At 34.6% G+C, this 115,343-nt stretch carries 96 protein-coding genes, 4 tRNA genes and 1 pseudogene (1 of these 101 running past the window's edge); 57 read left to right on the top strand and 44 right to left on the bottom strand.

Annotated elements, in window-relative coordinates:
• Window positions 1–612, bottom strand: partial view of a gliding motility lipoprotein GldB gene (gene gldB / locus C8P67_RS06905; RefSeq protein ID WP_115811703.1) — the 5' portion only. Its footprint begins 351 nt before the window's first position; the window shows 612 of its 963 coding nt (coding positions 1–612); it begins with the start codon at window positions 610–612; its stop codon lies off the left edge, out of view.
• Window positions 613–812: 200 nt separating this feature from the next.
• Between gldB and nadE the strand changes: the two genes are divergently transcribed.
• Both nadE and C8P67_RS06895 read left to right on the top strand, forming a co-directional pair.
• Window positions 813–1,610, top strand: coding sequence for an NAD(+) synthase (nadE, locus tag C8P67_RS06900; protein WP_115811701.1), 798 nt, complete (start codon window positions 813–815; stop codon window positions 1,608–1,610).
• A gap of 89 nt (window positions 1,611–1,699) precedes the next feature.
• Window positions 1,700–2,329, top strand: coding sequence for a response regulator transcription factor (locus C8P67_RS06895; RefSeq protein ID WP_115811977.1), 630 nt, complete (start codon window positions 1,700–1,702; stop codon window positions 2,327–2,329).
• On the opposite strand, the gene dnaG is transcribed toward C8P67_RS06895, so the two are convergent.
• From dnaG to rlmN, 6 genes are all read right to left on the bottom strand, one after another.
• Window positions 2,326–4,302 (bottom strand): DNA primase, encoded by a 1,977-nt coding sequence (gene dnaG / locus C8P67_RS06890; protein WP_115811700.1) that lies wholly within the window; start codon window positions 4,300–4,302, stop codon window positions 2,326–2,328. The two genes, C8P67_RS06895 and dnaG, sit on opposite strands and share 4 nt — an antisense overlap.
• 115 nt (window positions 4,303–4,417) lie before the next feature.
• A complete protein-coding gene (locus C8P67_RS06885) occupies window positions 4,418–6,016 on the bottom strand; it encodes a hypothetical protein (protein ID WP_245980385.1) in 1,599 nt (532 codons plus the stop codon).
• Window positions 6,017–6,053: 37 nt separating this feature from the next.
• Window positions 6,054–6,770 carry a hypothetical protein gene (locus C8P67_RS06880; RefSeq protein WP_115811698.1) on the bottom strand — a complete coding sequence of 239 codons (717 nt, stop codon included), beginning with the start codon at window positions 6,768–6,770 and terminating at the stop codon, window positions 6,054–6,056.
• The gene (locus C8P67_RS06875) at window positions 6,757–7,317 is read right to left on the bottom strand and encodes an RNA polymerase sigma factor (protein ID WP_115811696.1); all 561 of its coding nucleotides are present in this window, start codon (window positions 7,315–7,317) and stop codon (window positions 6,757–6,759) included. Before C8P67_RS06875 ends, C8P67_RS06880 begins: the two co-directional genes overlap by 14 nt.
• A 217-nt stretch (window positions 7,318–7,534) precedes the next feature.
• Window positions 7,535–8,512 carry a polyprenyl synthetase family protein gene (locus C8P67_RS06870; protein ID WP_115811694.1) on the bottom strand — a complete coding sequence of 326 codons (978 nt, stop codon included), beginning with the start codon at window positions 8,510–8,512 and terminating at the stop codon, window positions 7,535–7,537.
• A gap of 119 nt (window positions 8,513–8,631) precedes the next feature.
• Window positions 8,632–9,675, bottom strand: coding sequence for a 23S rRNA (adenine(2503)-C(2))-methyltransferase RlmN (gene rlmN / locus C8P67_RS06865; RefSeq protein ID WP_115811692.1), 1,044 nt, complete (start codon window positions 9,673–9,675; stop codon window positions 8,632–8,634).
• Window positions 9,676–10,255: 580 nt separating this feature from the next.
• Here rlmN and C8P67_RS06860 point away from each other — a divergent pair.
• The 7 genes from C8P67_RS06860 (at window position 10,256) to C8P67_RS06830 (ending at window position 16,997) form a co-directional block, all read left to right on the top strand.
• Window positions 10,256–10,819, top strand: coding sequence for a YceI family protein (locus C8P67_RS06860; RefSeq protein WP_115811691.1), 564 nt, complete (start codon window positions 10,256–10,258; stop codon window positions 10,817–10,819).
• Between the two features lie 10 nt (window positions 10,820–10,829).
• A complete protein-coding gene (locus tag C8P67_RS06855; RefSeq protein WP_115811689.1) occupies window positions 10,830–12,257 on the top strand; it encodes a hypothetical protein in 1,428 nt (475 codons plus the stop codon).
• Between the two features lie 23 nt (window positions 12,258–12,280).
• Window positions 12,281–12,832 (top strand): hypothetical protein, encoded by a 552-nt coding sequence (locus C8P67_RS06850; RefSeq protein WP_115811687.1) that lies wholly within the window; start codon window positions 12,281–12,283, stop codon window positions 12,830–12,832.
• 626 nt (window positions 12,833–13,458) lie between these two features.
• On the top strand, window positions 13,459–14,022 hold the full coding sequence (locus tag C8P67_RS06845; protein WP_115811685.1) for a YceI family protein: 564 nt from the start codon (window positions 13,459–13,461) through the stop codon (window positions 14,020–14,022).
• Between the two features lie 6 nt (window positions 14,023–14,028).
• Entirely contained in the window at window positions 14,029–15,420 is a 1,392-nt protein-coding gene (locus C8P67_RS06840; RefSeq protein ID WP_115811683.1) for a hypothetical protein, read from the top strand.
• A 1-nt stretch (window position 15,421) separates the two neighbouring features.
• Window positions 15,422–15,976 carry a hypothetical protein gene (locus C8P67_RS06835; protein WP_115811681.1) on the top strand — a complete coding sequence of 185 codons (555 nt, stop codon included), beginning with the start codon at window positions 15,422–15,424 and terminating at the stop codon, window positions 15,974–15,976.
• Window positions 15,977–16,355: 379 nt separating this feature from the next.
• Window positions 16,356–16,997: an O-methyltransferase gene (locus C8P67_RS06830; RefSeq protein ID WP_115811679.1), complete on the top strand. Its 642-nt coding sequence runs from the start codon at window positions 16,356–16,358 to the stop codon at window positions 16,995–16,997.
• 76 nt (window positions 16,998–17,073) lie between these two features.
• On the opposite strand, the gene C8P67_RS06825 is transcribed toward C8P67_RS06830, so the two are convergent.
• From C8P67_RS06825 to C8P67_RS06790, 8 genes are all read right to left on the bottom strand, one after another.
• Entirely contained in the window at window positions 17,074–17,637 is a 564-nt protein-coding gene (locus C8P67_RS06825; protein ID WP_115811677.1) for a phosphatase PAP2 family protein, read from the bottom strand.
• Window positions 17,637–18,035, bottom strand: a complete 399-nt coding sequence (locus C8P67_RS06820; protein ID WP_115811675.1) for a Sec-independent protein translocase subunit TatA/TatB — start codon at window positions 18,033–18,035, stop codon at window positions 17,637–17,639. Before C8P67_RS06820 ends, C8P67_RS06825 begins: the two co-directional genes overlap by 1 nt.
• Window positions 18,036–18,196: 161 nt before the next feature.
• Window positions 18,197–20,446, bottom strand: coding sequence for a M1 family metallopeptidase (locus C8P67_RS06815; protein ID WP_115811673.1), 2,250 nt, complete (start codon window positions 20,444–20,446; stop codon window positions 18,197–18,199).
• A gap of 67 nt (window positions 20,447–20,513) precedes the next feature.
• Window positions 20,514–21,020 (bottom strand): DUF6702 family protein, encoded by a 507-nt coding sequence (locus C8P67_RS06810; RefSeq protein ID WP_115811671.1) that lies wholly within the window; start codon window positions 21,018–21,020, stop codon window positions 20,514–20,516.
• On the bottom strand, window positions 21,017–21,775 hold the full coding sequence (locus tag C8P67_RS06805; protein WP_147298204.1) for a hypothetical protein: 759 nt from the start codon (window positions 21,773–21,775) through the stop codon (window positions 21,017–21,019). The genes C8P67_RS06810 and C8P67_RS06805 overlap by 4 nt, the downstream gene beginning before the upstream one ends.
• 183 nt (window positions 21,776–21,958) lie before the next feature.
• Window positions 21,959–22,678, bottom strand: coding sequence for a hypothetical protein (locus C8P67_RS06800; RefSeq protein WP_115811666.1), 720 nt, complete (start codon window positions 22,676–22,678; stop codon window positions 21,959–21,961).
• Between the two features lie 40 nt (window positions 22,679–22,718).
• Entirely contained in the window at window positions 22,719–23,486 is a 768-nt protein-coding gene (locus tag C8P67_RS06795) for a carboxypeptidase-like regulatory domain-containing protein (RefSeq protein WP_115811975.1), read from the bottom strand.
• Entirely contained in the window at window positions 23,476–24,246 is a 771-nt protein-coding gene (locus C8P67_RS06790; protein ID WP_170141423.1) for a carboxypeptidase-like regulatory domain-containing protein, read from the bottom strand. The genes C8P67_RS06795 and C8P67_RS06790 overlap by 11 nt, the downstream gene beginning before the upstream one ends.
• A 189-nt stretch (window positions 24,247–24,435) precedes the next feature.
• On the opposite strand from C8P67_RS06790, the gene pepE reads away from it, so the two are divergent.
• Complete coding sequence (gene pepE / locus C8P67_RS06785) at window positions 24,436–25,143, top strand: dipeptidase PepE (protein WP_115811662.1); 708 nt, start codon at window positions 24,436–24,438, stop codon at window positions 25,141–25,143.
• 115 nt (window positions 25,144–25,258) lie between these two features.
• Here the strand turns inward: pepE and C8P67_RS06780 are convergent.
• Together C8P67_RS06780 and C8P67_RS06775 are read right to left on the bottom strand one after the other, a co-directional pair.
• A tRNA-Gly gene (locus tag C8P67_RS06780) sits at window positions 25,259–25,334 on the bottom strand.
• 44 nt (window positions 25,335–25,378) lie between these two features.
• Window positions 25,379–25,451, bottom strand: a tRNA-Gly gene (locus C8P67_RS06775).
• A 518-nt stretch (window positions 25,452–25,969) separates the two neighbouring features.
• Between C8P67_RS06775 and C8P67_RS06770 the strand changes: the two genes are divergently transcribed.
• On the top strand, window positions 25,970–27,547 hold the full coding sequence (locus C8P67_RS06770) for a L,D-transpeptidase family protein (protein WP_115811660.1): 1,578 nt from the start codon (window positions 25,970–25,972) through the stop codon (window positions 27,545–27,547).
• Here the strand turns inward: C8P67_RS06770 and C8P67_RS06765 are convergent.
• Complete coding sequence (locus C8P67_RS06765; protein ID WP_170141422.1) at window positions 27,536–28,276, bottom strand: murein L,D-transpeptidase catalytic domain family protein; 741 nt, start codon at window positions 28,274–28,276, stop codon at window positions 27,536–27,538. The genes C8P67_RS06770 and C8P67_RS06765 overlap by 12 nt on opposite strands.
• 172 nt (window positions 28,277–28,448) lie before the next feature.
• Here C8P67_RS06765 and C8P67_RS06760 point away from each other — a divergent pair, with 172 nt between their 5' ends.
• The 8 genes and pseudogenes from C8P67_RS06760 (at window position 28,449) to C8P67_RS06730 (ending at window position 40,526) form a co-directional block, all read left to right on the top strand.
• On the top strand, window positions 28,449–30,842 hold the full coding sequence (locus C8P67_RS06760; protein WP_115811658.1) for a DUF5916 domain-containing protein: 2,394 nt from the start codon (window positions 28,449–28,451) through the stop codon (window positions 30,840–30,842).
• Window positions 30,843–30,972: 130 nt separating this feature from the next.
• On the top strand, window positions 30,973–33,390 hold the full coding sequence (locus tag C8P67_RS06755; RefSeq protein WP_115811656.1) for a DUF5916 domain-containing protein: 2,418 nt from the start codon (window positions 30,973–30,975) through the stop codon (window positions 33,388–33,390).
• 246 nt (window positions 33,391–33,636) lie between these two features.
• Window positions 33,637–35,154, top strand: a complete 1,518-nt coding sequence (gene gpmI, locus C8P67_RS06750; RefSeq protein ID WP_115811654.1) for a 2,3-bisphosphoglycerate-independent phosphoglycerate mutase — start codon at window positions 33,637–33,639, stop codon at window positions 35,152–35,154.
• 283 nt (window positions 35,155–35,437) lie between these two features.
• Window positions 35,438–36,112 (top strand): TetR/AcrR family transcriptional regulator, encoded by a 675-nt coding sequence (locus C8P67_RS06745; protein WP_115811652.1) that lies wholly within the window; start codon window positions 35,438–35,440, stop codon window positions 36,110–36,112.
• 17 nt (window positions 36,113–36,129) lie between these two features.
• Window positions 36,130–36,978: pseudogene (locus C8P67_RS22475) on the top strand (ABC transporter transmembrane domain-containing protein); the annotation flags it as partial.
• Between the two features lie 165 nt (window positions 36,979–37,143).
• Complete coding sequence (locus C8P67_RS22470; RefSeq protein ID WP_394338642.1) at window positions 37,144–37,788, top strand: ATP-binding cassette domain-containing protein; 645 nt, start codon at window positions 37,144–37,146, stop codon at window positions 37,786–37,788.
• Window positions 37,789–37,791: 3 nt separating this feature from the next.
• Window positions 37,792–39,138: an HlyD family secretion protein gene (locus C8P67_RS06735; RefSeq protein WP_115811648.1), complete on the top strand. Its 1,347-nt coding sequence runs from the start codon at window positions 37,792–37,794 to the stop codon at window positions 39,136–39,138.
• On the top strand, window positions 39,138–40,526 hold the full coding sequence (locus tag C8P67_RS06730; protein ID WP_115811971.1) for a TolC family protein: 1,389 nt from the start codon (window positions 39,138–39,140) through the stop codon (window positions 40,524–40,526). Before C8P67_RS06735 ends, C8P67_RS06730 begins: the two co-directional genes overlap by 1 nt.
• Window positions 40,527–40,596: 70 nt before the next feature.
• Here C8P67_RS06730 and C8P67_RS06725 read toward each other — a convergent pair whose 3' ends face one another.
• Window positions 40,597–41,865 carry an acetyl-CoA hydrolase/transferase family protein gene (locus C8P67_RS06725; RefSeq protein ID WP_115811646.1) on the bottom strand — a complete coding sequence of 423 codons (1,269 nt, stop codon included), beginning with the start codon at window positions 41,863–41,865 and terminating at the stop codon, window positions 40,597–40,599.
• Window positions 41,866–41,975: 110 nt separating this feature from the next.
• Window positions 41,976–43,229, bottom strand: a complete 1,254-nt coding sequence (locus C8P67_RS06720; protein WP_115811644.1) for a DUF445 domain-containing protein — start codon at window positions 43,227–43,229, stop codon at window positions 41,976–41,978.
• Window positions 43,230–43,517: 288 nt separating this feature from the next.
• Between C8P67_RS06720 and map the strand changes: the two genes are divergently transcribed.
• The 6 genes from map (at window position 43,518) to pruA (ending at window position 51,836) form a co-directional block, all read left to right on the top strand.
• Complete coding sequence (gene map / locus C8P67_RS06715) at window positions 43,518–44,336, top strand: type I methionyl aminopeptidase (protein ID WP_115811642.1); 819 nt, start codon at window positions 43,518–43,520, stop codon at window positions 44,334–44,336.
• 130 nt (window positions 44,337–44,466) lie between these two features.
• Window positions 44,467–45,231: a class I SAM-dependent methyltransferase gene (locus C8P67_RS06710; RefSeq protein WP_115811639.1), complete on the top strand. Its 765-nt coding sequence runs from the start codon at window positions 44,467–44,469 to the stop codon at window positions 45,229–45,231.
• A gap of 152 nt (window positions 45,232–45,383) precedes the next feature.
• Entirely contained in the window at window positions 45,384–48,287 is a 2,904-nt protein-coding gene (locus tag C8P67_RS06705) for a DEAD/DEAH box helicase (RefSeq protein WP_245980384.1), read from the top strand.
• 109 nt (window positions 48,288–48,396) lie between these two features.
• The gene (locus C8P67_RS06700) at window positions 48,397–49,644 is read left to right on the top strand and encodes a type IX secretion system plug protein (RefSeq protein ID WP_115811635.1); all 1,248 of its coding nucleotides are present in this window, start codon (window positions 48,397–48,399) and stop codon (window positions 49,642–49,644) included.
• Window positions 49,645–49,723: 79 nt separating this feature from the next.
• On the top strand, window positions 49,724–50,110 hold the full coding sequence (gene apaG, locus C8P67_RS06695; RefSeq protein WP_077370225.1) for a Co2+/Mg2+ efflux protein ApaG: 387 nt from the start codon (window positions 49,724–49,726) through the stop codon (window positions 50,108–50,110).
• A 97-nt stretch (window positions 50,111–50,207) separates the two neighbouring features.
• Window positions 50,208–51,836 (top strand): L-glutamate gamma-semialdehyde dehydrogenase, encoded by a 1,629-nt coding sequence (pruA, locus tag C8P67_RS06690; protein WP_115811633.1) that lies wholly within the window; start codon window positions 50,208–50,210, stop codon window positions 51,834–51,836.
• Window positions 51,837–51,952: 116 nt separating this feature from the next.
• Here the strand turns inward: pruA and C8P67_RS06685 are convergent, their stop codons facing one another.
• Together C8P67_RS06685 and rsmG are read right to left on the bottom strand one after the other, a co-directional pair.
• On the bottom strand, window positions 51,953–52,627 hold the full coding sequence (locus C8P67_RS06685; protein WP_115811631.1) for a DUF2490 domain-containing protein: 675 nt from the start codon (window positions 52,625–52,627) through the stop codon (window positions 51,953–51,955).
• Window positions 52,628–52,673: 46 nt separating this feature from the next.
• Entirely contained in the window at window positions 52,674–53,303 is a 630-nt protein-coding gene (gene rsmG, locus C8P67_RS06680) for a 16S rRNA (guanine(527)-N(7))-methyltransferase RsmG (RefSeq protein WP_115811629.1), read from the bottom strand.
• A gap of 107 nt (window positions 53,304–53,410) precedes the next feature.
• On the opposite strand from rsmG, the gene C8P67_RS06675 reads away from it, so the two are divergent.
• From C8P67_RS06675 to C8P67_RS06650, 6 genes are all read left to right on the top strand, one after another.
• On the top strand, window positions 53,411–54,502 hold the full coding sequence (locus C8P67_RS06675) for a fatty acid desaturase family protein (RefSeq protein WP_115811969.1): 1,092 nt from the start codon (window positions 53,411–53,413) through the stop codon (window positions 54,500–54,502).
• Between the two features lie 40 nt (window positions 54,503–54,542).
• Window positions 54,543–55,748 carry a pyridoxal phosphate-dependent aminotransferase gene (locus tag C8P67_RS06670; protein ID WP_115811627.1) on the top strand — a complete coding sequence of 402 codons (1,206 nt, stop codon included), beginning with the start codon at window positions 54,543–54,545 and terminating at the stop codon, window positions 55,746–55,748.
• Between the two features lie 338 nt (window positions 55,749–56,086).
• Window positions 56,087–57,244 carry a formate-dependent phosphoribosylglycinamide formyltransferase gene (gene purT, locus C8P67_RS06665; RefSeq protein WP_115811625.1) on the top strand — a complete coding sequence of 386 codons (1,158 nt, stop codon included), beginning with the start codon at window positions 56,087–56,089 and terminating at the stop codon, window positions 57,242–57,244.
• A gap of 149 nt (window positions 57,245–57,393) precedes the next feature.
• Window positions 57,394–57,894: a hypothetical protein gene (locus tag C8P67_RS06660; protein WP_115811623.1), complete on the top strand. Its 501-nt coding sequence runs from the start codon at window positions 57,394–57,396 to the stop codon at window positions 57,892–57,894.
• 164 nt (window positions 57,895–58,058) lie between these two features.
• Window positions 58,059–58,400, top strand: coding sequence for a hypothetical protein (locus tag C8P67_RS06655; protein ID WP_115811621.1), 342 nt, complete (start codon window positions 58,059–58,061; stop codon window positions 58,398–58,400).
• Window positions 58,401–58,557: 157 nt separating this feature from the next.
• Window positions 58,558–59,151, top strand: a complete 594-nt coding sequence (locus tag C8P67_RS06650) for a hypothetical protein (RefSeq protein ID WP_115811619.1) — start codon at window positions 58,558–58,560, stop codon at window positions 59,149–59,151.
• 13 nt (window positions 59,152–59,164) lie between these two features.
• On the opposite strand, the gene C8P67_RS06645 is transcribed toward C8P67_RS06650, so the two are convergent.
• Window positions 59,165–60,025, bottom strand: coding sequence for an AraC family transcriptional regulator (locus tag C8P67_RS06645; protein ID WP_115811617.1), 861 nt, complete (start codon window positions 60,023–60,025; stop codon window positions 59,165–59,167).
• 90 nt (window positions 60,026–60,115) lie between these two features.
• On the opposite strand from C8P67_RS06645, the gene C8P67_RS06640 reads away from it, so the two are divergent.
• From C8P67_RS06640 to C8P67_RS06590, 11 genes are all read left to right on the top strand, one after another.
• Entirely contained in the window at window positions 60,116–60,478 is a 363-nt protein-coding gene (locus C8P67_RS06640; RefSeq protein WP_115811615.1) for a DUF983 domain-containing protein, read from the top strand.
• A 323-nt stretch (window positions 60,479–60,801) separates the two neighbouring features.
• Window positions 60,802–61,485 (top strand): response regulator transcription factor, encoded by a 684-nt coding sequence (locus tag C8P67_RS06635; RefSeq protein WP_115811613.1) that lies wholly within the window; start codon window positions 60,802–60,804, stop codon window positions 61,483–61,485.
• Entirely contained in the window at window positions 61,478–62,872 is a 1,395-nt protein-coding gene (locus tag C8P67_RS06630) for a sensor histidine kinase (RefSeq protein ID WP_115811611.1), read from the top strand. Before C8P67_RS06635 ends, C8P67_RS06630 begins: the two co-directional genes overlap by 8 nt.
• 75 nt (window positions 62,873–62,947) lie before the next feature.
• Entirely contained in the window at window positions 62,948–63,670 is a 723-nt protein-coding gene (locus tag C8P67_RS06625) for an adenine nucleotide alpha hydrolase family protein (protein ID WP_115811609.1), read from the top strand.
• A gap of 12 nt (window positions 63,671–63,682) precedes the next feature.
• Entirely contained in the window at window positions 63,683–64,639 is a 957-nt protein-coding gene (locus C8P67_RS06620) for a bestrophin family protein (protein WP_115811607.1), read from the top strand.
• A 106-nt stretch (window positions 64,640–64,745) separates the two neighbouring features.
• A complete protein-coding gene (locus C8P67_RS06615) occupies window positions 64,746–65,321 on the top strand; it encodes a Crp/Fnr family transcriptional regulator (RefSeq protein ID WP_115811605.1) in 576 nt (191 codons plus the stop codon).
• A 181-nt stretch (window positions 65,322–65,502) separates the two neighbouring features.
• Window positions 65,503–67,053 carry a vWA domain-containing protein gene (locus C8P67_RS06610; protein WP_115811603.1) on the top strand — a complete coding sequence of 517 codons (1,551 nt, stop codon included), beginning with the start codon at window positions 65,503–65,505 and terminating at the stop codon, window positions 67,051–67,053.
• Between the two features lie 78 nt (window positions 67,054–67,131).
• Entirely contained in the window at window positions 67,132–67,848 is a 717-nt protein-coding gene (locus C8P67_RS06605; protein ID WP_115811601.1) for a pirin family protein, read from the top strand.
• Between the two features lie 118 nt (window positions 67,849–67,966).
• Window positions 67,967–68,251, top strand: a complete 285-nt coding sequence (locus tag C8P67_RS06600) for a GNAT family N-acetyltransferase (protein ID WP_115811599.1) — start codon at window positions 67,967–67,969, stop codon at window positions 68,249–68,251.
• Window positions 68,251–68,661 carry an OsmC family protein gene (locus tag C8P67_RS06595; protein ID WP_115811597.1) on the top strand — a complete coding sequence of 137 codons (411 nt, stop codon included), beginning with the start codon at window positions 68,251–68,253 and terminating at the stop codon, window positions 68,659–68,661. The genes C8P67_RS06600 and C8P67_RS06595 overlap by 1 nt, the downstream gene beginning before the upstream one ends.
• Before the next feature lie 2 nt (window positions 68,662–68,663).
• Complete coding sequence (locus C8P67_RS06590) at window positions 68,664–68,894, top strand: (4Fe-4S)-binding protein (protein ID WP_115811595.1); 231 nt, start codon at window positions 68,664–68,666, stop codon at window positions 68,892–68,894.
• Window positions 68,895–68,942: 48 nt separating this feature from the next.
• Here C8P67_RS06590 and C8P67_RS06585 read toward each other — a convergent pair whose 3' ends face one another.
• The 3 genes from C8P67_RS06585 to C8P67_RS06575 form a co-directional block, all read right to left on the bottom strand.
• Window positions 68,943–69,500, bottom strand: coding sequence for a sugar O-acetyltransferase (locus C8P67_RS06585; RefSeq protein WP_115811593.1), 558 nt, complete (start codon window positions 69,498–69,500; stop codon window positions 68,943–68,945).
• Window positions 69,501–69,544: 44 nt separating this feature from the next.
• Window positions 69,545–71,023: a glycoside hydrolase family 130 protein gene (locus C8P67_RS06580; protein WP_115811591.1), complete on the bottom strand. Its 1,479-nt coding sequence runs from the start codon at window positions 71,021–71,023 to the stop codon at window positions 69,545–69,547.
• Window positions 71,024–71,540: 517 nt separating this feature from the next.
• A complete protein-coding gene (locus C8P67_RS06575; RefSeq protein ID WP_115811589.1) occupies window positions 71,541–72,422 on the bottom strand; it encodes a pirin family protein in 882 nt (293 codons plus the stop codon).
• Window positions 72,423–72,749: 327 nt separating this feature from the next.
• Here C8P67_RS06575 and C8P67_RS06570 point away from each other — a divergent pair, with 327 nt between their 5' ends.
• The 6 genes from C8P67_RS06570 (at window position 72,750) to fabD (ending at window position 82,614) form a co-directional block, all read left to right on the top strand.
• Window positions 72,750–76,166, top strand: a complete 3,417-nt coding sequence (locus C8P67_RS06570) for a transglutaminase family protein (RefSeq protein ID WP_115811587.1) — start codon at window positions 72,750–72,752, stop codon at window positions 76,164–76,166.
• A gap of 76 nt (window positions 76,167–76,242) precedes the next feature.
• Window positions 76,243–78,828, top strand: a complete 2,586-nt coding sequence (locus C8P67_RS06565; RefSeq protein ID WP_115811585.1) for a circularly permuted type 2 ATP-grasp protein — start codon at window positions 76,243–76,245, stop codon at window positions 78,826–78,828.
• Window positions 78,818–79,690, top strand: a complete 873-nt coding sequence (locus C8P67_RS06560) for a transglutaminase family protein (RefSeq protein WP_115811583.1) — start codon at window positions 78,818–78,820, stop codon at window positions 79,688–79,690. The genes C8P67_RS06565 and C8P67_RS06560 overlap by 11 nt, the downstream gene beginning before the upstream one ends.
• Window positions 79,691–79,875: 185 nt before the next feature.
• Window positions 79,876–80,700, top strand: a complete 825-nt coding sequence (locus C8P67_RS06555) for a protein-glutamine glutaminase family protein (protein WP_211319894.1) — start codon at window positions 79,876–79,878, stop codon at window positions 80,698–80,700.
• 339 nt (window positions 80,701–81,039) lie between these two features.
• On the top strand, window positions 81,040–81,567 hold the full coding sequence (locus tag C8P67_RS06550) for a YceI family protein (RefSeq protein WP_115811579.1): 528 nt from the start codon (window positions 81,040–81,042) through the stop codon (window positions 81,565–81,567).
• Between the two features lie 174 nt (window positions 81,568–81,741).
• Entirely contained in the window at window positions 81,742–82,614 is an 873-nt protein-coding gene (gene fabD, locus C8P67_RS06545) for an ACP S-malonyltransferase (protein ID WP_115811577.1), read from the top strand.
• 183 nt (window positions 82,615–82,797) lie between these two features.
• Here fabD and galE read toward each other — a convergent pair whose 3' ends face one another.
• The 3 genes from galE to C8P67_RS06530 are packed head-to-tail and all read right to left on the bottom strand — an operon-like array spanning window position 82,798 to window position 85,405.
• Window positions 82,798–83,814 carry a UDP-glucose 4-epimerase GalE gene (gene galE, locus C8P67_RS06540; RefSeq protein ID WP_115811575.1) on the bottom strand — a complete coding sequence of 339 codons (1,017 nt, stop codon included), beginning with the start codon at window positions 83,812–83,814 and terminating at the stop codon, window positions 82,798–82,800.
• Between the two features lie 10 nt (window positions 83,815–83,824).
• The gene (locus C8P67_RS06535; protein WP_115811573.1) at window positions 83,825–84,268 is read right to left on the bottom strand and encodes a nuclear transport factor 2 family protein; all 444 of its coding nucleotides are present in this window, start codon (window positions 84,266–84,268) and stop codon (window positions 83,825–83,827) included.
• Window positions 84,269–84,274: 6 nt separating this feature from the next.
• Window positions 84,275–85,405: a DegT/DnrJ/EryC1/StrS family aminotransferase gene (locus C8P67_RS06530; RefSeq protein WP_115811571.1), complete on the bottom strand. Its 1,131-nt coding sequence runs from the start codon at window positions 85,403–85,405 to the stop codon at window positions 84,275–84,277.
• 179 nt (window positions 85,406–85,584) lie between these two features.
• On the opposite strand from C8P67_RS06530, the gene C8P67_RS06525 reads away from it, so the two are divergent.
• The gene (locus C8P67_RS06525; protein ID WP_115811569.1) at window positions 85,585–86,829 is read left to right on the top strand and encodes a 3-deoxy-D-manno-octulosonic acid transferase; all 1,245 of its coding nucleotides are present in this window, start codon (window positions 85,585–85,587) and stop codon (window positions 86,827–86,829) included.
• A 230-nt stretch (window positions 86,830–87,059) separates the two neighbouring features.
• Window positions 87,060–87,266: a hypothetical protein gene (locus tag C8P67_RS06520; RefSeq protein ID WP_115811567.1), complete on the top strand. Its 207-nt coding sequence runs from the start codon at window positions 87,060–87,062 to the stop codon at window positions 87,264–87,266.
• A gap of 150 nt (window positions 87,267–87,416) precedes the next feature.
• On the opposite strand, the gene C8P67_RS06515 is transcribed toward C8P67_RS06520, so the two are convergent.
• From C8P67_RS06515 to mutS, 4 genes are all read right to left on the bottom strand, one after another.
• Window positions 87,417–87,677: a YegP family protein gene (locus C8P67_RS06515; RefSeq protein ID WP_317125442.1), complete on the bottom strand. Its 261-nt coding sequence runs from the start codon at window positions 87,675–87,677 to the stop codon at window positions 87,417–87,419.
• A gap of 211 nt (window positions 87,678–87,888) precedes the next feature.
• Window positions 87,889–87,974 (bottom strand) — tRNA-Leu (locus C8P67_RS06510).
• 11 nt (window positions 87,975–87,985) lie between these two features.
• Window positions 87,986–88,058: transfer RNA gene (locus C8P67_RS06505), tRNA-Gly, on the bottom strand.
• A 143-nt stretch (window positions 88,059–88,201) separates the two neighbouring features.
• Window positions 88,202–90,808: a DNA mismatch repair protein MutS gene (mutS, locus tag C8P67_RS06500; protein WP_170141421.1), complete on the bottom strand. Its 2,607-nt coding sequence runs from the start codon at window positions 90,806–90,808 to the stop codon at window positions 88,202–88,204.
• A gap of 153 nt (window positions 90,809–90,961) precedes the next feature.
• Between mutS and C8P67_RS06495 the strand changes: the two genes are divergently transcribed.
• The 3 genes from C8P67_RS06495 (at window position 90,962) to C8P67_RS06485 (ending at window position 95,092) form a co-directional block, all read left to right on the top strand.
• On the top strand, window positions 90,962–91,423 hold the full coding sequence (locus C8P67_RS06495) for a DUF1573 domain-containing protein (protein ID WP_115811563.1): 462 nt from the start codon (window positions 90,962–90,964) through the stop codon (window positions 91,421–91,423).
• Window positions 91,424–91,497: 74 nt separating this feature from the next.
• Window positions 91,498–92,034, top strand: coding sequence for an RNA methyltransferase (locus C8P67_RS06490; RefSeq protein WP_115811561.1), 537 nt, complete (start codon window positions 91,498–91,500; stop codon window positions 92,032–92,034).
• A gap of 106 nt (window positions 92,035–92,140) precedes the next feature.
• On the top strand, window positions 92,141–95,092 hold the full coding sequence (locus C8P67_RS06485) for a T9SS type B sorting domain-containing protein (RefSeq protein WP_115811559.1): 2,952 nt from the start codon (window positions 92,141–92,143) through the stop codon (window positions 95,090–95,092).
• Here C8P67_RS06485 and folK read toward each other — a convergent pair whose 3' ends face one another.
• Window positions 95,093–96,229 (bottom strand): 2-amino-4-hydroxy-6-hydroxymethyldihydropteridine diphosphokinase, encoded by a 1,137-nt coding sequence (gene folK, locus C8P67_RS06480; RefSeq protein WP_115811557.1) that lies wholly within the window; start codon window positions 96,227–96,229, stop codon window positions 95,093–95,095. It abuts the gene before it with no gap.
• Window positions 96,230–96,355: 126 nt separating this feature from the next.
• On the opposite strand from folK, the gene sppA reads away from it, so the two are divergent.
• On the top strand, window positions 96,356–98,113 hold the full coding sequence (sppA, locus tag C8P67_RS06475) for a signal peptide peptidase SppA (RefSeq protein WP_115811555.1): 1,758 nt from the start codon (window positions 96,356–96,358) through the stop codon (window positions 98,111–98,113).
• 132 nt (window positions 98,114–98,245) lie between these two features.
• A complete protein-coding gene (locus C8P67_RS06470) occupies window positions 98,246–100,870 on the top strand; it encodes an AsmA-like C-terminal region-containing protein (protein ID WP_115811553.1) in 2,625 nt (874 codons plus the stop codon).
• Window positions 100,871–101,185: 315 nt separating this feature from the next.
• On the opposite strand, the gene C8P67_RS06465 is transcribed toward C8P67_RS06470, so the two are convergent.
• The 3 genes from C8P67_RS06465 to C8P67_RS06455 all read right to left on the bottom strand — a co-directional run bounded on the left by C8P67_RS06465 (window position 101,186) and on the right by C8P67_RS06455 (window position 106,105).
• Window positions 101,186–101,608 (bottom strand): VOC family protein, encoded by a 423-nt coding sequence (locus C8P67_RS06465; protein WP_115811551.1) that lies wholly within the window; start codon window positions 101,606–101,608, stop codon window positions 101,186–101,188.
• An 81-nt stretch (window positions 101,609–101,689) separates the two neighbouring features.
• A complete protein-coding gene (locus tag C8P67_RS06460; RefSeq protein WP_115811965.1) occupies window positions 101,690–104,986 on the bottom strand; it encodes a T9SS type B sorting domain-containing protein in 3,297 nt (1,098 codons plus the stop codon).
• Window positions 104,987–105,310: 324 nt separating this feature from the next.
• Window positions 105,311–106,105: a DUF2797 domain-containing protein gene (locus tag C8P67_RS06455; RefSeq protein WP_115811549.1), complete on the bottom strand. Its 795-nt coding sequence runs from the start codon at window positions 106,103–106,105 to the stop codon at window positions 105,311–105,313.
• 223 nt (window positions 106,106–106,328) lie between these two features.
• Here C8P67_RS06455 and C8P67_RS06450 point away from each other — a divergent pair, with 223 nt between their 5' ends.
• Both C8P67_RS06450 and C8P67_RS06445 read left to right on the top strand, forming a co-directional pair.
• Window positions 106,329–107,855, top strand: a complete 1,527-nt coding sequence (locus tag C8P67_RS06450) for a GH3 auxin-responsive promoter family protein (protein WP_115811547.1) — start codon at window positions 106,329–106,331, stop codon at window positions 107,853–107,855.
• A 207-nt stretch (window positions 107,856–108,062) separates the two neighbouring features.
• Window positions 108,063–110,279, top strand: a complete 2,217-nt coding sequence (locus tag C8P67_RS06445; protein ID WP_115811545.1) for a TonB-dependent receptor domain-containing protein — start codon at window positions 108,063–108,065, stop codon at window positions 110,277–110,279.
• A gap of 129 nt (window positions 110,280–110,408) precedes the next feature.
• Here C8P67_RS06445 and C8P67_RS06440 read toward each other — a convergent pair whose 3' ends face one another.
• The 7 genes from C8P67_RS06440 to clpP form a co-directional block, all read right to left on the bottom strand.
• On the bottom strand, window positions 110,409–110,945 hold the full coding sequence (locus C8P67_RS06440) for an SRPBCC family protein (protein WP_115811543.1): 537 nt from the start codon (window positions 110,943–110,945) through the stop codon (window positions 110,409–110,411).
• A gap of 12 nt (window positions 110,946–110,957) precedes the next feature.
• Window positions 110,958–111,392, bottom strand: coding sequence for a VOC family protein (locus C8P67_RS06435; RefSeq protein WP_115811541.1), 435 nt, complete (start codon window positions 111,390–111,392; stop codon window positions 110,958–110,960).
• Between the two features lie 143 nt (window positions 111,393–111,535).
• Complete coding sequence (locus C8P67_RS06430) at window positions 111,536–111,946, bottom strand: VOC family protein (protein WP_115811963.1); 411 nt, start codon at window positions 111,944–111,946, stop codon at window positions 111,536–111,538.
• A 19-nt stretch (window positions 111,947–111,965) separates the two neighbouring features.
• A complete protein-coding gene (locus C8P67_RS06425) occupies window positions 111,966–112,370 on the bottom strand; it encodes an SRPBCC family protein (RefSeq protein WP_115811539.1) in 405 nt (134 codons plus the stop codon).
• A gap of 99 nt (window positions 112,371–112,469) precedes the next feature.
• Window positions 112,470–113,144 carry a copper homeostasis protein CutC gene (locus tag C8P67_RS06420; RefSeq protein WP_115811537.1) on the bottom strand — a complete coding sequence of 225 codons (675 nt, stop codon included), beginning with the start codon at window positions 113,142–113,144 and terminating at the stop codon, window positions 112,470–112,472.
• Between the two features lie 82 nt (window positions 113,145–113,226).
• Window positions 113,227–114,459, bottom strand: coding sequence for an ATP-dependent Clp protease ATP-binding subunit ClpX (gene clpX / locus C8P67_RS06415; protein WP_115811535.1), 1,233 nt, complete (start codon window positions 114,457–114,459; stop codon window positions 113,227–113,229).
• A gap of 78 nt (window positions 114,460–114,537) precedes the next feature.
• Window positions 114,538–115,212: an ATP-dependent Clp endopeptidase proteolytic subunit ClpP gene (gene clpP / locus C8P67_RS06410; protein ID WP_115811533.1), complete on the bottom strand. Its 675-nt coding sequence runs from the start codon at window positions 115,210–115,212 to the stop codon at window positions 114,538–114,540.
• Window positions 115,213–115,343 lie beyond the last annotated feature (131 nt).

The following is a 115,343-nucleotide window of genomic DNA, read 5'->3' as shown; positions in this document are numbered from 1 at the left end:
ATAGAGCTCTTTACCAAAATAAATCATTTGTGACAATAAGTTTTTCTCAGTAGGAGGCGCAATTTTACCAGTAGAGAAACTACTCACCAAATCTGGCATCATTTGTCTTTCTTCAAAATTCTGCCTGATATATTTCGGAAAAGTATAAAATTTATGGTTTGCACCCAAATACAATTCTAATGAAATGATTACCAAAGAATCTGCATAAATGGCTTTATTTGAATAATTCATATCCGAAATTAAAGTAATCACTTTCGGTGTTTTGGTTTTCGGAAAATAATATTTCATATGCTGTACCAAAGCTTCAACACCATTTTGGATTTCCCCAGTTGAAGGATATTTTTTTTGAACTTCAGCGTATACTTCTCTCCATATAGGCTCATTCATTTTATTCACCCAAACAGTATCACTAATGTTCGGTGAGAAAAAATAAGGATATTTCTTTTTTAATTTAGATAAATCTTTTGGAGAAGTTTCAAAGAATTCCTTATCAAAACGCTCTACCTTAATAGTTTTAACTGGTGTTTCTTCGATAGCCTTTTCGACTTTGCTCTTTTGGTCACAGGATATCAAAAGCAAACTGCAAACTATCGTTAAGAGAAATATTTTCATATATATTTTTATTTATTATCAGTTTTCAGAGACATTTAGAGAATAATTCACAAATCTTCACAAGATTTTTCAACCTAAACCAAACATCCTCTATTCAATTCTATTATTTTATTTAAATTTGTTACCAAAGAGTAATTAGATAACACTGCACTCATTTTTTTTGCAAATATACATCCCTCTTTTTTAAAACTTAAACTATTATGACTAAAAAAAGAACCTTACAAATCGAAAAAGTAAATACACATATTGTAGAATGGCTAAAAAATTATGCTGAAAATTCAAAGGTTAATGGATTTGTTATAGGAATATCTGGCGGTGTAGATTCGGCAGTAACCTCAACACTCTGTGCACAGACAGGCCTAAAAGTTGTATGTGTTGAAATGCCAATTCACCAAGCTCCCAGCCATGTATCCAGAGCCAGAGAACATATTGAGCAATTAAAAAACAGATTCCCAAATGTAACTAATGCGGTAGCCGACTTAACTTCGGTTTTTGAAACTTTCAAAAAAGAAGTTCCAACAACCAGCAATGAAGCTACTGTAAATTTATCTCTTGCTAATACCCGCGCACGTTTGCGCATGACCACTTTATACTACTTTGCAGGTATTCATGGTTTATTAGTTGCTGGGACAGGAAACAAAGTAGAAGATTTTGGAGTTGGTTTCTATACCAAATATGGAGATGGTGGCGTTGATTTGAGTCCAATAGCTGATTTAATGAAGTCTGAAGTATATCAATTAGGGACTTATTTGAAAATTCCTGACTCTATATTAACGGCTGCTCCAACAGATGGATTATTTGGTGACGAGAGATCTGATGAAGATCAATTGGGTGCAAGTTATGACGAATTAGAATGGGCAATGGAAGTAAATGATTCAGAAACAGACACTAACACATTCTCTGAACGTCAAAAAACCGTATACGAAATTTACAAAAAACTTAACAAAAACAACCAGCATAAAATGAATCCACTACCAGTTTGTATAATAAACTGTTAAAAAAAAATAATTTGTCCGAAAAAGCAGACTTATATCGATATATTTTTTTAAATTTGTTGTATTCAAAAACAATCCTAAAACTAAATACCATGATTAAAGTTTGTTTAGCAGATAACTATCCTGTAGTACATTTTGGAATAAAATCGTACTTCAAAGACCATTCAGAAATCTCCATTGTAGCCAATGTAGGTAATTTTGCAATGGTAAAAGACATCCTTCTTAGTAAAGAAATAGATGTGCTTGTATTGGACCTAGAACTTGAGGGCTTATCAAGTATTTTCGAAATCAAATCGGTTTTGAAAAATTTTCCAAAAACAAAAATCGTTTTTTACAGCGGTCTTTCAGAACAGATTTACGCTCCAAATGCTATTAAAGCAGGAGTTTCTGGATTTGTTCACAAAACTGAAAAGCTGGAAACTTTGGGTCAGTCGATCATTAAAGTGAACCAAGGCAAAATCATCATGAATGAAGCCGTTATGAAAAACATTGCTTTGATTGCAAAACAAAGCAAAAGCGAGCGTTTGTACAGAAAACTTTCCAATCGTGAAGTTGAAGTATTGCGTTATTTAAGCGATGGAAAGAAAAACCATGAAATCGCTGAAATCTTATCGCTTAACGAAAAAACAATCAGTACTTACAAACTACGATTGTTGACTAAATTAAACGTTACGAATCTAGTAGATTTAGTAAATAAAGCTAAAACTTTAGAAATCGTTTAACTGTAGCGTGACATTACTCTTCCTAATTTTTTTGAAAACGAATTAATTAGTTTGTAGTAATCCATCGCCATTGACATTGACTCTGTATTATCTGAACCTGGTTCATTTGATACAGAGTTTTTTAATTCATCTATAATTTTATCTACCAGATACCAGCGCATTGTCAAAATAGTTTCTGACACATATTGACTAATAGTCTCATTTTTAGTCTTTGGAATAATATTCTGCCCTATCCAGTTATGGAGTACCAATCTTTCATCTTCCATTAAAATATCGGTCACTTCCTGAGCAAAATCGGAATTTAACTGCATCAGATATTTTTCAAATTCCAAATTTTCATTCTGCAGAAAATATTGAATTAAGTCATTAAAAATATCGCGGAACAAAGGATTTGCAAGTTCTACCTCATCTTCCTGCAGACTCAGATAAATCCTCTGGTAAACCTTATATTCTTTCATCTCGGTTACAGTTTCAATTTCACCGGATTCATTTGTTCTTAAAAAGACATCTTCAAATTCTTCCGTTTTATTTCCATACAACAAAAGAATTTCAATAATTTTTCGCTCCAAGCGGTACAAAACATCCACTTTTGCAGCTTGAACGGGGGCTTCATTTTTTACAACTTCAAAAGCTTTTTGTTCCTGTTTTGCTTTTTTCCCTACTTCGGCAACATCTTTTTGAACCAGCTGTGCCAAAGTACTTGTCAGAACCTGCTCGGAAATATCCATTATTCGAGAACATTCCTGAATATAAATTTCGCGCTGAATCCTGTCTGGTATTTTCGCAATACTGGCAACCATATCACGAATCAAATCTGCTTTCTTAATCGGATCGTTTTTTGCATCATTCATCAAAAGAGAAGCTTTGAACTGAATGAAATCTTTAGCATTTTCATCTAAATACGCTACTAAATCTTCATAAGAATTTTTTCTTGCAAAACTGTCCGGATCTTCTCCATCAGGAAAGCTGCATACTTTAACATTCATTCCTTCTTCGAGAATTAAATCAATTCCACGAATAGAAGCACGAAGTCCAGCAGCATCTCCATCAAATAGAACCGTAATATTTTTGGTCAATCTATTAATTAATCGAATTTGGTCTGGCGTAAGAGCTGTTCCAGAAGATGCAACAACATTTTCAACACCACTTTGATTAAACTGAATTACATCCGTATATCCTTCAACCAAAAAGCAATTATTTAATTTTGCTATAGATTGTTTCGCCTGATAAATACCGTAAAGCACTTTACTTTTATGGTAAATATCACTTTCGGGTGAGTTCAAATATTTAGCCGCTTTTTTATCATTAGTTAAAATTCGACCGCCAAAACCAAGCACTCTTCCCGACATACTCTGAATAGGAAACATCACTCTGCCCTTAAATCTGTCAAAAGGACGATCTTCTCTGGCGATTGTTAATCCGGTGCTTTCCAGAAATTCCATTTTATAGCCTTTCCCCAATGCTTCTTTCGTAAAAGCATCCCAAGTTTCGGGAGAATATCCAAGTGCAAATTTCTTTATCGTTTCAGCTGTAAAACCTCTTTCCTTGAAATAAGAATACCCTATAGCCTTTCCTTCTTCGGAATGCAAAAGTGTATTATGAAAATAATCTTTCGCAAATTCAGAAACCAGATACATACTTTCACGAACATCTGTATTTGCTTTTTCTGCATCAGTCTGCTCCGTTTCCTCAATTTCGATATTGTATTTTTTTGCCAAATACCGTATAGCTTCCGGATAGGTAAAATGAGAATGTTCCATCAAAAAAGCAACAGAATTGCCTCCTTTTCCAGAACTAAAATCTTTCCAAATCCCTTTGGCAGGCGACACCATAAACGATGGAGAGCGTTCATCCGAGAACGGACTCAGCCCCTTAAAATTACTTCCTGCTCTTTTTAACTGCACAAAATCTCCAATAACCTCCTCTACTCGAGCGGTTTCAAAAACTGTGTCTATTGTGGATTGTGATATCAATTTATTTCTAAGCTGCTAAGTTATTAAGTCGCTAAGTTACTATCTTTTTTAAAATAGTAACCCTTCCAGAGTTTGAAACTGAAAGGGTCCTTAAAAAAAACTAACTAAAACTTTTTTAATTAAAATCGAAACGAAGTCCCAATGAAATATTGTTTTGATCAACAGCATTGTTTTCAAATAAAGGCTGTAAATCATATTTTAAATAAATACTTGTTGCTTTATAACCGACATAAGTACTCAAACCGTAATTAAAATCATTTACATTAAAATTACCTTTTGTTTTTTGCTCCACGTCATTTCCGCTGGCATCATCAAAACAAAGAATCTGCTTGGATTTCACTCTAAAACCTGCATAACCGCCCAATCCAACTCTCACACTCTCGTGTGTTCTAAAATAATTAGCATTATCACGGATTTCCTTTTTAGTAAAATCAAACTCTAAATGCAGAGGTGCCATTATATATACATTTCTAAATCTGGATTCGTCCAAATGTACAGCACTTGTAACTAAATTAGTCTGTGCTCCATTTTTTTCAAAATAACGATCATCTGTTGCTCTTAGATTATTATACATCAATGACATCCCATATTTAAAATGCAGTAAATTATCTTCTTTCAAAATTCTAGTGTTAAAAGTAAATCCCCACTCATAAAAATGAGATTTCAAATATTTAAAATCGGAGTTGGCAACTTGCTTATCGGTTACTAAGTTATTTGCTCCAAACGCAAACACAAATTGTGAAGTCGTTCTTTTAGATTGGCGATTTTCTTTATCCTTTTGTCCATGATACACCTTCATCGATGTAAGATTAATTTCTGTTCCATTCAGGGCAATAGAATCATTACTACCACCAATTATGATACTTGTACCTCCTCTTTTTTTTGTATTTTCCTCCTCAACTTTTCCATCAACCTTATCTTGAACTAATTGATTTAATTTTTCTTCTTCAACAGCTATTTTAATGTCAATATTAGCTGCATGTTCTTGAGCTTTTTTTAATTTTAACTCATCTGCTCTTTCTTTAGAAATAGAACCATTTGCAACTTGTTCGTCTAAACCTTCAATATCAATTTTTAACGCTTTTTTTTCATCGTCAGAGATCTTTTTAATTTGATCGCCAATTGCTTTTGCTTTTGTTTCAAATGAAATTACTTTGTGCTCCCTCCCTTTATTCGAACCAGTTTCAGGAACATTATCATCAACCACTTCAAGTTTTACATCTTTAAACCCAACCTTACCAGTTCCATCTAATAAAACACCATAAGAAATTGATGTTGCTTCCTTTGGCACAAATAAAACAATTTCATATTTTGTCCAATCAGTGAATCCTTTTATGGGCCTGTTTTGCATGTTATCGAAAGCAAGCACACGAGCATCATAATAATCAACCCTCATCCAAAGTCCAGCCCAAGATTTCACATCATCACTTTTGACATAACCAGACATTTTTACAGTTTTCCCCGTATACAAATCAGTTTTGGCGGTTTTCATAAGAGTTCCAAAACCATTAATTTTACTTTGAACTGATTTAATTGTAAAAATGTTTTGATCACTGGATTCAGGATTTTTTTCAAGATTCATCTCATATTTTGGTGACTCAGACTGCCAATAACTCCAGTCCAAAACATGTTTATAGCTGCCTTTCTCCTGGGCACTTAATTTAGTCGCTAAGGCAACTATCGTTATTATTGTAAACAACATAATTTTTTGCATGATTTTCGTTTTTTGATTGATGATTGACGATTTTGATTTATTTTTCGTAATTCCTATTAACTAAAACAGTTTTTACTGCATTTAATTTTTTATTAAATCTGTCCAAAGCTGATTCTCTGTAAGATTGATTTAATTCAGTTTCAGCATTCAGCAATAGATCATTTGGATTTACAGAAATAGCTTTTCTGGTTTCAATAGTTTCGTTCGTAACTTTTGCTTCAAATTTAGTATTACTGACTTCTGCTAATAATTGTTCAGCTGAAATGTATTTATTTTTGGCTGTCGGCTGGTAATTCTTGTCTTCAGAAGAATTAACCATAGCACTATCTTCATTTAAATTATTGATAACTGGAAGTTCTTCTTTATTTTTGAGTTCATTAAGCTGTTTTTTAGGCGCGTTATTAGAAGCCACAACTGTTTGTTTCTTCGTTAGTTTTTTTTGAATTTTCTCATGCAAAACGCTTTTGCTGATTACATTCAGTTCCTCTAAATGATTTACATCTGTTTTTTGTTCAAGAACTATTGGCAAATCCTTATTCACTTTTACGCTTTCAAAACGATTAAAATAAACCGTACTAACCAATAAAAACCCTAAAACACCTGCTGCTGCATAAAGCCATCTAAAATTGCGTTTTGGTTTCTCATCTGTAGCATCAAGCAGTGCTTCTAATTTGTCCCACGCCATTTCTGAAGGTTTTATTTTCCGAGAATTTAATTGCTCCTTGAATTCTTTTTCAATTTTATTCGGTTCCATAACAATAATTTTTTAACTTATTAATCTGTTCCTGCAACATCTTTCTCGCATGGGCAAACTGAGATTTTGAAGTTCCTTCATTAATTCCCAGTATATCAGCAATTTCTTTGTGCTTATACCCTTCTATGACAAATAAATTAAAGACTATTCTATAACCTTCTGGCAAGCTGTCTATTAAACTTTGAATATCTTCGGTAGAAAACTGAATATCTGTTTCATTATCTGCTTCTTCAAAACCAACTGAATCTTCTATAAAATGAACCTTTTTTTGAACCCTAATAAATGAAATGCACTCATTAATCATTGTTCTTCTAATCCAGCCTTCGAAACTTCCTTTGTGTTCAAACTTCCCTAAATTGACGAACACTTTCATGAAAGCGGTAATCATAACATCTTCGGCCAATTGTAAATCCTTAATATACTGCCGGCACACACTTAACATCTTTGGCGAGTATTTGGAATAAATCAATTGTTGTGCCTGTCGGTTGTTTTTGACAGCCAATGCAATTATTTCATTTTCTTCCTGATGTAAATTAATTACCTTCAAAATCGTTTAAAAAGTGTTTCTATAAGTATAGACGAGAATCAACCCAAAAAGGTTGCATGGGTTTAAAAAAAAATTGCAATTTCAAAAAATCAATGGCAATGAAAATAGCAATTACACCAGTAATGGCAATAAAAAATTAAAACTCAATAGTAATTAATTTTTGAAATTGCTATTGCATTTTGATATTGAAATTGGTTTTTAATATTGATATTAAAAACTATTTCTTTCTTTCAATAACGTAGTTAACCATTAGAATAAGCGCCGCTTTATAGTCGGATTCGGGATAATCGTTCAGCAATTGTAGTGCTTCCTGCTGAAATTCTACCATTTTATTTTCGGCGTAAGCCAAACCATTATTGTTTTTTACAAAAGCAATCACTTCTTTGACTCTTTTTTTATCCTTATTGTGATTTTTTATCGAGTTGATAAGCCAGCTTTTTTCTTTTGGAGTACAATTATTAAGAACATGAATAAGAGGCAGTGTCATTTTTTGTTCTTTGATATCGATTCCGGTTGGCTTACCAATAGCTTCTTCAGAGTAATCGAATAAGTCGTCTTTTATCTGAAATGCCATTCCAATAAGTTCACCAAATTTCCTCATGTTCTCTACCTGAACATCATCCTCCGCAACAGACCGTGCGCCAAGAGCACAGCAGGCAGCAATAAGTGTAGCCGTTTTTTTTCGGATGATTTCATAATAAACATCTTCTGTGATATCAAGTCTTCGGGCTTTTTCAATTTGAAGTAATTCGCCTTCACTCATTTCTCTAACCGCTACCGAAATAATTTTCAACAAATCGAAATCACCATGATCTATCGAAAGCAGTAATCCTTTAGACAATAAATAATCACCAACTAATACAGCGATTTTGTTTTTCCAAAGTGCATTAATAGAGAAAAATCCTCTACGGCGGTTACTGTCATCCACTACATCGTCATGAACTAATGTTGCCGTGTGAATTAATTCTATTACACAAGCACCTCTATAAGTTCTTTCATTAACATCACCTTCTGAAACCATTTTTGCCATCAGAAAAACAAACATAGGTCTCATTTGTTTTCCTTTTCTATTGACAATGTAGTAAGTAATGCGGTTTAACAGCGCCACTTTGGAGGTCATCGATTCGTAGAACTTTTTCTCGAAAAGTTCCATTTCGTTAACTATTGGCTGCTTTATTTGTGTGGTAATATTCATTTAGATTCCAAATATACTATTTTAAAATAAAAACATTAAAAAAATTAAAATCAAAAAGGATCAAAAAGAGTTCTTATGTTCTTTTCAATCCTTTTTTTAATATTTCACTATTGTATTTCCTAAGCCTCTTTATTAGCCAATTGTCCACAGGCTGCATCAATATCCTTACCTCGGCTTCTTCTTACTTTTACAACTACCCCAATAGATTCCAGTGCTTTTATATAAGCATTTATAGTTTCTTCAGAAGCCTGCTGAAATTCTCCGTCATCAATTGGATTATACTCAATCAGATTGACTTTGCAGGGAACATATTTGCAGAACTTTACCAAGGCATCTATCGAAGCTTTGTCGTCATTGATTCCTTTCCAGACTACATATTCATACGATATTTTGCATTTTGTTTTTCGGTACCAATATTCTAATGCTTCACGCAAATCTGCTAAAGGGAAATTTTGGCTGAAAGGCATAATTCTGGATCGGATTTCATCAATTGCCGAATGAAGAGAAACTGCTAATTTGAATTTCACTTCATCATCTGCCATTTTTTTTATCATTTTAGGAATACCCGAAGTCGAAACCATAATTCGTTTTGGAGACATTCCCAAACCTTCTGACGAGGTAATCATTTCAATCGCTTTCAAAACGTTATTGTAGTTCATGAGCGGTTCACCCATTCCCATAAAAACAATATTCGACAATGGATGATTGTAATACAGTCTGCTTTCTTTATCTATCGCAATAACCTGATCATAAATTTCGGCGGGTTCTAAATTACGCATACGCTTTAACCTTGCAGTAGCGCAAAAATTACAGTCCAGACTACAGCCCACCTGACTCGATACACAAGCCGTTGTTCTGGTTTGAGTAGGAATCAAAACGCTTTCTACCACTAAACCGTCATGGAGGCGGACAGCATTTTTCACTGTGCCATCTTCACTGCGCTGCATTGTATCCACTTTGATATGATTAATAACAAAGTTATTCTCCAGCATAGAACGTGTCTGCTTGGAAACATTGCTCATGTCCTCGAAACTGTGTGCACCTTTACTCCACAGCCACTCATAGACTTGATTGCCTCGGAATGCTTTATCTCCATTGGATACAAAAAAATCCCTCAGCTGGTCTTTTGATAATGCCCGTATGTCTTTTTTCTCAATTTGCATGGCGCAAATTTAGTGACTATTTATTGAATAGCTGTTTTGATAACTGAATTTTAAATAATGTGATTCAAACAGACTCTGTCTTTTCTTTAGTTTAATTAAAATATCTCAAAATTTTAATTGAAATCTTTCATCTCAAAAAGTCACACAACCAGTTTAATATGTTAAAAAAACATTGACTTTGTTTTTCTTGAAAAGACATGCAGGAAATACAAGACAATTTGGCAGCAAAAGCAAAAAAAATTAAAAATTTGAGAACAAAAATAAACGCCCTTTAAAAGAGGAATTTATCTGTTATTCGAAACACACTTAAAGACCTTAAACTCCCTTATATACAGCACTTTAACATTATTTACTGTTAATAAAAACAGTGATAATAATAATAAAGAAAACGATATAGTCCAAAATTCACCTCTGAATGTTAAGAAATGTATAATTTTTATAGTTGAATTTACATGATTTTTATCATATCATCAGTTTTTAATCCATAATACATTTGTACAAGTAAAAACAAAGAAAGATTTTGAAATAAAAATCCAGATGTCACAGAAATGTTTTATTACAATTATTTTAAAAAAAAGTTATGAAATCAACACTTAAAACCATCACTGCTTCAATTGCATTATTTGCAATAGTCTTATCAGCAAATGCTCAAAAAAGCTACACTTTAGACGTAAAAACAAATTTTTCAGTACTAGGAACATCAACAATGCATGACTGGGAAATGAAATCAGCTTCAAGAACAGGAACGGCGAATCTTACGGTAACCGATTCTAAATTAACAGACATTAACAGCATTGACATAACGCTTCCTGCTGAAACTGTAAAAAGCGAGAAAAAAAGCATGGACAAGGTAGCTTATGAAACTTTAAAAACAGACAAATTTAAAAACATCAAATATGTTTTAAAATCTGCAGAAAAAGTAAATGAAACCACTTGGAATCTTACTGGAACTTACACAATTGCAGGAGTAAGCAAAGTACTAAAAACGCAAATAAAAACCGCCGTTACAAATGGTGTCGTAAATCTACAGGGGTCAAATAAAATAACATTTACCGAATTTGGCATGAAATCTCCGACTGCCATGTTTGGAGCAATAAAAACAGGAGAAGACTTAACAATAAAATTCAATTTAAACTTTAACTAATACCACTATCATGAGAAAAATTTATCTCTTAGCAGCAGGTTTATTATCTATGACCGCTGCAAATGCCCAAGTAACCTTTGGCGATATGCAAAATCAAATTTCAAGAAGCAAAGATGGAATCAACGTTTTTGATGTACAAAAAGATGACAGAGAATTTAAAGGACTCAGCGTTGATCTGGGAGGTGCATTCAATATGGATTTCCAGGCAATAAATTCATTCAATGACCAGCCTAACAGTTTTGGTGAACCTTCAAATATTACAGGTTACCAATTAATGAATACTGAAAACAATTTCGTGCTTCCAGCAGCTGATATGACTATTGCAGCACAATTGTTTGACGGGGTAAGAGTAAATCTAGATATTTACTTAGCATCAAGACACCACAATGAAACGTATGCAAGAGGAGGTTATTTACAAATTGACAAGCTGGACTTCATCAAAAAAGATTTCCTTGCTGACATCATGAAATATGCTACAATTAAAATCGGGCAAATGGAGAACAACTACGGTGATGCCCACTTTAAAAGTTCTGATAACGGAAGTACTCTTAGAAATGCATTCGTAGGAAACAACATCATGAATGCCTTTACAACCGAAATGGGTATCGAAGTATATTATAACAGAAATGGACTGGTAAGTATGTTAGGTGCTACAAATGGAAATTTGAATCAGGGAACTCAGGAAGTAATGTACCCAGCCGCTCCAGGAGCAAATACTGTAGTAAGCCCTACAGTTCTGGCTAAATTAGGTTATGACAAACAGCTTAACAAAGATTTGAGAGTAAGACTTACAGGTTCATTATATCACAATGCAAACTTAGGCAACTCAAACTTATATTCTTCATCTAGATCAGGATTTGGTTTTTGGGGAGTATTGAACAATAAAGCTTATAATAATCCAATTTATGTTAATCCTGCCTCTACTAAACCATCTGATTTACACACTGCTCCTGCTAATTACAATTCAAAATCTACACCAGAAGCTACCTTTGACCCTAGCTTTAAAAACTGGGCTACTTCATACATGATTAACCCATTTGTAAAATACCAAGGTCTTGAATTCTTTGGAACTGCCGAATTCGCTTCAGGAGGTGACAAAGCTGGTGTTGATGACAAACGTACTGTTACCCAGTATGCTGCAGATCTTGTGTACAGATTTGGAAAAAAAGAACAGTTTTATATCGGCGGAAAATACAATACCGTATCTGGAAAATTGTCTAATGCTGATGCAAAAGAAGTTACTGTAGACAGATTTGAGTCAAGTATTGGCTGGTTCATGACTAAAAACATTGTAGCAAAATTAAATTATGTTAGCCAAAACTATAAAGATTACTCCCAATTTTCAGGAGTCCAAAGTGCTACTAATGCTGCATACGTGAATAACTTTTACGGTGGTAAATTCAACGGTTTAGTATTTGAAGCAGCAATTTCATTCTAATACGGCATTTCATTCTTAAAAAGATGAAACAATTAGTTAATATAATAATGGGTTTAGCATTTTTCTTCATACTGGGAAGTGCTAGACCCATTTACTTTTTTACTGATTCCAATACCATAATTATTGACAAACTTGAAATAGAAATCCTTGGAAATTCCACAGTGGGAAAATTCAATTGTTCCAATTCCTTTGCTTACAGAGATACCATTTATTTGAACTCCACTAGCAAAAACAGCCTGAAGTCTGAAATCTCAATGAATAACTTTGAATGTGGCAACAGAATCATGAATAAAGATGTAAAAACCACAGTCAAAGCTACCCAATATCCAAGAAGCGTTGTTACTATAACCAACATAAAGCCATTTGGAATCAATTACAAATGCACCTTAAATTTTCGAATTACTGACAAAACTCTTTCTTTTCAAAATATGGTTCTGAAAAACAATAAAGAATCAATTGAAGGAAGCGTTGCAGTTAAATTTTCAGATATTGCTCTTGAACCTCCGACAAAAATGGGCGGTATCATTAAAGTAAAAGATGATTTTATAATTCATTTTAATTTACACAAAGGGTAATTTCGTAACTTCACATTTATATAAACCTAATAGAAAACACTGCGTTTTTTATTAGGTTTTTTGTTTTTAAATAAGTCTCAAAACCTTTTTTTTAGACGTTAAAGAGTTACCTTAAATTCTCTGCTCAGAAATTTAAAAATCCTTTAGTTTTTATAATTTCAGCATAAAAAAAATATTTAAAAGTATCGATGAAAGGACAGAAAACTGTTAAAACAGCAGTGAATATGTAATTAATTTGATTTTCCCTATGATATTTATCATTACTTTTATTAAATTTGTTTCTACCCAAATCAAAAAACACCTACAAACAGTACAAGTATTTTCAGTAAATGCATGAAGGAAAATTATCTTAATTAATTTTTAAAATTTAATATAATTACATTTTAATAACAAAAGAGCAACTATATCTTAAAGCAATATCAGTATTTTCGATAGTTACATAGAATGTTTTTTTTCAAAAAAAAGATATTAATATCCGATGCATGCAATTAATAAAATATTTTCTTTATTTGCATTAACAAGATTAAGCTTGCATTCATATTTATGAACGTATCTGTTTGTTAATTTAATTATAATATAACCAATATATTTTAACCGCAATTACTAACTAATATTTAAAAAAAATCATGAAAACACTTTTTAAAAAAATTTCAGCCGTTCTTGTAATGCTTGGAGTGGTCTTCACTGCAAATGCCCAAAAAAATTACACTTTAAGTGCACCATCAAATTTTTCTGTATCAGGAACTTCAACCATGCATGACTGGACAATGAAATCAGCTACAGCAACTGGGACAGCAAATTTAACTATAACTAATTCAAAATTAGAAAAGATTACCAGTTTATCAGTTACCCTTCCTGCCGAAACAATAAAAAGCGAAAAAAAAAGCATGGACAAAGTTGCTTATGAAGCATTAAAAACAAAAGCAAATAAAGACGTTAAATATGTTTTAAAGTCTGCCGAAAAAGTAAACGAAACCACTTGGAATCTTACTGGTACTTATACTATAGCCGGTGTTGCAAAAGAAATAAAAACACAGGTAAAATCAACTGTGGCAAATGGAGTTGTTTCACTTCAGGGATCCAATAAGATAACTTTCAAACAGTTTGGAATGAAATCTCCAACAGCAATGCTTGGAACAATAAAAACAGGTGAAGACTTAACTGTGAAATTTAACTTAAACTTTAAATAACCAACTATGAAAAAAATAATATTTTTATTAGCAGGAGCATTGTCCTTTACTGCCGTTAATGCGCAACAAGTATCTTTTAGAAAAATGCAGAATCAGATACCGAGGAGCAAAGACGGATTGAACGTGTTTGATGTTAAGAAAGATGACGTTGAGTATGAAGGTATGAGTGTTGATCTAGGAGGCGCATTTGCTATGCAGTTCCAAGGTTTAAAATCATTTAATGACCAAGAGCAAGGATCATATACAGCTTCAAACGGAGCAGTAATTACAAATTACAGACTTAACGGCCTGGAAAACAACTTCAATTTACCTGCCGCAAACTTGACTTTTGGTGCTCAATTAGCTGATGGAGTACGCGTGAATCTAGACCTTTACCTTGCTTCAAGACATCATAACGAAACATGGGTAAAAGGCGGTTATTTACAAATTGACAAACTGGATTTCATTCAAAAAGGATTCATGGAGGATATAATGAAATATACCACCATCAAAATAGGACAAATGGAAAATAACTACGGGGATTCTCACTTTAGAAGAACTGATAACGGTAACGCACTCCTAAATCCTTTTATTGAAGCCAATATCATGGACTCGTTCCAAACTGACATGGGAATGGAAGTATACTACCAAAGAGAAGGCTTAGTAAGCATGATTGGTATCACAAACGGTAAATTAAATCAAGGTGTTGCCGAATTTGTTTCTGAATCTGCAACTCCAACCTCTCCAAACCAAAACACAACAGTAAGTCCAACTATATTGGCAAAACTTGGATACGATAAACAATTAGATAAAGATTTGAGAGTAAGGATTACAGGATCATATAATCATAACGCAAACATGAGTTCAAACCCTTGGGGATCAGACAGAGCCGGAAGCCGTTATTTTGGGGTTATGTCTCACCAAGACTATAACTACAACGCAATTCCTGTACCAAACAACTTTGACCCAGAGAAAAATGCTACAACAGGCAGATTCAGTCCTGGATACGGAAACTGGTATACAGCATTTATGGTTAACCCATTTGTAAAATACAAAGGGCTTGAATTTTTCGGAACACTTGAATTTACCAGCGGTGGAGATCATAAAGGAACTGACGAAACCCGTAAAGTAGATCAATACGCTGCTGATTTAGTGTACCGATTCGGGAAAGAAGAAAAATTCTATGTAGGAGCTAGATACAATATAGTATCAGGTAAATTGTCTAATGCCACAAGTGAGGTAGAAGTAAACAGATTTGAATCTAGTTTAGGCTGGTTTATGACTAAAAATATTATTGCTAAATTAGCCTATACAAACCAAAATTATTCTGACTATGCACAATACGGCACAAACAGCTTAAACGATTTGTACGGCGGTAATTTTAATGGAATAATGTTTGAAGCAGCCATCACTTTCTAATATGAAACAAAAAATAATTTTTATAGTAACAGGTTTAGCACTTTTCCTTTTTTTAGGGAGTGCTAAACCCATTTCTTTGTTTACAGACTCAAATACTATAATAATTAACCAGATAAAAATAGAAATTCTGGGAAATTCCACAGTAGGCAAATACAAGTGTAACTGTCCGCATCCTTTCAGAGACACAATTTATTTAAACTCGGCTACAAAAAACAGTTTAAAATCTGAAATCTCAACTAACAATTTTGATTGTGGCAACAGGATTATGAACAAAGATCTAAAAACGACAATCAAAGTGAAGGAATTTCCAAAAAGTACTGTCACCATAAGCAACATAAAGCCTTCTGGAAACAGCTATAAATGCAGTTTAAATTTACGTATTACTGACAAAACACTTTCATACCAAAACCTCAGCCTCACCAATACAAAAGAATTTCTTGATGGAACTGTAGCTGTAAAATTTACCGATTTAGGACTTGAACCACCAACAAAAATGGGTGGTGTCATCAAGGTAAAAAATGAGTTTGTAATTCATTTTGTCCTATATAAAATATAAATTCTATTTTCAATTACACAATATAAATCCTAAAGACAATGTGCTCTATTGGGATTTTTGTTTTTAAAACAGATTCTAAAAAACTGATCCTAAAAAGGACTCTCAACCCAAACAATCGTTATATCGAATATTTTTCAAAATTTGGAGCTGTTTCCAGCTATCCGTTACAATCTTTTATTTTTTAAAGGAAAAAATAAAAGGATTTCCACTGCTATCTGGGCTATGATTTTGATTTTCATAAGAACTTTTCAGGTAAAAGTGAATCTTTAAATGATAATAATTCGTTTTGGACCAAATACTGCAAATATAAAATCAAAATACAACTCCTTTTTTATAAATGTTAAATGAATAACTTTGCATCAAATTCAATAACGAACAAATGCATTTCATTTCACAAGATTTAGAAGATTATATTGAGCAGCATTCTGAAAAAGAACCTGAATTATTAGCTGCTTTAAACAAAGAAACCTATCAGAAGATATTATTACCGCGAATGCTGAGCGGCCATTTTCAGGGCCGTGTTTTGAGCATGCTGGCCAAATTGATCCGGCCTGTGAATATACTGGAAATTGGTACTTACACTGGTTATTCAGCTTTGTGTTTATGTGAAGGCATGCAGGAAAATGGACAGCTGCATACCATTGACATTAAGGAAGAATTAGTTGATTTTCAGCGCAAGCATTTTGACAAATCGCCATGGGGAAAACAAATTGTACAGCATCTGGGCGAAGCCATTGAAATTATTCCCAATCTGGATTTAAAATTTGATTTAGTTTTCATAGATGCAGACAAAGAAAATTACCTTAATTATTATGAAATGATTCTTCCAAAAATGAATAAAGGCGGTATAATCTTATCGGATAATGTTTTGTGGAGCGGTAAAGTACTTGAACCAATACACCCAAATGACAATAGCACCAAAATTCTAGTAGAATACAATCTGCTTCTTAAAAATGACCCAAGAATAGAAACTGTTTTACTTCCTATTCGTGATGGCCTGACTGTTAGCAGAGTTTTATAGAGGAAGATGTACAGAAACATAACGATAAATAATTTCTAAATCGAGATGAAATGCAGAACTGAAAAAACTGCTTAATTTATAGTGGAAAATACTTTATCTGAGTAAATTGGTATCCTTTAAACATAAGATATCCCAAAATAAATCCGCACAGATACCCTGAAAGAATGTCCAGCGGGTAATGCAGGCCCAAATAAATACGGCTGTAAGCAAAGATTAACGGCCAAAGAAATAATAGTCCAAAATACTTAAACTGCTTCTTAAATATAGAATATAAAAAAGTCGCAACAGCCATAGTATTAGCCGCATGTCCAGAAAAAAAACTGAAAGAACTACGCGATTGAACTACTCTTATAATAGTGTTTATTTCGGGATTATTACAAGGTCTTGCACGTTGAAATGTATATTTGAAGAGGTTTGTAATTTGGTCGGTAGCCAATACAAGAACGGCTACAAATAATAATAAATAACCTGTTTTCCTGAGACCTAATTTAGTATAAATGAGATAAAATAATAGTAAAAAAAAGGGAATCCAATTGACTTGTTTGGTAATAATCAGCCACAATGCGTCATATCTTTCGGATCCTAAACTATTAAGATAAATAAACAACTGGGTATCTAAAGCAAGTATTTTTTCCAGCATTACATTTGGCGTTTTACTGGTCCTGTTATATCATCTAAAATTGAGGAACCATCTTGATTTGTTGTACCGCTCGCTACACTTTCTTTTGTTTTATTGAGTTCGGAAGTAAAAGTATCTTCAATGCCATTAAATGCACTAGATGTATCACCCAAAAGACTATTTTTAGCTTTATTAATTTCCGAATTAATACCGCCTGTCAATTCATTCAAGGTCTTTTGATCAAAACCATTGGCTTCGGCTCCTTTTTGAATTTCACTTTTGATATCGTTGGTTGCATTTTTAAGCTGTGCCATTGCTTTCCCCATTGTTCGCGCCATTTCTGGAACTTTATCAGATCCAAAAAGCATCAATACGATAAACATAATAAAAACTAATTCGCCTCCTCCTATTCCAAACATAATTTTTTCATTTAATAAAGCAAAGATATTAAATTTTAAAACTTTGTCTTTTAAAATTGTCTTAAAAAAAGAGACGCTAATTTTCTAAGGTTCTAAGCTTTTTTTAGCTTTCAAAATCTTAGAAACGCAGCGTCTCAGAAAATTAATATCGTATTTCTTAATTAATCAAACTTTGATTTTACTTCTGCTTTCGGCCATGTATTATTTGTTACATCAATATCGGCAGTTTCTAATTTTGGATCAATCTGAATTTGTTTAATAGCTTTTGCAACAGCATAAACTTTCTTAGCAGTCACATTATTTTTTCTCCAGATCTGTGCTGGATATTTGTAATTTTCTACAGCTCCATCTTCATAAGTAATTTGGACAATAATCGGCATTGGCATTCCTCCCGGCTTATTGAATTCTACTTCATAAAAGTATTTAGGGTTTTTTAAATTCGCTTTTTCCTCTGGAGTAATATTCTGATCAACATAAACTGAAAGCAATTTTACTTCTTCCAGCTTCAATGATTTTTTCGAATCGGGATTTAATTCTGCATTATCTCCAGCAACCAAATATACAAATGGTCCCTTTTCTGTACCAAAACGTTTTTTATTAATTTTAGCATCTTTCAAAGCTACAGTTGGAGTTTCGGTCACATAATACTGTTTTACATCTTTGATTCCAATATCTACGAAGTCTGTAGTATAAAACCAGCCTCTAAAAAACCAATCCAAATCAACAGCAGAAGCATCTTCCATTGTTCTAAAAAAGTCCTCCGGCGTTGGATGTTTAAACTTCCATCTGTTTGCATACATTTTGAAAGCATAATCAAACAGTTCGCGCCCCATAATAGTTTCTCTTAAAATATTAAGACCCGTTGCTGGTTTGCCGTATGCGTTATTTCCAAATTGATGAATGCTTTCAGAATTTGACATAATAGGCTCTAAAAAATTTTGATCGCCGCTCATGTAAGGAACAATATTTTTGGCTGGACCACGACGGGAAGGAAAATTAGTTCCTAATTCCTGCTCTGCCATATATTCCATAAATGAATTCAATCCTTCGTCCATCCAAGTCCATTGGCGCTCGTCTGAGTTAACAATCATTGGAAAAAAGTTATGCCCTACTTCGTGAACCACAACACCAATCATTCCGTTTTTTACTTGTTCACTAGTCACTCCATTTTCATCTGGACGCCCAAAATTCCAGCAAATCATAGGATATTCCATTCCCTGATCTGCAGCCGAAACTGATACTGCTTTTGGATAAGGATAATCAAAAGTATGGGAAGAATAACTTTTCAATGTATGCGCAACTGTTTTTGTCGATGTTTCTCCCCAAAGCGGATTAGCTTCTTTTGGATAAACCGATTCAGCCATCACTACTTTATTACTCAACTGAACTGCCATAGCATCGTAAATGAATTTTCTAGAGCTGGCAATTCCAAAATCCCTAACATTCTTAGCGCTGAATTTCCATGTTTTTTTCTTGTCTGAAAATCCTTTTTCTGTTATTTCAGCTTCTGCCTGAGTTACAATAACCACAGGTTTATCAAAAGATTTCTGAGCCAATTCATATCTTTTCACCTGCTCAGCAGTAAAAACTTCGCTTCTATTGAGTAATTCTCCGGTAGCATCTACAACGTGATCTGCAGGAACAGTTATATTGACATCGAAATTACCGAATGGCAAGGCGAATTCACCGCCACCCCAAAACTGCATATTCTGCCAGCCCTCAACATCATTATAAACAGCCATTCGAGGATAAAACTGGGCAATAACATATAATCTATTTCCATCTTTTTCAAACAGTTCATAGCCAGAACGGCCATTGCCAGTCTCTTTTTGATAGTTATTAATATTGTACCACCATTTTATAGAAAACACAAGTTTTTCACCTGGCTTCATAGGAGTAACCAAATTGATACGCATCATAGTCTGATTGATGGTGTATGCCATTGAGTTTCCTTTCGAATCTTTTACGTATTCAATATTAAAGCCGCGTTCTGGATCCTGTTTTAGATATTCCTCTGTAAATTTAGCAGGAGTTAAAACGGCTTCTATTTTTTTATTTTCAGCTAATGGTGACTGAGAGTTTTTCGCACCTTGATTTTGATCCAGCTGTATCCACAAATACTCCAGATTATCAGGCGAATTATTGTAGTAGGTAATTGTTTCAGAGCCACTCAATTTAGCTTTCTTATCATCAAGTTCTACATCAATCTTGTAATCAGCCTGCTGCTGATAATATGCAGGGCCAGGCGCACCTGAAGCTGTACGAAACATATTTGGCGTTGCCAATAAATCATACATTTGACTAAACTTGTTAGTATCATACTTACTTCCTTCTTTAACGTTAGGAGTAACCACTTTTTCTTGTGCCAATAAAACAGTTGGAAGAATAAATAATAGTGAAAATTTTCTCATAAATTATTACTAGAGTTGCGTTTAAGCGGTGAAAATAGCGTTTTTTTAACAAAACACGTATTAACCTCTAATATTTTAACACTTCTTTCGTTGAAGTTTCAGTGAAAAGAAAGCTTTTTTTGATATTAAATGCATTTATATGCACAATGTTTTGCTGTTCAGGAAAACTTTCAATTAATACCGAATTATTAATTTCTATCGTCTTTATTTTTGAGATTTCTTTGGCATTTAAATAACAGACCAGCACATCGCCATCCATTTCTTTACTTAAAAAATTCATTGCTTTTGACTGTCCGTCAACCTTCAAATAAAAATTCTCTGCTAAGTATTTTTTCAATAAATCAACAGATTCTGCAGTTTCTTTATTTGTTCCTAAAAAAAACTTTTTATTGTATTTTTTTTCCAATGCTTTATCTAGATCATCGACAAAAATTCGAGTTGTAACCTGCAACATTTTCTTTTCGGATGCATAATTGATTTGATAAATCGCCATATAAAATTTATGCATATCAAAGCTGCTCATGGAAAAGACCAAAACAAATATTACCAATCCCGCAACTATTCCTCTTTTCATTTTTCTACAGAAGCAATATGCTTGTATGCATCATATTTATTGATTAAAAAATCCATAATCTCAAATTGCTGGTTAGGATCAAGCAGAGTTTTAGACTTTGGATCATTTTCACAATATAACAGAAAAAGTCCAATCTGATCGTCTTTAATTTTCAACTTATCTGTAAAAAATGAATAACTCACACTATGCATAGCAACACTGGTGAAAGTTACATCCGAAACAAAATCAGACTTTTCAGGATTACTTTTAAATAAATGTTTAAAGATTTTATTATAAACCCTAATAACATCCATCGCATTAGGATCTCCAGTTCCAGACGGCATCATCGTAATATTATTTGGAGAAGATTGTGCATCATCATAATACTGGGTATCCACAATTTTTTGAGTGCTCCCGAATTCGGTATGCGGCACATGTTTAGCATAGACCACGACTGAAAGCAATTCGTTCGCTACGGCGTGTAATTTTATAGTGAAAAACGATGAAGAAAAGTCAGTTTGTTTAATCACAATTTTTTCACTTTTATACCCCAGACTGGTAACAAGCAAAGTATCATTAACTTTGGCCAAGATACTAAACAATCCTTTATTATCAACCAAATCCCCTGAATGTGAATTTATATTAAAAACCAGCCCGCTTTCTATGGAAGAAGATTCATTAACTATTTTTCCATGCAGCGTTTTTCGAGTCAGCATTTGACTAAAACAGAATTGACAACTCAAACACAGAATCAGTATTTTTAATATATTTCTCATTTATAACTACTTAAGGCATTAACACGTTTAAAGATTTCATATAGTCAAAACTACATTATTTTTAACTATTAAATTTACGCATTTATTTAAAACTTTGCCTTCATGTATGTTAATTATTTTACCCAGAAACCTTTCAGACATTTTCAAAATCAATACCCGCAGCTTAAAATTTCATTTCCAGCCTTAATTTTCGAATCTTTTTTGGTTATAAACCGAAGCCAAATTAGTCATTAGAAATAAACTCATTGATTTATTCTTGCCATTTAATGATTTTGCAAATTCAGAATTTTCGACACAATAATATTGAAACCCTTTGATGAGATCCGCCGGAATCTTTAAAGTTTTTATATAATATTTATTGGGAAATAAATACTCCAGCTTTTTCATCAGCAGTTCTTTCTTTTCGACTTCAATATTCTTTTTAAGCATTTCTCTTTCCCCAGACAGATAACTATAAATCCCCAGGATACCGCCCGAACTAGCATACAGCTTTCTTTCCTGAGGTGTCAGTTTAATTTGTCCGTGCGGAATTATTCCCAGATTTTCTGCATTTATACCTGCATCTTTATTTATAACAACTTCATTCAATTCAACACTATTAAAGACCATGTTTACTTCCATGAATCCAGAACTATATTCATACTTGTAAACATACCTTTTCAAATATTTATAATCAATTCCAGAAAAATTCAGAATATCACCTTCCTTCGCCTGAATAGAAAAACAGCCTTCTCTATCAGTAACTGTCATCATTTTATTCATGCAATTAATCACGCTGATGCCTTCCAGCTTTGTTGAATCCGAAACTACAGTTCCTATTATATTTTTTTCGGCATTATTCTGGGCATTCAGCAAATGAAACTGACTCACAAAAACAAACAATACCATTAAATTATTTCTCATTAGTATAATCTCTTAATTTGGCGATAGAAATCACCTGTTATTATTTATCTTGTAGCTGCATTTTATTAAATTCCGAAGCCAGTCCAACTATCAAAAACATACTCATCGTTTTGTTTTTATCCTTTAAAGACCTTGCAAAATCAACATCTTCAATACAATAATACTGAAATCCTTTTATAAATTCTGCTGGTATTTTTAACGTTTCTATATAGTATTTATCATCAAACAAATTCTCTAATTTGACCATCAAAAATTCCTTTTTTTCGATAGAAAGTTCTTTTTTAAGCATTTTGGTTCTTCCGCTGATAGCATTCAGGATAGGATCTACTGCTAAAGCACCACCCAAGAGACTCAGCAAGTGTATAGGTTTAAAATCGCCGGCAGTCTGCAGTCTTCTTTCGGCAGTAGTTAATTTCACTTGATCTTTTGGTATTATTCCTAAATTTTCGGCAGTAATATTAGAATGCTTATTAACAATCACTTCATTCAGTTCAATCCTTTTCGGAGTTAAGTCGACAGCAATACTACCAATATTAAATTCTTTCTTATTGATAAACTTCCGCAAAGGCTCATAATTAATAGCTGAGAAACTTAGAATATCTCCTTCTTTAGAAAGAATAGAAAAATGGCCATACGCATCAGAAACAACCATAATTTTACTGGAAGTATTTGTAATATTTACTCCTTCTACCGGAGATACATTATTGGTAGTAACTTGTCCATTTATCCATTTTTCAACATTTGTCTGAGCGCCTATAAACTGAAATTGTCCCAAGAAAATAAAAAACACAATTACTTTATTTTTCATTGTACAGCTGATTTTCATTAAATTCAGAAGCCAATCCCACAATTAAAAATTTACACAATGTTTTGTTGTTATCGTTTAAAGATTTAGCAAAATCTGGATTCTCAACACAATAGTATTGAAAACCCTTAATAAGTTCTTGGGGGATTTTTAAAGGTTCTATATAATACTGATTCTCAAATAAATTTTCTATTTTCACCATCAAAATCTCTTTCTTTTCGACAGAAACTTCTTTTTTCAGCCTTTTTGTTTTCCCGTTTATAGCATTTATAATTGGATCAAAAGGCAGCTTACCACCTAATAAAGCCAACAAATGTATCGGTTTAAAGTCTCCGGCAGTCTGCAGTCTTCTTTCGGCAGTAGTCAACTTGATTTGATCTTTTGAAATTATACCTAAATTTTCGGCACTTATGTCCGAATGTTTATTGATTACCACTTCATTCAATTCAATGGTTTTTAGAGTCAGATTAACCGTAATACTTCCTAAATTAAATTCCTGCCTGTTGATAAACTTCCGCAAAGGCTCATAATTAATAGCTGAAAAACTTAGAATATCTCCTTCTTTAGAAAGAATAGAAAAATGGCCATAAGCATCAGAAACAACCATGACTTTACTGGAAGTATTTGTAATATTTACTCCTTCTACCGGAGATACATTATTAATAGTAACTTGTCCTTTTATCCATTTCTCAACATTTGTCTGAGAAATGGCAAACTGAACAGTAAAAAAAGAAATAAAGCAAAAAGTAAAATTATTCTTCACAAGCAATCTGTTAGGTGATATACAAAAAAAACTTAATCCCAACTTCATCTACAAAATGTAAAAGTATTTCAAACCTATCCAAAATAATTACTAATGCATTTGTAAAAGTTTGTTAATTAAAATACTGTATCAACATACTAAAAAGCAATCATTTTATACCTTTACAATGAATATTTACAAATAAAAAAAATGAAAAATTGCATTATTGCCAGTACTTCAACTTTATATAATGGAGAATACTTAGACTATTTATTACCAGAACTACAGTTACATTTTAAGGATTGCAAAACGGTGTTATTTATACCATTTGCAAGGCCAGGAGGTATTACACATGATGAATACACTTCAAAAGCAGCAATAGTTTTTGCTAAAATAAATATAGTTTTGAAAGGCATTCACACATTTGAGAATCAAAAGGAAGCCATCCAAAATGCCGAAGGTTTTTTTACAGGAGGAGGCAATACTTTCCTGCTGGTTACTCAATTGTACAAAAATGACCTCATGAATATACTTGCCGAAACTGTTAAAAAAGGCACCCCGTATTTAGGAACAAGTGCAGGGAGCAACATTTGCGGACTAACGATGCAGACAACAAATGATATGCCTATAATTTATCCGCCAAGTTTTCAAACACTTGGATTAATTCCGTTCAATCTGAATCCGCATTATTTAGATCCTGACGATCAGTCTAAACACATGGGAGAAACAAGGGAAACAAGAATAAAAGAGTTTCATGCTTTTAATTCGTTACCAGTTTTAGGACTTCGAGAAGGAAGCTGGCTGGATGTAAAAGGAGAAAAAATTACTTTGAGAGGAAATTTACAAGCCCGTCTGTTTAGGCAAAACCAATTACCCCAAGAATTAGAAACCGGAACTGATTTGAGTTTTTTAAATTAAAAAAATAAACCATTTAAGATATTAAGAATAATTAAGTTTTTGAAACTCTTAATATCTTAATGGTTAAAAAGATGTTTTTGGAGCAAAAAAAAACCTCAAATAAAATTTGAGGTTTTGGAGCGAAAGACGAGGCTCGAACTCGCGACAACCAGCTTGGAAGGCTGGAGCTCTACCAACTGAGCTACTTTCGCATTAATCATTAAAATTTACCCTTAAATCAAAAAATTGATTCTTGAGCGAAAGACGAGGCTCGAACTCGCGACAACCAGCTTGGAAGGCTGGAGCTCTACCAACTGAGCTACTTTCGCATTATTGAGGTGCAAAGATAAATAATAAAAACAGTTAATTGCAAATTTTTTTTCAAAAATAAATGGACATTTTTCAATAATATTTACAACCGTTTTAAAACTAAAAAGTTATGCTTTTACTTTTTTTAAAAAATTCAGCAAAACAAAACACAGATGCCTTTCATTGACATCTACCTTGGTTCTAATTTTATCAAAAAAATAAGTAGTTAATCAAAAAATACAAATAGACACTCATATAAAACAATCTCAGTATCATACATTTTAAAAATTTAACAGGAATTGTTTATTTGTTTCGAAATAATTGAAGCATCTTTGCATCTGAAAATTTACTAATACATGAAACATCGTTTTTTCTAGATAAAGTAAAATTCAAAAGAAGCATTTACTATAGCTATTTGATAAATCCCCAAATCATCAACAGCTATTTAATAAAAAGTAATGCTTTACATAAGTTTCATTTTCATAATGATCTGTATAAATACAAGCATTGAGTAATAATAAAAAAGCAAAAAGTAGAAATGAATAAATATTACTTATTTATTGTCTTATTAATATTTGTAAGCTGCAAAAAACAACCTGTCATTGATTTAGAAACTTTCACAATTTCCAATTCTAATGATAAGGAAGGAGATATTATTGAAATAGATACACTGATGATCAGCGCTTATAAAAACAAATCCCTTGCCGATTTTTATAATTCCAGAGATAATCAAACTGTATGGCAAGCAGAAAAAAACAGAAAAATCATTCTTGAAACCATTAAAAACTGCGACTCAGAAGGACTGAATCCGTCAGATTACAATATTTCAAAATTGCAGGAATTAGAAAAAAAATTCACAGAACTGGATGAATCGGAACAAATAAATTACGATTTACTGCTAACTTACAACATTCAAAAATACCTTACTCATCTTCATAACGGAAAACTGGACCCCAATAAAATTTATAGCAATTGGGATTTACGCATTAATGAATTGGACACAAAATCAGTTTTAAATAACGCCATAGAAAAAGACTCTTTAGCAGGTGAAATACAAAAATGCCAGCCTAGAGCATTGACCTACGGAAAATTAATAAAAGCACTGCATCTCATTAATGAATTCCCAGAAGATAAAACCGAACCAATAGACACCCTGCTAAAAATAGAACCTAACGGCATCAATCCAGCTATTATCGCTATCAAGAAAAAACTATTGTATTGGAAAGACCTAGAAAGTAATGACAGCATCACATCTCATTATGATGAAAAGACTGCTGAAGCCATGAAAAAATTTCAGGCCCGTCATGGTTTAATTTCTGATGGAATTATTGGCAAATCAACAATAAAGGCATTAAATTTTACCAAAGAACAGAGAAAACATCAAATCATAGCCAATCTGGAACGCTGGAGATGGTTTTCAAAATCATTCGCTCAAAACTATGTATTGATCAATATACCCAATTACAGTCTAGATGTAGTCGAAGACCAGAACGTAACCATGACTAAACGCATCGTTGTTGGCCGAATTAAAAGAAAAACGCCTGTATTAACCTCTGTTTTACAAACGGTCGTTTTTAATCCAACATGGACAGTTCCTCCAACCATTTTAAAAGAAGATCTTATACCTGAAATGATAAAGAACAGGAGCGCTTTAAAAAATAAAGGCATCACAATTTATGATTCCAAAAACAACGAAGTAGATCCTCTAAAATGGAATGAAAAAAGACCTAATGGTTATCGCTATGTACAAAGACCGGGCTATTATAATTCTCTTGGAGTAGTAAAAATTAACTTCCCAAATAAACGAAGCGTATATCTCCATGACACCAATCATCGTAATTTATTTGAACGCAATAATCGTTCTTTAAGCTCTGGATGTGTACGTGTAGAAGAACCTCTAGAACTAGTCGAGTTAATATTAGACAATCCAAAACAGTACTCCAGAGAAAAAATAGACTCGATTGTAACTACCAAAAAAACGCTGTTTATAGGCATAAAAAAACGCTATTCAATATACCAATGGTATTGGACAGCGTGGAGTGAAGATAACCAATTGATTTTTAGAAAAGACATTTACAATCTGGATGCTGATCTATATGCTCAATTACGAAATTAAATTATTATTTTCTTTTGATTTACTAATTGAAGGATGATATATGTACAAACAGGTCTGACCTTTTATCATCGTAATAATTTCTGAAGCAAACTGTACCGGTACCGCAGGACATCCTTGACTTCTGCCTAATCTTTTATGATTTTTTATAAAAGAATCCGAAACATAATCCGCACCATGAATAACAACAGCCCTGTCGCGTGCATTATCATTCATCCCTTTTTCTAAACCATCTAATTTTAAAGAAATACCATGTTTGCCATTATATACTTCTCCGGTTACATAAAAACCGAGACTGCTTTTGAATGATTCGGGAGTATTTGAAAAATTAGTAGCAAATTCATCTCCTGTGTTTCGTCCGTGAGCAACCAATGATTGAAATAAAACCATATTACTGGAGAGATCAATAATCCAAAGGCGCTTTACATTTGATGACAAACTAAAGTCAACAAGAGTCAAAATATTGCTTTTTATTTTTCCTTTTTCCTTCAAAGAGTAAAACCCCTTCAAAGCTTCACCAAAACATACTAGATTTGGCAATTCAAAGCGATTTGCCTGCAGTGAACTGTAAATATTTTCAATTTTGACATCTATATTAGATTTCAAAACCCAAGCAATTTTCTTTTTTGTAATACTTTTATGCGTGTTAGTTAATTTTCCTGTAAATGAAAACATAATAAAAACAATAACCAACGCCAAAATCGACTTATAACCTACTGTGTATCTATTCATTATAATTAATTAGGGGTGTCAAAAGTACAATTAATAATCACTTATCAAAATATAAAATGTATTTTATCGATAAACTTTAACACTTAGTCGACTTTTTCAAACAAAAACATTTACTATAAAATGGATTTTTTATATCAAAATTATCTATATTTGTTACAAATCACTTCTTTTTATGATTATATCTCGTAATTTTCTTGTGTTTTTAACAATCTTAAGCTGCATCAAATTTTATGGGCAAAAGAAAATTCTTCATACGAATTCTATTACTTCGAGAATTTCTATTGATGGCAAATCGAATGAAGAAGCTTGGAAATCAGCAGAAACAGCGGCCAATTTCGTCATGTATCAGCCTGATAATGGCAAACCTATAAACGAGAATACAAAAACCGAAGTGAAAGTCCTCTATGATAATGATGCTGTTTATATATATGCGGTCATGTATGATGATCAACCGGAAAAAATAAAAAAAGAAATTACAAACAGAGATATTTTTGGAGTCAGCGATTATTTTTCAGTATTCATCAATGGTTTTAATGATGGACAGCAAGATTTTAGATTTTATGTTACTGCTGCTGGCGTTCAATTAGATTGTGTAGCAACAGAAGACTATAAAGATTTTTCTTGGGATGCAATATGGGACAGCAGAGCTGTTATTACAGACACAGGCTGGAATGTCGAAATAAAAATTCCTTACGCCGCAATAAGATTTCCAAGTTCAAACAAACAGATTTGGGGCATCAATTTCCTTAGAAACATAGAACGCAACATACAGGTTTATTCCTGGAATCTGATAGATACCAAAATTGGTGCAGAACTTACACAAAATGGATTATTAGAAGGAATCGAAAATATTCAGACCCCTACCCGCCTTTTCTTCATTCCTTACGCATCTTTTTATAATCAAAAAGATGATAACCAGTCTGACAATACATTTAAAGGCGGTCTCGATATTAAATATGGAATCAATGATGCTTTCACGCTGGATGCTATTTTAGTTCCTGATTTTGGTCAGACTAAATTTGATAATGCTATTTTAAACTTAGAACCCTTCGAACAAAAATTAGATGAAAACAGGCCCTTCTTTACTGAAGGAACTGAGCTGTTTTCAAAAGGAAATCTGTTCTACTCCCGAAGAATTGGAGGCTTCCCTACGGGAGAACCAACTCTGGAAGATAATGAAGAAATAACCGATTATCCAAGTACTGTAGATCTGCTCAACGCAGTTAAAATATCCGGGCGTACCAAAAAAGGATTAGGAATTGGTTTTTTAAATGCTGTAACAGAAAAAACATTTGCGACCATAAAAGATACTATGTCTTTGGAAGTAAGAAAAGAAGTAATTGAACCGCTTGCTAATTACAATATAGTTGTGTTAGACCAGCGTTTTAATCAGAACTCGTCGGTAACATTTATCAATACTAATACTACTCGAAACGGAACCTTCAGAGATGCAAACGTTAGCGGGCTTTTATTTGACTTAAATACAAAAAAGAACAGTTACAGCTTAAATGGAGATTTTAAATACAGTACTATAAATACTTATGAAGATTACAACGGATATAAAACTGCTCTGAATTTTGAAAAAACAAGCGGAAAAATTCGATATGAGGTTTCAGGAAAATACATTTCCGAAGATTATGATGTCAATGATCTTGGATTGATTTATTACACTAACTATCACGCGGCTTATGGCAATATCAGTTACAGAATCCTGAATCCAACAAAATTTTTTAACACCTTCAAAATAAAGCAGGAAGCAAACTTAGAAATTCAAAATACAACTGCCAAAACACAAGAAGCTTATCTAAAAACTACTATTGAAGCCTCTTCTTTAAATAATACGTATTACGAATTCTCTATATTGTATTCGCCACATGAAACTTATGATTTTTATGAACCTAGAGAATATGGCCGCTATGTATATGTCCCTAGGAGAATATATTCGTACTTTGGATTCGAATGGAACAGAAACCATGCCTTTACAATAGATGCGACTGCTAATTTTGCAAAATACGATGAAGAGAACAGGCAGACCTATGGTATTTATATCAATCCAAAATACAGATTCAGCAACCAATTCTCTTTAGAATATGCTTTAGAATACTCTAACAGAAAAAACGACAGAGGTTTTGTTGGGTATGACATTAACGGTATAGTCTTCGCAGAAAGAAACAGAGAAATACTTTCGAATGTTGTCACTGGAAAATTTGCCTTAACCAACAAAATGGCATTAAATCTAGATGCCCGCTATTATTGGTCATATGCTGATAATCATGATTTTTTTACTTTACAGGAGGATGGAAGTCTCACTCCAAATCCCGATTACAATCTTAACAAAAACAGAAACTTCAATTCCTGGAATTTAGATCTTTCCTATTCATGGTGGTTCGCTCCCGGAAGCGAAATAATTGTACTGTACCGCAATTATGCCTTGGAACAGACTAATCAAGTTGAAAAAAATATCTCAAACAACTTGTCTGATATTTTCAGCAGCAATTTAACCAATATAATATCCTTAAGCGTACGTTATTATATTGACTATAATGTTATAAAAAACAAATTTTAATCATTCTTTTCTAAAAACTGTAACATTACTTCCATTCGGCAGTCTATAAATACATCAATCTTTTAACTCGCAGTTTATTAAAATAAAAACCCAGATTTAAAAGATAATACGTTTATAACCAGCACTATTAATGAAAAATCGTTACACCCTATTTTTATTATTACTCTGCACATTATTTTATGGGCAAAAGAAATCTTTGCAGACCAAATTCACTTCCGAAAAAATTACTTTGGACGGTAAATTAGACGAAGCAATATGGCAGTCAGTTCCTATTGCCACAGACTTTATTATGTTTCAGCCTGATAACGGCAAGGCTATTCCCGAAAATAAAAGAACTGAAGTTCGAGTTCTGTATGACAATGAGGCCATATATATCAGTGCTTTAATGTATGATAATGAACCTGATAAAATTTTAAGAGAAATAAATAAAAGAGATGAATTTGGCGCTGCTGATTTTTTTGGTGTTTTCATTAATGGTTATAACGACGGACAGCAAAATTTTCAGTTTTTTGTAAACGCGGCTGATGGACAGGCCGATTGTCTGGCAACTGACAGCAATGGAGAGGATTATTCGTGGGACGCAGTTTGGGATAGTAAAGCATTAATCACAACATTTGGATGGACTGTAGAAATGAAGATTCCTTATGCAGCACTCCGTTTTTCAAGCGAAAGCAGACAGACTTGGGGAGTTAACTTTTTTAGAGAAATACGAAGAGACCGCCAAAAATATTCATGGAATTTAATCGATACTAAAATAGGAACATTTACCCAGCAGAATGGAACTGTCGAGGGCATCGAAAACATAAAAACCCCTACAAGGCTTTTCTTTTTGCCTTACGCCTCTTTTTACACTTATGCAAATGCTGAACAAAAGACGTATGGTGAATTAAAAGGCGGTTTGGATATCAAATACGGAATAAACGATGCTTTCACGCTTGATGCGATGCTGATTCCCGATTTTGGGCAGACCAAATATGATGACCGTATTTTGAATTTAAGTCCTTTCGAACAGCAATTCAACGAAAACCGCGCCTTTTTTACCGAAGGAACCGATTTGTTCAGCAAAGGAAATCTTTTCTATTCCAGAAGAATAGGCGGAGCTCCTTCTTATTCTCCAAAAAAAAATACTAATGAAAAAATAATAGAAAAACCTGCAGCTGTCGATCTCTATAACGCTACCAAAATTTCAGGCAGAACTAAAGGCGGGTTAGGAATTGGATATTTGAATGCTATTACACAAAAAACATATGCAACAATTAAAGACACCATCACTCAGGAAACACGCCGCGTTTTAGTACAACCACTTACTAATTACAATGTCATGGTTTTTGATCAGCGCTTTCACAAAAACTCATCACTGACTTTTGTAAATACCAATGTTACAAGAGATGGCTCTTTTAGAGATGGAAACGTTTCGGCTTTGGTCTGGGATTTAAACACGGCAAAAAACACTTATAATTTATCTGGTAATTTTGAATACAGCTATGTAAATGACATTGAAGAAAAAAAAGACGGAATCAATACCACTTTGAATTTTGCAGAAACCAGCGGGAAATACCGATATAATTTTGGCGCCAACTTGGTCACAAAAGACTTTGATAATAACGATTTAGGCATTATTTTCGAAACTAATTATTACAGTTTTAATGGTTTTACGAGCTACAGAATTCTTAATCCAACAAAATTATTCAATTCATTTAACACCAATATTAATGCTTATACCCAATTTCAGAAAGAAACGGGTAAAGTGCAGTCTGACGAAATCAATTGGAATGTAAACACAACAACCAAAAAGAATCATTATGTTGGATTTGGACTGCAATTCCGCCCAGTAGAAACCTATAATTACTACGAACCTAGAACTGAAGGAAGATTCAGTATCGACCCTACCCGATTTGGAAGCTGGTTTTCTATATCAACAAATTACAACAACAAATTTGCCTTTGATTTTGAACCTTCGTTCTCAGCATTGAATGAACATAACCGAAAATCGTATGGTCTTTTTTTAAGTCCAAGATACCGTTTCAATGACCGCTTTGCGTTAAATTATCAGTTTAATTTCTTCCGTCAAAACAACAACAAAGGATATGTAGACAGCAGTTCCAATAACGATGATTTACCTCCAAATACTATAATTTATGCCAACAGAAATGTGGTAAATTACACCAACAATATCAATGGAAAATATTCATTAAACAGCAAAATGAATTTTGACCTCTCTGCAAGATATTATTGGTCTTATACTGAGAATCTAAACTTTTATAATTTAGAAGAAAACGGAAGATTAAGTTCCAATGACACTTACATCGAGAATAAAAATCAAAATTTAAATACTTGGAATTTGGATTTATCTTATAACTGGTGGTTTGCTCCCGGAAGTCAATTAACTCTTTTATACCGGAGTAATGCCGCAAAATATGACAATTTAATTAATAAAGATTTTGGTAATAATTATACAAGCCTGCTTAATAATGAAGATTTAAATCATGTTTTGTCAGTAAGCGTAAAATATTTTATAGATTACAATCAAGTCAAAAAAATGCTTTGATTGCCTTATCAGACATCAAATCATACTATCATAACTTTCTTAATATTTATAGGATAAAATTCTCCTCAAAAAAATTGTTTTTGCCGGCAGTTCTTTGAGGATTTTTTTTGCATATTTTTTATAAAAAAAAGCTTTTTGCAACACAATTTTAAGTATTTGTTGCACTTCTCTTTTTTATGTATAATAGTGGTTTTGACTGACTTCTATTTTTTGCGAAAGCCTTATCTTTGCAAAAAATTTCACACCATGAATAAGAAAGTAATTTTAATGATTTTAGACGGCTGGGGAAAATCTCCAGACCCGAAAGTTTCTGCAATTGATAATGCAAATGTTCCATTTATAAATAGTCTTTATACAAAATATCCTAGCGCTCAGCTTCGCACTGACGGATTAAACGTTGGTTTGCCGGAAGGACAAATGGGAAACAGCGAAGTAGGACACATGAATCTTGGAGCTGGCAGGATTGTATACCAAGATTTAGCTAAAATTAATTTGGCCGTAGCTCATAAAACTCTTGCAAAAGAGCAAGTTTTAATTGATGCTTTCACTTACGCTAAAGAAAACAACAAAAAAGTACACTTTTTAGGTTTAGTTTCTGATGGAGGAGTTCACTCTCACACTTCTCATTTACGCGGATTAATCGATGCTTCTCAAGAATACGGATTAGACAAAGTTTTCGTTCACGCCTTTACTGACGGCCGTGACGTAGATCCAAAATCTGGAAAAGACTACATTCAGGATTTACAAAATTATATAAAAGATACTCCTGTAAAAATAGCTTCAATAATTGGCCGTTATTATGCAATGGATCGTGACAAACGCTGGGAACGCGTTAAACTTGCTTATGACTTGGTTGTAAACGGAACAGGTGCCAAAGCTTTGGATCCAGTTGCTGCAGTTACCGCAAGCTATCAAGCAGATGTAACCGATGAATTTATTGCACCAGTGGCAATTGTAAACAATAACAACGAACCAATTGCTACTATAGAAAAAGATGATGTTGTTATTTTCTTCAACTTTAGAACGGATAGAGGACGTGAATTGACTGAAGCCTTATCTCAGCAGGATTTCCACGAGCAGAACATGCACAAATTACAGTTGTACTACGTAACGCTTACTAATTATGACGAAACGTACGAAAATGTAAAAGTGGTTTATAACAAAGATAACATCACTGAAACTCTTGGTGAAGTTTTAGAAAAAGCCAACAAAAAACAAATCCGTATTGCTGAAACAGAGAAATATCCTCACGTAACATTCTTCTTTTCTGGTGGTAGAGAAGTTCCATTTGAAGGCGAAAGCAGAATCTTGAGAAACTCTCCAAAAGTTGCTACTTACGACTTACAGCCAGAAATGAGCGCTTACGAATTAAAAGATGCTTTGGTTCCAGAATTGAACAAAGGAGAAGTTGATTTCGTATGTTTAAACTTTGCAAATGGTGACATGGTTGGACATACAGGAATCATGAGTGCGGCAATCCAAGCTTGTGAAGCTGTAGATGCCTGCGTAAAAGAAGTTATCGAGGCTGCTCTTGCAAATGATTATACTACAATTGTAATCGCTGATCATGGAAACTGCGAAACAATGATTAATCCTGACGGTTCTCCAAACACGGCCCACACAACTAATCCGGTGCCAATCATTTTGGTAGATAAAGATTTAAAAACCATCAATGATGGAGTTTTGGGTGATATTGCTCCTACTGTTCTTGCCCTGATGGGAGTTGAACAGCCAGCTGCAATGACTTGTCATTCTTTATTATAATTAAAAAAAATCCAAAGGTTTTCATACCTAAATTTTAAAAACGGGTGCTGATTAATTTCAGCACCCGTTTTTTGTTATTGATAACTACAGACAAAACATCATTTTAATAAAATCATTAATTTTATTCTTTATCAATTAATCTGTCTGTAGTAAAAGTAATTTTCATACAAAAACAACTCAACATTAGAGCAACATTAGAAAATGGTCATTTTTCATATAATTAAATGTTAAAATCACTAAGTCAAAAGTATTACTATTAAATTTGTATAAAAAACAACTGACCATGAGCGCTTTGTTAGAAAATTTAAAAATAAAAGTCAATGAGAAACTGTATATCAAAGATCCTGAAACATCAGAATTAGGTAGAAAAATTATTCAGAACAGTATTTTGTTAATTGAAGAAATTGGACTGGAACATTTTACTTTTAAGAAACTTGGCGAGCGTATACAATCCAACGAAAGTTCAATTTATCGGTATTTTGAAAACAAACACAAACTCGTTATTTACTTATCAACTTGGTATTGGAGCTGGATGGAATACAAACTCATTTTTGCAACCAATAACATTCAGAATTCTAGCGAAAAATTAACAAAAGCCATTACCGTTGTTACCGAAAAAATTATAGATGATGACAGTACAAAACATATCAACGAAGCCATTTTAAACAAAATTATTATATCTGAATTCAGCAAAGCTTTGTACACCAAAGAAGTTGATGAAGATAACAAAGAAGGCTATTTTTTAGTATATAAAAGTATAATCAACCGACTGGCAAATTTTATTAATGAGACCAATCCGGATTATCCTTATTCTAAAAGTTTAGCCTCGACAATTGTCGAAGGAAGTTTACATCAGCATTTCCTTAATGATCATTTAAAAACAATCACTGACTGTAATGAAACTACAACAGTGACTTCGTTTTATTTAGATTTAGCATCCAGAGCATTACAAAAATAAAATAATAATTTTTTCCTATGACACCACTACAGCGATTTTATAATTTACTTCAATTAGACAAAAAAGACGTCGTTCAAATTTTTTTCTACGCGATTTTTGCAGGATTATTGAGCTTATCACTGCCTTTGGGCATTCAGGCAATTATTAATTTCATACAATCAGGTCACGCCAGTGTTTCTTGGATTGTTCTAACAATTATTGTGATAGTTGGTGTTGCTCTTGTAGGGGTGCTTTCATTAATGCAGCTTCGAATAACAGAAAATTTACAGCAAAAAATATTCATTCGTTCCTCTTTTGAATTTGCAACACGTTTGCCTAAAATAAAATTCGAAGCATTATACAATTCTTATCCGCCAGAAATTGCCAATCGTTTTTTTGATACGTTAACGATTCAAAAAGGAACTTCAAAATTATTAATTGATTTTTCGGCTGCTTTATTACAAATTGCATTTGGCTTAATCCTCTTGTCGCTGTATCATCCGTACTTTATTGTTTTTGGAATACTCTTATTCTTCTTGTTGTACTTCATTTTTAAATTCTCCTACAAATCCGGACTTGATACCAGTTTGAAAGAATCTAAATTCAAATACAAAGTGGCTGGCTGGCTGCAGGAAATTGCGCGTAATAATTTCAGTTTCAGAAACGATCTGAATTACAATTATGCTTTGAAAAAAAATGATGATATCGTTTCCGGTTATATTGATTATCGTGAAAAACATTTCAATGTAATCAAAAGACAATTCATTCAATTGATAGGTTTTAAAGTTTTAATTACAGCTACTTTATTGTCTCTAGGAGGCTATTTAGTATTATCACAACAAATGAATATCGGTCAGTTTGTGGCTGCAGAAATCATTATTTTATTGGTAATTAATTCTGTTGAAAAAATCATTTTGGGTTTAGAAACTTTTTATGATGTACTGACTGCTACCGAAAAAATTGGGCAGGTATCCGATATGGAATTAGAAGAAGAAACAGCTGAACCTTATGACAATTGTTATACTAATATTAGTCTGGAGACAGAAAATCTAATGTTTCGATTCCCCGATTCAAAACAAAAAACATTAAGCATGGTCAGCTTAAAAATTGATCAGGGGGAACATATCTTTTTAGACGGAAAAAACGGTTCAGGTAAAACGACATTAATGAGAATACTTTCAGGTTTATTACAGCACACTGCAGGTTCTTTTTACATTAATGATGACACCTTCAAAAAGATAAATCTAAGACAGTACCGCTCGCAGATTGGTACAATTATTCATGGTGAGACGCCTTTTGAGGGAAGTATTTTAGATAATATTACATTTAAAGACAAAACAATAACCAGCGAAGATTTAAAATGGGTAGTCACCGGATTACAACTAAGCAGTCTGGTTAAATCACTGCCAAATGGTATTGAAACCCAAATTTTCCCCGAAGCAAAACAGTTGAGCTCTTCAAATGTTCAGAAAATATTATTAGCCCGAAGTATCATACACAAGCCTAAAGTTCTTTTTTACGAAGATCCAACCGATACAATGGATGAAAATGTTGCTAAAGAAATTATTGATTTCTTAACATCCAAGGAACATAATTGGACCATCGTTGTTTCGTCTAAAAATCCGTATTGGAAAACGAAGAGCAATCGTATTATAACAATGGAAGATGGTAAAATAATATCTGACTCAAAAAAATAAAAAATGCTAAATATATCCGACAACAGAAAACCAAATCAATCGTCTGAACATTTTAAAACCGTTCAGACACTTGAAAATAAAGCGCCTTATAAAATTTTAAACAAAATTATACTTGGCGTTTCAATATTAGCAATAGCGCTATTATTTTTGCCTTGGACACAAAATATTTCCGGATCTGGAGCGGTAACAACCCTTAAGCCGAACCAGCGCCCGCAATCGATACAAAGTGTTATTTCAGGCCGAATCGAGAAATGGTACGTTCAGGAAGGAGACTATGTAAAAAAAGGAGATACCATTTTATTTATTTCTGAAATCAAGGAGGACTACATGGATCCAAATTTAGTGGAAAACACCAAAAACCAAGTAGAAGCTAAGAAAAGTGCTGTAGAATCGTATGAGGCTAAAGTTGTGAGCTTATCTAATCAGCTAGGTGCTATTGAAGCTGAAAAAAAATTAAAATTAGAACAGGCGCAAAATAAAATTAAACAAGCCTATTTAAAAATAAAAAGCGACAGTATAGATTTGGTTGCAGTAAATACCCAGCTAAAAATTGCTAATACCCAGTTTAATCGTACGGTTCAACTCAATAAAGAGGGACTGAAACCCTTAACGGATGTTGAAGAAAAACGCTTGAAATTACAAGAAGTAGAAGCTAAAATAATCAATCAGGAAAACAAATTATTGAGCAGTAAAAATGATTTAATTAACTCCAAAGTTGAAATTAGCCGAATCACTGCTGAGTATTCTGAAAAAGCTTCAAAATCACAAAGTGATAAGTTTACTGCGCTGAGCAGTCAATACGATGCAAAAGCTCAAGTTAATAAATTAGAAAACCAGTATGCTAATTACAGCATCCGTAATGGCATGTACTACATCAAAGCGGCTCAAAACGGCTACATCAACAGAGCACTGCAATCGGGGATTGGAGAAACAGTAAAAGAAGGTACTGCAATTGCTACGATTATGCCTTCGTCTTATGAAATTGCGGTGGAAACTTATGTTGATCCTATCGACTTACCGCTGATTCACAGAGGCGAAAAAGTTCGTGTCTGGTTTGACGGATGGCCAACAATCGTATTTTCTGGATGGCCTGATATTTCATACGGAACCTTTGGCGGTACCATAGTGGCTATCGAAAATTTCATTAGTCCCAACGGAAAATACAGAGTTCTAATTGCTCCCGATAAAGAAGAAGCAAAATGGCCAAAAGAACTAAGCATTGGTTCTGGTGCGCAAACTTTGGCTTTATTGGACAATGTGCCCATTTGGTTTGAAATTTGGCGAGTTTTAAATGGATTCCCTCCAAATTATTACAAACAAGAAACAAAAACGACAAAAGAAAAGAAATAATGAAAAAGCTATATTTACTTTTAATTTGTTTTGGATTTTTGGCGAACGCACAGGAAAAACCAAGCGAGCAATTTACCTATAATGAATTTTTGGGTTATGTGAAAAAATTCCATCCAATGGTGAAGAATGCCAATTTGGAAGTGAGTAAATCGCAAGCTAATCTGATGACAGCCCGCGGTGCATTTGATCCAAAAATAGAAGTTGATTATGATAAAAAACAATTCAAAGACAAGGAATATTACTCTATTTTAAACAGTAGCTTCAAAATTCCAACTTGGTACGGAATTGAACTTAAAGCCAGTTTTGATGACAATCAGGGCTATTATTTAAATCCGCAAAATACGACTCCAAGTGCTGGATTGACTTCTTTCGGGATAAGTGTTCCGCTCGGGCAGGGTTTATTTATCAATCAAAGAATGGCTGATATTCGTAAAGCAAAAATGCAGATAGAATTAAGCCAATCTGAAAGAAAACTGCAAGCCATCAGCGTTTTGTATGACGCTTCGATCGCCTATTTCAATTGGAAAAAAAACTATAACGAAGTTAAAATGTATGAAAGTTATAAAACCAATGCCGAAATTCGGTACAAAGGAATTATTACTTCCATTCAGCATGGGGATAAACCAGCAATAGACAGCGTTGAAGCAGGCATCAACATAAAAAACAGACAATTGAGCCTTGAAGATTCTAAGCTGAAATTGAACAAAGCGAAGCTGGAATTATCTAATTTTCTTTGGTTAGAAAATAATATTCCTCTTGAGCTTTCTGATATATTAATTCCCGATACCAATCTGGAAAGCACCATACAGGAAACCTTAAAGACGAACGAATTACTCAATCAGGATTTCGACATCTTAAAGCATCCAAAAATAAATGCTTTACAGAGTAAAATTGACATGCTTACCGTCGATAAAAAATTAAAATCGAACATGTTGCTTCCAAAAGTTGATGTGAGTTATTATTATTTATCCGAACCGAGTTATATTGATAATTACCAATTTGAAGATTATAAAATTGGTTTAGATTTCTCTTTCCCCATTTTTCTGAGAAAAGAAAGAGGAAGTATAAAACTGGCAGAATACAAAGTTCAGGAAACCGAATTTGCAATGAGCCTCGAAAAACAGCAGTTAAAAAATAAAATTACTGCTCAAAAAATAGAAATCCAATCGCTTTCCAAACAAAAGGATTTGGCCAAAACCCTAGTTAAAGATAATAACACTATGCTAAAAGCAGAAGAGCGTTTGTTTAGCATTGGTGAAAGTTCTTTGTTTCTAATCAATTCCAGAGAAAATAATTTAGTGAGTTCACAGCTTGCTCAAATAGCATTAGAAAATCGCTATTATATTTCCAATTCAGACCTTTTTAAAATTATAGCCAATCCTGATTAATAACTTATAAATGAATCATTAACAGCCACAAATTATAAGTACTTAATTTGTGGATTTTTTTTAATAGAGCTTAGCTCAACAAATAAAAATACTCTTTCTCGATTCTTTCCTGATGATCGGGATGAGCAATAGAAACCAATGCGGCAGCACGCTGTTTTAATGATTTTCCTTTCAGGTCGGCAATTCCGTTTTCGGTAATTACATAATGAATATGACCGCGGGTTGTTACCACTCCTGCACCCTGTTTCAGAAAAGGCACAATTCGGCTTTGTCCATTTTTAGTTGTCGACGGCAAAGCAATAATGGCTTTTCCCCCATCACTCAAGGAAGCACCACGTATAAAATCCATTTGCCCGCCAACACCCGAATACATTTGCGGACCGATAGAATCTGCGCAAACCTGACCAGTCAAATCGACTTCAATCGCAGAATTTATTGCAATCATCTTGGGATTTTTCCTTATTCGGGCGGTGTCATTCACAAAAGATGATTCTCTCAATTCAATAAAAGGATTATCATTTACAAAATCATACAAGCGTTTTGAACCCAATAAAAAAGTTGACAAAACCTTCCCTCTCAAAGATCCTTTATAATTACAGTTGATCACATCGTTTTCAATCAGATCAATCACACCATCCGAAAACATTTCGGTATGCAGTCCTAAGTCTTTGTGATTTGTCAATTTGCTCAAAGCAGCATTAGGAATAGAACCAATCCCCATTTGAAGCGTACTTCTGTCATCAATCAAAGACGCAATATAACTTCCTATTTTGTCTTCCTCAGCAGTAAACGGTTCTACTTCGTGAGTGTAAATGGGCACATCAACTTCAACCAGATAATTCAGCTCCGAGATATGAATAATTCCGTCGCCAAAAGTTCTCGGCATTCGGGGATTTACCTGAGCAATGACAATTTTAGCATTCTCAATTGCCGCAACCGAAGCCTCTACAGAGACACCCAGCGAACAATATCCATGCTTATCCGGCGGAGAAACATGAATAAAAACAACATCCAGTGGGATAACATTATTTCTAAACAAATAAGGCAGCTCGCTAAGGAAAACGGGCGTATAGGAACCATTTCCAGCTTTCAAAGTATGCCGAACATTGCCTCCAATAAAAAAAGAATTTACATGAAAACTCTCAGCCAATTCCGGATTAGCATAACGCGCTTCTCCTTCTGTATGCAAATGGCAAATCTCTACATTTCTCAACTCCGAAGCTCTTTCAGTTAATGCATTTGCCAATAATGTAGGTGTTGCCGCTGCCGCTTGTAAATAAACCCGATCGCCCGATTTTACTAATTTCACTGCTTCTTCGGCGGTAATATATTTTCCCATAAATGTTATAATTGGAACAAAAGTAAAATAATTAAAAAAGACAAAATATGACAATACTCATGAGCAAACTGCAAAACCAAACCAATCATCTTGCAATTGATCATTTTGTTTTAAATAAAATATAGCAAAAGGCAATCAAAGCCATAAATCAACAGCCCAACAAATCCGCCAACGAGCGTTCCATTAATTCTGATAAATTGAAGGTCTCCTCCTATTTCCAGTTCCAGTTTTTTGGCAACTTCATCGGTATCCCAGCTTTTTACGGTCGAAGAAATTAAATCGCCAATCATTTTTTTATTATTAATAAGCACAGACAAAACATCATTTTTGATAAAATCATTAATCTTGTCCATCATCAGTTGATCTGCCTGTATGCCTTTTCCAAAACCCTGAATCATATTGGCAATGCTCTTTTTTATTGCAGATTCTTCTTTTTGTGCCAAATCATTGTCTATAGCCATTTTAATTTCAAGCCAAATACCGCTGATGTAATCCTGAACTTCTTTTTTACTAGCAAAAGCAAGAACCAATTCATTAACTTTTTGCTGCATTTCGGATGAGTGTCTCAACTCAGTTATAAAGCGCAGTACATACTCATTTATTTTTTTTCGGATGGCACTGTCCTGATGACTAGCCTGCTCCAAGAAATCATACAGCCCATTAAAAACGCCTTCAGTTATTTTTTTATCGGCCAAGCCAAAAGACAAAAATGGCGTTGAACTTTTGACTTTCTCTTCTATCAGATGTTTGTTATTTTCTAATTCTACAATTAGCGTTTTCAAAACATTGGTTACCAATTCTTCCTGTTTTTTACTTTTTGCCAAAGCTTCCAAACCAAGTGCAAGCCATTCACCAAAATTCAATTTACTCAGCTTAGCACTGAATTGCTCCTGAATGAAATGCTTCACTTCCTCATCATCGATCGTTTTTAAAATGCGGGGAATCGCATTATCGGTCACTAAACCGGCCACAAGATTAGCATTCTTCTCCTCAATTAACCAATCCGAAGCTTTTACAGCGACATTGAATTGTTCAATTTTTACTTCTAATTTTTCCCTCGTCAAAAATTCATCCGAAACGAAACTTCCCAAATTCTCTCCAATCTTATCTTTATTGCTCGGAATCAAAGCCGTATGGGGAATCGGAATCCCAAGCGGATGCCGAAATAGTGCCACAACAGCAAACCAATCGGCAATACCGCCAACCATTGCAGCTTCACTAAAAGCTTTCAGCCATCCTATTTTATAATAACTGGCAAGCACGAAAAGAACAACAGCAATGCCCAAAAGGACTAACGCGCCTCTTTTCATTTTTACCAAATCCTGTTCTTTTTTACTATTTTCCTGATCTAATGATGTGCTCATAATCTAAAAGATTGATTTATTGCTAATTTAAGAAACTATATCCAGAAATTTAACTGCTAAGAACGCAAAGAATTTCGCAAAAGAATCAACCGCAGATTAGCAGATTTTTTTTGTAAAACAAAATTGTATTACTGAAGAGAAATTAATTTGCGGAAATTTCAATTAAGGCAAAAACTTTAATGCTTTTTTATTTTAAAATCTGCGAATCTGCAGTCAAAATTAAAAACTAGTCCAACCCAAAAAAAATAATTTTAAAATTGTACTTTTGCAAACTGAAAATTCTCAAATATGATTATTCAAAAAACCCGTGAGGAAATAGAATTAATGCGCGAAAGTGCCTTAATCGTATCAAAAACATTAGGAATGATTGCTTCTGAAATAAAAGAAGGAGTTACCACATTATATCTGGACAAAAGAGCCGAAGAATTCATTCGTGACCATGGAGCTGTTCCAAGTTTCCTTGGACTTTACGATTTCCCGAATTCATTGTGTATGAGTCCAAACTCTCAGGTAGTACACGGAATCCCGAACAACAAGCCATTGGAAAGTGGTGATGTAATTTCGGTGGATTGCGGTGCTTTCAAAAATGGTTTTCACGGAGATCACGCCTATTCGTTTGAAATTGGCGAAGTTGCTCCCGAAACTAAAAAACTGCTTCAAATTACCAAAGAGTCTTTATACGTTGGAATCCGTGAATTGCGCATTGGAAACCGTGTGGAAGATGTTGGTAACGCTATCCAAAAATATACTGAAGCACATGGTTATGGTGTGGTTCGGGAATTGGTTGGTCACGGTGTTGGACAAAAAATGCATGAAGATCCGGAAATGCCTAATTATGGTAAAAAAGGACGCGGAAAACTTTTTGTTGAAGGAATGGTTGTTGCAATCGAACCGATGATCAACATGGGAACCAAAAACATCAAACAGCACAAAGACGGCTGGACAATCACCACCGCTGATGGAAAACCATCTGCTCATTTTGAGCACGATGTTGCGATCATCGACGGAAAACCTGAGATTTTATCGACTTTCTATTATATCTACAAAGAATTAGGAATCGTGAGTAATGAAGAAGATGAATTTAGAAAAGTGCCGTTGGTGGTTTAAACATATTCATAAAAACCTTAAATGACCTTAAATGCCTTATATGGTTAAATAATTCACAAACCATATAAGGCATTTAAGGTCATTTAAGAAAAACTAAATAATACTTTTGGCAAAATTTTGCGTAACAATTATGAAAAAAGCCTTTAAAAAAATTCTTAATATCGTTCCCCGCCCTTTATTAATAAGGCTGAGTTATGTAGTTCGCCCTTTTATCGCATTTACTTTAAAAGGAGACAAATACACCGATCCGATCGACGGAAGAAGTTTCAAATCGTTCTTGCCTTACGGCTACGAAACACAGCGTAATAATGTACTTTCACCAAGTACGCTTTCGTTAGAGAGACACCGTTTACTTTGGTTGTATCTAAATGAGCAAACCGATTTTTTTACCGCTCCAAAGAAAGTTTTGCATTTTGCACCAGAACAGGCTTTTTACAAAATGTTTCGCAAACAAAAAAACCTTGATTACACCACAACCGATTTATTGTCGCCATTGGCGGATGTTAAGGCGGATATCTGTAATTTGCCTTTTGAGGACAACCAATATGACGTAATTCTTTGCAATCACGTTTTGGAACATATTCCAGATGATACTAAAGCGATGCAGGAATTGTACCGTGTTTTGAAACCTGGCGGAATGGCAATTCTACAAATTCCACAAGATTTGAAAAGAGAAGTCACTTTTGCCGATGACACCATCACCGACCAAAAAGAGCGTGCCAAAATATTTGGTCAATACGACCACGTTCGTATTTATGGGCGTGATTATTTTGGCAAACTTAGAAGCATTGGTTTCAAAGTTGTCGAAGAAGATTACACCAATAAAATTGCTCCAGAATTAGTAGAAAAATATTGTTTGGCAAAAGGCGAAATCATTCCTGTTTGTTTTAAATAACATAGAATTGAATTGCCTCTAGCTTTAGCTAGAGGAAAAAATAGATAATAATCAAATTGGCTTTAGCCGAATACTTTTTTTGGCTAAAGCCATTAATTTCTGACTTCATACCCATCCAGCTAAAGCTGGAAGCAATTCAATAATAAATCATTTTGAAAACCGCCCCCTTTCAATTCTGCTTTGATATCAGCTTAGAAAAAAGGCTAAACTCATATATTCCGACGGCTTATATAGTAGATCATTCTGAAGCGATAACGTATTTAGACAAGAAAGCAAGTCCCGAGGTAGTTCAAAGTCTTGGTGTGATTGTTGAAAATTTAGACAACAACACCAGAAAAGTTTTATCGATTTGCGAAGCACTCAAACCTGAAATTATTTTTAAGAAATTCGGCAAAAACAGTAAATCATCAAAGAACATTGAGGACTTACTGAAAGACAGCAAACTTGAATTTGGAATCCGACAATTCATAAAAACCAATTTAGAGCAGTTTTATAGTTTAGTTTCTCAAGAGGATTTCCCGTTGTCGCTGAATCTGGGAAAAGAAAAAGATTTCCGTATCAGCCGAATTACTGCTAAAAATCCAGCATTAGAAACCAGTCTTCAGTTTGATAAACACGAAAATGGGATTTCCTATACCTTGCTTTTAAAGGACGAGAAAACAACATTCTACCCATCAGATACAACAATCACACTTCTTTTGGATGAGCCGGGATGGTTGGTTGCTCATCATAAATTGTATCTTTTAAAAGACATTAACACTAAAAAAATAATTCCATTTTTGAAGAAGAAAACCGTTGAAATTCCTTCGAAAATGGTTCCTGAATATTTTGAAAAATTCATTAAGGATGTAGCAAAAAAAGCAGATATAAAAGCTAATGGATTTGAAATCGAGCTCAGAGACATAATCACTGCCTGCTCACTTCAGCTGGCGCACGATTTTTTTAAAAACACTTACTATCTCAATTTTTTATTCGATTATAACGGTTTCACTTTCGATAATAGTAAAACCAAGAAAATCCATTCTGAAATTGACACCCGTAATTTGGATGAAATCAAAGTGATTCAATACAAAAGGACTTCCGAAGAAGCTTCATTTGAAAACAAATTACTGGAACTTGGCTTTAGCAAAACTGACACTGGTTTGTTTGGGCTTTCGCCAAAGGAAGAAAAACAAGATCCCTACGCCAATATTCAATGGGCAATTGAAAATCAGGAAACGCTGGAATCTTTTGGTTTTTCGATTAAAGATTTAAAAATTGACAGCAAAAAAATAAATACTCAAAAAGTAGCGATTCAATTTTCGAATGAAGTAAAAAGCGATTGGTTTGACATCAAAATGACTGTCGTTTGCAATGCATTTGAATTTAATTTCAGTGATATTGTTCCGAACATAAAAAACCGAAACCGACTGTTTCTTTTGCCTGACGGTGACTACTTTTTGATTCCGATCGAGTGGATGACACTTTACGGTCCGATGGCGAAATTGGCTAAAATCCAAAACGGAAATCTTACTTTGCTTAAAAGTAATTTTGCAGTTTTGGATGATATTCCGGAACTCAAGAATTCTTCAAATTTACTGGCAAACATAGCATATCAGCCGTCTCCATTGGTAAAAGCCACTTTGAGACCATATCAGATTCAGGGAGTTCAATGGCTTTTGGAGCATTACAACAATGGACTGGGCGCTTGTCTGGCTGACGATATGGGATTGGGAAAGACTTTGCAAACCCTATCGACTCTTGTTGCGGTGCAGGAACAATTGGAACATCAAAAAGCCGAAGATGTTCAGCTGGATTTATTTGGTAACGAAATTCCAGTTCCAAAAGAATATCTAAAAGCTCTAATCGTTCTGCCTTCTTCACTGGTTTTCAACTGGTATAATGAAGCCCGAAAATTTACTCCGCATTTCCGCAGAGTGCAATACGTTGGCAACGACCGAAAACTGCTTTCGAAAAAACTGGAAAAATACGATGTCATTTTTACGAGTTATTCTATTATTTCGAGAGACATTTCGATTTTAGAAAAATACAATTTCAGGTATTTGATTTTGGACGAAAGTCAATACATCAAAAACAAAAACTCTAAGATTTTCAAAGCGATCAATCAGATAAAAGCAAACCATAAAATATCGCTGAGCGGAACGCCGATAGAAAATTCCCTCGATGATTTGTGGTCGCAAATGCAGTTTATCAATCCGAATATTTTAGGGAGTTATCCCTTTTTTGCAGAGAATTATAAACTTCCAATCGAGAAAAAGCAGGACGAAAACTGTTTATTGGAACTAAAAAATCTCATCGCTCCTTTTATTTTAAGACGAACGAAAGAACAGGTTTTAAAAGATTTACCTGAGCTTTCGGAACAAATTTTCTACTGCGAAATGGAACCAGAACAGGAGAAATTATACGAAGAGGAAAAATCGAAAGCCCGAAACTCTATACTGAAAACGGATGGTTCTGCAGTAGATAAAATCAGCATTATAAATACTTTGATGCGCTTGAGACAACTCAGTAACCACCCGAAAATGATTGATTCCAAATCCGAAATGGATTCAGGAAAATATATTGCCGTTACCCGTTATCTGGAAACTTTGGTGCAATCCAATCAAAAAACGATTGTTTTCAGTTCGTTTGTTTCCAATTTGAATTTTTACAAAAACTGGTGCAAGGAAAACAAAATCGACTTTTGCGAACTCACAGGAGAAACATCACTCGCTGACAGAGAATATCAGGTTTCACGATTTCAAAATCAGGAAGAACCTTTGCTGTTTTTTATCTCTCTAAAAGCTGGTGGCGTTGGGCTCAATATTACCAAAGCTTCGTATGTTGTTTTTCTTGATCCTTGGTGGAATCCTTTTGCCGAAAAGCAAGGTATTGGTCGTGCGCACCGAATTGGTCAGATGAATAAAGTCAACGTAGTTCGGTTTATTACTAAAAATACTGTTGAGGAAAAAATTATCCGTTTGCAGGAAAGCAAAAAGCTATTAGCGGATTCGCTTTTGGACGAAAATTATATCAGCACTGATATTGAGGAGAATTTGAATTTTATATTGGAATAGCTATAAGCCGTAAGCAATAAGCTATCAGCCACTCCCTAAAGCTTATTGCATCTTGCCTAAAGCCTTCCATAATAATTTGTATATTTACGACATTCGAACAAAGTCTCCAATGAAAACAATAGCCGTTTTACTTCTTTCTTTCTTTTGTCTAAGCGTAACAGCTCAAGTGGAAACCGAAATAGCTCCGCCTTACAATATTAAAACAGCTTCTTTTGTTCAGAGCAGTCAAAATGTAGTTCCCATTTTTAGATTAGGAGAATCGTTCGATTTTCAGTTTGATGATTTATTTGGCAATGAAGCTGACTACTATTACGAAATCACGCACTGTGATTATAATTGGGTACCAACTGATATTCCGAAAAGTGACTACCTATCAGGTTTTGACAGTCAAAAAATACAGGAATATATAAACTCATTTAACACTTTACAGATTTTCACGCATTACCGGCTGTCTATTCCAAATAATTACACCAAAATAAAATTAAGCGGTAATTATGTGCTTACTATTTTAAATTCCGATAAAGAAGTAGTTTTAAAAAGGTATTTTGTTTTATATGAAGAAAAACTCCCTGTTGCTTTAAAAATAAGGCGGCCAAGAACCGTTAAAAACATTTATTCAAAACACAATCTGAATTTTGAGATTAATACGGATGATTTTCTATTGCAGAATCCGACTCAAAATTTAAAAGTTGTGCTGCTTCAAAATGGTAATTTTAATACCGCTATTAAAAACATTGTTCCTCAATACAATGTAGGGAACGTTTTTGTTTATAAATATGATATGGAAACTCAATTTTGGGCAGGTAATGAGTTTTTAAATTTTGATTCTAAAGACATCAAAAATGCGAACAATTATGTGAGTTTCGTCAGCTCAGAAAATGGTATTTACAATACGCATTTATATACAAATAATGCAAAAACCAGTTTCCCGTATTCTAACTATTCTGATCTTAACGGAAATTTTTCTATCCGAAAACTGGATGGTGAAAACAACACAATTGAAGCCGATTATTCATGGGTTTATTTTAGCCTATCAGCACCTTTGGCCAATCCTAATTCCTCTGTTTATATTGTGGGAATGTTTAATAATTACATGACTACACCGGAAAACAAAATGGATTTTAATACTAAAAACGGCCTTTATGAAAAGGCAATTCTCATCAAGCAAGGTTTTACTAACTATCAATATCTCACAGTAACTAATAAAGGATTAATTGACTTAGAGAACGCTATTGACGGCAATTTCTACCAGACAGAAAACGATTATACAGTATTGGTTTACTACAAAGGAACTGCAGACAGATATGTAAAAGTTGTTGGAAAAGGTGCTGCAAATTCATTAAACATAACAAATTAGAAAACTTAAAAAATTTTTAAAAGATTATTCATTTTTTTTGTAGATTTGCTGACATATAGCACGTAATTAGCTAATTAACATGGTTTCACAAATAACAAGAGGCATTAAAATTTCGGTATTGACTAGTTTTGAAGGAACGTACTTCAAAAACTACAAGATTCATTTTGCCTTTAGTTATGAAATTACAATTGAAAACCATAGTAAAGACTCTGTCCAATTGACTTCACGCCATTGGGAAATTTACGATTCTTTAAATGATTTAGAATATGTAGACGGAGAAGGCGTTATAGGAAAAAAACCAGTCTTAAAACCTGGGGAACAGCACACTTATAGTTCAGGATGTTTACTATCATCCCCATATGGAGCGATGAAAGGCTATTTCAATATGATAAATTTCACTTCTACAAAATCTTTTAGAGTAATTGTTCCTACATTTAGGATGTGCGCTCCTTTTGCATTGAATTAATTTGACTTTAATTATGACTCTTTTAGCATAAATTCAATCTTTCCTTTGTACTTTTGCATCAAATTATATAATTGCTTACTAATTAATTATAAAAGACATGCTAAAAGGATTTTTTAATGTACCCAAAGCGGTAAACGAACCTGTAAAAAGTTACGCTCCAAATTCTCCGGAAAAAGCTTCAGTTTTATCCACTTACAAAGAAATGTGGAATTCCAAAATCGATCTTCCCTTGTATATCGGAAGCGAAGAAATCAGAACTGGAAACACCAGAAACATGACTGCTCCACACGATCACAAACATGTCGTTGGAACGTATCATTTAGCTGAAAAAAAACATATTGAAAATGCCATCGCGAATGCATTAGAATCTAGAGAAGCTTGGGCAAATATGGCTTGGGAACAAAGAGCTGCCATTTTCCTTAAAGCAGCCGAATTAATCGCTGGTCCCTACAGAGCAAAAATAAATGCCGCAACTATGATTGCGCAGTCCAAAAATATTCATCAAGCCGAAATTGACGCTGCCTGCGAACTGATTGATTTTTTACGTTTCAACGTAGAATTCATGACTCAGATTTATGCAGACCAGCCAAAATCGTCATCTGATATGTGGAACCGTTTAGAATACAGACCGCTTGAAGGTTTTGTGTATGCGGTTACGCCTTTTAACTTTACAGCTATCGCAGCAAATCTTCCTGCAAGCGCAGCAATGATGGGTAATGTAGTTATTTGGAAACCAAGTGACAGCCAAGTATTCTCTGCAAAAATTATTATCGATATTTTCAAAGAAGCTGGAGTTCCAGACGGTGTTATCAACGTTGTTTTTGGAGATGCATTAATGATTACCGATACTGTTTTGGCAAGCCGTGATTTTGCTGGAATCCATTTTACAGGATCAACTCATGTATTCAAAGATATTTGGGCAAAAATTGGAACAAACATTCACCATTACAAAACATATCCAAGAATTGTTGGAGAAACTGGCGGTAAAGATTTTATCATTGCTCACCCAAGTGCTAATCCAAAACAAGTAGCGACTGGAATTGTCCGTGGAGCATTTGAATTTCAAGGACAAAAATGTTCTGCAGCTTCAAGAGCGTATATCCCACAAAGTTTATGGCCAGCTGTAAAAGAACAATTGATTACGGATGTGAAATCAATGAAAATGGGGTCTCCAGAAGATTTTGGAAACTTTATTACTGCAGTTATTCACGAAGGATCTTTTGATAAATTGGCCAGTTTTATTGACCAAGCCAAAAAAGATACTGATGCCGAAATTATCGTTGGAGGTAATTATGATAAATCTGTTGGTTATTTTGTTGAACCGACTATCATCGTAACGACAAATCCAAAATACACCACAATGGAAACCGAATTATTCGGACCGGTCATGACGATTTTTGTTTACGAAGATGCTCACTGGGCAGAAACATTAAAATTGGTTGACACTACATCTGAATACGCATTAACTGGAGCTGTTTTCAGTCAAGATCGTTACGCTATTGAAGAAGCAACAACAGCTTTACAAAACGCTGCCGGAAACTTCTACATCAATGATAAACCAACTGGAGCTATCGTAGGAATGCAGCCATTTGGCGGAGCAAGAGCTTCAGGAACTAACGACAAAGCAGGTTCTGCATTGAACTTATTGCGTTGGGCTTCTCCAAGAACAATCAAAGAAACTTTTGTGACTCCGACAGATTACAGATATCCGTTTTTGGGAGAATAGATTTTAGTCTTAAAGCTGAAAAGGCGAAAGTTCTAAAGGCCACAAAACTAAAACCCCGCAAGATTCAAATTATTTTGAAATCCTGCGGGGTCTTATATTTTCAAATATTTAAAAACCTAAAAAGGCAAACTATTAAAAAGCATAATCTGAAATTGAGTCCTGCTGGAATTTTGCAGAACTTGCGACATTACACCCACTTCCATTTTTAAGCTTTTACTAAAACAATAGCCAAGTCCTCCATAAATACGGTCTCTATCAAAATAGCTAGGCTCTGTATTGATAAAAATTTCATTGTAGGCTGAAGCATAGATTGCATTTTTATCCATCTCTTTTTTATTAATCGGGACATTCAAAGACAAAAAATAACGCACACGCATCTTGAAATCATCTTCAATAAACCGCTGTTCGAAACGATATCTGTGCTGAATATTTACTCTTCCAAATTGCTGTTTGGTTATAAACTGCTGAAAAATTCTATGTTCATCAGTTTTTAACTTATCATCAGTCCCCGCAATATATGGCTCTGAATGAACGAAAGCATAACCTAGTAATACATTATTATTGTTTTCGGATAAATTATATCCAATTCCAGTTCTTAAAAGCAATTGTTCTAAATCTCCTGCGAAATTATAGTTACGGTACTGCACTTCATTGTGAAAATTCCAACGGTTATTTATCTTTTGATTTCCAAAATATAGAAACCAGTTTCCAACATCTGAATCTTGAGCATTTCCATTGGCAGAAATAAAAAACACCACCAAAAAACTTAATAATTGTATTCTTTTAATCATTTATTTTTATTTTTCTTCGACTTAGTGACTTTCTAACTTTGGACCGCTACACGACAAATTTCAACGGCAGATGCACCACTTTCTTGGTTTCAAAAAACTCATCTTCGAAGAAATCAGAAATATTATATTCTGTTGCTTTTGGAAAATCTTTTAATTCTTCTGTTAAATCGCCTCCTTTCAAATAGAGAATTCCGTTTTTGAGCTCATGTTTATTTTGCTTCTTGATCTTTGTTTTTATCCAAGAAACAAAATCCGGCATATTGGTCACAGCTCGGCTTACGATAAAATCGAAATCACCTTTTACATTTTCAGCACGAAGCTGTTCAGCTTTTACATTTTTTAATTCCAATGCTTCGGCAACGGCTTTTACTACTTTTATTTTTTTGGCAATAACATCAATTAAATAAAACCTTGTTTCTGGGAAAAGAATAGCCAATGGAATTCCAGGAAATCCGCCGCCTGTTCCTACATCCAGCACATAAGTTCCGGGTTCAAACTTATTTATTTTGGCAATAGCCAGTGAATGCAATATATGTTTGGTGTATAAAGAGTCAATATCTTTGCGTGAAATAACGTTGATTTTTTCGTTCCAATCGTGGTATAAAAAATCCAGTTTTCGAAACTGTTCTATCTGGTTATCAGATAGGTTGGGAAAATACTTTATAATCTCGTCCATCTTAAAAATTTTTAACAAAAGTACTGCTTTTCACTTATAAATATTTAACTCAATATTGTATGTTGAAAATTTATATTGGTTACCTTTGCAAATATTCAAAAAATTATATGAACAATACCGCGCCTACATTTGCAAAGCAAGACAATTTAAAGTTTTTTAGAACCCTAAACTCAAGAGTTAACAGCTATTTTAAAGAAAATAATATAGAGAAAACAGGTAACTGGAAAATCCATTTGAAGACCATAATTCTATTCACAGTTTTCCTTGTTCCTTATTTTTTGATACTTACTTTAGAAATGCCTTTCTGGGTGCATCTTTTGCTTGCTATCGTTATGGGAATCGGGATGGCCGGAATAGGAATGAACGTAATGCACGATGCTAATCACGGATCGTATTCAACCAAAAGCTGGGTTAATAAATTCATGGGAGGAACCATTTATGTATTGGCCGGAAATGTACACAACTGGCAGGTACAGCACAATGTTTTACACCATACTTATACAAACATCATAGGTCACGACGAGGACTTAGAAGCAGGAAGAATTATGCGTTTCTCCAAAGAAGCTGAATGGCATAAATTCCATAGATTTCAGCAGTATTACGCTGTATTTTTATATGGTTTATTGACTTTTAATTGGGCAATTACTACCGATTTTAAACAGATGAGAAATTATCTGAAAAGAAAATTATCTTATGGCGAACCTAAAAGCCCAAAAGTACTTTGGACGACTTTAATAATTACAAAAATCATTTATTTAGCCATTTGGATGGTTTTGCCAATGATCATTGGAATCACTTGGTGGAAAGTTTTGGTTGGATTTTTTGTAATGCACTACACTGCCGGATTAATCCTGAGCATTGTATTCCAATTAGCACACGTAGTTGATGAAGCAGCCAATCCACAGCCAAATGAAGCTGGCGAAATGGAAAACACCTGGGCAATACACCAATTATATACCACGGTAAATTTTGCGCCAAAAAACAAAATTGTAAACTGGTACACTGGAGGTTTAAACCACCAGATCGAGCACCATATTTTCCCGCATATCAGTCATGTACATTATGGTAAAATTGCAAAAATCGTAAAAGAAACAGCTAAGGAATGCCAATTACCATATTACGAATACAAAACAATGTCTGCAGCTGTTGTTGCACACTTCAAGCATTTAAGAACATTGGGACTAGAGCCCGCACTATAAATAATTATCTAATAGAATAAACCAAAAAATTCACAATTTAATGAGCAATCCACTTTCAGACAGAATTAACAATTTAGCTACATCGCAGACATTGGCGATGGCTGCATTGGCAAGAGAATTAAAAGCACAAGGAAAAGACATCATCAGTTTAAGTTTGGGTGAACCAGATTTTAACACGCCGGATTTCATCAAAGAAGCTGCTAAAAAAGCAATCGATGAAAACTACAGCACCTACTCACCAGTTGATGGATACCAAGATTTAAAAGAAGCTATCTGCAGAAAATTCAAAAGAGACAACGGATTAGATTACACACCATCACAAATTGTTGTTTCAACAGGAGCTAAACAATCTTTATACAACATTGCGCAGGTAATGCTTAACGACGGTGACGAAGTTATCTTACCAGCACCTTACTGGGTTTCTTATTTTGAAATCGTAAAATTATCAGGCGGTGTTCCTGTAGAAGTTCCAACTTCTGTAGATACTGATTTCAAAATCACGCCAGAACAATTAGAAGCAGCTATCACACCAAAAACAAAAATGATGTGGTTCTCTTCTCCTTGTAATCCATCTGGATCTGTATACAGCAGAGAAGAATTGACAGCTTTGGCTAAAGTATTGGAAAAACATCCAAATATCTATGTAGTTGCTGATGAAATCTATGAGCACATCAATTTCTCAGGAACTTTCTGCAGTATTGGATCTATTCCTGGAATGTTAGAAAAAACAATTACTGTAAACGGAGTTGCAAAAGCATTTGCAATGACAGGATACAGAATCGGTTACATCGGAGCACCAGAATTCATCGCAAAAGCATGTACAAAAATTCAAGGACAGGTAACTTCAGGAGCAAATTCTGTGGCACAAAGAGCTACAATTACTGCTGTAGATGCTGATCCAAGCGTATTAAACCACATGGTTCAGGCTTTCCACAGCCGCAGAGATTTAGTTGTTGGTTTATTGAAAGAAATCCCAGGAGTTAAAATCAACGTTCCAGAAGGAGCTTTCTACGTATTCCCAGACGTTTCTTCTTTCTTTGGAAAAACATTAAAAGGAACTGAAATCAAAGATGCAAATGACGTTTCTATGTACCTTTTGGCAGAAGCTTGTGTTGCAACCGTAACAGGAGACGCTTTTGGAAATCCAAACTGTATCCGTTTCTCTTACGCAACCAGCGACGAATTATTGAAAGAAGCATTACGCAGAATTAAAGAAGCTTTATCTTTTTCTGAAGTAACAGCATAATATATTTCTTCACAATTTAAAGTCCCAGTTTTCAGGTTTACCACTTGAAATCTGGGATTTTTTTATTTGGGCGTGACCCCATTGAGAAAAGGGGCTTACTTATTGTAACGCTTATTCAGCCCCTTTCCTCAACGCGGTCGGGCTATCTGCGCTACTTTGGTAGCCAGCTCCTATCCCTCACGCAAGCAAACTGCTAAACATAAAGACCCAATTTTTTCAAAAACAAGAAGCAAAATACCAAAACACATTCTAAAAGAATTCCACACAAAACCGTATTTTTGTTACAACAATTCACAACCAACTAAACCCATCATCACAACCCCAATAAACTACTTTCAATGAAAATAATGCTTCTAGGCTCCGGCGAATTAGGAAAAGAATTCACTATCGCAGCACAGCGCATCGGGCAAACCGTAATTGCTGTCGACAGCTACGAAAACGCCCCTGCTATGCAGGTTGCACACAGTTACGAAGTCATCAACATGCTTGACGGCGAAGCTTTGGACAGAATCGTTGCCAAACATCAGCCTGATTTCATCGTTCCCGAAATAGAAGCGATCAGAACGGAGCGTTTCTATGATTACGAAAAACAAGGGATTACCGTAGTTCCTTCTGCGAAAGCGGCCAACTTTACGATGAACCGTAAAGCAATACGTGATTTAGCTGCTAAAGAACTGGGATTGCGAACCGCTAATTACCGCTATGCCACAACTGCCGAGGAATTGCACAAAGGCGTGGAAGCCGTGGGCATGCCCTGCGTTGTAAAACCATTAATGTCCTCGTCTGGAAAAGGACAATCGACGATAAAAACTGCAGCCGATATCGACAAAGCATGGCAATATGCTGTAGAAGGCTCCCGTGGCGATGTGGTAGAAGTGATTGTCGAAGCATTTGTCAAATTCAATTCGGAAATCACTTTATTGACAGTTGTTCAAAACGGCAACCCTACCCTATTTTGTGCGCCAATAGGTCACAGACAGGAGCGCGGCGATTATCAGGAAAGCTGGCAGCCTGCAAAGGTATCCGACAAGGATTTATACGAAGCACAGGACATGGCCGAAAAAGTAACCGAAGCCTTGGGCGGAGCGGGACTTTTTGGCGTGGAATTTTTCCTTGCCGATGACGGTGTTTATTTCTCTGAATTATCACCAAGGCCACACGACACCGGTATGGTAACTTTGGCAGGAACTCAAAACTTTAATGAATTCGAACTGCATCTGCGTGCTATTCTGAGTCTGCCAATTTTTGAAATCACTTTAGAAAAAGCTGGTGCAAGTGCAGTAATTCTAGCTTCTGAAAATTCAGAAAATCCAACATTTACAGGAATAGAAAAAATCGCAGCTTTACCAAAAACCGATTTTAGAATCTTTGGAAAACCAACCTCAAGACCCTATCGCCGAATGGGCGTTGCTTTAGTTAATGACACTCTTGACGCTAATATTGAAGAAATAGTAAAAAAAGCCCAAGCTGCCGCAGGATTAATAACCGTTCAATAATTCTTTACTACAATAGATTTACCAAAATACCCGCTGTTGTGGGTATTTTTTTTTGCGTTAAAAACTCCAAACAGCAATAAGTAGGAAAAAGATGCAATATATCTGCATTATTTCAATATCTTAGTCAGCGAACCAAAAGACCAAAATATATGGCTAATCTTACTTATAACAGAATCCACACCGTGATTTCGGAAACGGCTATCGAGTCCATCAAAACCAATTTACGCCACATTAGTTCCCAGCTTCCTTATATTGGGCTGACTGTTGATGAAAAAAAATCCTTTCGCGGTATGGATGTTGCCAATAAGGCTTTTACCGAGGACTGCATCCAGCTGCTTCGCTCGAATGGTGCCGAAACAATGCCCTCTTACATTAAAATCGAAAATATTATTTCTGATTTCAGTTTATTCAATCAGCTCGACGAACTTAAATCCATTCTCAATCAAGTCATCAATCAGGTCGATGATGCACAGCGTATTGCAGGAAAAGAAGCCTACGACACTGCTTTGCAGGTATACAAATTGTACGAAGCTGCCGCACAAGCGGGCGTGGCGGGATCTCAAACTTCATTTGAAAAACTCAATCAAAGGTTTAAAAAGAATACTGGAAGAAAAACGGACAATAGTTTGAAAAACAAACAGCCAAAATAGTCATATACAACTATTAAATTGTTATTTTTAACTATAAAATTATTATTTATAACAATAGAATTGTTTTTTAAAACTATTAAATTATTATTTAAAACAATTTAATTAATATATTTAACAATTTAATATATGAATTTCATAATCCACATTCCTATTTTAATCAAACGATGAAAAACACTATACACATTGGAAAGCTTCTGCAAGATTATATTAAAGAAAATAATGTATCAAAAGCTGCATTATCTAGGGCTTTGGATCTGAATTCAGCAAATTTTGAGACTCGCCTTAAGCAATCGTGGATTCGTACCGATATTTTATTAAAGATAAGCCACCTGCTTCATCACAATTTCTTTACCGATATTGGAACCACACTGCCTAAGGAGTTTTCGTCAAAACAAGTGACCGACAAAACTAAGGATGAACAGATTAGCGCCCTAGAACTCGAAATCATAATACTCAAACGGGAGCGTGACATGCTGAGCAGCCTGATTAGTGAGAAAATAAAATAGTTGGCAATAATTTTACCTTAAACCTCGAATAGCAGTTGGTGTCTTTTCTGCATGTTTTTTAAACAGTCTTTTACAGGACTTTAACTTAATAATCATACTCCTTTTTATTTAAATAATTGAAAATTAATTCTTACTTTCACAAAAAATAAAAAGCCTTATGATTTCAACTTTGCGCAGCTTCATACTTATTATAATTTTCACATTTGTTTTTTCAAATCCAGCAAAAGGACAGCCAAGAGTTGGCAACTCTATTAAAGCTTCAATAGGATTCGGACTTAGTACTTCTAACAAAATGGAGGGTTACGGAAATCAGAATGAAGTGGATGTTGACGGAGGTGGTTTTTATGCACAAGGTGAATATATTTTCGGCATAACTAAATGGTTTGGATTAAGACCTTACGCTGGACTTGTCATAACATCAACAGATGGTGGTAATCCACATAACCAGCCTAACTATAAAGTCACAACAGAAGCTTTTTTACTAGGAGGAAAAGCACGTATTTGCGCACCAATTCCTTGGATAGCACCTTTTATCGAGACAGGCATTGGAACTTCAATTGGTTCATTTCAAACTTTCACACCTTCAATTAATTACAAAAAAAATACCGCTTTATTACATATCCCTTTGAGTTTTGGCCTTCTTCTAGGCCCTAAACATAATATAGAAATTGCCGCAACTTATTACTTTACCCCAGCTGCCAACCAAGTATCCGGAGCATTGGCTGCTGGATTTTCTTTTCCTATAGATTGATAATAAAAAAATATTATTTGGAAGCTCGAAAAGCTGTCGGTGTAATTCCTGCATGCTTTTTAAATAGCCTTACAAAATAAGAATAGTCATCGAAACCCAGCTCTGATGCAATTTCGCTGACTGTTCTTTTTTTATCCATCAGCATTCTTTTGGCTTCTAGAATAATTCTGTCGGTAATAACCTGAGTTGTGGTCTTTTTTAAGATTTCATTGCAGATTCTGTTCAGATGCTTTAACGTAATATGAAGCTGGGAAGCATAAAAAGAAGGTGCTTTTTCGGTCCAGAAAAATTTCTCCAAAAGCAGATAAAAATCTTGGATTCTCGAATTATACGAATGTGTTTCCAAGATATACTGATCATTATATTTCCTTGTGATTTCGATGTGAATACTGTCCAATAGATTCAGAATTTTGTCCTGTTTCATAATTCTATTTCCCTGATATTCTTCCAGCATCGCATAAAAATAAGGAACGATCCCATTCAATTCATTGGAATCAAAAATCATTTCAGGCGAATTCCCCAGTGCAGAATAGAATGGAAATGTCTCTATTGTTTTTTGTCCAAAATACAGATTGTACATTTCCTGCGAATAAAAAACAACAAAACCATCAATATCATCAGACAGATTCCAATGGTGCATCTGCCCTGGCTGGAGGAAAAACATACTTCCAGACTGAATCCTGAAAGTATCAAAATCGATATCATGCGTACCTGATCCATTAGTAAAAAGTACTAACACATACGAATTATGTCTATGCGGTTCTTCGACAAAACTATGGTCAACCAAATGATTTTTGAAGGTATTAATATAAAAATCACTGCCAACAGCATTACAATTGAACCGTTCGATAGAATATACGGGATACTTTTGCATAATTCCTAATGTCTTTTTTGTGCTATAATTAGCGAATATAGAAAACTTCTGGGTCACGAATATGAAATACCTTTGAAAAAAAATTAAAACATGTCACACTCACTGCTGCATATTCTGAATAACGACTGTCCTCATTGCCTTAAAGGAAAAGTTTTTAACGAAAAAAACATATTCTTAAATATTGGCTTTCCAAAAATGAATCAATATTGTCCGCATTGCCATTTTAAATTCGAGAAAGAACCTGGTTATTTTTTTGGTGCGATGTATGTAAACTACGGCCTGACTGTAGCCCAAGGAATTGCAACTTATTTAATTGCACATCAGTTTTTTACTGAAACATTCGATTTACGAATCATTGGCATTATAACTGCAGTGATTTTAGTGATGGCTTCGTTTAACATTCGCCTTTCAAGGTTGTTATGGATTTATATGTTTAAAAATTATTCCATTTAAAGGGAAGACTCAAAAAAAGTTAACCACTACCTAAGCTGTCAGCGCCTTTACATTAAGGGTTTCTTACTGGAGTTTTTTCAAAATTTAATTCTCGCAAAGGCGCGAAGACGCAAAGAAGACCTGTCATAACTTTGCGCCTTTGCGCCTCTGCGAGGGCAAATCAAAACTTAACTTAATGAGATTGCCTCCCCAAGTCATAGCGGAAACTACTGCACAATAAACCACCATTTCGAAAAAACTTTCTAAAAAAAACCTTAAGAAATCCCAACTTACTGAAAATTACATTTACATTTTTTTATGTTTGCAAAAACAAACACTTGTAAATGAAATTATTGATTGTTGAGGACGAACCCAATTTGTTATCCGTTTTAAGAAAAGGATTTACCGAAAATAATTTTGAGGTGAGCGTCTGTCTTGACGGAGAAACTGCTTTGGAAATGATTCAAAACAACGATTTTGACGTTGTGATCTTGGATGTCATGCTCCCAAAAGTAAACGGAATCGAAATCTGCCGAAGATTAAGAGCCATCAAGAACTTTGTTCCCATCCTGCTGTTAACTGCATTGGGAACTTCGGAAAATATCGTAAACGGATTGGAAAACGGTGCCGATGATTATTTGGTAAAACCATTTAAATTCACCGAACTCAATGCGAGAGTAATGGCTTTGGCAAGAAGAGCCAATCTCGACACTCAAAAACCAGACATCATAAAACTCGAAGATTTAGAAATAAACGGCAAAACCAAATTGGTACACCGAAACGGCAAACCTATACTTTTGACGCATAAAGAATTCAGACTTCTTTATTATTTGGCCAAAAACAAAGGAACAATCGTTTCTCGAAATCAGATTCTGGACAATGTCTGGGACATCAGTTTTGACATGAACACCAATGTTGTGGATGTGTATATTAACTATCTTCGTAAAAAAATCGACAAACCTTATAACACCAAAATGATCCAGACCATCAAAGGTTTTGGTTATATATTACAAACTGAAAATGAATAATATAAAAAAGAAAATTACTTATTCGTACGTTATTCTTTCGACCATAAGCACCGTTTTGTTGTGTATTTTGGTGTTTTTCTTATTTAGAAGCAATAATCAATATTACTTTTTGAAGCGTTTGGAAGACCGTGCAAAAATTGTTGCTTCGATTCATTTTCAAAAGGATCCTGAAAAAATCAAGTATTACAAACAACTTAAAAAAAATGGGCTGGAAGAATTAATTCAAGAAGAAGATTTTGTGCTTAAGGTAAATAGTCAGGATACTTTTGAATACAATACCAAATTAAATCTGCCCAACGAATTTTATACCAATGTTTTAAAAAACGGGAAAGAATCCTTTGAAATAGACAACAAATATTACTTAGGCCAGATTTTTACCGAAAACGGTCAAAAATACATTGTTATTATTGCAGCAGTTGACCGAAAAGGCCATCTCACAACGGTTTATATTACAAGAATTATGATTCTTGGAATTGTCGTTTTCCTGATTATATCCTTCTTTCTAGGAAGATTATTAGCCAAAAAAGTAATTATTCCAGTTTCAAACATTGCAAAAGAGGTAAAAAGAATCAGTGCTTCCAATTTATCCCGAAGACTGCAGAATGAGGGAAACACTGGTGAAATAGCCGATCTAACTTCGACTTTCAACGATATGCTCGACAGGCTGGAAACGTCATTTGAAATTCAGACCAATTTCATTAATAACGCTTCACACGAACTTAAAACACCAATCACTACCATCATTGCCGAAGCAGAAATTATGCTTCTGAAAGAAAGAGAAAAAGAAGAATACATCACTTCATTGGAAAACATTTACAGGCAGTCGTCCAAATTAGGAAGCCTGACTGAGAGTCTTCTAAAACTTACCCAAACTGGTTACGACGGCACGAAACAAGTGCAGAATGTGGTTCGCATGGACGATTTACTATTTGAAGTAAAAACCGATTTAGACAATTTTTTCCCAGATAATAAAGTAAGTATCAAACTGGATGTTTCTGCAAGAGACAGCAATTATCTGTCAATTCCATGCAACAAAAATTTATTGGAATTAGCCATAAATAACATTGTCGCAAATGGTGTAAAATACTCGGACAACAAGGAAGTTTTTGTTAATCTAAGTGCAACCAAGGATATTATCAAAATTGTAATCAGCGATATCGGGATTGGGATTCCATCCGAAGACATTCCGCATCTTTACGAGCCTTTTTTCAGAGGAAAAGAAGCCAGCAGTAAATATATCGGTTACGGTCTTGGGTTGCCATTGGCCATGAAAATCATCCGAATGCATAACGGCGAACTACAGATTCAATCCGAGAAAGACAAAGGAACTATTGTGACTATTCTATTCAAAAAAACCAACATTAAAAATTCTAATGTTAATTCTTAGAATTTTCTAATCTTCTTTTAAACTGACTCTAATGTAGCAGGATTTACTTTGTAAGTACAAAAAACAGATGTACTTATGAAAAACTTTTTAATACCAACACGACTAACTCCTGACACAATATCAGCAGTTCAAACAGCCATTAATCATTCTAAAAATGGAAATACCAAAATTATTCTTTTTTTAGTTACTGATGAAATTAGTTCCTTCTCGGCGGCTCAATACCTGAGAGAGCAAGACAGTCAAATAACCCACAAAGAGCTGGACGTTTTAGACAATTGTCGTGATTTAATTGAACACTTTCCTAATTGCAAATTAGAATTCAAACGCCAGTCTGGAATCACAGCACCACTACTAAAAAACTTTCTGCAGTTTCATTCCGTTGATTTGATTCTGCTGACAAAATCAATAATCACCAGTAAAAAAACAGTTCACAGTAATCTGGTTCAGATTATTGAAAATCAAAAAACACCTATTTTACGCCTTATCAACGACAACACCACGAAGCTGAAAAAAGCAATTTATCTGGAAAATGCCCTTTCGCGTTTAAACATTGATGATATCCAGCAATATATGCAAGACCAATTTCCGTTGCAAAAAATTAGTCAGGTTCTAAAAAAAGAACAGGAAACTGCCGAATACATCAACTTACTATTATCCAAAGTTTTAAAAGAAAATGACATTGATTTTGTTATTGAAACCCGCACCTCCGAAAGGTCAAAGATTAAAAACAAAAAACAAAGCGAAATCAATCAGCATTTAGACATACCGGTTTTGTCACTGCATGAAGAAACCGTTTAATACAACTACATTATGCTGCTAAAAAAGAAAATACCGCTAAGCTATATTTTGGGTAAAATTAAATTTGAACTTGTAATAGTATTGGTATACACTTGTCTTTTTGATCTTTTTCACCGGTTAAATCCAGAGCTGAATACCGAAATCCCAATAGCAATTCCTTCAGTAATCGGAACGGTTATTTCATTATTGCTTGCATTCAAATCCAATCAGGCCTATGACCGTTGGTGGGAAGCACGAATAGTATGGGGAGCCATAACCAATGATTCTCGATCGTTTATAAGACAGCTTGCCACCTATTACAAAGATCCTGTTTTTTCGATTGAAGCCACTAATTTCATAGAAAAAATGGCAAAAAGACAAGCTGCATGGTGTTATGCCTTAGGAAATGCCTTAAGAGGGGAAAATGCATACAAACCCATCAAAGGGTTATTAACGCCAGAGGAATTTGATTATGTTCAAAAACACAAACACGTACCCAATGCATTGTTGATGCTGCACGGAAAAGACCTGAAAGATGCTCTTCGTGAAGAAAAAATAAATGCTTTTCAGCAAATTGAATTAGATAGAACGTTAACCAATTTTTGCGACCACATGGGAAAATGCGAACGTATAAAAACAACAATTTTCCCAACAACATACGGATTGTACATTCACATGACCATCTATTTATTCATCATACTGCTGCCGTTTAGTTTACCTACCATGCTGCGATGGTTAGAAATACCACTTGTAACTATCATAGCGGCTGCATTTTTCTTGGTAGAAAAAATGGCAATTCATCTACAGGACCCTTTCGAAAATAAACCGACTGATACTCCTGTTTCTACAATTGCCAAGAATATTGAGAAAAATTTAATGCAGATGGTCAATGAATACAATGATGAATATTCCAATACGTCAGAACATTTCGAGTCGAACACACATCGCATACAAACAAAAAAAAGAAAAGAAGACTATTATATTTTATAGGTTAAATAATTGTGTCTTCACCCAAGACCTGCAGGAACAGAGTTTCCTGCAGGTTTTTTTATGCTTATTATTTTACAGACAGCTAAATAATTGTACATTTGAAAGAATGAACTCTATCCTCGAAAACATCAATAAGCATGTTACTTTAACGCCAGAAGAACAAGAATTTTTTTTATCTAAAACAGAAACACAGCAATACAAAGCCAAAACCGTTTTACTTAATGCAGGAGAAGTCTGTACACAATCCTATTTTGTAAATTCGGGTATATTGCGAAGCTTCAATATTAATGATAATATTGTAGAACATGTTTTGAGTTTTGCGTGCAGCGGGTGGTGGATCAGTGATATGTATAGTCTGCTTTCGCAAAAGCCTGGAAACCTTTTTATTCAGGTTATAGAAGATGCCGAAGTTGTCATATTATCCAAAGAGAATCAAGAAATTCTGTATAAAGAAATACCCCAGCTAGAGCGTTTTTTCAGAATTTTAACCGAAAATTCATTAGTAGCAAATCAGCAGCGTTTAATGGATAATTTAAGTTTAACCGCCGAAGAGCGTTTTGAAAAATTCTGCAAAAAATACACCAATTTAATTTATAGCGTCCCCCAAAAACAAATTGCTTCTTATCTGGGAGTTACACCAGAGTTTTTCAGTAAAATGAAAAGTAAAATGTTGCGAAAATAGCACTAAAACGATTACATCCTTAATACTCATCTATTGAGCAAATATATGCCTGTTCTTTTCAAACATAATTTAACAAGATTTAACAACTAAAATATAATATTATTAAAACAATTCTGTTTATAAATTTTGATGATTAATCCCTATTTAAACCATCTTTTTTTAACTCCTAAAACATTCCTAAATGAAGAAAAAACATTTTATTTTAGTGTCATTTGTATTGCTACTATTAACCAATTGTAAAAAAACAGAAAGTGTAGAAGAAAAAGTCTCAAATATAACTTTGTCTGCACCTCTTCCATCCGAGGAATATCAAGAAATATACACTGTTGAAACAAATGATGAAAGCTATGCAGAAGTAGAAGAAAACCCTTTTGAATCTCCAAAAACTGCTCCTCTTTCCACTTTTTCGATAGACGTCGATAATGCTTCTTACACCAACATTCGACGATTTATAAATAATGGGCAAAAAGTTCCCGCTGATGCTGTCCGCGTAGAAGAAATGGTAAACTTTTTTAAATACAGCTATCCTCAGCCTAAAGACAATAACCCTTTCTCTATCAACACAGAATACAGCGCCTGTCCTTGGAATGAAAATCATAAATTATTAAAAATAGGTTTACAAGGAAAAAATATCCCAATGACCAATTTACCAACATCTAATTTGGTATTTCTTATTGATGTTTCGGGATCGATGGATGAAGATAACAAACTACCGTTGCTAAAAGAATCAATGCGGATTTTAGTCAAAGAATTAAGAGCAAAAGACAAAGTTTCTATTGTGGTTTATGCTGGTTCTGCCGGAGTAGTTTTATCTCCAACATCGGGTGATGAAAAAGAAGTTATTATGGATGCATTTGACGAATTACATGCCGGCGGAATCACTGCAGGCGGCGAAGGAATAGAATTGGCATATAAATTAGCAGAAGAAAACTTTATAAAAGAAGGAAATAATCGAGTGATAATTGCAACTGATGGGGATTTCAATGTGGGAAGTTCTACGGATAAAGACATGGAAGATTTGATTGAAGAAAAACGAAAATCAGGCGTTTTTTTGACCGTTTTAGGATTTGGAATGGGTAATTATAAAGACAGTAAAATGGAAATTTTGGCGGATAAAGGAAACGGAAATTACGCCTATATTGATAACATGCAAGAAGCCAGCCGTTTTCTAGGTAAAGAATTCAAAGGTTCTATGTTTGCTATTGCAAAAGATGTAAAAATTCAAATAGAATTCAATCCAAAGCATGTGCAGGCGTATCGACTGATTGGTTATGAAAACCGAAAACTGAAAGCCGAAGATTTTAAAAATGATGCAATTGATGCTGGTGAATTAGGAAGCGGACATACGGTTACCGCCTTATACGAAATAATTCCAACAGGAGTTCAAAGTAACTTTATTCCTGATGAATTAAAATATTCGAAAAATAAAACGGCAACAGCAAACTATGATGATGAACTGGCAACCGTAAAATTCAGATATAAAAAACCCGATGGAGAAAAAAGCATAGAAATGATTCAAACCATTACTAATTCATCAATTGGATTAAGAAATGCTTCTTCAGATTTTAAATTCAGTACTGCTGTAGCTTGGTTTGGCTTAAAGTTAAAAGAATCAAAGCTAATTACAAACACTTCTATTGAAGCAATAAAAAACCTAGCTAAATCAGGCTTATCTAATGATGAAGATGGATATAAAGCCGAATTCATAAGACTTGCTGATAGTGCTAAATAATTTCTTAATCTAGGTTAAGTGCCTTTTGCTTACATCTGACGTAAATTTGTATAACAAAAATCACTAAACATTTATATCATGGCAACTACAGTTTTACACAAAGCAGATACAAGAGGACACGCAGATCACGGATGGTTAAACGCATACCACAGCTTTAGCTTTGCAAGCTGGTACAATCCGGATAGAGTACAATTTGGAGCATTACGCGTTTTAAACGATGACACAGTAGCAGCGGGAATGGGTTTTGGAACACATCCTCACGACAATATGGAAATTATCACTATTCCACTTGAAGGTGATTTGGCTCACAAAGACAGCATGGGAAATGCTGAAACCATCAAAACCGGTGATGTTCAGGTGATGAGCGCAGGAACTGGAATCCAGCACAGTGAATTCAATCCAAACACCGACCAAAGAACAAAACTTTTCCAAATTTGGTTATTCCCAAAAGTGAGAAATGTAGAACCTCGTTACCAGCAGATCACTTTGGACACCACAGAACAAAAAAACAATTTTGCTCAAATATTATCTCCAAATCCTGATGATGCCGGAGTTTGGATTCACCAAGACGCTTGGTTTCATTTAGCCGATTTTGAGGCTGGGTTTGAAAAACAATACGAATTGAAAAAAGAAGGAAACGGTCTTTATGCCTTTGTAATTTCTGGAACTATCACTATTGACGGTCAGGAATTGGAAACTCGTGATGGTTTAGGTATAACTGATTTCAAAACTTTGGACATCAAAGCAACCACTGACGCGAAATTTCTGTTAATGGAAATTCCGATGGGGTATTAATGAAGCTGCTAAGTCTCTAAGATTCTAAGAAAGAACTTAGAATCTTAGTAACTTAGAATCTTTAAACTTAAAAAAACTTAGAAACTCAGCAACTTTGTAACTTAGAAACTTAAAGAAAATGAACGAAGAAGTACAATTAGAGATAAACGACAAAAACGGTTTTTTCCACATCGATATTAATGACAAAACCGAAGCCAAAATGACTTTTGTATTCGCTGGTCCTGATAAAATCATCATTGACCATACCGAAGTAAACGAAGGCAATAACGGAAAAGGATACGGCAAAAAAATGGTAGCCAAAGCAGTAGAATTTGCAAGAGAAAAAAACATCAAAATTATTCCGCTTTGTCCTTTTGCTAAAAAAGTATTTGATAAAACTCCCGAATTTAGAGACGTATTATAATGGAAGAGCTTTTTGAAAATGACATACTTGGGCGTATCGGTACGCAAAAGTATTTGTGCAACATCACTTGGAGAAACGGGCAGTTTCTTATGGATGAACCCGAAAATGTTGGCGGAAGGGATTTAGGAATGGATCCGTTTTCTACATTACTGGCTTCTTTGGCAGGCTGTACACTCTCGACTTTGAGAATGTACATTGACCGAAAAGAATGGATTATTCCAGAAATAAATATTTCATTAAATTTATATCAGGAAACTATAGACGGTCAATTGACGACAACAATCAGAAGAAACATCATTTTCTCGGGAGAAGTTAGTGCCGAGCAAAAAGACCGATTGTTAATCATTGCCGATAAATGTCCGATCTCAAAATTACTAAAAGGAAAAACAATCATTAACACAACTATTTAGCCATGGACCCAAAAGACATCAAAAAAGAATACTCCAATGGTGAAGTAACCATTGTTTGGCAATCCGGAAAATGCATACATTCTGCTATGTGCGTTAAAAATAATCCCGATGTTTTTCACCCAAAAGAAAAACCATGGATTTTACCCGATAACTCAACTACTGAAAAAATTATAGAAACTGTCAACAAATGTCCATCGGGAGCTTTGAGTTTTTATATGAACAAAAAGAATTAATACAAAGTAATTAGTTCCTAGTCCTTAAACAATTAAACGATTAAACTTTTACTCCTCATTCAATTTCCGAATCACTTTGGCAGGATTTCCAACTGCTAAAGAATTCTCGGGAATATCTTTGGTTACTACAGATCCAGCACCGATTACACAACCGTTACCGATAGTAACTCCCGGACAAATTACAGAATTCCCTCCTATCCAGCAATCATCACCTATTGAGACAGGTTTTGAACTTTCAACTGTTCTTCTTTCAATGGCATTCAGCGGATGTGTTGCCGTGTAAATATGTACTCCAGGCGCAAAGAAAACATTATTTCCAATAGTTACTTTCATCGTGTCCAAAACGACACAATTGACATTGAAATACACATTCTCGCCCGAATGGATATTATAGCCATAATCACAGTGAAACGGCGGTTCTATGTACAATCGCTTATGAGAATTAGGCATCAGTTCTCTAAGAATTGCACGTGATTTTCCATTCATCAGATATTCGGTAACGTTCAATTTGTGCAATAATTTTTTTGCTCTGGTGCGTTCTTCTGTCAGCTGTTTATCATTGGCAAAATAAATTTCACCCAAAAGCATTTTTTCTTTTTCGGTCATTTTAAAAAATTATATTTTTGAAAACTATAAAAATAGTATACCGTTTATAATCCCTTTATTTTCTTGCTGTCCAGCAACGCTTCAAGCAATTCGGCCATATCAATTACGGCGTAAGTAGAGGAATAATCGGAAACTGCATAAGGCAGTATAAGACTGTTATTGTGAATTATAGAACCACAGGAATAAACCACATTTGGCACATAACCTTCACGCTCTTCTTCTAAAGGAGCCAATAAAGGCTCAGGAAGTCTTCCAATTTCTTTTGATGGATCTTCCAAATCAAATAATGAAGCTCCAATACAATACCGTCTCATCGCTCCTACACCATGGGTTATAACAAGCCAGCCCTGCTCTGTCCATAATGGTGAACCACAATTCCCGACTTGCGTGAATTCCCACGCATATTCAGGTTTCTGAATTAGCTGTGGAGTTTTCCATTCATTCACTTTTGATGAATACATTAAATAATTATTGACGCCGTCCATTCTGCCCAGCATTGCATATTTCCCTTTAATTTTCTTAGGAAACAAAGCCATTCCTTTACCAGTTGACCCCTCGCCGTACAAAGGCATTACTCTAAAAGTATAAAAATCTTCGGTAGTAATTAATTTAGGAAGAATAGCATGTCCGTTATAAGCAGTGTAGGTTCCGATTACACTTTCTGAACCATCATCATCTGTAAATCGCACAAAACGGGCATCTTCAATTCCGCGGCTTTCTGCTTCAGAAATTGGAAATATAACACGTTCTGAAATATCCGAATCATGTTTGAATTGTATATCATAAAAAGAATTCATCACCCAAAGCACTTCTTCGAAAGCTTCTTTCTTTTCTTTATTAATATTTGGATTTTCTAATTCTTTCTTTAGCAGATTTTTGAATACTGAATATTCAAATACTTCCGGCAGATCAAGCAGGATTGAAGAATAAATATCTAAAGTATGAAGTTCTGCTAGCTTGGAAAGAATGCGCTTTTTATTGAACATCATTTTATGCAGCACCTCAGCTTTATCAATACTATCACCAATTCGCATCATCTTTAGACTATTGTCTTTATCGATAATTCCTCTTCTAAATACAATCGATGAAACGTGTCCCTCACCAGTTGCCCGAAACGAAATAACGACGCGTTTCTCTCCCTTTTCCAAACCAGACTGATCAAAATCTTCGACTATGGACGGATTGAAAAATGCAGCAGATTCAATGGAATATTCCATAGTAAGATAAGAGCCAATAAGCATCTTTCGCTCCTCTGAAAGATCGGAATCATTGACCTGCATGTGCTTAAGGATATGTTTGGACTTATCATAGTGCCTGTGAAATAAAGCCGAAAGATTGCGATGCCGTCTTGCAAATTCTCTATTTATTTGTTCCAAAGTATTATTGACTTCGGTATTACTCATCATCAATATACGGCCAATCAATTCTTTGGTCCTTTCTTCTCCGTTCATAAAATATCTAGCAACAACTCTGCTAGAATCAGGTGTGAATTTTATATTTTTTCGAGTAACAGAGACTTTCATAGATTTTCCTTTTAGTTATAACTCAACGGTAATATTTTTCTGTTTATTGTAAAAACAGCTCAATTATAACTTCCTGTTGCTGCTACATCATATAATTAAATCACAGCGGAAGTTTATTTTTAATCCATTATATTCTAAATAATCTTTCTATTAAAAAAACACTGCATGAAGAAAAAATTACATTTTCGATTGCAGTGTGTTATCAAATATACAAAATAATCAAATTATAAAACTGATTAAAATCAACCACAGCTAAGATTTACATCCAATCACCCCTTGACTTATTTACCTAAGAATTTGGAAAAAACATGAATCCATTTTTTAAATACACCTCATATTCTCTGCCATTCGGAAAAGTTATTATGAAAACTAAATTTGCATGAGGGATTGAAACGGCATCCCCGATTTAGAAAAACAAGGCTTTTTTTGCCGTAGTTTTTGTTAATTGGGAATACAGTGGAAAGCCCGACCCTTGCGGTCATGCCCTAATTTTTAATAGTCAGCAGATAAAAATAAACTATCTCACTCTTGGTTGCGGCAGGGGTACAAACTCCGTTTCATTGGGAACTTTTGGGAATTTTTGATCGGTCCAGTCCTGCTTTGCTTTTTCAATTACCGCTTTATCCGAATGCACAAAATTCCAAAAGATGAAATGTTCTTCGGGAAATGGTTCGCCTCCAAAAATATAGACGGTACTGTTTTCACTCATTTCGAATTGGCAGAGACTGCTTTCCTTTGCGACCAAAATTTGTTTTGAACCATAGGTGTTTCCATCATTTATAATTTCGCCTTCCAAAATATACAAAGCGCTTTCTCCAAAAAGATCTTTACCGATATTCAGCGTTGCTTTGGATGTACTTTTAATTTCGATCAGATACAGCGGACTGTAAACTGGCACAGGCGATTTTTTTCCAAAAGCTTCTCCGGCAATTAGTTTTACAGTAACATTATCCTGCTGCCATTCGGGAATATCTTTGGCTTCTACATGCACAAACGACGGTTCAATATTTTCTTTTTCTTTTGGCAATGCGACCCAAATCTGCAGTCCGTGGAGACTTTTATCGGTCGTTCTCAAATATTCCGGTGTCCGTTCCGAATGCACTACTCCTTTTCCTGCTGTCATCCAATTGACCGCGCCTGGCGTAATTTCCATTTCGGTTCCCACGCTGTCTCTGTGCAGTATGGCACCTTCGAACAAATAAGTAAGTGTCGAAAGTCCGATATGCGGATGCGGAGGCACATCTAAATTTTGATAATCTTTGAGAAAGGCTGGTCCCATGTGATCCAAAAACACAAAAGGCCCTACTGCTCGTTTTTCACGAAAAGGCAGCAATCTGCCCACAAGAAAGTTTCCAATATCAGCCGAACGTTCTTCTATAATTAATCCAATGTTTGACATGTTTATCTATTTTTTTGAATTTCTGATATTAATAATGCTGGTCAGTCAGCTTACTAATTTGTGATAATTATCGAAATACTAAGTTACAAAGCCCAAATGAAATAAAGCAGTATTAAACTTAAATATACTTTATGGTAACATTTTATACTTTTTGAAACTGTTTTTCAATATCAAACATTAAGATATTATCAATAAAAAGATTTAAAATTACTTAATAAACAGTATTTAAGTTTATTTTTAATAAATTATTATCATTAAAATTCGTTAAACAGTGATTTTTTTTCAATATTTGTATAAACGGAATTGTGTCATAAAAAAAACTTTCTTATGTCAATAAAAATAGCCATTTCCCACAAAACAATATACAAATTTGACCAAAGCGTTAAATTATTCCCGCATATTTTCAGACTTCGTCCTGCAGTGCATTCAAGAACAGCCATAGAGGGATATTCTTTTAAAATCAGTCCAGAAAATCATTTCATTAATTGGCAGCAGGATCCTTTTGGAAACTATCAGGCCAGAATTGTTTTTCCCGAAAAAATCAAAGAATTAAAAGTCGAGGTCGAAGTAATTGCAAAACTTCAGGTCATTAACCCATTTGATTATTTTGTAGAAGAATATGCTCAGAAGTTTCCGTTTAAGTACGACACTCTCCTCGAACAGGAATTGGTTCCTTACTTGAAACTAAGCGAAGAAAGTCCGACATTCTTAAAATTCATTGAAGGCATAAAAGTAAATGACTCTTTAGAAATAAATGATTTTTTAGTTTATCTGAATCAAGTGGTTTATAAAACACTGACTTATAATCTGCGGATGGAAGCCGGTGTGCAGACACCCGAACAGACATTAAGGCTGAAAAGCGGTTCCTGCAGGGATTTTGCATGGCTGTTAATTCATATTTTACGCCATTTTGGTTTAGCAGCACGTTTTGTTTCCGGTTATATTGTACAATTAGCGCCAGATATAAAATCTCTTGACGGCCCTTCCGGACCCGAAAATGATTTTACCGATTTACATGCTTGGGCAGAAGTGTATCTGCCAGGTGCAGGGTGGATTGGACTTGATCCTACTTCGGGACTTTTTGCAGGTGAAGGACACATTCCGTTGTGCTGTACTCCTCATTATCTAAGCGCAGCGCCTGTAACTGGGGCTACTGAAAAATGTGAAGTGACTTTTGATTTCGAAAACAAAGTGACCCGAATTCATGAAGATCCGCGGGTAACCAAACCGTATTCTGACAGACAATGGGAAGACATCATGGCCGTTGGAAATGTTGTTGAGAACGACCTTATTGCAGGGGATGTCCGCCTGACTATGGGCGGTGAACCAACCTTTATTTCTATTGACGATTTTGAAGGTGCCGAATGGAATACCGCTGCTGATGGCCCGCTGAAACGAAAACTGGCTTACGATTTGGCCCTTCGTTTAAAACAACGGTTTGCTTTCGGAGGTTTACTGCATTTTGGGCAGGGAAAATGGTATCCCGGAGAATTATTTCCCCGCTGGCAATATGGATTATTCTGGAGAAAAGACGGATTTCCTCTTTGGAAAAATGATGCTCTGGTAGCCAAAGAAGGTGAAACTCAATTTACTTTTCACGATGCTGAAAAATTTGCTGTCGAATTGACAAAATTTTTAGGAATTGATACTAAAAATATATTGCCTGCTTACGAAGACCCAATCTATTGGGCTCTTGAAGAAGGCAAGCTACCAGTGAATTTAGATCCTTTGAAAGTAAATCTAAAGGATTCTATTGAACGTCATAATCTTGCCAAGGTTTTAGAAAAAGGTTTAAACAATCCGTCAGGTTTTGTTTTGCCAATACGGAAAAATTATGGTCAGGACAATTGGGAAAGCTGTGCTTGGGAATTCAGGAGAGGGAATTGTTTTTTAATTCCTGGAAATTCTCCAATTGGTCTGCGTCTGCCGTTAGATTCCCTGCCAAAGGTTTCGAAAAACAAAAGAGAAACAGTTGTTGACAGAAGTTTATTTGAAGATCTCCCTCCATTAGGGGATTACTCCGAAAAAGTAAAAAAACGCTACGGAACTATTTCAAAAATTTTTGAAGCAGTCAAAAAAGTTTCGACCAAAAAAGAGACTAAAAAGGAAGTAGACCCTTCAGTGTTTGAAGTGGATACTTTCATTACAGCAATGTGCATTCAGGAACGCGACGGAATGCTTTATGTTTTTCTGCCGCCAACTGATTATTTAGAAGATTATATCGACTTAATAACTTCGATAGAAAATACTGCCGAAAAATTACAGATGCCTGTACGAATTGAAGGCTATCAGCCAAAGACCGATTACAGGGTGGAGAAAATGATGGTTACTCCGGATCCTGGTGTAATTGAAGTGAATGTGCATCCGGCAAAATCCTGGCAGGAAATTGTAGATAACACAACAGCATTATACGAAGAGGCATTTCTGTCCCGTTTAGGCACCGACAAATTCATGGTTGACGGCCGTCATACTGGAACTGGTGGAGGAAATCACGTAACCTTAGGAGCAGAAAGACCTGAAGACAGTCCGCTGTTACGAAGACCAGATTTATTGCAGAGTTTAATTACTTATTGGCAGCATCATCCTGTTTTGAGCTACCTTTTTGCCGGACCTTTTATTGGACCAACAAGTCAGGCACCACGAATTGACGAAGGCCGTGACGAGCGCTTGTATGAAATGGAAATTGCCTTTGAACAAATCCCAAAAGACAGAGAAGTTCCTTTCTGGATGGTGGACAGGATTTTTAGAAACCTATTAACTGATATTACTGGAAATACGCACCGTACAGAATTCTGCATCGATAAATTATATTCTCCCGATTCGTCAACAGGGCGTTTGGGAATATTAGAATTAAGAGCTTTTGACATGCCTCCGCACAAGCACATGAATTTGGTTCAAAATTTATTAGTCCGTTCACTGGTTGCCAAATTCTGGAAAAACCCATACGATAAAAAACTGATCCGCTGGGGAACTGAACTGCATGACAAATTTTTGTTACCTCATTTTGCCTATCTGGATATGATTGATGTGGTTAATGATTTGAAAGATGCCGGATATAATTTTGATATTTCATGGTTTGATCCTTTCTTCGAATTTAGATATCCGCATCATGGAAATGTGACAATTGATAATATTCAATTGGAAATAAGATTGGGAATAGAACCTTGGCACGTACTTGGCGAAGAACTTTCCAGCTCTGGAACCTCACGGTTTGTCGATTCTTCACTAGAGCGACTGCAGGTAAAAGTCTCTGGAATTGTGCCCGAACGTCACATTTTATTATGCAAAGGATGCCGAATTCCATTAAGAAGCACTGGTACAAAAGGAGAATATGTAGCAGGAATCCGTTATAAATCATGGAATCCGCCATCGGCACTGCATCCTAATATCGGAATTGATGTACCGCTGGTTTTTGACTTAGTTGATACTTGGAACAATAAAGTAATTGGTGGCTGTACTTATTTTGTAACCCATCCCGGCGGAAGAAGCTTTGACAGTTTTCCCGTAAATAGTTTTGAAGCAGAATCAAGAAAAATAAGCCGTTTTTGGGATTTTGGACACACACCTTCAGCTGGTCTTGAAGATGTAGAAAAGGAGAAAGAAATGATTTCAAACAGCAATGCAACTTCCCGATTTTTAGTAGAATCTAAATCGGAACTGCGGCTGGATACGCCTATAGAACTCATTAACCCTGAATACCCTTACACTTTGGATTTAAGACATTATTGGAAAGCAAAAGAATAGAACAATTGCATTGCTGTTCGCTCTAAAAACCATTATTTTGTCAATTATAAAAACGTAATTCATTTACAATTAACAAATGATTCAAGATATTTCACTGGGACTGCTCCAATCATATAAAGAAAAAATAAATTCATACGACGAAGTGCTTGACCAAAACGGAGAGATAAAACCGTATTGGAAAGGGCTTTTTGACACCTTAGAATCCATTGGAATTGATGAATTAGAATTACGCAATCAGGAAATTGTAAAAAAATTAAAAGAAAACGGAGTTACCTATAATGTTTATGATTCTAATCAGGAATCGAATCGTGCCTGGAAACTAGATCCTATTCCATTTTTAATTCACGAGTCGGAGTGGAAAACTATTGAAAAAGGATTAAAACAGAGAGCTCATTTATTAGATTTAATTTTAAAAGATCTTTACGGTCCCCAAACCTTAATCAAAAATGCGATAATACCTGCCGAATTAGTTTTTGACAATGCTGGTTTTCTGCTGCCTTGTTTTGATATTAAACAGAAGCACAACAAAAATTTACTGAATTACGCAGTAGATTTGGCCCGAGGTCCTGACGGAAAAATGTGGCTGCTGGACAACCGGACTCAAGCGCCTTCGGGTGCGGGATATGCTCTCGAAAACAGAGTTGTAATGAGTAAGGTTTTCCCTGAACTCAATAAAAAAACCTATCGAAAAAAACTTTCGCCTTACTTCAGCCAATTACAGCAAACCGTTGATTCATTAGGAAACAACTCCAATGAAAATCCAAATGTGGTTTTCCTGACTCCTGGCCCCGGAAACGAAACCTATTTTGAACACGTTTATCTTTCCTCTTATTTAGGTTATACTTTAGTGCAGGGAAATGATTTATTGGTTAGGGATGGTTTTGTGTGGCTAAAATCTATCGATCAGCTGGAACGAGTTGATGTAATTATCAAACGATTGGATGATGTATGGTGCGACCCGCTGGAACTTCGCAGAGATTCTTTGCTTGGGATTCCCGGTTTACTGCAGGTAATCCGTTTAGGAAATATTTCAGTTGTGAATCCTCCCGGAACCAGTATTTTAGAAAATTACGGCCTGATGGCTTTTATGCAGAATGCCTGTAAATTTCTGCTGAAAGAACCTTTATTAATCAGTTCGATTGCTACTTGGTGGTGCGGACATACCAAAGAATTGGATTATGTCTTAACTAATCTGCCTAAATTAATCATAAAAAAAACCAACCGAAAACAAGGCTTCAGATCCATTTATGCACGTTTACTGAATATTGAACAGCTGGAAGATTTAAAAAAACAGATTCAAAAAAATCCTAAAGAATATGTGGCGCAGGAAGAAGTGAGTTTATCAACAACTCCGGCTTTTATCAATGGAACTATAGAACCCAGATATGCTGCAATCCGTGCTTTTTTGATAGCAGACGGAGATGATTACCAAGTCATGCAGGGCGGTTTGACCAGAAGTTCGGCGGTCAAAGACAAGTTTGAAATTTCAAATCAATTAGGCGGTATTTCAAAAGATACTTGGATTATTACAGATACGCCGACAGAATATCAGGAAAAATCGGTTGAACGAAAAAACACTAACAACCAGCTCAATAATTCTCTGACAAGCCGAAATGCCGAAAATTTATTTTGGTTAGGCCGTTTGTGCGAAAGAACAATGGCTTTGCGCAGTTTCCTGAAAATCATTCTGAACAGACTCAACGAAAATGTGGTTAAACACGGCAATGAACAGCCTGAGTTTTTAATCGTTTTATTAAAATCACTTACGCATCTTACACAGACTTATCCAGGATTTGTTGGAAAAGAAGCCAAAGACGGAGAAGTATTTGACAACGATGCTATTTTTGTAAATCCGATTACGGAACTGCTTTTACTGATTAATGATTCCAAAAAAGTAGGTTCGGTCGTTTATAATATGCAGTCATTGCTCAATACCATTAATCAGGTTAGTGAAAAATGGAACAACGACACCCGGCAGATTATCAATTTACTGGAAGACATTCATTTTACGCTTAAAAAAACAAATAACATCAATCACGTTAATCATTCTTTAGATAAACTGCACATTCGTCTTTTTTCATTTTATGGCAATATTTACGAAACATTACCACGTGATAATGGTTTCTATCTGATGGAAGCCGGAAAAAATGTAGAACGAATTTTATCTTTAATTTCGGTTTTTCGTACGGCTTTCAATTACAAAAAAGCCGAGGAAGATGAAGCCGTTCTGATGGAAGCTATATTAGAAAATCATCATTTACTAGCACAATACAGGAATATATACAAATCGCATTTAAGTCTGAAAGCCGTGATTAATATGGTGTTTTTAGAAAAAAACTTAACGTACACGCTTTCTTTTTTACTAAATACTCTCACTCATTATCTTTCTAAATTACCAAAAACCAATGAGCCAAACCGATTGAGCATTGCCGAAAAATCAGCTTTGAAAGCCAGCACAATTATCAATTTAATTGATGCCGACAGCCTGATACAAGTTGATGAAAAAACACAATTCCGATCTAAATTAGACCAGACGCTTTCGGATGTTTTTGAATTGATGTGCGATGTTTCCAACAATTTATCAAGCCTATATTTTAATCATTCTGTAATCCAGCATTCCGTTTTAGACACACTTGAAAATAGCGAATCCGATGAAATATAAACTAAAACATCAGACACTTTATACCTACGTCAATGAGGTTCATAATTACCAAAGTATTTTGTGTCTTCAGCCTCAAAATTCTGCGAAACAGATATGCAAAAATTTCAATATAGAAATTGAGCCAAAACCTTCCAAAATATATTCCCGCACGGATTATTTCGGAAACATCCAGCATTATTTTTCGCTTCATCAATCGCATAAATCATTAAAAGTTACGGTTTCCAGTGAGGTCGAAGTATTGAAAAATGCTACACAGTTAACTTTAAATCCAATAACCTGCGAAGAAGCCAGATTAAAATTCACAATCGACCGCACTCTCAAAATTGAAGTTTTACAATATCAGCTTCCAAGCCAATTCATTACTTGGGACGAAGAAATTACCGCATTTGCAGAAAGCTGTCTGCTTCCAAAAATGCCTCTTTTTGATGCTGTATTAAATTTAATCAAAAAAATATATACTGAATTCCAATTCAAATCCGGTTCTACCAATGTCAATACACCGCTAAAAACAGTTCTCAAAGAGCGAAGAGGTGTTTGTCAGGATTTCTCTCATTTGGCAATTGCCAGTCTGCGGAGCGTGGGGATTCCTGCACGTTATGTAAGCGGTTATATTGAAACATTACCGCCAGTGGGCAGACCAAAATTAGAAGGTTCAGACGCTTCGCACGCTTGGATCTCAGTCTATATTCCAGAAATGGGCTGGTGCGAATTTGACCCGACCAACAATATGATTCCGCAACAGCGCCATATAGTAACGGCTTACGGAAGAGATTTTGCCGATGTGTCACCAATGAAGGGAATTATTTTTAGTACTGGCGATCATAAAGTAAAAGTTGAGGTTGATGTGATACCGCTGGTTTGATTTTCGATTGAAATTTTATAACAATTTCTTATTTTGGTATAAGCTCTCCCCTTTATAGTTTTTATAACTTCGCCCACAATAACATAAAGTGTCGCATTAATTATTTTAACAAAAAGATTATCAAAAAGCATCCTCTTTTAACGGCTGGAAAAACTTCTGTACTTGATCAAGATACAGCAAATGCTTTGTTTGCAGAAATTAAAGAATCAGGGCTTCCTTTTGGTTATCAGCAGGCTAATTGTCATAATATTTCGCATTACATCAGATTGTTATTAGCGTCTAAAGGGTTTCAATGTGCCAAAATCTGGGTTTTTGCTCCTGTTGTTTATTCCTCTACAAACAGCCAGCAGATTTCTTTTATTGATAAAAAAAATAGTTCTCCAACCGGAACAATCGATTGGGGTTATCATGTTGCTCCCATAATTGAGGTTAAAATTAATGGCAAGGCACGCAAAATGGTTATTGATGTGGGATTGTTTCCAAATGGAATTGTTAGATACAGAACTTGGCTTGCCAAATTAAATACCAAAAAACTCATTTATTTAATTATGGATTCGGAATGGTATTTATACAATTCCTCGATGATTCCAAATGCGCAAGTGCATGCTGACAATAATGAATCGAATGAAAATCAGCCTAATGTAAAACTTCCAGATTGGTTTTCGGACAAGCATATTACTGACTTTTTTAAGTATGAAGAAGATGCTTTGGAACAGCATTGGATTGAAAAAGGATTGGCAGTAAATGAAACGGCTATGACTTTTTATGATGCCGAAATCAAACCTATTCTGGATTCAGAACTGCATCAGGAATTAGTTACCGATTATAAAATGCTGGCTGGAAATGTTTTTAATTTCGAAACCGTTTTTAGAGACAATAACTGGAACTACGAGATGAATAACGATTTTCAGCTGAAACATCAGGACATCATCTCTAAATACCGCGAGATTTATTCTTTGAACCTGAATAAGTGGCTGGAAAAATTCTCTTTGGTAGAAACTTTTAATTAGAACTGCGAAATCGTTTATTTATACAATGAAACTGTTGTTTTTTGAATGATTGCAAAAAAGCAAAAATGTTTCCTTTTAGCCCCGATTGCAGTGAAAATCCTTTTTGGCTGGGGTTCAGCCAAAAAGATTGAAACGGAAAGCGGGAACAATCTTGGCTGAAAATGCCTAATCTTTCTGCTCCAAAAATTAATTATAAAATCTAATTTGAAAATCACTCACTAAATTAATACTGCCGGTTTTATTTCTTAATCTAGGTTAAGTGCCCCATCGGTAGTATCGCTGTAAATTTGCCTTATCAAAATGAAACAAATAAATTTTTAATTAATAAAAAATAAAATTATGGCAACTACAAAATGGGCAATTGACCCGACTCACTCAGAAATTGGTTTTAAAGTAAAACACATGATGTTTACTAATGTTTCAGGTACTTTTGGAACTTATGATGCAACAATTACTACTGAAGATGATAACTTCGAAAATGCAGTTATTGAATTTTCTGCAGACATTAATTCCATCAATACCAATAATGTGGATAGAGACAATCACTTGAAAAGCGGTGACTTTTTTGATGCAGAAAACCATCCAAAATTAACTTTCAAAGCGACTTCTTTTACTAAAGATGGTGATGATTATGAATTGACTGGTGATTTAACTTTGAGAGGCGTTACAAAATCTGTAAAATTCCCAGCTGAATTCAGCGGTTTGATGAAAGATCCATGGGGAAATACCAAAGCAGGATTGAACATTTCTGGAAAAATTAACCGTAAAGACTGGGGTTTAAACTGGAACTCAGCTCTTGAAACCGGAGGTGTTTTAGTAGGTGAAGAAGTAAAATTGAACATCGAACTGCAATTGATAAAATTATAATTCATTCAGTAAAACTGATTTTCTATACATACAAAACCTCCATACTTAATTAGCAAGTATGGAGGTTTTGTTTTTATCTCAATTTTATCTTTTGACATAAATCCTAAAAAAACACTATTTTTGCATCCGATTTCAAATTTCACAACTTGAAACCTTAAACTTAAACAAGATTTTATGAAAGCATACGTATTTCCAGGTCAGGGCGCACAGTTTACAGGAATGGGCAAAGACTTATATGAAAACTCACCATTAGCAAAGGAATTATTCGAAAAAGCAAATGATATTTTAGGTTTCCGCATCACAGACATTATGTTTGAAGGTACTGCCGAAGAATTGAAAGAAACTAAAGTTACTCAGCCAGCAGTTTTCCTGCATTCGGTTATTTTGGCTAAAACTCTAGAAGATTTCAAACCAGAAATGGTTGCTGGGCATTCTTTGGGAGAATTTTCGGCATTAGTTGCCAATGGCGCTTTGTCTTTTGAAGACGGATTAAAATTAGTTTCGCAAAGAGCTTTGGCAATGCAAAAAGCCTGCGAAATAACACCTTCTACAATGGCTGCAGTTCTTGGATTGGCAGATAATATTGTTGAAGAAGTTTGCGCTTCTATTGACGGAGTTGTTGTTGCTGCTAATTACAATTGTCCTGGGCAATTAGTAATCTCAGGAGAATTTTCTGCTGTAGAAAAAGCTTGTGAAGCAATGAAAGCTGCTGGCGCAAAACGGGCGCTATTATTACCTGTTGGAGGAGCATTTCACTCACCAATGATGGAACCGGCAAGAGAAGAATTGGCGGCAGCTATTGAAGCGACTACATTCTCTGCTCCTATCTGTCCAGTATATCAAAACGTAACTGCATCTGCCGTTTCTGACGCTGACGAGATCAAGAAAAACTTAATTATTCAATTGACAGCTCCTGTAAAATGGACACAATCGGTTCAGCAGATGATTGCTGACGGCGCAACTTTGTTTACCGAAGTTGGTCCTGGAAAAGTATTGGCTGGTTTAATTGGAAAAATCAATAAAGAAGCGGTGACTGCGAACGCTTAAAATTTAAACTGCAGACTGCAGAATTTAGATTTCAGTTATAAAAACAGAATCCTCATGAACTTATGTTTTTGGGGATTTTTTTATTGTTGAGATGCACTGCAGTGCATCTCTACAGTAAAACAAAAAATCCCAAACTATCGACCGATAATTTGGGATTTTTGTTAACTGAAAATTACTTTCTAATTACTGTTTTCTGATTTTTTGTTCCCATTTCCAGGCGCTTGCCATTGCTTCGTCTAATGTAGATGCTGCTTTCCATCCCAAAACATTGTTCGCTGTATCAGTATTGGCATAGGCCGAAATAACATCTCCTTCTCTGCGGCCTACAATTTTATAAGCAAGCTTTTGTCCGCTGACTTTCTCGAAAGACTGAATCACTTCTAAAACTGAACTTCCTGTTCCTGTTCCTAAATTGAAAATTTCTACTTTATTTAAATTCTTCTTATTCAGCAAACGCTGTAAAGCTATAACATGGGCTTTCGCCAAATCGACTACATGAATATAATCCCGTACCGCTGTTCCGTCTGGGGTAGGATAATCATCTCCATAAACGGATAATTCTTTTCGCAATCCAAAAGCAGTCTGAGTAATAAACGGCACTAAATTTTGAGGAACTCCTAATGGCAGTTCACCAATTTCTGTTGAAGGATGCGCCCCAATTGGATTAAAATAACGCAGTAAAATTGCATTGATATTAGTTACTTTAGCTGTATCTGTTATAATTTCCTCACCTATCTGCTTGGTATTTCCGTAAGGCGACATTGCCGGCTGAACAGAAGCATCTTCGGTAATTGGCATTTTTTCAGCTTGCCCATAAACGGTACAGGATGAACTAAAAATAAAGCTGGCCTCTTGTTTTTGCTGTAATTCCTGAAGCAGATAAACCAAAGTGTTAATATTATTTTCATAATACAGTAATGGATTTTCAACGCTCTCACCCACAGCTTTTGAAGCTGCAAAATGAATTACACCAGAAATATCATTGTGTCTTTTGAAAAAATCCTGTACTTTTTCTTTTTCACGCAAATCCAAATTTTCAAAAACAGTATCAATTCCCGTGATTGCTTTAATTCCGTCCAAAACCTTCAATGAAGAATTCGAAAGATTATCAATAACAACTACTTCAAAACCTTGATTTTGTAATTCAACAACAGTATGAGAACCAATAAAACCTAAACCTCCCGTTACTAATATTTTCATCTTATTTTATTTATGATGGTAATTTAAAAGCCTGTCTTGCAACAAGAAGCCATTTATTTTTTTGCTTCTGCCAAATGAGCATAATACCAATTTTTATATCTTTATCTACTCCGCCGTCTTTAGTGTGAGCTGCCAAATTGTGACGGACAATAGCCATATCACCCACAATTTCGATAGTCTGATTTTGGAATTCAATCATTACAAAATCAGATTCTCCATTTACAATCTTTTCTATAAAAACAGCCTGATTTTGAATATTCCCATTTGAATGTCCATAACTTAAATTATCCGAAGTTAATTCTTTTAATTTACTTCCATCAGCATCAATCAAGGCTTCCCTAAATGTTTCAACACGAGCAGCGACAGCATTTTCGTCTTTAGATTTAACAATACTTTGAGCCGATCCTGAAAACAGAAATAAAACTACTGCAAGAATTGTAAAGACATACTTCATGATAATTTATTTTAAAAATTCCAAAACACTGTCTGTTATAAATTTGATTTGCTCATCGTCTAATTCCGTATGCATCGGCAAAGCTATTACCTCTTTTACTAACTGATTTGTTACTGGAAAATCTTCTTCTTTGTAACGCACATCCAGATACGCTTTCTGCGAATGCAATGGAATCGGATAATAAATAGCACAAGGAATTCCCTTATCCAGCAAGTGCTGCATTAATGCATCTCTGTCGGCATCCAGAATTCTCAAAACATACTGATGAAAAACGTGGTCGTCTCCATTTAAATCAAATGCTGGAGTAACAATGTTTTTATTTCCTTCAAAAGCTGCATTATATTTTGAAGCTGCTAATCTGCGCGCTGTATTGTATTCGTTCAGGAAAGGTAATTTTGCATTCAAAACACCAGCCTGAATACTGTCTAATCTTGAATTTACTCCCACTACATCATGATGATAACGTTCGTACATTCCGTGGTTTACAATACCTCTGATTTTGTGAGCCAAAGCATCATCATTGGTAAAAATAGCACCACCATCACCATAGCATCCTAAATTTTTAGAAGGAAAAAATGAAGTCGAACTCACGTGGCCAATAACGCCCGCTTTCTTTTTAGTTCCATCGGCAAAAGTATAATTTGCACCAATAGCCTGTGCATTATCTTCAATTACATAAAGATTATGCTCTTTTGCAATTGCCATAATTTCATCCATATTAGCCGAACGTCCAAATAAATGTACTGGTACAATTGCTTTAGTTTTTGGTGTGATTGCTTTTTTTATTGCTTCAATAGAAATATTCATATTTACCACATCAACATCTACTAAAACTGGAGTTAACTGCAGTAAAGCAATAACTTCGACAGTAGCAGCAAAAGTAAAATCGGCAGTAATTACCTCGTCACCTGGTTTCAAATCCAGTCCCATCATTGCAATCTGTAAGGCATCAGTTCCATTTGCACAAGGAATTACATGCTTAACATCAAGATATATCTCCAGGTCTTTTTGAAATTGATGAACTTGAGGTCCGTTTATATAAGTATTTGTATCCAAAACTTCTTGAATAGAAGCGTTAACAGTAGAAGCGATTTTATCATATTGACTTTTCAAGTCAACCATTTGTATTTTTTTCATGTATTCTTTTTTAGTATCCTGTCTCTTAACAGGAACAATTAATTAAAGTAAGCTTACCGTAATCTTAAATTATATTATAATCTAACATCATCTGGACAAGCACAACAAAAATAGTTATTTAATGAGTTCTAAGCAATCAAAATAACATAAAGAAATGTATTTTTACAAAAAAAACACAGATGCATTTTCTTTACAATTTAATCACTCAATTAGCCCACATTTTACTAAAAATTATCGCTCTTTTCAGCCCAAAAATGAAGCTTTTTGTAGATGGAAGAAAAGATGTTTTTTCAATTCTGCAACAAAAAATCACTGCAAAAGACCGCACTATCTGGTTTCATGCCGCTTCACTTGGTGAATACGAGCAGGGCTTGCCAGTAATAGAAAAAATTAAAGAAAGATACCAAAATCACAAAATTATTGTTACTTTTTTTTCTCCTTCCGGATATGAAGTCCGTAAAAACAATGCAGTTGCAGATGTAACTGTCTATCTGCCTCTAGACACTCCAAAAAATGCAGAGCAATTTTTAAAACTAGTACATCCCGATCTTGTTTTCTTTATTAAATATGAATTTTGGATCAACTATCTCGATGCGCTTCAAAAACAGCAAATTCCTACTTATTTAATTTCCGGCATCTTCAGAGAAAAGCAATTGTTTTTTAAATGGTATGGAGGATTTTACCGAAAAGCACTAAATACCTTCACACATTTTTTTGTGCAGAATGAAAACTCAAAAAAACTAATCACCCAGCTGGGAAAAACCAATGTCACCATTTCTGGAGACACTCGATTCGACCGAGTTGCTGCCATTTTAGACAAAGACAATACGCTGGAATTTATTGCACAATTCAAAGATGGCAAAACAACAATAGTAATTGGCAGTTCATGGTCAAAAGACGAATCGTTGCTAACAGAATACATTAATTGCTCCCAAGACGATGTAAAATTCATCATCGCACCTCACAACATTAAACCAGAAGAAATTCAGGAATTACGAAATAACATCTCAAAAAAAACGGTTCTATTTTCAGAAAAGGAAAACAAAGATCTATCACAATTTGAAGTCTTTATAATAGACACAATAGGGATTTTGACAAAAATATACAGCTATGGCGACATTGCTTATGTAGGCGGCGGTTTTGGAAATCCAGGCGTTCATAATCTTTTAGAACCAGCTGCTTTTGGAATTCCTATTGTAATTGGCCCTAATTTTTCTCATTTTGATGAAGCCGTCAAACTGGTCGAAAATAAAGGCTGCACTGCCATAAAAAACTCCAATGAACTTAGAATTGCATTTTCAGTATTAATTCAAAACAGAGAAACAAGGCATCAGCAAGGAAAAATCTGTTCTGAATTTGTGCAGAAAAATAAGGGAGCTACCGGTTATATTTTGGCACAAATAGCTAACATTAAAAGCTTGTAAAAGACATTTCAAACATGAAAAATGTGTCACAAAATCAAAAATGCAAAACCTTGTAAGCCAAAAGACTGTTTCAAAAAAGATTATTTTTGATTCTTTTTTAATTTGACAAATGAAAAAGCTAAAGTTCTGATAGAAAATTATTTTCAAAAAATAAATGAAAAAATATTTTACATATTAAAAATTTTATATCTTTGCCACGAATTAATAATTAACCTTTATATTAAATTAAGATGAAAAAAGTATTTTTAAGTTTAGCTGTTGTTGCTGTATTAACTGTTGTATCATGTAAAAAAACTGAAGCTCCTGCTGAAGAAGCTGTAGCTGCTGATACTACTGCTGTTGTTGCTGATACTACTGCTGTTGTTGCTGACACTACTGCTGCTGCTCCAGCTGACACTACTGCTGCTCCAGCTGCTGAAGCTCCAGCTGCTAAGTAATTTTAAATTACACTAGAAAAAAATAAGCTGCATATTATGCAGCTTTTTTTTATGGAATTATTTCAAATTAAAATTTAATTAATTTCACAAAAAAAATACCATCCCGCAAAAGATGGTATTTTTTTTTTATAACTCATAAAATTCAAAAAATCAATCTGCAAAAACCAAGTCATTATCTGAAAAATCCAAAATTTCAGAATCCGAAGCATGCTTAACGATTTCATCGATCCCCTTCTGAACTCTTAATTCAGTAGTATATTTTCTGCTCAAAGCAAAAGGCGCACCATCTAAGAACAGCCTGAAAAAATATTTCCCTCCAGCTGATCTATGCTTCTCAAAAACCGCCAAGCCAATATTACTTTTAAAATACTCAATAGCTTCTTCTGATTCAAATTTTAATTCATATTTCATACTTGTAAAAATGACCTTGCCTTTCTTAGAAGTAAATACAAATTTATACTGATCATCGAATCTCTTACTAATTACAAAAGCACCCATATAATTTTAGATTAAAGAATTCAGATTGCAGATTTTAGATTTCAAAATATTGAAATCCAAACCAATTAACTATTGCAATTTATACAAATAAAAAAAGCTCCAAACATTGTTTGAAGCTTTCTTGTACTCAGAGCGGGACTTGAACCCGCACGAACATTACTGTTCACTGGATTTTAAGTCCAGCGTGTCTACCAATTTCACCATCCGAGCGTAACACGATGAGCGAAAAACGGGGCTCGAACCCGCGACCTCGACCTTGGCAAGGTCGCGCTCTACCAACTGAGCTATTTTCGCATTTCATTCTTAAAAAGAACCGCACTACTTGTTTAGTATTGCGGTTGCAAATTTAGAACTTTTATTCAATTACACAAACCTTTTTTTCAAAAAAATTAAAGATAAAATTTAACGTTCTGACAACGATAGCTTTAAATCAAAAATTATTTTCTTGACAGCATTCTTTTAATTTCATTGAGTTTCATTAATGCTTCAACAGGGGTAATTGCATTTATATCCAGATTCACTATCTCATCTTTGATCTCTTCCAATAAAGGATCATCTAGATTAAAGAAACTCATCTGCATTTCCTCATTTGCAGATTTTACTCCATTCAAAACTTCACTCGAATGGTTTTTTTCTAATTTCTTAAGCATTTTTTGCGCTCTTGAAATTACAAGCTGTGGCATTCCCGCCATTTTAGCCACATGAATACCAAAACTATGAGCACTTCCTCCTTTTACCAATTTTCGAATAAAAAGCACAGTGTCTTTTAATTCTTTTACAGAAACATTATAATTCTGGATGCGTGGCATTGTTTCACTCATTTCATTCAATTCGTGATAATGCGTCGCAAACAATGTTTTCGCCTTTGAAGGATGCTCATGCAAAAATTCTGCAATTGCCCACGCAATCGAAATTCCGTCATATGTACTCGTTCCTCTACCGATTTCGTCCAGGAGAACCAAACTGCGATCAGATATATTATTCAAAATAGAAGCCGTTTCATTCATTTCGACCATAAAAGTAGATTCTCCCATCGAAATATTATCCGAAGCCCCTACTCTAGTAAATATTTTATCTACAATTCCCATTCTTACGCTTTCAGCAGGAACAAAACTTCCCATTTGCGCCAGCAGTACAATTAAAGCTGTTTGCCTCAAAATAGCCGACTTACCCGACATATTCGGACCCGTAATCATAATCAATTGCTGTGTTTCTCTATCCAAGAAAACATCATTAGTTATATACGGAACTCCAACTGGCAATTGTTTTTCAATTACTGGATGTCTTCCTTCTTTTATTTCAAGTTCGAAAGTTTCATCAATTTCTGGACAAACGTATTTGTTTTCAATCGATAATTGTGTAAAACAACATAAACAGTCTAATTGAGCAACCAAATTAGCATTCATTTGAACAGGTTTGATGTAAGTCGCAATCCAACTCACCAATTGCTCAAACAAATCGTTTTCAATTTTCTGAATTTTCTCTTCAGCACCAAGAATTTTAGTTTCATATTCCTTTAACTCTTCCGTAATGTAGCGCTCTGCATTTACCAATGTCTGCTTTCTAATCCATTCTTCTGGAACTTTATCTTTGTGCGTATTTCGAACTTCGATGTAATATCCAAAAACATTATTAAATGATATTTTCAACGATGAAATACCAGTACGCTCTGACTCTCTTTTCTCGATTCCTTCTAAAAACTGCTTCCCAGAAGTTGATATCGAACGTAAATCGTCCAACTCAGCATCGATTCCGGAAGCGATTGCATTTCCTTTAGAAATTGCCACCGGAGCATCCTGATTTAGGGTTGTTTGTATTTTTTCACGCAGCAAATCACAACTATGCAGACTGTCTCCAATTACCTTAACAGCTTCCTGAGGACTTGACAAAGCCAGTGTCTTTACCGGAATTATCGCATCAAGCGATTCCTTGAGATACACCACTTCACGCGGCGAAACTTTTCCTGTAGCAATTTTGGAGATCAAACGCTCTAAATCTGAAATCTGTTTAATTTGATTTTGAATATTTTTTAAAACATCCTGGTTTTCTTTGAAATAGGAAACAACCTGATGACGGCTTTTTATTTTATTTGCATCTTTTAGCGGCAATGCCAGCCATCGTTTCAACAAACGGCCACCCATTGGCGAAAGCGTTTTATCAATCACATCCAAAAGAGTAACCGCATTAGGATTATAACTGTGATACAATTCCAGATTGCGAATTGTAAACCTATCCATCCAAACATAAGCATCTTCAGCAATTCGCTGAATAGCGGTAATATGCTGTACTCTATTATGCTGTGTTTCGGACAAATAATAAAGGACAGCACCGGAGGCTATAATTCCTTCTTTCAACTCTTCTACTCCAAAACCTTTTAATGAAACGGTCTGAAAATGTTTAGTTAAAGTTTCGACTGCATAATCTTCTTTAAAAATCCAGTCTTCCAAATAGAAATTATGAAAATCCTCTCCAAAAGTTTCACGGAATTCGGTTTTATTATTCTTTGGAACCAAAACTTCACTTGGATTGAAATTCTGAAGCAGTTTATCAATATACTCAGCATTTCCCTGAGCGGTTAAAAATTCACCTGTAGAAACGTCTAAAAAAGAAACTCCAATTGTTTTATTGGCAAAATAAACTGCCGCAAGAAAATTATTAGTTTTTGAATGCAAAACCTCATCATTCATGGAAACACCGGGCGTAACAAGCTCTGTAACTCCACGTTTCACTATGGTTTTGGTCATTTTTGGATCTTCCAGCTGGTCACATATAGCAACCCGAAGTCCTGCTTTTACTAACTTAGGTAGATAAGTATTAATCGAATGATGCGGAAAACCTGCCAATGCCGTTTCAGTTTCAGAACCAGCACCTCTTTTAGTTAACGTAATGCCCAGAATTTTTGAGGTCCGAACTGCATCCTCTCCAAAGGTTTCATAAAAATCCCCAACCCGAAACAACAAACAAGCATCAGGATATTTCCTTTTGATTTCGTTGTACTGTTTCATTAATGGAGTCTCTTTAACTATCTTATCTTTTGCTGCCAAAATTGTCGTATTTGAATGAATAAAAAACTCAGCGAATTTATAATTTTATACTGCAAAAAACTAAGGTGAAAAAAAATTAAATCTCTTTTAAGAAAATTTTAGAATACAATTTTGTTTCTTTGTATAAATTTGTCCAATAATCTAAAAAAAACTATGAAAAAAATATTTCTATTAGCTATGCTAACCGTTTTAGGAACAACGTTTTCTAATGCTCAGGAATCTTCTAAAAAAGCAAAAAAAGCAAAAACAACTGTTGCTGCCTTACCAAAAGTAGATGGTGCAGGTATGGTTTTTGAAAACGAAACAATTGATTACGGAACTATCGCTCACAATGCTGAGCCAAACCGTCAGTTTGTATTTACTAACAACGGTAACAAACCATTAATCATCACAAACACACAAGGATCTTGCGGATGTACTGTCCCTACAACACCAAAAGAACCAATTGCTCCGGGTGCTAAAGGAGTTATTGGAGTAAGATATGCTACAGACAGAGTTGGTCCATTTACAAAAACAGTTACTGTAACTTCAAATGCAGAAGGACAGCCAACTAAAACACTTACAATTAAAGGTACTGTTTTACCAGATGCTGCACCAGCTGCAACAAAAAGCTAATACCATTTTTTACAAGATAAAAGAAAAGGCTTCCTGATTTCAGGAAGCCTTTCTTATAAAACATAATTCAAACAATGAGAAAACTCGAAAACAGCGAACTGGAAAGAAAATCAATAGACGATTTTAAAAAATCCGAAAAGACTCCTTTAATTTTAGTTTTGGATGACATTCGCAGTCTGCATAATATTGGATCTGTTTTCAGAACTGCAGATGCTTTCTTGATTGAAAAAATAATTTTGTGCGGTATAACTGCCACTCCTCCCAATAAAGAAATTCATAAAACAGCTCTTGGCGCAACCGAAACAGTAGCATGGCAACATCATGAAAATGTGCTGGAAGTTATATCAGAATTAAAAAAGGAAAACATAATCACTCTTGCGATTGAACAAGTAGAAAGTTCCATATTTCTTCAAGATTTTAAAGTAGAAAAGAATCAAAAATATGCTTTAGTTTTTGGAAACGAAGTTTATGGCGTAGCTCAGGAAGCTGTGGCTTTATGTGACGGCTGCATCGAAATTCCACAACTGGGAACTAAACATTCTTTAAATATATCAGTAAGCGCAGGAATTGTAGTTTGGGATTTATTTAAAAAAATGAATTGGAATTTATAACTTTTATAAAAAATATCGCTTTTTTTTTCAAAAAACTGATTTACATTGTTTATTTTGCGTGACTCTTAATTATTCTATTAAAGAGTTACGAAAACTTCGCATTGTTATGAAAAAATTGGCACTATTATTTTTACTGTTTTCAAATTTTTTTGGATTTGCTCAAGATACCTCAATTCCTGATTCAAATTTTGAAAAAGCTTTGATCGATTTAGGAATTGATACAGACGGATTAAACGGAAAAGTACTCACATCAAAAATCAGTAATTTAACTACTTTAAATGTTTCAAATAGCAGCATTATTAGTTTATCTGGGATTGAGGATTTTGTTGCTTTGAACATCTTATATTGTTCATCAAATCAATTAACAACATTAGATATTAGTAAAAATACATCTTTAAAAATACTATATTGTGATTTAAATCAATTAACAACATTAGATACAAGTAGCAACACAGCATTGTTTACACTTCATTGTGAGTCCAATCGACTAACGACATTAAATCTAAGTAAAAACGCAGAATTAACAGATTTGATTTGTTCTTCAAATCAATTAACATCACTAGATATTGCTAATCAAAAAAAATTATGGTACTTGGGCTGTTCTTCAAATAGATTAACATCATTAGATATTAGTAATAACACAGTATTATGGTCATTATCTTGTGATTCAAATAAACTGACCACATTAGATATAAGAGTAAATACAGAATTAGAGGCTTTATATTGTTTTTCAAATCAATTAACCTCATTAGATATAAATAATCAAATAAAATTGAAGTATTTTGATTGCTCTTCTAATCAATTGACATCACTTGATGTAAGTAAAAATAAGGTTTTATGGAATTTTTCCTGCGCTTCAAATCAGTTGAGTTATTTAAATATAAAGAATGGTAATAATTCAAGTTTTAATACTATCTCCTTTTTAAGCAACCCAAAACTTACTTGTATCCTAGTTGATAATGCTACATATTCTAATACGAAATGGGTTGATAAAAAAGATGCTTCAGCTATTTATTCTGAAAATTGTAGTACTACAACGCCGGCAGCTAGTAACATTGCTCCCATACTTACTGCAACAGGAAATCAATCTTATTGTCCTTTGACTTATTCTAATATAGTAAGCACCATTACTATAACTGACCCAGATGACTCCAGTACTGATGCTATTTATATTCAAATTTCATCTGGCTATATAAAGGGAGAGGATCAATTAACGTTAAACAATCCTTTATCCCATCCTGCAATTCAAAGCACTTGGAATGCAAACGAAGGCAAATTAACATTAAAAAGCCCGACAGGCTTACCTGTAACGTATATCGATTTTGAAAAAGCAATAAAAGACGTTCAATTTAACAATTCATCAGTTTCACCTAGTGGAATTCGAAACTTTTCAATCAGTATTGGGCAAGCTAATTTTTTACCTCGAAACGGTCATTATTACGAATATGTACCTAACTTAGGAATCTCATGGACTGATGCAAGAGCTGCAGCAGATTTAAAAACCTACTACGGACTAAAAGGCTACTTAGCTACCATTACAGCAGCAGATGAAGCACAACTGGCAGGAAAACAAGCTCCAGGAGCAGGATGGATAGGCGGTTCTGATTCTCAAGTTGAAGGAACATGGAAATGGATGACAGGTCCAGAAGCTGGCACTATATTCTGGAATGGTCTTGCAAATGGTTCAAGCCCAAATTTCGCTTTTTGGAATAGCGGTGAGCCGAATCAGTCAGGTGATGAAGACTATGCACATATTACTGCCCCAGGAATTGGAGTTGCAGGATCATGGAATGATTTGGCCGATTCAGGGTCTCCGAGTGGAGATTATCAGCCAAAAGGTTATATTGTTGAATATGGCGGAACAGCGGGCGATCCTGTTTTAAAGCTTTCTGCCAGTACTACACTGACAATTATAGAAATAACAAGCACTACCCCTTCCTCAAGATGTGATGCAGGAACTGTTACACTGCAGGCAAAGACTTCAAATGGAACAGTTAATTGGTATGATGCTGAAACAGCAGGCAATTTACAAGGAAGCGGAACCAGTTTTACAACCCCAACATTGACAGCAACTACATCCTATTATGTTGATGCTGGCTGTCCTAATTCAAGAAAGGAAGTAATTGCAACCGTAAAAACAACACCATCCATTACAATAACCAACACACCTGCCACAAGATGCGGACAAGGAACAGTCACTTTATCGGCTACAGCTACGGCTGGAACAATAAACTGGTATTCACAAAATGGCGGGTCCATTGTTGGAAATGGTTCATCTTATACAACTCCAGCTATTACTGCCAACACAACCTATTACGCCGAAGCTGTTGATAACGGCTGTATTAATAGCACGAAGACTCCAGTTGACATAATTATTTATCCGCTTCCTGCTGTAAGTGACCAGACTCGCGAAAAATGTGTGTCGCAAACCATTACTTTAGATGCCGGCATTCCAGACATGACATATATTTGGTCAACTGGAGCTATAACACAAACTATTGACGTTACAAACAAAGGCATTTACACAGTAGCTGTAACAAGCCCTGCTCCCGAAAACTGCACAAGTAAAAAAACAGTTAATGTTGTAGAAAATATCAAACCTGAAATAAAAAACATAAAAGTTGACGAAACAACCGTTATAATTGAGCTGGTAAAAAGCGAAGATTATTTTGAATTCTCAATAGACGGAATAAATTTTCAAAGCTCTAATGTGTTCACGAATGTGCCAAGCGGACTACAGACAGCATATGTTAGAGAAATTAATTTATGCAGCACTGATCAAAAAACATTTATAGTAATTGTTATTCCTAAATTTTTCACGCCAAATAACGATGGATATAATGATTTTTGGCAAATAAAAGGAATGGTAGATTATCCATCTGGAGAAGTAACTGTTTTTGACCGCTACGGAAAATTAATCACACGCCTTAATAGCTCTAACCGAGGATGGGATGGCAGTTTTAACAAAAGCCCGCTGCCTGCATCCGATTATTGGTATGTGCTAAAATTAGACAAAGATATTCCAGAATTAAAAGGTCATTTTTCTTTGAAGAGATAATTACAGATTACTCTTCTCCTGAATTTTACTTAGTATAAAAATATAATCTTCCTGATTGCTTACAAAATCACGGTCGGAAACATCAACTACCAAAACATTCAAATCTGTCTGGGTCTTGATGTATTCTAAGTAGCCTTTATTTATTTTATCTAAATATTCGGCGGTAATATGCTGTTCATAGCTTCTGCCGCGATTTTTTATATTTTGCAGTAAGCGGTCGGTATTTTGATACAGATAAATATACAAATCAGGTTTAGGCATTTCTTTATAAATGATATCGAAAAGGGTTCGGTACAACCTAAATTCATCAGCTTCTAACGTGATTTTAGAAAACAACAGCGATTTAAAAATATGATAATCGGCAATAATAAAATCTTTAAACAAATCAAACTGCGATAAATCATCAGACAGCTGCTGATATCTGTCAGCCAAAAAAGACATTTCTAACGAAAAAGCATACCGGCTTTGATCTTCATAGAATTTGGGTAAAAAAGGATTGTCTGCAAAACGCTCCAAAACTGTTTTAGCATTAAAATCCTGAGCCATTTTTAGTGCCAATGTCGATTTTCCAGCACCAATATTTCCTTCAATGGCAATGTAATTATATTGATTTAACCGAATTGAATTCAAAGGGTTTTCCAATTCTTGCACTATTTCGCAAACGCTGTCATCAGGAGTTATCTGAATTAATTCTGGAATCGTTTTTTTCAAAATAGGATGAATCCAGTCTAACTTTAAATCCTGAAAAGGAAGTAAAACAAATTTTCTGTTCTGCATCAAAGGATGCGGAATCTGAAGATACTCAGCATGAATGATTTCAGAATCAAAAGCGATCAGGTCAATATCAATAATTCTGGATTGATAACCTGCATTTTCACTTCGGATTCGGCCTAGCTTTTTTTCAACTGCCAAAACTTCGTCCAAAATCTGTTCCGCTTTTTTAGAAGTATGCAGAACCAAAGCACAATTATAGAACGCCTCACTTTCAAATCCCCAAGAAGGCGTTTCATACAAACTGGACACTTTTATAATAGTTCCGATTTCCTTATGAATTAACTCCAGACACAATTCGATATTTTTCAACCGATCGCCCTGATTACTTCCCAGAGATAAAATGACTTGATGCTGTAGTTCCATATTAAGCGCAAATTAACTAAAAGAATTTTAGAATAACAGTATATTTGCCCTCAGTACTGCAATTTATTTTCGTTACTACCTGTAACAAATCAGCACTTTTAAATACATATCAATAAAATAGAATTTATGAGATTTTTAGGAAATGTAATGGCTACCATCATTGGTATTTTTGTTTTTTTTATGCTGTTTTTCTTTGGCATTGTACTCATTGGTGCGCTTTTTGGAGGCGAAGCCGAAGGGGTCGAAGTTAAAAGCAGCTCGGTTATAGAATTAAACTTAGAAGATATATCCAATGATTATGCCGGAAAATATAAAGACCCGTGGATGGATGTCTTTTCAGAGAAAAAAAACATTGGACTTACCGATATTATCAATGCTATTGCTGTTGCAAAAACTGACAGCGACATCAAAGGAATATCAATTTTAAACCAAAATTCTTCTTTGGGTTTGGCGCAAAGCAAAGAACTTAGAGAAGCATTGGATGATTTTAAAAAATCTGGGAAGTTCGTTATGGCTTACGCCAATGATTATTCACAGAGAGATTATTACTTAAACTCAGTTGCCAATACAATTTATTTAAATCCGGCTGGAGACCTCGATTTCAAAGGATTATCCACCGAAATAATGTTCTTTAAGGATTTACAAGAAAAATCAGGAGTTAAAATGGAAGTTATCCGTCACGGAAAATACAAAAGTGCCGTTGAACCTTTCCTTGAAAATAAAATGAGTGATGCCAATAGAGAGCAGACTACCGCTTTACTAAATTCTGTATGGAGTTCGGTTCTTGCTGATATCTCGACAAGTCGTCATATTTCAGTTGCTAAATTGAATGAAATCGCAACCGGTTTATTAGCCCGCACGCCAGAAATGGCCAAAGCAAATAAACTTATCGATATTGTTGCTTACGAAGATGTATACCATCAGGCAATCAAAAATGTTTTGAAAGTTGCAAAAGACGAAGATTACAATAAAGTTTCTATAACTGATTATGCTCAAAAAGTAGCAACTACTTCAATACTTTCAGAAACAGATAATCAAATTGCTATTATCTACGCTCAAGGCGAAATCCAAGGCGGTGAAGGTGATGTTGACGTAATTGGCGAAGGTTCTATGCGCCGTTCCTTTCAAGAAGCAAGAAAAAACAAAGATATCAAAGCCGTCGTTCTTCGCGTGGACAGCCCTGGAGGAAGTGCTTTGACATCAGATTTAATCTGGAGAGAAATCGAACTAACCAAAAAAATAAAACCAGTTGTGGTTTCGATGGGAAATTACGCAGCTTCAGGCGGATACTATATTGCGTGCAATGCCAACACAATTTTTGCTGAAAAAAACACCATAACAGGTTCTATCGGAGTATTTGGAGTTTTACCAAACTTTAGTCAATTGTCAAGCAAAATCGGAATTAATACTGAGCAGGTAACAACAAATGAAAATGCTAATTACAGTCCGTTTGTTCCTTTGAACGAGAAATATAAAAAAGTAACTTTAGAAGGAATTGAAAGAGTATATAAAACTTTTGTAACACATGTTGCTGAAGGCAGAAAAATGACTTTTGCTCAAGTAGATTCAATCGCACAAGGGCGTGTTTGGACAGGTACTGAAGCAAAGAGAATTGGATTAGTAGATAAAATAGGGAATTTAAATGACGCCTTAAAAGAAGCTGCTTCATTGGCCAAAATAAAAGACTATTCTACTCAAAACTTCCCAGAATACGAAAAAGATTTTGCCGATGTATTTGCTAAACTTCCTTTTGCCAAATCAAAAGAAGCTTTGATTAAAGAAGAAATAGGCGAAGAAAACTATTTCCTTTTACAGCAGGTTAAAAAAGTACAGCTTCAAAAAGGAATCCAAGCCAGAATGCCTTTTGAAATTTCGATACAGTAATTTTGCAAAATAATAAAACCCAAACCCTTTCCGTTTTAAACTGAAAGGGTTTCTTTTTTTATAAATTTTAACAGAACAACTAATTAATAAACACTTATTTTTGTAAACAATAACCCAAATTACTAAACTTATATGCTAAAGAAAATTCTAAAAATCGTTGGAATTGTATTGCTTCTGCTGACAATCTCCCTATTTGCAATTCCTTATTTCTTTAAAGACCAAATAAAAGCCAAAATCACTGAGGCTATAAACGAAAAAGTAGACGCCAAAGTTTCTTTTGCAGATGCTGATTTGAGTTTATTCAAAAATTTCCCGAAGGCTACAGTTGTTTTAGACAAACTGTTAATTATCAACAAAGCTCCTTTTGAAGGAGATACATTGGTTTCTTTGGGCGAACTAAACTTAAAAATGTCTGTAAAAGAATTATTTAAGGGCAAAGAAGAAGCCATGGAAATTGAAGGAATAACTTCGAAAAATGGTTTTATCAATATTATATTCAATAAAGACGGAATTGGAAATTTTGATATTGCATTAAAAGACAACAAACCAAAAGAAGATGATTCAAAAAGTGACCCAATGTCATTGAAAATTCAGAAGTACCAAATTGAGAATTTCAAATTCCAATACTTTGATGAGGGCTCACAGATGCGAATGGTCATTGACAGCTTAAACCATGAAGGAACAGGAGATTTTAGTGGTTCAAAACTGGATTTAGATACGAAGTCGACTGCTAAAGTTTCATTCGACATGGGCAAAATCAATTATATGAAAAATGTTGCTTTGTCATTGGATGCTGTCCTTGGAATCGATTTAGAAAAAAGCAAATACACGTTTAAAGAAAACAAAGCCTTAATCAATCAGCTGCCGTTGGAATTTGACGGTTTTATACAAATGGCCGAAACAGGACAAGTGTATGACCTGAAATTCAAAACACCGACTTCTTCGTTCAAAAACTTCTTGGGACTGATTCCTGCTGCTTATTCTTCTAGTTTAGAAGGCGTGAAAACTACAGGAGATTTTACTGTTAACGGTTTTGCGAAAGGCACACTTACAGACACTACCATTCCGAAATTCAATATTGCAATTGCTTCCAATAACGGATCATTTCAATATCCGAACCTGCCAAAATCGGTGCAAAGTATTGTAATTGATACTAAAATCGTAAATGAAACAGGTATCATGAATGACACTTACGTTAATCTGGACAAGCTTTCATTTAGAATAGACCAAGATGTTTTTGATGCCAAAGCCAATATAAAAAACATCAGTACTAACGCACTTGTTGACGCCGCTTTGAAAGGAACTATAAATTTAGCCAATCTTTCTAAAGCCTATCCGATAAAACTTGAAAAACCGCTTACTGGTATTCTTAAAGCAAACGTAACTACCAAATTTGATATGGCTTCGGTTGAAAAAAGCCAGTACCAAAATATTAACAATGCAGGAACTATCGGCTTGACAGGATTTAATTATGATGATGGAAACGGCAAAAACATGACCATCAGCAATGCTTTGGTACAATTCAATCCAAGTCAGGTTAACCTGAAACAGTTCAATGCTAAAACGGGCAAAAGCGACCTTAGCGTAACTGGTGTTTTAGATAATTTTTATGGTTTTATGTTCAGAAAACAAGAGCTGAAAGGTAATTTCAACTTGTCTTCAAACCAGCTTGCTGTAAGCGATTTCATGGCTACCAGCACTGCGCCAACTACAACAGAAACTAAAGAGCCTGCAAAAACTACGAAAGCTGAACCACTAAAAATACCTGCTTTTTTAAACTGCACGCTTACCGCAAAAGCCAATACAGTTTTGTACGATAACCTGACATTAAAAGCTGTTTCGGGTAAAATGACCATTAAAGATGAAAAAGTTTCCTTGACTGATGTAAAAACATCCATTTTTGGAGGAACAATTGGTGCCAATGGTTCTGTTTCTACCAAAGGAAAAACACCGATTTTTGATATGGATTTAAATTTAAATCAAGTTGATATTCAGCAGAGTTTCACCCAATTGGATATGCTGAAAAAAATAGCTCCAATTGCAGGTGTCGTAAATGGAAAAATAAACACCGCTATCAAGTTAAACGGAAATCTTGATGCTGCTGAAATGACTCCGGATTTGAAAACAATTTCAGGAGATTTGATTGGACAATTGCTTTCAACAACTATAAATTCGAATAATTCGACTCTCTTAAAAGCGTTGACTTCCAATGTTAAATTTGTCGATTTAAACAAAGTAAACCTCAACGACATCAAAGCATATTTGACATTTAAAGACGGTAAGGTAAATGTAAAACCATTCGATATAAAATATCAGGATATAAAAGCGACTGTTGGCGGAAGTCATGGTTTTGATCAAAATATGGATTACAACATCAAGTTTAATGTTCCTGCCAAATATTTGGGCAAAGAAGCCAATGCTTTTATCTCTAAAATGTCTCCTGCCGATGCTGCTAAATTTGAAAACATTCCAGTAACTGCATTGATGACCGGTAATTTCAGCAATCCAAAAATTTCGACAGACATGAAAACGGTTATGACTAACCTGACGAAAGAATTAGCCAAACAGCAATCGGATAAACTGCTGAAAAAAGGAACTTCAGAATTGGATAAGTTATTGAGCAAAAACCAAAAAACGGATACTGACACTACTAAAACTGGTGCTCAAAAAGAAGATATTAAAAAGAAAGCCGGCGATTTACTAAATGGTTTATTTAAAAAGAAAAAACCAGCAGAGCCTACAACTCCTCAAAATTAAATTAGAAAAGCCGTCTCACAACAAAATTGGAGACGGCTTTTTTTTTTGATTCCTGCAAGGTCTTTTTCGAAACCTTGTAGGTTTTTCTATAAAAGCATTTATACTTACAAGCTTGTTCAGAAGAACTAAATAAGGTAAAAAAAATGCCCTGTTTACATAACATTGTCATTCCGAGTAACGAGGAATCTTCGCAAGTAATTCCCTAATCAAAAATACCCAATCTTTATCGAGCTCCTAACGGAGATTCCTCGTTCCTCGGAATGACAAACTGTGCGTACAATTTGGTGAATTCGACGAATTTAATTGTTATCCATTCTATAACTTAACCTCATCAACAGGTTCCCAAAGTTCTATTTTATTCCCTTCGGAGTCCATGATGTGAATGAATTTCCCATAATTGAAGGTTTCCATTTCATCGAGGATGGTCACACCATTGGCTCTTAGATTTTTTACAAGTTCTTCGATATTCTGAACTCTGTAATTAATCATGAATTCCTTTTTGGAAGGAGCGAAATACTCACTTCCGCTCTTGAAGGGACTCCACTGCAGTTGATTCACTTCATCGGGTTTGTTGATATTTCGGGATTCGAAAGTGGAACCCCATTCATTGACATCAAGTCCCAAGTTTTTTGCATACCATTCTCTGGTTTCAGCTGGATTATCAGAGAAAAAGAATATTCCGCCGATTCCTGTTACTTTTGGAGTTGTGTCTTCTGGTTTGTTTTTTGAATCTTCCATAATGTTTGTGTTTTTATATTTTATTCAATTGTCATTTCTTGAATGTGTGTACAATTTATAAATACGCTGTCACACTAACTTTTAACGTTTTAGTGAAAAATGTCCGGAAAAAACTGTCTTATCATCAAGATAAGTCTTAAACCAATAATCATCAGACGGCAATTCTTTTCCATTGTAAAAACCATTCCATCCCGAATCATTAGAAGATAATATCAAAAGTAACTTCCCATATCTATCAAAAATTGATGTTTTAGAACTCGGATATTTTTTTATGCCTTTTATTTGCCAAAAATCATTATAACCATCATTATTTGGAGTAAAGAACTTCGGATAATCAATTATAGTAACTTCTTTAGAATCTTCACCACAACCTTCTTTATCTCTTACAAACACTACATAGTTTCCTCCTTGAATATTGTAAAAATAATTACTATCCTGATAATTTTTACCGTCTATAGAATATTCAAAATCACCATCACCTGCTACAATAATTTCAATAAAATTATTTTCTGACAACTCTTTATATTTTACTTCTGTAATAGCTGGAAGAACTGACCGTATTAATTTAAAATCAAAACTATTTTCACAAGAAATATTATTTTGAAATTTACTAACTGTCAGTATATAATTTCCATCATTAACCAAATCGGCTTCATAAGTATTTGAAATAATGCTCCCATCTTGAAACTTCCAACTATAATTATCTAAATTATTATCAACGTTTACATGTAATGAAGGCTCCAGATCACATAAAATATACGACTTTTCTATTTTTACAGTTGGCAAGTCATTTACAATTATATCGAAACTTGTTTCAGCATTACAAAGACTATTTTTTTCGTTCTCCACCTTTACTTTTATAGTTTGGAATTTTGATTGTGTATTTCTAAATAAAATAGGCAAAGGACTAGATAAATTATTTCCATTACTATCAAAATACATTATTTTCAAACCTAATTGATTCCCTACAATTTCAGTTCCTATATTAGACAAATCGAAACTGGCAAAACCATTACCCTCGTCGCAAGCATATCTATTGGCTGGTTTATTAATTTGGGGTTGTGAAGATGTTTTTAAAACTAACGACGTCTCAGCATAACAATTAGTTAAACTATTTGTTACTCTAACGGCTATTATTTCCTTGTTATTAGTCGAGTTTGTATAGGGATTAGGTAAAGGACTTGGTAATTGATTTCCAATAGCATCAAAATAAGAAACTTTCATTCCGATTTGATTTCCTAAAACAGTCGATTCAATATTTGAAGTATCAAAATATTCTGAAATTCCATCATTATTGTTATCACATCCAAGAAGTTCCAGCAAAGAGTTTGCTGTTGGCAATGGACTTACTATTAATTTAAAAGTTGATTCATTGTAGCAATTTGTATTAGTATTTATGACTTTTACTTTTATTATTTCTTCCTTGACAATTTGATTTGTAATTGCATTTAATGCAGTTTGTATTTTCTGTCCATTTTGATGATAAAATTCCACTTTTATATCTATTGCAGTTCCTACAATTAAAGTTTCTACTGACTTTAAATTAAATTGTCCAAAACCATCTGTATCATTATCACAGACAATTAAATCAGAAACAGCCGATAAGTTTGGCTTTGGATTTACAATTAAATCAAAAGTCGTTTCAGAATAGCAACAAAGGTTATCTTTATGACTAACTCTTACCGTTATTGTTTCTCTGTCTTTAATCGTATTAGTAAAAGGAGTTGGTAATGAAGTATATTTACTGCCCTTTCCATCTATAAAAGTAACATCCTTATCAGTTTGTCCTCCTAAAACCTGCTGTGTAATCGTAGAAACATCAAATGATTTTGAAATCCCTGTACCTGCATCACTTTCACATGCATAGATATTGTTAATACCATAAGCCTTTGGCGGTTCTTTTGCGTCAATTGTTTCTGTTAAAGTTTCAACTGTTCCATCTTTCGCTGTAATTGTAGCCGTAACTGTATATGTTCCATCTGCAGAAAAATCATGAAAGGGAGATAAATCTGTAGATGTATTATTTACTCCCGAAGCTGGGTCTTCAAAATCCCATGCAATTGAAGCTACTTTTGCCTGATCATCAACACTAAATTCCTTTAAAAATTCAGAACAGATATTTGAAAAATTCATTTCAAAATGATTGGAAACATTTTTCACATTTCCTGTTACATTGATATAAAAATTTGCATTAGGATATCCAAAATCAGCAGTAGAAACATATTTATTATCAAAATTGTAACCAGTGCTACGATTAATGGTACAACCTCTTTGCCATGAAACACCATTATCCTGTGCTGAACCAGCTATAAACGCAACTCCATCTCCCCAACCAATTCCTTTAAAAACTTCTACCAGAATTTTTTTGACCCCTGCTGGAACTGTTATTGGTGTAACAAAATCTACCTGTACAACTTGAGATCCATGATCATAACCTATGCTAGTTGGAAGACTGTGGATTTGACTACTTCCTATTAAATCAGTTTGAGAAAAAGAGGCAGGAAAATTGTCATCAATTTTATACACATTAAAACTTACTTCTGAATGAGAGGAACCAGTAGCACTAATTCCAACCTGACCCGATTTAATTACGAATTCTTCATTATCTGATATGCCAAAATCTTTTAATTTAAAATCTCTTGCCCAATATATGTAAGTAGAAGAACATGAATATATACCTGTTTCTGCAACATCATCGCAGACGTTGTGAGAGAGTCTAGTTATTGATCCTGTACTTTTTGGGTTAAATACTTCGCCAGTAACATTAATGTAAAAATTTGCATTTGGAACAGGAATAGGTAAATCTTTAGTAGAAACATAAGTATAACTTGAACCACATCCAGAATACACGGATTCTCCAGTATCTACAGCAGTTCCTGCAACAAGAACTTCTGCAAATGTTGGATCATAATAATCTTTAAATTTCGACACACTTACCAAAATTCTATCTGTACCCGCAGGAACAATTATTGGTGTATCAAATTTTGCCTGAACAATTTCAGGAGCACCATTAATAATTGGAGTTTTTCCGAGACTGCCAGTTCCCAACAACTTTGTATGATATGGAGTAATGGCAAATTCAGGATAATCTACATCAACACTAAAAACCATAACATATAAAGTTGTACTAATAGTAGATTTACTAATTCCTATTTCGCCAGACTTAATGATAAATTGTTCATCTGATTTTATGCCAAAATCTGATAGTTTAAACAATCTTGACCAACCCTCACTGTCATCACATGCCAGCATATCTGTCTTAACCAGTGTTGTTCCAACATTATTACTCAGCGTTATTTGAGCATTTAAGTATTGAAAAGATAAAAAAATCAGAAGTAGAATTGTATTTTTCAATTTATTTTGGAGATGTACTGTCATTCTTTTTATATTAATTCTGCTTTTTTTCAATATGTTTATACACAAAACTTTCTCATATATATCCAAGAAAAATAAATAGTTTCATAAAGTTTTACTTCACATATTACTCCTCAAATATATTAATTTATTCCTACAAATAATCTTGTTTATACCGCTAAACCGCGTGAGGGATAGCAATGAAAAGCCCGCAGACAAGTGTAGCGAGAGCGGAACTTGTCGAGGACTTGTAATGAATAGCCCGACACCCACCAAGAAAAAGGGCTATCACCGCAAAGTAGATAGCCCTTTTTCTTGGTGGGTGGCACGCCCAAATAACAATAATTTTTATACATTAATTGAGACAACATAACCTTCAAAACCACGGACATTGAAAACGGTTCCGTCTTCAAAAATGAGGTACTGCCCTTTGATTCCTGTCAGTTTTCCTGTGAAATGAGGAGTTTTATCCAGACTTAGGCTGGCTATTTTTTTGGGATAATTCAAAACGGGAAAATGCATTTCGTACAAGTCGTTTTTGTCCAAATGATAAAATTCCTGCACTTCGGCTGGAATTAGATTTTCAAGCTTTAATTTTTCGGCAATCAAATCGACAGGTATAACATCATTTTGAAGCATTTTGCGCCAGTTGGTTTTATCGGCATAATGATTTTTTAGAGCTACCTCGGTAATTCCTGCCAAATATCGATTGGGCACTTCGACGATTGAAATCGCCTGAGTCGCCCCCTGATCGATCCATCGCGTAGGCATTTGCGTTTTGCGCGTCACTCCTACTTTGACCTCGCTCGACAAAGCCAAATAAACGATGTGAGGCTGTAACTGCACTTTTTGTTCGTATTCCAAATCACGATCGGCAATACCAAGATGTGCGGTACTCAGCTCAGGTTTCATTATCCAGTCGCCCACAGCCGGACTCGAATAAAAGCAGTCGTAACAGAATCCCTGCCGGAATATTTTTTTCTTTTTATTGCAGTTTAAACATTGGTAGCCTTCAAAATTAATTTCCAGCTCCTTGTTCAACAGCTGATTCATGTTTAAAAAACTGTTTTCGAAAACCAGATAATATTGGATGGGATTTCCAAATTCGGTCTGCATTTTAGAAAGTACTCCTTGGTATGTCATTGGGATTTTAAATTGTTGATTTATGATTGCAAATGCCAGAACTATTCGCTCGAATTTTGAATATTTGATAAAAATCGAATTGTTTTTTACAAAAAAACACTATTTTTGGGACAAGAGCAAAGTTAGCATTTGTCAATCGATATTCAAATTTTAAATTTCTATCTTTTCTTCTTATGGAGAAAATCAGAAATCTAAAATCGTTAATCTAAAATCTAAAAACTCCATGCCTTTATCAATTATAAATTCTATCGCTTCTTGGTTCTTGAAACAAAGAATTCACCAAATTGAGCTTTTCCTGAAGTATCCAAATGAGGTTCAGGAAGAATTACTGATGAATTTAATTCGGTCATCGGAAGAAACGGCTTTTGGGAAACAATACGAGTATTCCTCTATAAAATCATACAAAACTTTTACAGAAAGAGTTCCGATTTCTTCCTACGAAGATTTGGAACCGTTTATAGAACGTACGCGTCAGGGAGAACAAAATGTGCTCTGGAACACTCCCGTAAAATGGTTTGCCAAATCCAGCGGTACTACCAATGCCAAAAGCAAGTTTATCCCCGTAAGTAATGAAGCGCTTGAAGATTGTCATTACAAAGGCAGTAAAGATTTGCTGTGTTTGTATTTGAATAACAATGAAGAATCGGAGATGTTTGTGGGCAAAAGCTTGCGTCTTGGAGGCAGTTCCCAGATTTATGAAAACAACAATACTTTTTTTGGTGATTTGTCGGCAATTTTGATCGAAAACATGCCAATTTGGGCCGAATTCAGCAGTACGCCGAGCAGTAAAATTTCCTTAATGAGCGAATGGGAAACCAAAATGAGCGCTATCATCAAGGAAACCCTAAATGAAAATGTGACGAGTTTCGCTGGTGTTCCTTCTTGGATGCTAGTGCTTATGAATAAAGTATTGGAAGAAACAGGAAAAACAAACCTAATGGAGGTTTGGCCTAACTTGGAAGTCTACTTTCACGGAGGCGTGAGTTTTGATCCGTATCGTGATCAATACCAAAAAATTCTTCCGCAAAGCCAATTCAAATACTACGAAATTTACAATGCTTCCGAAGGCTTTTTTGCCATTCAGGATTTAAATAATTCGAGTGATTTACTGTTAATGCTAGACTACGGAATTTTTTATGAATTTATTCCAATGGACACCTTTGGCACACCAGACCAAAAAGCGATTCGGTTAGCCGATGTTGAATTGTTCAAGAACTATGCTATGGTCATTACAACCAATGGCGGTTTGTGGCGCTATTTAATTGGCGACACTGTACGTTTTACCTCCTTGGATCCTTATCGTGTTCGCGTGACTGGACGTACCAAGCACCACATCAATGTTTTTGGCGAAGAATTAATGGTTGAAAATACGGATCAGGCTATCGCCAAAACCTGCAAAATAACCCAAACCGAGGTAGTTGATTATACCGTTGCACCTATTTTCATGAAAGACAAAGAAAAAGGAGCTCATGAATGGATGATTGAATTCAAGCAGGAACCAAAAGACATCAATGCATTTCAAAAGATTTTAGACGAAACTTTGCAATCTTTAAACTCTGATTATGAAGCCAAACGCTACAACAACATGACACTGAATCCGTTGGTGATTAATGTTGCCAGAGAACGTTTGTTTTATGATTGGCTCAAAGAAAGCAATAAACTGGGAGGCCAACACAAAATCCCCCGCTTATCTAACAAAAGAGACTATCTCGAGCAATTGAAAAAAATGCAGCACTTTGTCAGCTTCTAATGAGAAAACTATTCTTTCTATTAATAATTTTAACCGCTGTCTCCTGTTCTTCTAATCGTGTATGCGGCGGAAGCGGCGGAAAAAGATGCGTGCAAACAGCAAATCCGTCCAATTCTCAAAACTTTTCTTAAATATTTCTATCTCTGTTGTAACATTTTTTGATTTTGAAAGTCTTGTATGCAATCATCAATCAAAATCATTTAATCAATGAAATCAACAGTATTAGCCTTATTTCTTCTTAGCACAACTTTTATATTTGCGCAGGAAGCCAAGACAAATGGAGAAAATTCTCCAAAAGTCGAAAAAGATTCTTTAAAGGAAAAAGTCAATGCTCTTAACGAAGTAACTGTAACTGCCCAAAAAAAATACATCAAGGTAGATTCGGATAAAACGACAATCAGCGTAAAAGACAACGGCATGCTCAACAGCGGAAGCAGTCTTGAAGCCGTAAAAAAATTACCTGGCGTAATTACTTCGCCAACTGGTGGCATTTCTCTAAACGGAAAAGCGGTTACTATTTATATTGACGGTGCTCCAAGCACATTATCTGGTAATGATTTACAAAATTACCTAAACACGCTGCCGGCCAATGCCATAGAAAAAGTAGAATTAATCTATAATCCTGGTGCTTCATTTGATGCCAATTCAAGCGGTTCAGTAATTAATATCGTTACCAGTTCCAAAAGAATGAAAGGTGTAAACGCTAGTTTCAACATCAATTATAATTTTAACAAATACCAAAAACCAAGTCCGCAGATTCTTTTAAACGGAAAAGAAAAAGACTTAAGCTGGCAGACAATGCTGGGTTATAATTATATTGACAGCGAGCAAAAAACCAGCAACTTACAGGAGTTTACCGCTTTTAATCCAATGCAGTATCTAAAGCAGGAAAATTTTACCGTAAACACTAACAGAAACTTGTATTTTAGATTAGGTACCAATTACAAACTGACTGAAAAATCGAATTTATTATTCAATTACAACGGAAATTACGCTAATGATCGTTCTGTTTTTGATGCTACAACAATGGGCGATGACATTGATTATTTCAATCAGGGAACGACCAAAAACAAAAACAACAATCACGAGATCAGTCTGCAGTACAAGACCAAACTTGACACTTTAGGAAGAACGCTTGATATAACCGCTTTCAGTAATTTATTTGACAAAAAACCAATTACTGAATCGAATGCCATTGATCATATTTCTAATTCAAACTCATTTGCAAACAGCGATCTTAATTTTGATTTAAAAAATTATTACCTAAAATATGACTTTGCAATTCCGTTTAAAAAATTGGATTTTTCAATCAATACTGGTGGTAAATTCAACGTATTGGAAGTAAATGACCTTGGGAATTATTACACCAATTCAGCAACAAATATGATTGATTTCGATTACTCGGAAAACAATCTGGCGTTCTATGCCGAAGCCCGAAAAAAAATTAAAAAATTCAATTTTACCGCCGGACTGCGTTTTGAAGATTACCATGTAGAAAGAATCACAAACACTCTGACAGAGCCAATAAAATTCAAAAACACCAATTTGTTCCCGAATGCCAGTGCTATCTATGAAGTGAATGATAATGTAAATATTTCGGCTTCGTATTCTAAAAAAATCAATCAGCCTAATTACAATAATTTGGATCCAAATAACGGGAATGCATTTGACCAATACAACACTTCACAGGGAAATCTGTTTCTGGATCCAACGTATTTGAACAACTATGAGTTCAAAATCACAGCAATGCAGTTTATTCAATTGGGAATGAATTACACTGCATCAAAAGACAATAACCTTTTTGTTTTCAGTGCCGATGCCGATGCAACCGAGCCGGTGAGCAATCAGACATATCAGCAGTTTGATCATTTTAATACTTTTAGTGCTTATGCAAATTTCCCGATTCCGTTAGATTATATCTTTAAAGGAAAAGAAGAATTTAAAAAACGTATGGGAAACATCGACGAGATGAATTACATTTTTGTGAACTTTAATTATATCAAATCAGATATAAAAGGTTATGACTTCCCATATACCAATAAGGCTATTTTTAATTATGCCTTCCAGTCGCAGATCATGCTTCCATGGAAAATCAAGAACTCAATGATGTATTTCTACCTTCCTCCAGGAAATTGGCAGATTTATAAAATTACCAAACCTATTCAGCAGTTTGACATTTCATTCAACAGGGATTTCATGGATAAGAATTTAAAAATTGGTCTGCATTGTTTTGATGTTTTCAATCAGAATGAAGTGAATGCATTAATTGCCGGAGAAAATTTAAATACTTCTTTTAGACAAAAACAAGATTCCAGAACGTTCCGTATATCATTAACATATAATTTCGGAAACTTGAAAATGCAGAATGAAAACACCAACATTGAAACCGAAAAAGTAAAAAGTGGTGGCGGAATGATGAAGTAATTGTAAATTTAACCGCAAGGTTCGCAAAGAAAAAATATCTTTAACTTTTTAAAAGCAAAGAATCGCAAAGCTTTGCGGACTTTGCGAAATCTTTGTGAAATTTGCGGTAAAATATAATTTTCAAAAAAATCAAGGCTGACTTTCCAAATTCTTTTTCGCATTCGCCAAATTTTGGGCTATATCTTTTTTAATAAAACCCGTAAAAACCAAACTCATTAAATTCATCGGATAATCAGCGTGTCCATAAAATTCGCTGGTCAATTTAGTTTTATTATCAGAAATTGCTTCGACAATTGTAGCACCAGAATCGTCGCCTTTCATCGGTTTTTCAAAATGAATATCGACATCAATTCTGCTGTCTGTCATTTTAGTAATCTGCTGTGAGCCTACACCCACATTATCATCCAGACTCACCCAAGACGATTTGGCACCCACAGTTCCGTCAATGCCGGTATATTCGATTTTTACATTTGGATCTTTCATTACCCAAACACTATAATGTTCTTGATTTTTAATCATTTTTACATAATCAAAAACCACAGCCTGCGGTTTATTAACTGTTGTAGAAACCGATATGGTGTAATCTTTCGGAACAATCATTGCTATAATCAAAAGCAAAGCAATAATTCCAACTATCCCAATTCCTATAAATTTTAGCGCTTTCATATTTAAAGACTTTTATTTAGTAGGATTTTCATCAAAATTTACCATCCAGTGAATTCCAAATTTATCCACAAACATTCCAAAATAAGCACCCCAAAAGGTTTTATTCATTGGCATATAAGGATTTCCTCCTGCTGACAGTCCGTTAAAAATTCTGTCAGCTTCCTCAGTACTTTCTGCATTAATCGAAATCGAAACATTGGATCCAAAAACAACCTCACCACTGGCATCATTACTGTCACTTCCCATCAAAATGGTATCACCAATTGGCAGACATACGTGCATAACTTTGTTTGCATCTGCCTCTGATAATTTTGGACTATTCTCATCCGAAGGCATATCACTAAATTTTCCGATATACGGAAATTCTCCACCAAAAACAGATTTGTAAAATAGAAATGCTTCCTCGCAATTCCCATTGAAAATTAAATACGGATTAACTGCTGCCATAATTTTTTAAGTTTTAATTGTTTTTTTTCTCTAAGATTCTGAGTAACTAAGATACTAAGCTTCTATGCTAAAATAGTCTAACCAAAAAAAATTAGAACTTTGCAACTTAGGACTTAGTAACTATTTTAATTCTGCTAGTTAGTTTATTTAGGCAATTTACTGAAATCCATATACAGAACATTCCAGCGGTGTCCGTCTAAGTCTGCAAAGCCAAAACCATACATCCAGCCTTGATTTCCGGCAGGTTCTGCAAAAACTACTCCTCCAGCTTCTCTAACTTTGACAGCAAGTTCATCGACCTCTTGTATACTTTGAGCATCAATAGAAATTAATACTTCTGAACTTTTTTGAGTATCTGTCAATTTGTTTTGAACGAAACCTTCAAATAAACTTTCTTCAAAAAGCATTACTACAAAATTAGATTCGCCAACCAGCATACAGGCTGAAGACGTAGTCTCCTTTTCTGTTTTAAAAACAAAACCAATTTTAATAAAAAAGTCTTTCGCATTTTTTACATCCTTTACTGGCAGATTAAGCCAAATCTGTTTTGCCATCACTATTGTTTTTTTATATTTAAAGGCACTCTGCATATTTCTTGAAATTATCCAAAATCGCCTGCCAGCCTTCCCGCTGCATTTCTTCCGAATTTACATTTTCGGGATCAAAACTTTCGATTATTTCAACTCCATCCTCTAAGCTGATAAAATAAATATCCACTTTTCGGCCGTCAGCCATTTTATATTCTATCATGGAGTGATTCTCAACTTTTGTATATTCTCCTTCAAAATCAAAACTCATAGTTCCGTCTTTTGAAGCCATTGTCGACTTGAATTTTCCTCCAACCCGCAAATCATTCTCCGCATAAGGAGTATGCCAGTCGTCGGACGCATAACTCCATTTTGTAATGTGTTCTGGCGTAGTCCAGAATTTCCAAACTTCATCAATTGAAGTTTCTACCTTGCATTTAACCGTTATCATAACAAATTATTTTTCCTATAAATTTAACAAATAATCTAAAAGAAAACACTTTTTAAACAATAAAAAAGCCATTTAAAAACATTAATATAACACTTCAAATTATTGAAGGCAACATTTTATTTGTTCAATTTCATTACCATCTGCGATTTCACTCAAATCGATAATTGCTGAAGAATGGTAAAATAATGCATTGACTTTTTGATTTAACAGAACGATATTAGAAGACCGTAATCCGCCTCCAGGCATAATCACAATTCTTCCATTGGCTTTAGTAACCAAACTTCTTAAAACATCTATTCCTTCCATCACATTTTTACCCTGTCCAGAAGTAAGCACCGTTCTAAAACCGCAATCTATTACTAACTCTAAAGATTCATAAACATTTGAAACCTCATCAAATGCACGGTGAAAAGTACAAGGAAACGGGCTTGCAACTGTCACCAACTCCTTATTTCTTGAATAATCAAAATAATTATTTGCATCCAAAATTCCGAATACAAATCCATCCACATTCATTTTCTTGAATTGTAGTATCTCTGATTTCATCTGTTCAAACTCGGTATCATTATAAACGAAATCGCCCCCTCTTGGACGAATCATTACATTCATTTTTACATTGACAGCAGCACGTACTTTCCGAGCAATTTCAAAATTAGGAGTAGTTCCTCCTGCCAATATATTATCGCATAACTCAATTCTGTCTGCTCCATACTGCTGCGCTATAATAGCCGATTCTAGATTAAAACAAGCAATTTCGAGATTTTTACTTTTCATTTATAACAATTATTTCAGAACAAAGTACAAAAAAACCTGCTCTATTAACAAAGCAGGTTTTAGTATTTTTTATTATTAGAATTTACGAAGCAATTTCCATTCTCTTCAGTAAATTTTTGTTTAATGTATGTTCAGCATACTCTTTATCGATTGTCAGCAATTTATCATCTGAGCTTGGTAATTCATACATAGCGTCAGTTAAAATTGCTTCGCATAATGAGCGCAATCCGCGGGCACCTAACTTGTACTCCAATGCTTTTTCAACAATAAAATCCAAAGCTTCGTCAGTAATAGTGAAATCAACTTCGTCCATCAAAAATAACTTTTGATATTGCTTGATCAAAGCATTTTTTGGCTGCGTCAAAATCGCACGTAACGTTTCTCTGTCCAAAGGATCCATATGTGTCAAAACTGGCAAACGTCCAATGATTTCAGGAATCAATCCAAAATCTTTGATATCTTTTGGGATAATGTATTGCAGTAAATTGTCTTTATCGATATTATCCACATTTTTGGAAGTCGAATACCCTACTGCCTGACGGTTCAAACGTTTTGAAATGATACGTTCTACTCCATCAAAAGCACCACCGGCAATAAACAAAATGTTCTGCGTATTTACCTCAACAAATTTTTGATCTGGGTGTTTACGTCCACCTTTTGGCGGTACATTAACCACTGTTCCTTCCAATAATTTCAATAAAGCCTGCTGTACTCCTTCTCCAGAAACATCACGAGTGATTGAAGGGTTGTCACTTTTACGGGCAATTTTATCAATTTCGTCAATAAAAACAATTCCTCTTTCAGCTTTGGTAACATCATAATCGGCAGCTTGTAAAAGACGAGTCAAAATACTTTCAACATCTTCTCCTACATAACCAGCTTCGGTAAGAACCGTTGCATCAACGATAGCAAGAGGCACATCCAGCATTTTGGCAATTGTTTTTGCTACCAATGTTTTTCCTGTACCAGTCTGCCCTACCATGATGATATTGCTTTTTTCAATCTCTACCTCATCGTCCAATTGCTGCTGCATCAAACGCTTGTAGTGATTGTAAACCGCAACCGACATCACTTTCTTGGTTTGCTCCTGTCCAATTACATATTGATCCAGAAAAGCTCTAATTTCTTTTGGTTTCTTTAAAATTAAATCACCAACGAGTTTCGAACCTCTGTTTGTTTTTAATTCTTCCAGAACAATTCCGTGCGCTTGTTCGATACATTTATCACAAATGTGCGCATCGATTCCAGCGATCAATAAATTGGTTTCCGGTTTTTTCCTTCCGCAGAAAGAACATTGTAATACTTGTTTTGCCATTCTCTTTTTGGTTGATAGTTGATGGTTGATAGTTGATGGTTAAAATCCAACAACTATCAACTGACAACCAATAACTATTTATCCTCTTCTTAAAACCTCATCAATCATTCCGTATTCTTTGGCTTCATCAGCGATCATCCAGTAATCACGCTCGCTGTCTTTGTGCACTCTTTCAAAAGTCTGTCCTGAATGCTGAGAAATGATATGATATAACTCATCTTTCAGTTTCAACATTTCCCGTAAGTTGATTTCCATATCAGTAGCAACTCCTTGTGCTCCTCCTGACGGCTGGTGAATCATTACTCTTGAATGTGGCAAAGCCGAACGTTTTCCTGCTGCACCTGCACACAAAAGAACTGCTCCCATAGAAGCTGCCATTCCTGTACAGATTGTAGCAACATCTGGTTTGATGTACTGCATCGTATCATAAATTCCCAAACCAGCGTAAACGCTTCCACCTGGTGAATTCAAATAAATCTGAATATCCTTTGATGCATCTGCACTTTCCAAGAACAATAATTGTGCCTGAACGATATTTGCAATCTGATCATCAATTCCTGTGCCAAGGAAAATAATTCTGTCCATCATCAGTCTTGAAAAAACATCCAATTGAGAAATATTCAGCTGACGCTCTTCAATTATATAGGGAGTCATACCTTTTGGATTCATTGCCGATACTATTTTATCATAGTACATTGCATTTACTCCTTGACCTTTAATCGCAAATTTTTTGAATTCTTTTCCGTAGTCCATATTATAAAATAGTTTAAGGTTTAAAGTTTAAAAGTTTGAAAGAAGTATACAAAGACCATACCTTATTTACTGGAATGTCAATATGTCTACTTTTTTAGCCCAGATAGCAGTGAAAAGTTTTTGAAATGGCT

This window comes from Flavobacterium aquicola (assembly GCF_003385115.1).
Classification (GTDB): Bacteria; Bacteroidota; Bacteroidia; order Flavobacteriales; family Flavobacteriaceae; genus Flavobacterium; species Flavobacterium aquicola.
Note: the sequence above shows the minus strand (reverse complement) of the source record. Positions and strands in the feature narration are given on the sequence as shown.

Bases quoted from the DNA above. Each gene is read 5' to 3' on its own strand.
- nadE (WP_115811701.1), top strand. From the start codon at position 813: ATGACTAAAAAAAGAACCTTACAAATCGAAAAAGTAAATACACATATT.
- C8P67_RS06895 (WP_115811977.1), top strand. From the start codon at position 1,700: ATGATTAAAGTTTGTTTAGCAGATAACTATCCTGTAGTACATTTTGGA.
- C8P67_RS06885 (WP_245980385.1), bottom strand. From the start codon at position 6,016: ATGCAAAAAATTATGTTGTTTACAATAATAACGATAGTTGCCTTAGCG.
- C8P67_RS06880 (WP_115811698.1), bottom strand. From the start codon at position 6,770: ATGGAACCGAATAAAATTGAAAAAGAATTCAAGGAGCAATTAAATTCT.
- C8P67_RS06870 (WP_115811694.1), bottom strand. From the start codon at position 8,512: ATGAATATTACCACACAAATAAAGCAGCCAATAGTTAACGAAATGGAA.
- rlmN (WP_115811692.1), bottom strand. From the start codon at position 9,675: ATGCAAATTGAGAAAAAAGACATACGGGCATTATCAAAAGACCAGCTG.
- C8P67_RS06860 (WP_115811691.1), top strand. From the start codon at position 10,256: ATGAAATCAACACTTAAAACCATCACTGCTTCAATTGCATTATTTGCA.
- C8P67_RS06855 (WP_115811689.1), top strand. From the start codon at position 10,830: ATGAGAAAAATTTATCTCTTAGCAGCAGGTTTATTATCTATGACCGCT.
- C8P67_RS06850 (WP_115811687.1), top strand. From the start codon at position 12,281: ATGAAACAATTAGTTAATATAATAATGGGTTTAGCATTTTTCTTCATA.
- C8P67_RS06845 (WP_115811685.1), top strand. From the start codon at position 13,459: ATGAAAACACTTTTTAAAAAAATTTCAGCCGTTCTTGTAATGCTTGGA.
- C8P67_RS06840 (WP_115811683.1), top strand. From the start codon at position 14,029: ATGAAAAAAATAATATTTTTATTAGCAGGAGCATTGTCCTTTACTGCC.
- C8P67_RS06835 (WP_115811681.1), top strand. From the start codon at position 15,422: ATGAAACAAAAAATAATTTTTATAGTAACAGGTTTAGCACTTTTCCTT.
- C8P67_RS06830 (WP_115811679.1), top strand. From the start codon at position 16,356: ATGCATTTCATTTCACAAGATTTAGAAGATTATATTGAGCAGCATTCT.
- C8P67_RS06825 (WP_115811677.1), bottom strand. From the start codon at position 17,637: ATGCTGGAAAAAATACTTGCTTTAGATACCCAGTTGTTTATTTATCTT.
- C8P67_RS06820 (WP_115811675.1), bottom strand. From the start codon at position 18,035: ATGTTTGGAATAGGAGGAGGCGAATTAGTTTTTATTATGTTTATCGTA.
- C8P67_RS06815 (WP_115811673.1), bottom strand. From the start codon at position 20,446: ATGAGAAAATTTTCACTATTATTTATTCTTCCAACTGTTTTATTGGCA.
- C8P67_RS06810 (WP_115811671.1), bottom strand. From the start codon at position 21,020: ATGAAAAGAGGAATAGTTGCGGGATTGGTAATATTTGTTTTGGTCTTT.
- C8P67_RS06805 (WP_147298204.1), bottom strand. From the start codon at position 21,775: ATGAGAAATATATTAAAAATACTGATTCTGTGTTTGAGTTGTCAATTC.
- C8P67_RS06800 (WP_115811666.1), bottom strand. From the start codon at position 22,678: ATGAGAAATAATTTAATGGTATTGTTTGTTTTTGTGAGTCAGTTTCAT.
- C8P67_RS06795 (WP_115811975.1), bottom strand. From the start codon at position 23,486: ATGAAAAATAAAGTAATTGTGTTTTTTATTTTCTTGGGACAATTTCAG.
- pepE (WP_115811662.1), top strand. From the start codon at position 24,436: ATGAAAAATTGCATTATTGCCAGTACTTCAACTTTATATAATGGAGAA.
- C8P67_RS06770 (WP_115811660.1), top strand. From the start codon at position 25,970: ATGAATAAATATTACTTATTTATTGTCTTATTAATATTTGTAAGCTGC.
- C8P67_RS06765 (WP_170141422.1), bottom strand. From the start codon at position 28,276: ATGAATAGATACACAGTAGGTTATAAGTCGATTTTGGCGTTGGTTATT.
- C8P67_RS06760 (WP_115811658.1), top strand. From the start codon at position 28,449: ATGATTATATCTCGTAATTTTCTTGTGTTTTTAACAATCTTAAGCTGC.
- C8P67_RS06755 (WP_115811656.1), top strand. From the start codon at position 30,973: ATGAAAAATCGTTACACCCTATTTTTATTATTACTCTGCACATTATTT.
- gpmI (WP_115811654.1), top strand. From the start codon at position 33,637: ATGAATAAGAAAGTAATTTTAATGATTTTAGACGGCTGGGGAAAATCT.
- C8P67_RS06745 (WP_115811652.1), top strand. From the start codon at position 35,438: ATGAGCGCTTTGTTAGAAAATTTAAAAATAAAAGTCAATGAGAAACTG.
- C8P67_RS22470 (WP_394338642.1), top strand. From the start codon at position 37,144: ATGTTTCGATTCCCCGATTCAAAACAAAAAACATTAAGCATGGTCAGC.
- C8P67_RS06735 (WP_115811648.1), top strand. From the start codon at position 37,792: ATGCTAAATATATCCGACAACAGAAAACCAAATCAATCGTCTGAACAT.
- C8P67_RS06730 (WP_115811971.1), top strand. From the start codon at position 39,138: ATGAAAAAGCTATATTTACTTTTAATTTGTTTTGGATTTTTGGCGAAC.
- C8P67_RS06725 (WP_115811646.1), bottom strand. From the start codon at position 41,865: ATGGGAAAATATATTACCGCCGAAGAAGCAGTGAAATTAGTAAAATCG.
- C8P67_RS06720 (WP_115811644.1), bottom strand. From the start codon at position 43,229: ATGAGCACATCATTAGATCAGGAAAATAGTAAAAAAGAACAGGATTTG.
- map (WP_115811642.1), top strand. From the start codon at position 43,518: ATGATTATTCAAAAAACCCGTGAGGAAATAGAATTAATGCGCGAAAGT.
- C8P67_RS06710 (WP_115811639.1), top strand. From the start codon at position 44,467: ATGAAAAAAGCCTTTAAAAAAATTCTTAATATCGTTCCCCGCCCTTTA.
- C8P67_RS06700 (WP_115811635.1), top strand. From the start codon at position 48,397: ATGAAAACAATAGCCGTTTTACTTCTTTCTTTCTTTTGTCTAAGCGTA.
- apaG (WP_077370225.1), top strand. From the start codon at position 49,724: ATGGTTTCACAAATAACAAGAGGCATTAAAATTTCGGTATTGACTAGT.
- pruA (WP_115811633.1), top strand. From the start codon at position 50,208: ATGCTAAAAGGATTTTTTAATGTACCCAAAGCGGTAAACGAACCTGTA.
- C8P67_RS06685 (WP_115811631.1), bottom strand. From the start codon at position 52,627: ATGATTAAAAGAATACAATTATTAAGTTTTTTGGTGGTGTTTTTTATT.
- rsmG (WP_115811629.1), bottom strand. From the start codon at position 53,303: ATGGACGAGATTATAAAGTATTTTCCCAACCTATCTGATAACCAGATA.
- C8P67_RS06675 (WP_115811969.1), top strand. From the start codon at position 53,411: ATGAACAATACCGCGCCTACATTTGCAAAGCAAGACAATTTAAAGTTT.
- C8P67_RS06670 (WP_115811627.1), top strand. From the start codon at position 54,543: ATGAGCAATCCACTTTCAGACAGAATTAACAATTTAGCTACATCGCAG.
- purT (WP_115811625.1), top strand. From the start codon at position 56,087: ATGAAAATAATGCTTCTAGGCTCCGGCGAATTAGGAAAAGAATTCACT.
- C8P67_RS06660 (WP_115811623.1), top strand. From the start codon at position 57,394: ATGGCTAATCTTACTTATAACAGAATCCACACCGTGATTTCGGAAACG.
- C8P67_RS06655 (WP_115811621.1), top strand. From the start codon at position 58,059: ATGAAAAACACTATACACATTGGAAAGCTTCTGCAAGATTATATTAAA.
- C8P67_RS06650 (WP_115811619.1), top strand. From the start codon at position 58,558: ATGATTTCAACTTTGCGCAGCTTCATACTTATTATAATTTTCACATTT.
- C8P67_RS06645 (WP_115811617.1), bottom strand. From the start codon at position 60,025: ATGCAAAAGTATCCCGTATATTCTATCGAACGGTTCAATTGTAATGCT.
- C8P67_RS06640 (WP_115811615.1), top strand. From the start codon at position 60,116: ATGTCACACTCACTGCTGCATATTCTGAATAACGACTGTCCTCATTGC.
- C8P67_RS06635 (WP_115811613.1), top strand. From the start codon at position 60,802: ATGAAATTATTGATTGTTGAGGACGAACCCAATTTGTTATCCGTTTTA.
- C8P67_RS06630 (WP_115811611.1), top strand. From the start codon at position 61,478: ATGAATAATATAAAAAAGAAAATTACTTATTCGTACGTTATTCTTTCG.
- C8P67_RS06625 (WP_115811609.1), top strand. From the start codon at position 62,948: ATGAAAAACTTTTTAATACCAACACGACTAACTCCTGACACAATATCA.
- C8P67_RS06620 (WP_115811607.1), top strand. From the start codon at position 63,683: ATGCTGCTAAAAAAGAAAATACCGCTAAGCTATATTTTGGGTAAAATT.
- C8P67_RS06615 (WP_115811605.1), top strand. From the start codon at position 64,746: ATGAACTCTATCCTCGAAAACATCAATAAGCATGTTACTTTAACGCCA.
- C8P67_RS06610 (WP_115811603.1), top strand. From the start codon at position 65,503: ATGAAGAAAAAACATTTTATTTTAGTGTCATTTGTATTGCTACTATTA.
- C8P67_RS06605 (WP_115811601.1), top strand. From the start codon at position 67,132: ATGGCAACTACAGTTTTACACAAAGCAGATACAAGAGGACACGCAGAT.
- C8P67_RS06600 (WP_115811599.1), top strand. From the start codon at position 67,967: ATGAACGAAGAAGTACAATTAGAGATAAACGACAAAAACGGTTTTTTC.
- C8P67_RS06595 (WP_115811597.1), top strand. From the start codon at position 68,251: ATGGAAGAGCTTTTTGAAAATGACATACTTGGGCGTATCGGTACGCAA.
- C8P67_RS06590 (WP_115811595.1), top strand. From the start codon at position 68,664: ATGGACCCAAAAGACATCAAAAAAGAATACTCCAATGGTGAAGTAACC.
- C8P67_RS06585 (WP_115811593.1), bottom strand. From the start codon at position 69,500: ATGACCGAAAAAGAAAAAATGCTTTTGGGTGAAATTTATTTTGCCAAT.
- C8P67_RS06580 (WP_115811591.1), bottom strand. From the start codon at position 71,023: ATGAAAGTCTCTGTTACTCGAAAAAATATAAAATTCACACCTGATTCT.
- C8P67_RS06575 (WP_115811589.1), bottom strand. From the start codon at position 72,422: ATGTCAAACATTGGATTAATTATAGAAGAACGTTCGGCTGATATTGGA.
- C8P67_RS06570 (WP_115811587.1), top strand. From the start codon at position 72,750: ATGTCAATAAAAATAGCCATTTCCCACAAAACAATATACAAATTTGAC.
- C8P67_RS06565 (WP_115811585.1), top strand. From the start codon at position 76,243: ATGATTCAAGATATTTCACTGGGACTGCTCCAATCATATAAAGAAAAA.
- C8P67_RS06560 (WP_115811583.1), top strand. From the start codon at position 78,818: ATGAAATATAAACTAAAACATCAGACACTTTATACCTACGTCAATGAG.
- C8P67_RS06550 (WP_115811579.1), top strand. From the start codon at position 81,040: ATGGCAACTACAAAATGGGCAATTGACCCGACTCACTCAGAAATTGGT.
- fabD (WP_115811577.1), top strand. From the start codon at position 81,742: ATGAAAGCATACGTATTTCCAGGTCAGGGCGCACAGTTTACAGGAATG.
- galE (WP_115811575.1), bottom strand. From the start codon at position 83,814: ATGAAAATATTAGTAACGGGAGGTTTAGGTTTTATTGGTTCTCATACT.
- C8P67_RS06535 (WP_115811573.1), bottom strand. From the start codon at position 84,268: ATGAAGTATGTCTTTACAATTCTTGCAGTAGTTTTATTTCTGTTTTCA.
- C8P67_RS06530 (WP_115811571.1), bottom strand. From the start codon at position 85,405: ATGAAAAAAATACAAATGGTTGACTTGAAAAGTCAATATGATAAAATC.
- C8P67_RS06525 (WP_115811569.1), top strand. From the start codon at position 85,585: ATGCATTTTCTTTACAATTTAATCACTCAATTAGCCCACATTTTACTA.
- C8P67_RS06520 (WP_115811567.1), top strand. From the start codon at position 87,060: ATGAAAAAAGTATTTTTAAGTTTAGCTGTTGTTGCTGTATTAACTGTT.
- C8P67_RS06515 (WP_317125442.1), bottom strand. From the start codon at position 87,677: ATGAAATATGAATTAAAATTTGAATCAGAAGAAGCTATTGAGTATTTT.
- C8P67_RS06495 (WP_115811563.1), top strand. From the start codon at position 90,962: ATGAAAAAAATATTTCTATTAGCTATGCTAACCGTTTTAGGAACAACG.
- C8P67_RS06490 (WP_115811561.1), top strand. From the start codon at position 91,498: ATGAGAAAACTCGAAAACAGCGAACTGGAAAGAAAATCAATAGACGAT.
- C8P67_RS06485 (WP_115811559.1), top strand. From the start codon at position 92,141: ATGAAAAAATTGGCACTATTATTTTTACTGTTTTCAAATTTTTTTGGA.
- folK (WP_115811557.1), bottom strand. From the start codon at position 96,229: ATGGAACTACAGCATCAAGTCATTTTATCTCTGGGAAGTAATCAGGGC.
- sppA (WP_115811555.1), top strand. From the start codon at position 96,356: ATGAGATTTTTAGGAAATGTAATGGCTACCATCATTGGTATTTTTGTT.
- C8P67_RS06470 (WP_115811553.1), top strand. From the start codon at position 98,246: ATGCTAAAGAAAATTCTAAAAATCGTTGGAATTGTATTGCTTCTGCTG.
- C8P67_RS06465 (WP_115811551.1), bottom strand. From the start codon at position 101,608: ATGGAAGATTCAAAAAACAAACCAGAAGACACAACTCCAAAAGTAACA.
- C8P67_RS06460 (WP_115811965.1), bottom strand. From the start codon at position 104,986: ATGACAGTACATCTCCAAAATAAATTGAAAAATACAATTCTACTTCTG.
- C8P67_RS06455 (WP_115811549.1), bottom strand. From the start codon at position 106,105: ATGACATACCAAGGAGTACTTTCTAAAATGCAGACCGAATTTGGAAAT.
- C8P67_RS06450 (WP_115811547.1), top strand. From the start codon at position 106,329: ATGCCTTTATCAATTATAAATTCTATCGCTTCTTGGTTCTTGAAACAA.
- C8P67_RS06445 (WP_115811545.1), top strand. From the start codon at position 108,063: ATGAAATCAACAGTATTAGCCTTATTTCTTCTTAGCACAACTTTTATA.
- C8P67_RS06440 (WP_115811543.1), bottom strand. From the start codon at position 110,945: ATGAAAGCGCTAAAATTTATAGGAATTGGGATAGTTGGAATTATTGCT.
- C8P67_RS06435 (WP_115811541.1), bottom strand. From the start codon at position 111,392: ATGGCAGCAGTTAATCCGTATTTAATTTTCAATGGGAATTGCGAGGAA.
- C8P67_RS06430 (WP_115811963.1), bottom strand. From the start codon at position 111,946: ATGGCAAAACAGATTTGGCTTAATCTGCCAGTAAAGGATGTAAAAAAT.
- C8P67_RS06425 (WP_115811539.1), bottom strand. From the start codon at position 112,370: ATGATAACGGTTAAATGCAAGGTAGAAACTTCAATTGATGAAGTTTGG.
- C8P67_RS06420 (WP_115811537.1), bottom strand. From the start codon at position 113,144: ATGAAAAGTAAAAATCTCGAAATTGCTTGTTTTAATCTAGAATCGGCT.
- clpX (WP_115811535.1), bottom strand. From the start codon at position 114,459: ATGGCAAAACAAGTATTACAATGTTCTTTCTGCGGAAGGAAAAAACCG.
- clpP (WP_115811533.1), bottom strand. From the start codon at position 115,212: ATGGACTACGGAAAAGAATTCAAAAAATTTGCGATTAAAGGTCAAGGA.